This is a genomic window from Providencia sp. LY12, assembly GCF_057621555.1.
In genome coordinates this window covers 3,852,465-3,967,807 of the sequence record NZ_CM172594.1, presented here as the reverse complement: position 1 = coordinate 3,967,807, position 115,343 = coordinate 3,852,465, and the positions used below count along the sequence as shown (strand labels likewise).

86 protein-coding genes, 1 tRNA gene and 4 pseudogenes (1 of these 91 only partly in view) are annotated in these 115,343 nt (G+C 44.3%); 53 read left to right on the top strand and 38 right to left on the bottom strand.

What is annotated here, in order from left to right; genetic code table 11:
- Positions 1-320: 320 nt before the first annotated feature.
- Positions 321-1,832 carry a leucyl aminopeptidase gene (pepA, locus tag ACY3ZI_RS18740; RefSeq protein ID WP_036949149.1) on the bottom strand — a complete coding sequence of 504 codons (1,512 nt, stop codon included), beginning with the start codon at positions 1,830-1,832 and terminating at the stop codon, positions 321-323.
- Positions 1,833-2,108: 276 nt separating this feature from the next.
- On the opposite strand from pepA, the gene lptF reads away from it, so the two are divergent.
- Together lptF and lptG are read left to right on the top strand one after the other, a co-directional pair.
- The gene (lptF, locus tag ACY3ZI_RS18735) at positions 2,109-3,206 is read left to right on the top strand and encodes an LPS export ABC transporter permease LptF (RefSeq protein ID WP_108478846.1); all 1,098 of its coding nucleotides are present in this window, start codon (positions 2,109-2,111) and stop codon (positions 3,204-3,206) included.
- Entirely contained in the window at positions 3,206-4,282 is a 1,077-nt protein-coding gene (gene lptG, locus ACY3ZI_RS18730; RefSeq protein ID WP_211886897.1) for an LPS export ABC transporter permease LptG, read from the top strand. Before lptF ends, lptG begins: the two co-directional genes overlap by 1 nt.
- A gap of 92 nt (positions 4,283-4,374) precedes the next feature.
- Here the strand turns inward: lptG and ACY3ZI_RS18725 are convergent, their stop codons facing one another.
- Together ACY3ZI_RS18725 and ampH are read right to left on the bottom strand one after the other, a co-directional pair.
- On the bottom strand, positions 4,375-4,887 hold the full coding sequence (locus ACY3ZI_RS18725; RefSeq protein WP_211886898.1) for a hypothetical protein: 513 nt from the start codon (positions 4,885-4,887) through the stop codon (positions 4,375-4,377).
- Positions 4,888-5,128: 241 nt separating this feature from the next.
- A complete protein-coding gene (gene ampH, locus ACY3ZI_RS18720) occupies positions 5,129-6,355 on the bottom strand; it encodes a D-alanyl-D-alanine-carboxypeptidase/endopeptidase AmpH (RefSeq protein ID WP_211886900.1) in 1,227 nt (408 codons plus the stop codon).
- 419 nt (positions 6,356-6,774) lie between these two features.
- On the opposite strand from ampH, the gene ACY3ZI_RS18715 reads away from it, so the two are divergent.
- The 13 genes from ACY3ZI_RS18715 to dbpB all read left to right on the top strand — a co-directional run bounded on the left by ACY3ZI_RS18715 (position 6,775) and on the right by dbpB (position 30,462).
- Positions 6,775-6,859 (top strand) — tRNA-Leu (locus tag ACY3ZI_RS18715).
- Positions 6,860-7,047: 188 nt separating this feature from the next.
- Positions 7,048-8,304 carry a tyrosine-type recombinase/integrase gene (locus tag ACY3ZI_RS18710; RefSeq protein WP_487375689.1) on the top strand — a complete coding sequence of 419 codons (1,257 nt, stop codon included), beginning with the start codon at positions 7,048-7,050 and terminating at the stop codon, positions 8,302-8,304.
- Positions 8,305-8,602: 298 nt separating this feature from the next.
- The gene (gene dpdE, locus ACY3ZI_RS18705; RefSeq protein ID WP_487375688.1) at positions 8,603-11,827 is read left to right on the top strand and encodes a protein DpdE; all 3,225 of its coding nucleotides are present in this window, start codon (positions 8,603-8,605) and stop codon (positions 11,825-11,827) included.
- Entirely contained in the window at positions 11,827-14,388 is a 2,562-nt protein-coding gene (dpdF, locus tag ACY3ZI_RS18700; protein WP_487375687.1) for a protein DpdF, read from the top strand. Before dpdE ends, dpdF begins: the two co-directional genes overlap by 1 nt.
- Positions 14,372-15,280 (top strand): protein DpdG, encoded by a 909-nt coding sequence (dpdG, locus tag ACY3ZI_RS18695; RefSeq protein WP_487375686.1) that lies wholly within the window; start codon positions 14,372-14,374, stop codon positions 15,278-15,280. Before dpdF ends, dpdG begins: the two co-directional genes overlap by 17 nt.
- Positions 15,280-18,357, top strand: a complete 3,078-nt coding sequence (gene dpdH, locus ACY3ZI_RS18690) for a protein DpdH (RefSeq protein WP_487375685.1) — start codon at positions 15,280-15,282, stop codon at positions 18,355-18,357. Before dpdG ends, dpdH begins: the two co-directional genes overlap by 1 nt.
- The gene (locus tag ACY3ZI_RS18685) at positions 18,354-19,139 is read left to right on the top strand and encodes a hypothetical protein (RefSeq protein ID WP_487375684.1); all 786 of its coding nucleotides are present in this window, start codon (positions 18,354-18,356) and stop codon (positions 19,137-19,139) included. The genes dpdH and ACY3ZI_RS18685 overlap by 4 nt, the downstream gene beginning before the upstream one ends.
- Positions 19,140-19,152: 13 nt before the next feature.
- Positions 19,153-23,682: a protein DpdJ gene (gene dpdJ / locus ACY3ZI_RS18680; protein ID WP_487375683.1), complete on the top strand. Its 4,530-nt coding sequence runs from the start codon at positions 19,153-19,155 to the stop codon at positions 23,680-23,682.
- Positions 23,679-24,221, top strand: coding sequence for a phospholipase D-like domain-containing protein DpdK (dpdK, locus tag ACY3ZI_RS18675; protein ID WP_487375682.1), 543 nt, complete (start codon positions 23,679-23,681; stop codon positions 24,219-24,221). Before dpdJ ends, dpdK begins: the two co-directional genes overlap by 4 nt.
- Positions 24,218-26,482, top strand: a complete 2,265-nt coding sequence (gene dpdD, locus ACY3ZI_RS18670; protein WP_487375681.1) for a protein DpdD — start codon at positions 24,218-24,220, stop codon at positions 26,480-26,482. The genes dpdK and dpdD overlap by 4 nt, the downstream gene beginning before the upstream one ends.
- A 576-nt stretch (positions 26,483-27,058) precedes the next feature.
- Entirely contained in the window at positions 27,059-28,018 is a 960-nt protein-coding gene (locus ACY3ZI_RS18665) for a hypothetical protein (RefSeq protein WP_487375680.1), read from the top strand.
- Positions 28,019-28,081: 63 nt separating this feature from the next.
- Positions 28,082-29,332, top strand: coding sequence for a tRNA-guanine transglycosylase DpdA (gene dpdA / locus ACY3ZI_RS18660; RefSeq protein WP_487375679.1), 1,251 nt, complete (start codon positions 28,082-28,084; stop codon positions 29,330-29,332).
- Entirely contained in the window at positions 29,329-30,462 is a 1,134-nt protein-coding gene (gene dbpB / locus ACY3ZI_RS18655) for a DGQHR domain-containing protein DpdB (RefSeq protein WP_487375678.1), read from the top strand. Before dpdA ends, dbpB begins: the two co-directional genes overlap by 4 nt.
- A gap of 96 nt (positions 30,463-30,558) precedes the next feature.
- Here the strand turns inward: dbpB and queD are convergent, their stop codons facing one another.
- A complete protein-coding gene (gene queD / locus ACY3ZI_RS18650) occupies positions 30,559-30,921 on the bottom strand; it encodes a 6-carboxytetrahydropterin synthase QueD (protein ID WP_487375677.1) in 363 nt (120 codons plus the stop codon).
- A 137-nt stretch (positions 30,922-31,058) separates the two neighbouring features.
- On the opposite strand from queD, the gene ACY3ZI_RS18645 reads away from it, so the two are divergent.
- The 3 genes and pseudogenes from ACY3ZI_RS18645 (at position 31,059) to ACY3ZI_RS18635 (ending at position 33,325) form a co-directional block, all read left to right on the top strand.
- Positions 31,059-31,532: a VUT family protein gene (locus ACY3ZI_RS18645; protein WP_487375676.1), complete on the top strand. Its 474-nt coding sequence runs from the start codon at positions 31,059-31,061 to the stop codon at positions 31,530-31,532.
- Between the two features lie 64 nt (positions 31,533-31,596).
- Positions 31,597-31,716 (top strand): annotated as a pseudogene (locus ACY3ZI_RS18640) (transposase); the annotation flags it as partial.
- 79 nt (positions 31,717-31,795) lie between these two features.
- Positions 31,796-33,325, top strand: coding sequence for a glycosyltransferase family 9 protein (locus tag ACY3ZI_RS18635; RefSeq protein ID WP_487375675.1), 1,530 nt, complete (start codon positions 31,796-31,798; stop codon positions 33,323-33,325).
- On the opposite strand, the gene ACY3ZI_RS18630 is transcribed toward ACY3ZI_RS18635, so the two are convergent.
- From ACY3ZI_RS18630 to ACY3ZI_RS18565, 14 genes are all read right to left on the bottom strand, one after another.
- Complete coding sequence (locus tag ACY3ZI_RS18630) at positions 33,280-34,071, bottom strand: glycosyltransferase family 32 protein (RefSeq protein WP_487375674.1); 792 nt, start codon at positions 34,069-34,071, stop codon at positions 33,280-33,282. The two genes, ACY3ZI_RS18635 and ACY3ZI_RS18630, sit on opposite strands and share 46 nt — an antisense overlap.
- On the bottom strand, positions 34,068-35,198 hold the full coding sequence (locus ACY3ZI_RS18625) for a hypothetical protein (RefSeq protein ID WP_487375673.1): 1,131 nt from the start codon (positions 35,196-35,198) through the stop codon (positions 34,068-34,070). Before ACY3ZI_RS18625 ends, ACY3ZI_RS18630 begins: the two co-directional genes overlap by 4 nt.
- An 11-nt stretch (positions 35,199-35,209) precedes the next feature.
- A complete protein-coding gene (locus tag ACY3ZI_RS18620; protein ID WP_487375672.1) occupies positions 35,210-36,055 on the bottom strand; it encodes a histidinol-phosphatase in 846 nt (281 codons plus the stop codon).
- Positions 36,052-37,080, bottom strand: coding sequence for a radical SAM family protein (locus ACY3ZI_RS18615; RefSeq protein WP_487375671.1), 1,029 nt, complete (start codon positions 37,078-37,080; stop codon positions 36,052-36,054). Before ACY3ZI_RS18615 ends, ACY3ZI_RS18620 begins: the two co-directional genes overlap by 4 nt.
- Positions 37,081-37,373: 293 nt before the next feature.
- Complete coding sequence (locus ACY3ZI_RS18610; RefSeq protein ID WP_487375670.1) at positions 37,374-37,775, bottom strand: SMI1/KNR4 family protein; 402 nt, start codon at positions 37,773-37,775, stop codon at positions 37,374-37,376.
- A 17-nt stretch (positions 37,776-37,792) separates the two neighbouring features.
- The gene (locus ACY3ZI_RS18605) at positions 37,793-38,467 is read right to left on the bottom strand and encodes an HNH endonuclease (protein ID WP_487375669.1); all 675 of its coding nucleotides are present in this window, start codon (positions 38,465-38,467) and stop codon (positions 37,793-37,795) included.
- On the bottom strand, positions 38,464-41,694 hold the full coding sequence (locus ACY3ZI_RS18600; RefSeq protein ID WP_487375668.1) for an ATP-binding protein: 3,231 nt from the start codon (positions 41,692-41,694) through the stop codon (positions 38,464-38,466). The genes ACY3ZI_RS18605 and ACY3ZI_RS18600 overlap by 4 nt, the downstream gene beginning before the upstream one ends.
- A gap of 11 nt (positions 41,695-41,705) precedes the next feature.
- Positions 41,706-42,659 (bottom strand): hypothetical protein, encoded by a 954-nt coding sequence (locus ACY3ZI_RS18595; RefSeq protein WP_487375667.1) that lies wholly within the window; start codon positions 42,657-42,659, stop codon positions 41,706-41,708.
- Between the two features lie 51 nt (positions 42,660-42,710).
- Positions 42,711-44,999 (bottom strand): dynamin family protein, encoded by a 2,289-nt coding sequence (locus tag ACY3ZI_RS18590; protein WP_487375666.1) that lies wholly within the window; start codon positions 44,997-44,999, stop codon positions 42,711-42,713.
- A 53-nt stretch (positions 45,000-45,052) separates the two neighbouring features.
- On the bottom strand, positions 45,053-45,967 hold the full coding sequence (locus ACY3ZI_RS18585) for a dynamin family protein (RefSeq protein WP_487375665.1): 915 nt from the start codon (positions 45,965-45,967) through the stop codon (positions 45,053-45,055).
- Positions 45,964-46,863, bottom strand: a complete 900-nt coding sequence (locus ACY3ZI_RS18580; RefSeq protein WP_487375664.1) for a helix-turn-helix transcriptional regulator — start codon at positions 46,861-46,863, stop codon at positions 45,964-45,966. The genes ACY3ZI_RS18585 and ACY3ZI_RS18580 overlap by 4 nt, the downstream gene beginning before the upstream one ends.
- A gap of 826 nt (positions 46,864-47,689) precedes the next feature.
- Entirely contained in the window at positions 47,690-48,265 is a 576-nt protein-coding gene (locus ACY3ZI_RS18575) for a hypothetical protein (RefSeq protein WP_487375663.1), read from the bottom strand.
- 71 nt (positions 48,266-48,336) lie between these two features.
- A complete protein-coding gene (locus tag ACY3ZI_RS18570) occupies positions 48,337-48,546 on the bottom strand; it encodes a helix-turn-helix transcriptional regulator (RefSeq protein ID WP_487375662.1) in 210 nt (69 codons plus the stop codon).
- A gap of 105 nt (positions 48,547-48,651) precedes the next feature.
- Positions 48,652-49,239 (bottom strand): inovirus Gp2 family protein, encoded by a 588-nt coding sequence (locus tag ACY3ZI_RS18565; RefSeq protein ID WP_487375661.1) that lies wholly within the window; start codon positions 49,237-49,239, stop codon positions 48,652-48,654.
- A gap of 460 nt (positions 49,240-49,699) precedes the next feature.
- Between ACY3ZI_RS18565 and ACY3ZI_RS18560 the strand changes: the two genes are divergently transcribed.
- The 11 genes from ACY3ZI_RS18560 to ACY3ZI_RS18510 all read left to right on the top strand — a co-directional run bounded on the left by ACY3ZI_RS18560 (position 49,700) and on the right by ACY3ZI_RS18510 (position 56,620).
- A complete protein-coding gene (locus tag ACY3ZI_RS18560) occupies positions 49,700-50,632 on the top strand; it encodes a hypothetical protein (RefSeq protein ID WP_487375660.1) in 933 nt (310 codons plus the stop codon).
- A 58-nt stretch (positions 50,633-50,690) separates the two neighbouring features.
- The gene (locus ACY3ZI_RS18555) at positions 50,691-51,563 is read left to right on the top strand and encodes a GTPase family protein (protein ID WP_487375659.1); all 873 of its coding nucleotides are present in this window, start codon (positions 50,691-50,693) and stop codon (positions 51,561-51,563) included.
- Between the two features lie 91 nt (positions 51,564-51,654).
- Complete coding sequence (locus ACY3ZI_RS18550; protein WP_487375658.1) at positions 51,655-52,080, top strand: antirestriction protein; 426 nt, start codon at positions 51,655-51,657, stop codon at positions 52,078-52,080.
- Between the two features lie 14 nt (positions 52,081-52,094).
- A complete protein-coding gene (locus tag ACY3ZI_RS18545; protein ID WP_487375657.1) occupies positions 52,095-52,931 on the top strand; it encodes a DUF932 domain-containing protein in 837 nt (278 codons plus the stop codon).
- Positions 52,932-52,973: 42 nt separating this feature from the next.
- Positions 52,974-53,159, top strand: coding sequence for a hypothetical protein (locus tag ACY3ZI_RS18540; protein WP_487375656.1), 186 nt, complete (start codon positions 52,974-52,976; stop codon positions 53,157-53,159).
- A gap of 352 nt (positions 53,160-53,511) precedes the next feature.
- Complete coding sequence (locus ACY3ZI_RS18535) at positions 53,512-54,246, top strand: outer membrane protein (protein ID WP_487375655.1); 735 nt, start codon at positions 53,512-53,514, stop codon at positions 54,244-54,246.
- 127 nt (positions 54,247-54,373) lie between these two features.
- Complete coding sequence (locus ACY3ZI_RS18530) at positions 54,374-54,523, top strand: hypothetical protein (protein ID WP_487375654.1); 150 nt, start codon at positions 54,374-54,376, stop codon at positions 54,521-54,523.
- 11 nt (positions 54,524-54,534) lie between these two features.
- Entirely contained in the window at positions 54,535-54,747 is a 213-nt protein-coding gene (locus ACY3ZI_RS18525) for a transposase (RefSeq protein ID WP_487375653.1), read from the top strand.
- A 46-nt stretch (positions 54,748-54,793) separates the two neighbouring features.
- On the top strand, positions 54,794-55,360 hold the full coding sequence (locus tag ACY3ZI_RS18520; protein WP_487375652.1) for a hypothetical protein: 567 nt from the start codon (positions 54,794-54,796) through the stop codon (positions 55,358-55,360).
- A gap of 76 nt (positions 55,361-55,436) precedes the next feature.
- The gene (locus tag ACY3ZI_RS18515; protein ID WP_487375651.1) at positions 55,437-55,883 is read left to right on the top strand and encodes an IrmA family protein; all 447 of its coding nucleotides are present in this window, start codon (positions 55,437-55,439) and stop codon (positions 55,881-55,883) included.
- A 344-nt stretch (positions 55,884-56,227) separates the two neighbouring features.
- Positions 56,228-56,620 carry a hypothetical protein gene (locus ACY3ZI_RS18510; protein ID WP_487375650.1) on the top strand — a complete coding sequence of 131 codons (393 nt, stop codon included), beginning with the start codon at positions 56,228-56,230 and terminating at the stop codon, positions 56,618-56,620.
- A 508-nt stretch (positions 56,621-57,128) separates the two neighbouring features.
- Here ACY3ZI_RS18510 and ACY3ZI_RS18505 read toward each other — a convergent pair.
- The 5 genes from ACY3ZI_RS18505 to ACY3ZI_RS18485 form a co-directional block, all read right to left on the bottom strand.
- Positions 57,129-57,485: a cell envelope integrity TolA C-terminal domain-containing protein gene (locus ACY3ZI_RS18505; protein WP_211886904.1), complete on the bottom strand. Its 357-nt coding sequence runs from the start codon at positions 57,483-57,485 to the stop codon at positions 57,129-57,131.
- Positions 57,486-58,397: 912 nt separating this feature from the next.
- Complete coding sequence (locus tag ACY3ZI_RS18500) at positions 58,398-58,847, bottom strand: hypothetical protein (RefSeq protein WP_108478872.1); 450 nt, start codon at positions 58,845-58,847, stop codon at positions 58,398-58,400.
- Positions 58,834-59,748, bottom strand: a complete 915-nt coding sequence (locus tag ACY3ZI_RS18495) for a PAAR domain-containing protein (RefSeq protein WP_336431247.1) — start codon at positions 59,746-59,748, stop codon at positions 58,834-58,836. Before ACY3ZI_RS18495 ends, ACY3ZI_RS18500 begins: the two co-directional genes overlap by 14 nt.
- Before the next feature lie 98 nt (positions 59,749-59,846).
- The gene (locus ACY3ZI_RS18490; RefSeq protein WP_211886906.1) at positions 59,847-60,248 is read right to left on the bottom strand and encodes a (deoxy)nucleoside triphosphate pyrophosphohydrolase; all 402 of its coding nucleotides are present in this window, start codon (positions 60,246-60,248) and stop codon (positions 59,847-59,849) included.
- Positions 60,245-61,081 carry an HNH endonuclease gene (locus tag ACY3ZI_RS18485; protein ID WP_487375649.1) on the bottom strand — a complete coding sequence of 279 codons (837 nt, stop codon included), beginning with the start codon at positions 61,079-61,081 and terminating at the stop codon, positions 60,245-60,247. The genes ACY3ZI_RS18490 and ACY3ZI_RS18485 overlap by 4 nt, the downstream gene beginning before the upstream one ends.
- Before the next feature lie 498 nt (positions 61,082-61,579).
- Here ACY3ZI_RS18485 and ACY3ZI_RS18480 point away from each other — a divergent pair, with 498 nt between their 5' ends.
- Together ACY3ZI_RS18480 and ACY3ZI_RS18475 are read left to right on the top strand one after the other, a co-directional pair.
- Positions 61,580-62,572 (top strand): YeeE/YedE family protein, encoded by a 993-nt coding sequence (locus ACY3ZI_RS18480; RefSeq protein WP_487375648.1) that lies wholly within the window; start codon positions 61,580-61,582, stop codon positions 62,570-62,572.
- Between the two features lie 8 nt (positions 62,573-62,580).
- Complete coding sequence (locus tag ACY3ZI_RS18475; protein ID WP_487375647.1) at positions 62,581-63,957, top strand: rhodanese-like domain-containing protein; 1,377 nt, start codon at positions 62,581-62,583, stop codon at positions 63,955-63,957.
- Between the two features lie 90 nt (positions 63,958-64,047).
- Here the strand turns inward: ACY3ZI_RS18475 and ACY3ZI_RS18470 are convergent, their stop codons facing one another.
- The 3 genes and pseudogenes from ACY3ZI_RS18470 to ACY3ZI_RS18460 form a co-directional block, all read right to left on the bottom strand.
- On the bottom strand, positions 64,048-67,464 hold the full coding sequence (locus tag ACY3ZI_RS18470) for an autotransporter outer membrane beta-barrel domain-containing protein (protein WP_487375646.1): 3,417 nt from the start codon (positions 67,462-67,464) through the stop codon (positions 64,048-64,050).
- Positions 67,465-68,175: 711 nt separating this feature from the next.
- A pseudogene (locus tag ACY3ZI_RS18465) lies at positions 68,176-68,364 on the bottom strand (helix-turn-helix domain-containing protein); the annotation flags it as partial.
- A gap of 148 nt (positions 68,365-68,512) precedes the next feature.
- A complete protein-coding gene (locus tag ACY3ZI_RS18460) occupies positions 68,513-69,049 on the bottom strand; it encodes a DUF6998 domain-containing protein (RefSeq protein WP_487375645.1) in 537 nt (178 codons plus the stop codon).
- Between the two features lie 415 nt (positions 69,050-69,464).
- On the opposite strand from ACY3ZI_RS18460, the gene ACY3ZI_RS18455 reads away from it, so the two are divergent.
- The 13 genes and pseudogenes from ACY3ZI_RS18455 to ACY3ZI_RS18395 all read left to right on the top strand — a co-directional run bounded on the left by ACY3ZI_RS18455 (position 69,465) and on the right by ACY3ZI_RS18395 (position 84,990).
- The gene (locus ACY3ZI_RS18455; RefSeq protein ID WP_487375644.1) at positions 69,465-70,082 is read left to right on the top strand and encodes a 4Fe-4S dicluster domain-containing protein; all 618 of its coding nucleotides are present in this window, start codon (positions 69,465-69,467) and stop codon (positions 70,080-70,082) included.
- On the top strand, positions 70,082-72,097 hold the full coding sequence (gene hyfB / locus ACY3ZI_RS18450) for a hydrogenase 4 subunit B (protein ID WP_487375643.1): 2,016 nt from the start codon (positions 70,082-70,084) through the stop codon (positions 72,095-72,097). The genes ACY3ZI_RS18455 and hyfB overlap by 1 nt, the downstream gene beginning before the upstream one ends.
- 11 nt (positions 72,098-72,108) lie before the next feature.
- Positions 72,109-73,059 (top strand): respiratory chain complex I subunit 1 family protein, encoded by a 951-nt coding sequence (locus ACY3ZI_RS18445; protein WP_487375642.1) that lies wholly within the window; start codon positions 72,109-72,111, stop codon positions 73,057-73,059.
- 13 nt (positions 73,060-73,072) lie between these two features.
- Positions 73,073-74,515, top strand: coding sequence for a hydrogenase 4 subunit D (locus tag ACY3ZI_RS18440; protein WP_036949173.1), 1,443 nt, complete (start codon positions 73,073-73,075; stop codon positions 74,513-74,515).
- Positions 74,516-74,527: 12 nt separating this feature from the next.
- Positions 74,528-75,178: a hydrogenase 4 membrane subunit gene (gene hyfE, locus ACY3ZI_RS18435; RefSeq protein WP_006658444.1), complete on the top strand. Its 651-nt coding sequence runs from the start codon at positions 74,528-74,530 to the stop codon at positions 75,176-75,178.
- Between the two features lie 4 nt (positions 75,179-75,182).
- Positions 75,183-76,763: a hydrogenase 4 subunit F gene (locus tag ACY3ZI_RS18430; RefSeq protein ID WP_487375641.1), complete on the top strand. Its 1,581-nt coding sequence runs from the start codon at positions 75,183-75,185 to the stop codon at positions 76,761-76,763.
- 1 nt (position 76,764) lies between these two features.
- Positions 76,765-78,498, top strand: a complete 1,734-nt coding sequence (locus ACY3ZI_RS18425) for a hydrogenase large subunit (protein ID WP_487375640.1) — start codon at positions 76,765-76,767, stop codon at positions 78,496-78,498.
- A gap of 12 nt (positions 78,499-78,510) precedes the next feature.
- On the top strand, positions 78,511-79,062 hold the full coding sequence (gene hyfH, locus ACY3ZI_RS18420) for a hydrogenase 4 subunit H (protein ID WP_487375639.1): 552 nt from the start codon (positions 78,511-78,513) through the stop codon (positions 79,060-79,062).
- Entirely contained in the window at positions 79,059-79,841 is a 783-nt protein-coding gene (locus tag ACY3ZI_RS18415) for an NADH-quinone oxidoreductase subunit B family protein (protein WP_036949181.1), read from the top strand. Before hyfH ends, ACY3ZI_RS18415 begins: the two co-directional genes overlap by 4 nt.
- Positions 79,834-80,190: pseudogene (locus ACY3ZI_RS18410) on the top strand (formate hydrogenlyase maturation HycH family protein); the annotation flags it as partial. The gene ACY3ZI_RS18415 and the pseudogene ACY3ZI_RS18410, both read left to right, overlap by 8 nt.
- A 183-nt stretch (positions 80,191-80,373) precedes the next feature.
- A complete protein-coding gene (gene hycI / locus ACY3ZI_RS18405) occupies positions 80,374-80,826 on the top strand; it encodes a hydrogenase maturation peptidase HycI (RefSeq protein WP_487377570.1) in 453 nt (150 codons plus the stop codon).
- 880 nt (positions 80,827-81,706) lie between these two features.
- Positions 81,707-83,155 (top strand): class II fumarate hydratase, encoded by a 1,449-nt coding sequence (gene fumC / locus ACY3ZI_RS18400; RefSeq protein WP_036949184.1) that lies wholly within the window; start codon positions 81,707-81,709, stop codon positions 83,153-83,155.
- A 41-nt stretch (positions 83,156-83,196) separates the two neighbouring features.
- Entirely contained in the window at positions 83,197-84,990 is a 1,794-nt protein-coding gene (locus ACY3ZI_RS18395) for an NAD-dependent malic enzyme (protein ID WP_132496423.1), read from the top strand.
- 133 nt (positions 84,991-85,123) lie between these two features.
- Here ACY3ZI_RS18395 and hybG read toward each other — a convergent pair whose 3' ends face one another.
- The 3 genes from hybG to hydN are packed head-to-tail and all read right to left on the bottom strand — an operon-like array spanning position 85,124 to position 86,315.
- On the bottom strand, positions 85,124-85,396 hold the full coding sequence (gene hybG / locus ACY3ZI_RS18390) for a hydrogenase maturation factor HybG (RefSeq protein ID WP_487375638.1): 273 nt from the start codon (positions 85,394-85,396) through the stop codon (positions 85,124-85,126).
- 18 nt (positions 85,397-85,414) lie between these two features.
- Positions 85,415-85,756 carry a hydrogenase maturation nickel metallochaperone HypA gene (gene hypA, locus ACY3ZI_RS18385; RefSeq protein WP_154637226.1) on the bottom strand — a complete coding sequence of 114 codons (342 nt, stop codon included), beginning with the start codon at positions 85,754-85,756 and terminating at the stop codon, positions 85,415-85,417.
- Between the two features lie 10 nt (positions 85,757-85,766).
- Positions 85,767-86,315: an electron transport protein HydN gene (gene hydN, locus ACY3ZI_RS18380; protein WP_211887265.1), complete on the bottom strand. Its 549-nt coding sequence runs from the start codon at positions 86,313-86,315 to the stop codon at positions 85,767-85,769.
- Positions 86,316-86,825: 510 nt separating this feature from the next.
- Here hydN and ACY3ZI_RS18375 point away from each other — a divergent pair.
- A complete protein-coding gene (locus tag ACY3ZI_RS18375; protein ID WP_211886932.1) occupies positions 86,826-88,421 on the top strand; it encodes a sigma 54-interacting transcriptional regulator in 1,596 nt (531 codons plus the stop codon).
- A 485-nt stretch (positions 88,422-88,906) separates the two neighbouring features.
- Here ACY3ZI_RS18375 and fdhF read toward each other — a convergent pair whose 3' ends face one another.
- Positions 88,907-91,054 carry a formate dehydrogenase subunit alpha gene (fdhF, locus tag ACY3ZI_RS18370; RefSeq protein ID WP_211886934.1) on the bottom strand — a complete coding sequence of 716 codons (2,148 nt, stop codon included), beginning with the start codon at positions 91,052-91,054 and terminating at the stop codon, positions 88,907-88,909.
- Positions 91,055-91,359: 305 nt separating this feature from the next.
- Here fdhF and olsF point away from each other — a divergent pair, with 305 nt between their 5' ends.
- The 4 genes from olsF to ACY3ZI_RS18350 all read left to right on the top strand — a co-directional run bounded on the left by olsF (position 91,360) and on the right by ACY3ZI_RS18350 (position 96,713).
- Positions 91,360-93,078, top strand: a complete 1,719-nt coding sequence (gene olsF, locus ACY3ZI_RS18365; RefSeq protein ID WP_211886936.1) for a bifunctional ornithine lipid synthase OlsF — start codon at positions 91,360-91,362, stop codon at positions 93,076-93,078.
- A 172-nt stretch (positions 93,079-93,250) separates the two neighbouring features.
- Positions 93,251-94,003: an ABC transporter ATP-binding protein gene (locus ACY3ZI_RS18360; RefSeq protein ID WP_211886939.1), complete on the top strand. Its 753-nt coding sequence runs from the start codon at positions 93,251-93,253 to the stop codon at positions 94,001-94,003.
- Between the two features lie 26 nt (positions 94,004-94,029).
- Positions 94,030-94,998: an ABC transporter substrate-binding protein gene (locus tag ACY3ZI_RS18355; RefSeq protein WP_211887267.1), complete on the top strand. Its 969-nt coding sequence runs from the start codon at positions 94,030-94,032 to the stop codon at positions 94,996-94,998.
- Between the two features lie 59 nt (positions 94,999-95,057).
- Positions 95,058-96,713, top strand: coding sequence for an ABC transporter permease (locus ACY3ZI_RS18350; protein WP_487375637.1), 1,656 nt, complete (start codon positions 95,058-95,060; stop codon positions 96,711-96,713).
- A 42-nt stretch (positions 96,714-96,755) separates the two neighbouring features.
- Here ACY3ZI_RS18350 and ACY3ZI_RS18345 read toward each other — a convergent pair whose 3' ends face one another.
- Positions 96,756-97,232 (bottom strand): carboxymuconolactone decarboxylase family protein, encoded by a 477-nt coding sequence (locus ACY3ZI_RS18345; protein ID WP_487375636.1) that lies wholly within the window; start codon positions 97,230-97,232, stop codon positions 96,756-96,758.
- 58 nt (positions 97,233-97,290) lie between these two features.
- Between ACY3ZI_RS18345 and ACY3ZI_RS18340 the strand changes: the two genes are divergently transcribed.
- From ACY3ZI_RS18340 to ACY3ZI_RS18330, 3 genes are all read left to right on the top strand, one after another.
- Positions 97,291-97,776 carry a MarR family winged helix-turn-helix transcriptional regulator gene (locus ACY3ZI_RS18340; RefSeq protein ID WP_487375635.1) on the top strand — a complete coding sequence of 162 codons (486 nt, stop codon included), beginning with the start codon at positions 97,291-97,293 and terminating at the stop codon, positions 97,774-97,776.
- A 40-nt stretch (positions 97,777-97,816) separates the two neighbouring features.
- Positions 97,817-98,200 (top strand): VOC family protein, encoded by a 384-nt coding sequence (locus ACY3ZI_RS18335; RefSeq protein ID WP_487375634.1) that lies wholly within the window; start codon positions 97,817-97,819, stop codon positions 98,198-98,200.
- 88 nt (positions 98,201-98,288) lie between these two features.
- Positions 98,289-98,849 carry a DUF6630 family protein gene (locus ACY3ZI_RS18330; RefSeq protein WP_211886945.1) on the top strand — a complete coding sequence of 187 codons (561 nt, stop codon included), beginning with the start codon at positions 98,289-98,291 and terminating at the stop codon, positions 98,847-98,849.
- A gap of 50 nt (positions 98,850-98,899) precedes the next feature.
- Here ACY3ZI_RS18330 and ACY3ZI_RS18325 read toward each other — a convergent pair whose 3' ends face one another.
- From ACY3ZI_RS18325 to ACY3ZI_RS18295, 7 genes and pseudogenes are all read right to left on the bottom strand, one after another.
- Positions 98,900-102,901, bottom strand: a complete 4,002-nt coding sequence (locus ACY3ZI_RS18325) for a YadA-like family protein (RefSeq protein WP_487375633.1) — start codon at positions 102,899-102,901, stop codon at positions 98,900-98,902.
- A gap of 406 nt (positions 102,902-103,307) precedes the next feature.
- Positions 103,308-105,752 carry a glycogen/starch/alpha-glucan family phosphorylase gene (gene glgP / locus ACY3ZI_RS18320; protein WP_487375632.1) on the bottom strand — a complete coding sequence of 815 codons (2,445 nt, stop codon included), beginning with the start codon at positions 105,750-105,752 and terminating at the stop codon, positions 103,308-103,310.
- Positions 105,745-107,232 (bottom strand): glycogen synthase GlgA, encoded by a 1,488-nt coding sequence (gene glgA / locus ACY3ZI_RS18315; RefSeq protein WP_211886949.1) that lies wholly within the window; start codon positions 107,230-107,232, stop codon positions 105,745-105,747. The genes glgP and glgA overlap by 8 nt, the downstream gene beginning before the upstream one ends.
- An 11-nt stretch (positions 107,233-107,243) precedes the next feature.
- Entirely contained in the window at positions 107,244-108,554 is a 1,311-nt protein-coding gene (glgC, locus tag ACY3ZI_RS18310) for a glucose-1-phosphate adenylyltransferase (protein ID WP_487375631.1), read from the bottom strand.
- A gap of 9 nt (positions 108,555-108,563) precedes the next feature.
- Complete coding sequence (gene glgX, locus ACY3ZI_RS18305; RefSeq protein WP_487375630.1) at positions 108,564-110,495, bottom strand: glycogen debranching protein GlgX; 1,932 nt, start codon at positions 110,493-110,495, stop codon at positions 108,564-108,566.
- Positions 110,482-112,464: pseudogene (gene glgB, locus ACY3ZI_RS18300) on the bottom strand (1,4-alpha-glucan branching protein GlgB); the annotation flags it as partial. The gene glgX and the pseudogene glgB, both read right to left, overlap by 14 nt.
- 302 nt (positions 112,465-112,766) lie before the next feature.
- Positions 112,767-114,455 carry an alpha-glucosidase gene (locus tag ACY3ZI_RS18295; RefSeq protein ID WP_487375629.1) on the bottom strand — a complete coding sequence of 563 codons (1,689 nt, stop codon included), beginning with the start codon at positions 114,453-114,455 and terminating at the stop codon, positions 112,767-112,769.
- Between the two features lie 204 nt (positions 114,456-114,659).
- Here ACY3ZI_RS18295 and ACY3ZI_RS18290 point away from each other — a divergent pair, with 204 nt between their 5' ends.
- On the top strand, positions 114,660-115,343 hold the 5' portion of the coding sequence (locus ACY3ZI_RS18290) for a siderophore ABC transporter substrate-binding protein (RefSeq protein ID WP_211886955.1). The gene runs 312 nt beyond the window's last position; 684 of the gene's 996 nt are visible here — the first part of the coding sequence; its start codon is at positions 114,660-114,662; its stop codon lies off the right edge, out of view.

The following is a 115,343-nucleotide window of genomic DNA, read 5'->3' as shown; positions in this document are numbered from 1 at the left end:
AATCACTTGCCGCCTACCTACAAACTGAATTATCTAGGGTATAACCGTAAACTGTCATACTTCAATTTGTAGGGGTGTTGGCTGCGTTCTTTCGCTTCGATCACATACTTATGTATGCCCCCAAGGTCGCAGCAAGATTAAATCTGTGTTGAATTATATACTTTTTTATAGCAGCCTCAAAATGGCTTAATGGACGTGTGTTCTGAGGCGTATAACTTGCTGATACCTATTGAAAAAACAATATCCCGAATCGCAGAGCCTGCTCATCGGGATATTATAATAACAACTTAATCAATGGCGATTTTTAATCGTAATCGAAATTACTCGTCACCATTTAAGCCAGCGCGGTTCAGTAAGAACTGAGCTAACATAGAAACCGGACGACCGGTTGCTCCTTTAGCTTTGCCTGAACGCCATGCAGTACCTGCGATATCCAAGTGCGCCCAGTTATATTTGCCCGTAAAGCGTGCTAAGAAGCAGCCTGCGGTAATAGCACCACCCGGACGACCACCCGTGTTCGCTAAATCAGCAAAATTAGAGCTGATTTGCTCATAGTATTCGTCAGCTAACGGTAAACGCCAAGCACGGTCACCAGCTTGCTCTGAAGCATTTAACAGCTCGTGAGCTAGTGGGTTGTGGTTGGACATTAAACCAGTGTAGTGGCTACCTAAGGCAATTACACATGCGCCTGTTAATGTGGCGATATCGATAACCAGTTCTGGATCGAAACGCTCAACGTAAGTCAGGGTATCACACAGGACTAAACGACCTTCCGCATCCGTGTTTAACACTTCAACAGTTTGACCAGACATCGTGGTTAGGACGTCACCTGGACGATATGCGTGTCCACCCGGCATGTTTTCACAGCCAGCCAGTACACCGACGACGTTAATTGGCAGTTGTAGATCAGTGATAAAGCGCATGACGCCGTAAACGGTCGCGGCACCGCACATGTCGTATTTCATCTCATCCATGCCATCAGCTGGCTTGATAGAAATACCGCCTGAGTCGAAGGTTAAACCTTTACCGACCAGTACAATTGGTTTGCACTCTGGATCTGGGTTGCCTTTGTACTCCATGATGGACATCAGAGATTCGTTCTGAGAACCTTGACCCACTGCTAAGTACGCGTTCATGCCCAGCTCTTTCATTTGCTCTTCGCCGATCACGCGAGTAGTCAGTTTGCTGTCAGAAATGTCTGCCAGTTGGCGAGCTTGTGACGCTAAATAGCCAGCGTTACAGATATTTGGTGGCATGTTACCCAAATCTTTAGCCGCTTTAACGCCAGAGGCGATAGCTAAACCGTGGGCGATAGCACGTTCACCGCTGGTCAGTTCACGGCGCGTTGGTACATTGAAGACCAGTTTACGCAGTGGACGGCGGTGTTCAGTTTTGTTGCTTTTCAGCTGGTCGAAGACATACAGGGATTCTTTCGCTGTCTCAACGGCTTGGCGAACTTTCCAGTAGTTATTGCGACCTTTTACATGTAACTCAGTCAAGAAACAAACGGCTTCCATTGAGCCAGTTTCATTCAGAGTACTAATAGTCTTCTGAATGATTTGTTTGAATTGACGCTCATCGAGTTCACGTTCTTTACCGCAACCGATCAGTAAAATACGCTCAGATAGAACGTTAGGCACATGATGCAGCAGCAAGGATTGACCTACTTTACCTTCAAGCTCACCGCGGCGCAGCAGGGCGCTGATATATCCGTCACTAATTTTGTCCAGCTGTTCAGCGATAGGGGACAGACGGCGTGGTTCAAAGACTCCGACAACGATACAAGCACTACGTTGTTTTTCCGGGCTACCACTTTTTACACTAAACTCCATGCGTTCTCCTGAATCTTAAAGACAAAGGTCGATGCTCCAGTTAAAATTAGCCTTTCGCATGATCTGGCTTATAGAGAATGAACTCTTTGTGTTAAATTGAGCAAATACCTAGTTTCGCTTATATTAAGCATATTCCGATATAGCACTTAGTATAGATAATGCTTTTATATCATTCTAGCCAAACAATAAACCAGAGTATATTTTAGTAAATGGCTGTCATAGAACGAACTTAGCCATTTTCATCCCAAAAGACAAGTTTTCACAGGCGTAATAAGCGTGATCATTATTCGATATTTGGTTCGGGAAACCCTGAAAAGCCAGCTGGCGATACTTTTTGTCCTGCTGCTTATCTTTTTTAGTCAAAAGTCCATCGACATCTTAGGTGCCGCTGTTCAGGGGAATATTCCTTCGAATTTAGTTCTTCCGTTATTAGGATTGGGTGTGCCGGAGATGGCGCAACTTATCTTACCTTTGAGCCTATTCCTTGGGCTATTGATGACTTACAGCAAATTGTACACAGAAAGCGAAATTACTGTGATGCATGCCTGCGGCCTAGGTAAAAGTGTGCTTGTGAAAGCGGCACTGGTACTTGCTGCATTAACCGCCTTAGTCGCCGTTGCCAATATTACTTGGATGTTGCCTTGGTCATCTCAGTATCAAGAGCAAGTTTTGGCGGATGCAAAAGCCAACCCCGGTTTAGCGGCGATGGTGGAAGGGCAGTTTAAAACCACTAAAGATGGCAACTTTGTGTTGTACATCGGCGAAGTCAAAGGCAATGATTTTAAAAATGTTTTCTTAGCTCAGTTGCGTACAGCCAATGAGCAGCGTCCTTCCGTTGTGGTCGCGGATAGCGGTTATATGAAAGAAGACGAATATGGTCGCCAGATGGTGGTGCTAGACCAAGGTACTCGCTACGAAGGCACGGCAATGCTGAGAGATTTCCGCATCACTGACTTCGTAAATTACCAAGCCGTTGTTGACCATAAAGCCACGGATGTCAGTACGGATAAAGTGGAACAAAAAACCATGATGCAGCTGTGGAATGAGAGCAATCCTGAGGTCAATGCTGAATTCCACTGGCGTCTAACCATTGTGTTCTCTGTGGTGGTCATGGCGTTGATGGTGGTTCCTCTGAGTGAAGTCAACCCACGTCAAGGGCGCGTACTCAGTATGATCCCCGCGATGCTGCTGTACCTGATTTTCTTCTTATTACAAAGTACATTACGTAATAGCGCAGATAAGGGGGATGTCGACCCTAAATATGCAATGTGGGCGGTTAACTTCGGTTACTTGCTATTAGCAGTGATACTGAATTTATGGGATACCGTACCAATGCGCAAAGTGCGTGCTAAGTTGACCAGAGGGGTTGCCTGATGTTTGGTGTTTTAGATAGGTATATCGGTCGAACCATCCTCAATTCGATTTTGATGACGCTGTTTTTGTTGGTTTCGCTTTCAGGGATCATCAAGTTTGTCGAGCAGCTTCGCAAAGTGGGTGATGGTGATTACACAGCAATGAGCGCAGGGGTTTTCACCTTATTAACCGTTCCCAAAGATATCGATATTTTCTTCCCAATGGCGGCATTATTGGGCGCATTGCTGGGGTTAGGCGCGTTAGCTTCCCGCAGTGAGCTGGTGGTGATGCAAGCGTCGGGTTTTACCCGTTTGCAAATTGCGATGTCTGTGATGAAAACAGCGATTCCATTGGTTATCGTTACGATGGTCATGGGGGAGTGGATTGCACCTGCAGGCGAGCAGTGGGCGCGTAACTACCGTGCAGAGAAAATTGTTGGTAGTTCTTTGGTGGTTACGGATTCAGGTATGTGGGCAAAAGATGCTCATGATTTTATCTATATCCAGCGCATTAAAGATGCGAGCACCATCCAAGATGTTTCTATTTATCGCTTCGATGACCATCGCAAATTACAGTCTGTGATGTTTGCCGCTCGCGGAACTTATGATGCAGATAAAAAGCTGTGGGTGTTATCCCAAGTTCAAGAATCTATCTTGGGTAGCCAGCAAAAAATTACGGGTTCACAGCGTTTAACTTATGATTGGAAAACCAATTTAACCCCAGAGAAACTAGGCATTGTTTCTCTGAATGCGGATTCGCTTTCGATTCGCGGTCTGTATCAGTACATCACCTATTTGAAAGAGAGTGGGCAAGTTGCTTCGGTTTATCAGCTGAGTATGTGGCAAAAAATCCTAGCGCCGCTTTCTGCGGCAGTCATGATGTTAATGGCGGTTTCCTTTATCTTCGGACCTCTGCGTACGGTTCCAATGGGTGTGCGTGTGATTTCAGGGATTGTGGGCGGCTTCTTGTTCTACATCTTAAACCAAGGCTTTGGTAACTGGAGTTTGGTCTATTCCATTCCGCCAGTACTTGCGGCAGCGCTGCCGAGTGTCTTGTTCTTGGGCGTGAGTATCTTCTTGTTAGTTAAACGAAAATAGTCCATTCCCTTTAAATTGAAAAAGGCTGTCGAATCGAATGATTTTACAGCCTTTTTTATTGCTGATGGCAACTCTCCACTTCAAGAATACACTCATTTTTTGCTGAAGATAAAATTACCGAAATTACTCAATATCGATTGAATTTTTCCTTGAGGCTTAAACAACACATACTTTGTCACTTTTTCTCCCTTGTAAAATTGAGAATTACCGAGAATGCCAATCACGTTTTTTCTACTTTTGTTGGCAATCTGTTGTGCATAAGAGAAAGCGCCGCCATTGGCACTGTATGCTTGTTCAATCTTGTAAGTATTTTTCCAGGTTGCTTGCCTGGTTGCTTGAATGAATGATTGCTTTGCTTCGTTTATGGTATCTGCGAGTAACTTTTTATACTCAGCCGTTGCTTCAATGTTCGGATTATCCGCTTTTTCATTCTTCAGTCTGGAAAGATCTATTTCGACATAGTCTGGTTTTTTAGGCTGTGGAAAGAGTTCTTGATGATTAAATACATTTCTGAGTTGCTGTACTAATTCAGAAATAGTGTTCCTTCCTGATTTTACGGAGCTGGGGCGCACTATGTTATGAGCGAAAAGCGGGATAATTTTCATCTTAGTTCCTTTGCTAATCATAAGTAATAAGGCCTAAGAGTAGCGAAAGGTCATCCTAAAATATTGCATAAAAAGCAGACGTCTATCAAAAAAAGCAGCCGTCTAACAAAAATAACAACGAATAAAAAACTGCCTGAAGGGCTCAGGCAGTTGTCACGATAAAGGTAAGTACGCGCACAAATCCGCGTTTTAGGGTAGGGGTATAACTCGCCAGTGCATTAATCGCGTCGGCGGTACCCTTTCAATTTTTCCCATACGCATGGTTAGATGATAATGAAGCAACCATATCATTCACACCAGCGGTCAACTTACTGAACTTACTACCATCTTTACGGGTCATCACTACGAATACCGCAATATTTTGCTGTGGGATCATCGCCATATAGGTATTAAATCCGCCGCCGCCGCCGGTTTTCTGGTAGATCCCCGGAATACCGTTTTTAGGCTTCATATACACCCAGCCAAGACCCAGTCCATCAGCATAACCTGCCACGTCCATCCCTTTGGCATCTAACAGCTTTTCACGGGGGAAGAAAATACCTTGTTCGCGGGCTGCGGTCGCTTTACGTAGGTTATTATCCGTGGATAAAAATTGCTGCATCCATTTTTGCATGTCTGCCGGAGTAGAATACACACCACCGCTTCCTGCTGCTGCAAGGGTGTTATGGCAAGGGCTTGGCTTGGTGCCTTCCATTAAACGGGCGCACTGACCTTTGCTTGGGGTGTAGGTGGTATCCGTCATTTTCGCCGGAGATGTCACGTATTTGCTGAACAATTGCGGGTATGACTGCCCCGTCGCTTTGACCATCGCATCAGCGAGTAAATCATAGGCGAGGTTGGAATAAGCGGCTTCAGTACCCGGTGTAAAATCGAGTTTACCGGTTTTCAGCCATGTCCAACGGTTCTCTTGGGTTGGCCAAATAAAGACAGGGCGACCCCATTTTCCACCCGGTTGTTCACGAGGCAAGCCACTGGTATGGCTCGCTAAATGATACAGTCGGATAGGTTGCCCGCTGTTGTTATCAGGCACGGTAACGCCGTTGTAGCTGTATTGCTGTAGCGGGTCGGTGATCGCTAATTTTTTATCCTGCTCTAGCTTAATTAAGATTTCGCTGGTCATTAATTTGCTAACAGAAGCGATGCGGATTAGTGAGTTAGGGCCCGGTTTTTGTCCATTACCCGGCGCGGTTTCACCGTAATAGCGAGCGAGAGTTTGGTTGTTATCAATGACGATAATCGCCATGCCTCGGGCATTACTTTCGTTATAAATTCGATTCGCATACATATCGACGATTTTGGTGACACGCTCGTAAGTTCTTCTATCGCCTTCGAATATTTGCCACTCGGAGTTACCTGCAAGCATGCCACTTGGTGAGCTTTGCGCGGTTTTTTCTGTCGTTGAGGAACAGGCCATCAATGCCGCAGACAGTGCGGATACCGACAAAATTTTAAGAAACGTTTTCTTCATGTTTGAAGCCAGCCGATATGATTGTTTATAAAAGGCTTTTCAGCCAATATTTATTTTTTCTTTGAGAAAATTTTCATGACGACACCAATTAAGATGCCAATAACCAGACCAGTGGCTATCCATCCAACAAAGCCCATAAAATATGCCTTTATAATTTTACATAAGAGTGCGGATAAACTAACAAAAATTATGCTTTGTCGCCAGTCACCGAAGGGTTAAGACAATGAAAATACTCTTAGGAAAATTAGCATAGATATTCAAATGTTGTTGAACAGAACAGGGGATATTGCGCTTTTTATAGAAAGATTTTTTCAGGTGCTTTTTTTTTAATCGAACAATCTGATTGTTCAAGATAAATGTTGCCAGTCGGCATCAGGCAAGTATAATGGCAGCGTTTTCCAAGAAACACATCACTTCGTGCCGGAGTGGCGGAATTGGTAGACGCAGTTGATTCAAAATCAACCGCCTTCGGGTGTGCCGGTTCGAGTCCGGCCTTCGGCACCATAAGAACATCAATGGACGTCAACAGACGTCTTTTTTTGTATCTGAAATCCCAGTTTTACAAGGCTTTTCCCCACTTTTCAGTCTTCCCAAGTATACTAAGGTCAACCCACATCAAGTACCTGCTGTTGGTATATGTGTTGGTATCTCTCGATTCGATAATAGTTTGTACCAACGCAAGGAGATAAATCATGGCTCTTACTGATGCTAAAGTCAGGGCTGCCAAGCCTTTGGATAAATCGTATAAATTGACCGATGGTGATGGTATGCACTTGATGGTACATACCAACGGATCAAAATATTGGCGTTTACAGTATCGCTTTGGCGGCAAGCAAAAAATGTTAGCGCTGGGTGTTTACCCTGATATTTCACTCGCAGAAGCCAGAGAGAAAAGAGATGCCGCCAGAAAGTTAATTGCTAACGGATTTGATCCAAGCGAAAAACGCAAAGAAGTGAAAGAAGAGCAGCAAAAGGAATTTAACACCTTTGAGAAGGTTGCTCGCGATTGGCACGCAACGAATAAGAAGTGGTCTGAAGGTCATAGCCATCGAGTCCTCAAAAGCCTTGAGGACAATATCTTTGCTGCTATTGGTAAACGCAATATTGCTGAACTGAAAACTCGGGATCTACTCGAACCGATTAAAGCCGTAGAGATGTCTGGACGTCTTGAGGTGGCGGCACGTCTACAACAACGTGTGACAGCCATAATGCGTTATGCCGTACAAAGTGGTTTAATCGACTATAACCCAGCGCAAGATATGGCTGGTGCAGTTGCCACTGGTAAACGAGTCCATAGAGCTGCATTAGAGCTTAAACGCTTACCTGAGTTCTTACAACGCATCGATGATTATAAGGGAAGACCTTTAACTAAACTTGCAGTCAAACTTACCTTATTAGTCTTCATTCGTTCCAGTGAACTGCGCTTTGCTCGTTGGGATGAAATCGATTTTGAAAATGCGATGTGGACGATCCCTGCTGAACGCGAAGCGATAGAAGGGGTGAAACACTCCCATCGTGGATCAAAAATGCGTACTCCTCATTTAGTACCTTTAAGCCGACAAGCTATTGAGATCTTAAAGCAAATCTATCAATTCAGTGGTAACCATGAGTTGATCTTTATCGGTGATCACAACCCTAGAAAACCAATGAGTGAAAACACGGTAAATAACGCATTACGTGTGATGGGCTATGACACTAAGACGGAAGTATGTGGTCATGGTTTCAGAACGATGGCATGTAGTTCGTTGATTGAATCAGGGTTATGGTCGAAGGATGCAGTAGAAAGGCAGATGAGCCACCAAGAACGTAATTCAGTAAGGGCGGCTTATATTCATAAGGCAGAGCATATTGAGGAAAGGCTGCTGATGGTGCAATGGTGGGCGGATTATTTGGATGTGAATAGGGCAGGACATGTGGGGGCGTTTGGGTTTGGGAAGGACCGTCTTTAATTGTAATTTATAAGAGAAAATCCACCATTAGAAAATTAAATTAGTTATCCTAATGGAAATTAAATTTTTTGATCTAATTCGTAAAAGGGAAAGCTGTTTATCTAACTGACAATTAATCGATTACTTTATTTGCTATATAAGACTTTTTAGTGCTAGTTATGCTAGATATCATTATTTTAAGGTAAATTTAATTATATAGTAATTTATAATAATTTGGGTTAGGTTATAACTAACAACAAAAGCTATGATTGTGATATTTTACACTTTTAGTTAGCATTATTAATGTTATATTTGAAGGATGTTCAGTTTTGATAAACTTATCAAGAAAAAATCAATAATAATTATGAATAGATATATGCCCCTTGAAGCAGGTGACCTTATTGACTCGCCTTATGGAATAGGCAAATTTATCCGCATTAACAACAATAATGATGCTCTTATTAAGTATTTTGATTCTCCCGTAAATTATGAAGGCATAGAGAAAACTGTCAAAGTAAAAGACCTAAAAAAAGCCGAACTCTACGCAGAAAGTCTGGTTTATCGCTACGACTACGAGCTTGCACACTGGCAGATTGCACGTGTTGTTGGTGCTGTGCCTGGAGGGGTGCGTTTGCATTTTCCTAACAAGCAGCAGGAAGACGTCAGCTTAAATGATATCTTTGTGCGCTGGGATCGCCCTATCAGCGATGCTGCCGCCCTTCTGGCCGAGCGCATTACCTATACCCCCTTCTGGCAAGATGCCCGTCTAGCTTATCAGCATCAGATGCTGAAACAACGCAACGCTTGTGCTGGGATTACTTCTTCGCTGTCGTCCAGTATTGAACTCGAACCTTACCAGTTGGCCGTCGCTCGTCGGGTGTTATCTGACCCCATTCAGCGCTATCTACTGGCAGATGAAGTCGGCCTTGGGAAAACCATTGAAGCTGGGTTGATCGTGCGGCAACACGTCACCGAAAATCAGTTCACTCACTGCGTGGTGATCTTGGCGCCCAAGGTTCTCCACCGCCAGTGGCAGCATGAGCTTTCCGCCCGTTTCCACCTAGGGGAACTGCTGAATGAGTCGATCCATGTTATTGATATAAAATGTTTTAGCGAGGAGAGTCCGCTGCCATTCTGCCCTGATATGCTGGTAATTGACGAGGCTCATCAGGTCGGTGCTTGGGCATGGGACGCAGGGCATGAGCATCAGTACGCCAGCGTTAACCAACTGGCACAACAAAGCACAAAATTGCTGCTGCTGTCGGCAACGCCCGTGACCGGTAACGAAAAGAACTTCCTAGCCATGCTGCATCTGCTGGATGCCAATAATTATCAGCTGACTGAAACTGGCCTGCTGAAATTTCAGCAGCGTATCCAGAAACGCGAAGAGATAGGTTCACTTTTCTACGCGTTTAACTGTGATAACGACAACATGACGCTGGAAGAGAACCTACATGCCTTGACCGAATTGTTTCCAGAGGATGAAGTTCTTCACGGACAAGTTGCGCAGTTGCTCCCCCATTTAGATGTGCTGCAGCCTGAGCGGAGTGAAACGCGCGATCAGCTGATCAATACAATCCGACACTACATAGGTAACCGTTACCGTCTTCACCATCGCCTACTGCGCAACCGCCGTAGCAGTCCTGGTATCAGCATCCTCATGCCCGGTTTGTCGGGCTTGTCACTGAAAAAATACACCGCCACGGACACCAACAACGACATGATGATCGCCTGGCGAGAATCGGCAGTTATGCTACATCCACAGGACTCGACGTTTGCCTCAATTTACCAGTTACTGTTTGAAGCAGCCATCGCCACACCGGAACTGCTGGCACGACTCGCCACCAGCCGTTTACAGCAGCAGTCGCTAAGTGCTACACAAGGTTTCCTCTACAGTGAATCACAACTCGCGTTGTTGCAGCACCCGTTGTTTGACGGTGAGAAGAATATCCTGCAGGAGTTGGTAGACCGTTGCATCATGGAGCGTGATAGCAAGCGTAAGCGCTTAACTGAAGTACTGGAATTACTTTTGGACAGCAACGCTAAAGAACTCCCTTACATTGTGGTGTTCTGCGATCAGCCTTGGGTGGCAGATCAAGTCTTTACTGACTTGATGATGCCGTTCATTGGTAAAATCCAGCGCCATAACCCTGATAAAGAAATTCGCTTTGGCAAGGGAAGCAAATGCCAGATCCTGGTGTGCGATCGTCGGGCTGAAGAAGGTGTCAATTTGCATGGTGGTCGTAAAATTGCGCTGCATTATGATCTATTGCTTTCACCTAATCGCATGGAACAGCGCCTTGGTCGTTTGAATCGGTATTGTGCGAATGAGAATGCGACCTCCATCCTCAGTATCGCGTTGGTGAGTGAAGCAGAAGACCTACAAAATCAGTGGCTGGCTATTCTAAATAATGTTTTCAACGTATTCGAAGATTCAATTGCCAGTTTGCAATACTTGGTTGATGAAGAGTTACAATGGCTTAGCGCCAATCTCTATCCGTTAGGAGAAGAGAGCATTATACAGCTTAGCGCACGTTTGGCGGGTGAGGATGGTCGCTTGGCAGAAGAAAAACAGCGAATCGAAATGCAGGAAGTCCTTTTGCAAATCGACGGCGATATAATCGAAGCCAGGGAGTATGCTGATGCGCTGGCGGAGATCGATGAGAATGAAGACGAATTCCGCCAATCCGCGAGTAATCTGTTGGGTAATGTCTTGAAATTTGATGCTATCCGGGATGAGGATACTCCGGCAGCACTCCGGTATCGTTTCAATCCGGGGGATTGGAATGCTGGTACCTTAGTTAGCCCCCAGAGCTTACAAAAACACTGCCTGCTCGGCTTTGATCTCAACAAGTCAGGCGGAAATTCTCCTGTGACTTGGCCATTGAGCTATAGGCGCTCAGATTCTACTCAAGGTAACATCCGCCCTGCACGACTAGGCGAACCTTTCCACGATGCCATCCTGCGACTGCTTGATTATGAAGAGCGTGGTATAGCTAGCGCGGTTCTACGCATCACACCCGGGATGGGTGAAGAGCAAAAAATTTTTTTCCGCTACGATTTCCTGATTGAGGCCGATGTTAACACTCCAGCGCAACAGCGCCTGGCTGACTATTTGATGCCACCTCAAACCATGACCCTATGGCTGAACCAGGCGGGTGAGCACATCACCGATGCGGACGTAATGACTATATTGGATGAGCCTTATTCTCCGCAGAAGCGTGGCGGGCGTCACCTTAACCTGAATGAACAGCGTTGGGCGCAGATTGCCCATTGTTTCAGTGCCAAAGAGTGGCGAACTTGGTGTAATGATAGCTACAGTATTGCCCAGCAATTGGCGGTGGGCCAGTTCGCCGCACAACAGGCTCTCGGCTTAAGCCGCCTAGAAAATTATTTGAGTAGCGCCTTGCTACACCACGCTGACCAGCAGGAGACCGGGCAGACGCTGCGCCATGGTATTACGTGGCCGAAGATCACCACCTTGGCAACACGTGCGTTAATCATTGCATCAGAAGCCCTACTGCACAAGGATTCACAGCTCTGATGAAACTGGCGCAACTGATTGAGCAATCTAGTATTACATCAGCATTGAAGGAGTGCTTGCTTCCGGATGCTACCGCCGGGCATCTCGATCGCCGGGCGCTAATTCGTGACTGGCTATACTTGGAAAAATATTCCCACCACAGCGATAACGAGTTGACGGTCCCTGATGATAGCTACCCTGGTTGGCCAAGTCTGGGAGAGTGGGAAGCCAGCGGTATTCACTGTCAACGACTAGGTCACACCTTTTTGCTCAGTGCTGGTCCTGCCTGGTGCCCGCAGTGGCTGGAACAGGGAGATATCACACCTTTTCTAGATAACGATCTGCACCAATTACGTCGCCAGGACACACGAGTGCCGATGGACCATATTCTGCGCCCAGTTTTGAAGTTTGATTACTACCAAGCTCCAGGCCAGCGAGATGCGGTACGCCGGGCGCTGTTCGCCCCGCCGGGTAGTACGCTGCTGGTTAATTTGCCCACCGGCACTGGTAAGACGTTGGTGGCTCAGGTACTGACATTAATGGCTCCGCCGCAGGGGGCTATGTGCCTATTGATAGCGCCAACAACTGCACTGGTGATGGAGCTAACAAGTAGATTCCGCGAACTGTTAAGCGAAGCCGGTGCTCGAGCTGAATCGGTCTCTGCTTGGTACAGCGACCTGCCGGCGCAGGATAAAAGTGATACGCGTCAGCGTATTAGAGTCGGGGAACAGAGACTGATCGTCACATCTCCCGAAGCTGCCTGTGGCTCACTGCAGTTTGCCCTTTTTGAAGCGGCCAAACAAGGCGGTCTACGCCATGTTATCGTCGATGAGGCGCATATTGTCGCCAGTTGGGGTAATGGCTTTCGTCCACATTTCCAGCAGTTGGGTGGATTAATCCGCGGGCTTAAACGCATCAGTCGTGAAGCGAAGTTAACACCATGTTCTACGTTGCTTATGAGCGCGACCATCACCGAAGCTAGCCGTAAAACTCTGCGTGATACTTTCGATCAGCAGATGATCGAGGTCCACGCTAGCCATTTACGCCCTGAGCCGGCTTACTGGTGCTATCGGGCGACAGACCATAGTGATAAACAGGATAAGGTGTTGCAGTCGTTAGCGCATGCACCGAGGCCTCTAATCCTCTACGTGACGCGACCGGAAGAAGCTGAAGAGTGGGCGCAGATTCTGCGGGATCAGGGGTATCAACGGCTTGCTACATTTACCGGTAATACGCCGGATCCTGCACGTCAGAGTCTGCTGGAGCAATGGAATAAAAATCAGCTGGATATCATAATTGCCACCTCGGCGTTCGGCGTTGGTATGGATAAAAATGATGTGCGTACGGTAATTCACGCCACCGTGCCAGAAAATATGGACCGTTTCTATCAGGAAGTAGGGCGAGGTGGGCGTGATGGTTTTGCTTGCACCTCACTTCTGATTTATGAACATCAGGATGTCAGCCTAGCAAAACGGCTCTCTTCTCAGAAACTCATTGGTCGTGAATTGGGCCTGGAACGCTGGAAAACGCTGTGGGAAAGGAGAGAACATGTAGGGGATAACTTATATCGTATTGATATTGGAAGGATCCATGTCAATCTTAGTTTCCATAGCGATGAAAACCAACTGTGGAATCTGCGTACTGTACTGATGATGGTGCGCGCAGGCGTGTTAGAACTGGATACTGACCTGCAAAGCCCACCGGATAAAAGCACGTTTGCTGATGTCAGTCACTATGAAGCGGCACTGGAATGCCTCTTGCAAAAGAATCAAAACTCTCTGGTGGTGCGCATCCTGATCGGTAACCATACAGGGGAAGCGTTATGGAACACGCACATTATTCCTTCACGTAAAGAGACTCGGGAAGCGGCAAGAGCTAACCATAATGCGTTAATCAACTGGCTGCACACCCCCCAGCTTATCCCTCTGTGTGAGACTTTGGTGGACCTCTATTCCTTGATGGAATTTTCCCCGGGCCACGCCTGCGGCGGTTGCCCCGCGTGCCGTAAGAGTAAGATGTTGAACAGCGGTTATATGATCCCTCCACCGCTTCAACTCAATCCGTTAGCATCATCGCCTTCAGAGCATGTGTTAAGTCGTTGGCAGGAGTTGAGCGGGCTGTCCTTTTCCAGTTGCTTTATTACCTACCCTGAGGTGACTGATGATGAATGGGAACGTGAGGGCTGGTATCACAGTATCGCGACGTTGCTAGTACAGTTGCATCGCGCAGGCGTTGTCCAGCGCATATGGTCGGAACCTGCCTTGCTACATAACGTATTCAGTGTCATCCCGCGTGGTGAGCGCCTGACCCTGCTGAGCGATGAATTGCCTGTAGGCGGTGAACCGGTGGCGGATAACGATGTGATGAGTGAACTGGCTGAATTGGTACTTCCTACGCCAGAGTATTGCACCAGTGGCTACCTACCTCCATTCACCCATGCACCATTGCAGTTGACATTGATCCCGCATGATATGCCCGATCCCCACCACCCCAGAGGGGCGCATTACGTTCACCTCGATAATCACAATTGGATCACCATCGAACAACTTCAAAGGAAACTAGACCGTGTCGATTATCAATAATGCCCATGGAGGCAGTCAGTATGCCGTGCTGGCCGCATTTTATCAGGTGCTGAAAGCCAGCACAAAAAACACGCTGCCGCGTGAAAAACTGATGGCGCTCTGTGCACCGAAAACGTTGCAAACGGGTAACGCACCGGATGCAAGAGGTAAAGCGCCCCAGGAATTAAGAGCGTGGCTGGAACTAGGTATACTGTCGGAAGAATCGGTAGACGATACAACTGAAATCAGCCTTAACTCGAACTATTTCAGCACAAAAAATATGCCTCTGCGGCAGGCTGTACGCCGCTGCTTACAGTCTCCGGAAAATAACAGTGACCTAAGTTCACGCGATCAACGTGCCGTTGACCTCACCCTGCTCGCAGCACTGCTGTTGGCACTGGATGTGTATAACAACGCCGATATCAGCACGCGTAACCTGGAAGCGTTGGTAAATCAGTTTCTGCCCGATTTCCGTATCAATAAAACTAACGAAGTTCCGATTGTTCCTGGCTATCTAAACTGGCTGGGCTACGCCCAGAAAATTACCCGCGACAGTTACGCCATCGACCCCACCGATGCCATCCGGGAAGAGTTACCGTTCTTGATGCGGCCAGGCGAACAACTGACCATCGGCGAAGCGTTGCAACGTCTGAAACAGGCACTGCCGGTGCTTGACGGTGGCACCTACCGACAGCAGGTAGAGGACCGTATCAGCCTGCATGGCTGGCAACCACTCAGTGCTAACCGAATTTCGACCTCGCTGTCGCGCGCGCTGCTGCGGCTTCAACTCTCCGGGATAATCAACATGAAGGTGGAGTCTGACGCCAGCGGCGCAATGCAGTTAACCGGCAGAAAAGGGAGTGTGTTGCGTACCGTGACCCATCTTACATTGACTAGCTCAGGAACCAACTGATGCCACAATTACAGAGCTACTGGCCCGGCGAAGAGAACGTTGCCGCCTGCATCCTGACCGAAGCCGAGTCACTAGCCGACAGCCAATTGCTGGCGGTTCATGAATCTATGCATCTCGACCGCATCGAGTTTCACAGTGGTAAGGTCATTCAGGTGGGGGAAGGGGCGCTGCTAGACTTTCTGCTTGAACATAATCGTCCATTGCCGCTGATTGGGGCTTCTGGCGTGGGGAAATCTCATTTAGTGCGCTGGGTTCATGCTCAGCTCAAACGTCGAGAAGATCACGCGAAATATCATATTATTCGTATTCCAAAAAATGCGTCATTACCACGCGTGCTTACTACCATCTTAGAAGACCTCAACGGTGAGCAGTATCAGAGCATTCGCGAGAAGGTAAACGGGGTTGGGCAGCAGTTGATCCCCAAAAATGTGGCCGAACATATAGCTCTCAAGCTGCGTCAGGCACTGAACGCAGCTTGGAAGTCTGCCGTAGAAGAATTGCAACAGGAGCAAATGGGGAAAATTCAGCTGGACGAAAGTAGAAAAAAAAAGCTGAAAGAAATCCAACAACACGCAGTATCAACTCGGCTCCCCGCGCTTTTTTTTGACAGTGTGATGACGCAGTATTTTACCGATCCTGGGGCCTGCTTGCACAATATTGCGCTGCGCTTCTGTAAGGGGGCTGACGACGACAGTATTGCCAACCTGCGTTATGAAATGTCTTCGGCAGACTTTACCTTCAGTGGCCTGAATCTCAGGCAAGTTTCATCGGCAGTGTTCCCCTACTTGGTCAACCAGCAGTTGCTTACCAGTGATGAAAAAAAGCAAGCAGCGGCTCGCGTTGTCAACGAAGTGATCCCTCAGGCGCTGGGGGACACCTTTGGAGAATTGTTCAGCTTTAACCGGGCCAGCTTCCAGGACCTGATGCGCATGATTCGCCGCCAGTTGCTGGCAGAAGACCGCAGCCTTATCTTACTGGTGGAAGATTTAGCTGCCACCTCAGCGATTGAGGACGTGCTGATCGACTGTCTGTTGGAAGAGGAGGAGTACGAAGGCAAAAAGGTGCTGTGTACTCTGAACTCTATTATTGCAGTGACCGAGGGCCACGACAGCTTTAAGCGTCACCGTAATACTTTGGGCACCCGTGCCCGCTATGAATGGGTGATCCAGCAACAGCATCCCAGCGAAAGCGATACATCACTGAAAAAACGTGTTGTCGACTTCTGCGGTCGCTATCTTAACGCAGCCCGCCACGGTGCTGTTGCGCTGGAAAAATATCACCACCAGCAGGATGGGCAGCGCTATCGGGATACTCCGGTATGGCAGGATCAGGAGGTGTTGGAAAACGAATCTGCTGCGCCCGTGCTGGCGAGTTTCGGCCACAGCAGTCACGGTCATCCACTGTTTCCATTTAATCCGGCAGCAATCGGACAGTTGGTTGAACGCCACTGTCAGGATAAAGAACACGGGTTAGTTTTTGTCCCGCGAAATATACTGAATGCTATCCTGCGTGAACCGCTAAAAAATTATCGCCAGAGCTATCTTGATGGGCAATTCCCGCCGTCAGGATATGAAGGGATTATTTGCGGTCAGGAACTTCAGCAAAGGGTGCGCCTGTCCGGTGTTAGTCAGCCCGATCGGGTCAATTCACTGCTGGCGATTTGGGGCGGTAACAGTCCCCACTTGCTTGGCCTGACACCAGCCATCTGTGACGAATTCGGCCTGCCGCAGGCTGCAGAACTGTTAGGTAATCCATCACTACTACCCGGAGGCGATGATCTACTGCAACCCGGAGGCGATGATCCACTGCCATCCGGAGGCGATGATCCACTGCCAGCCGGTGAAGCTCCAGCCATTCAGGAATGGAAAGCCGCGCTTGAAAAATGGAACCAGGGCAACACGCTCGATCAAGCCAAAGCCCGTGATATCCGTAAGTGGTTACTAGAAGCGTTGATTGCGCGTATTGACTGGTCAACCGAGCTGATCCAGACCTCGCTCACGGCCAGTTCAGCAAAAAATCAGGGAAGGATCCACTTACCCCGCGTGCTGGTGGGAAATCAGTCGCGCCCGCTTGTGACGCTTGAAGATACACCTGAGCTGTACAGCGCCTGCTTAGCGATGGCGCGCTTTAACCTTTTCCAGAACTGGGATTTCGAAGGTAGTGAGATCGATTACGCTGCCTTTCATAACTTTGTCGACCGTATTGAAACAGAAGTAAAACTCACCGTGTTGCAGGAAGAACGCGAAGAGCTTTCTAGTACTGTCAAAGACCTACAGTTGAGTTGTGCATTCCTTGGGCTGGATGGTTCTTCATCTCCAATCTCGACAACTCTAGTGCAGGCCCTGTTAAAAGAACCACAGTCTACGGACAAAAGTCATCCGCTGCTGGACGACTTCTTAACCCAGTCGCGAGCTAGCGTGATTGATGAACACCGGAACCTACGCGAGCGTTTAATCGCGCTTACTGCGGCGAAAAAATCGGGCGCCCAACCTTATGCCATTAACGGATTAATGTTGGTGGAAGCGGCAAAAAGACAACAAGTCGCCGCCGGGAAACGACCGAGTAAGATCCACGAAGTCAAAAACAGACTGGGTAGTTACCGGACCCTGCTGCTGAAGACTCAGGAGGACATTACTGAACGCCTGAGCGACGGCGAAGGCTCCAGTCTGGCAACGGTTAATATCTGTGACATCATGAAGGAGATAGTCGAATTGGCGAACAGCGCTGATGTCGTCCGCCCGGTAGGTGAAACAGTGCCGGTTCTGCTGAAGTTATTGAAGGGCTGGAAAGAACCGGAGTTGAAAAACCAGATCAGACAACTGGAGAAACTGACTCTGCCAGCCGATAACCCTCAGGTTTTGATGAGGGAAATTCTTGCCGTCAACGGCAAACAATATGAGGCATTTCGGCAGTTGCTGGAAGCCTGGAGCAAGTTTGAAGATGCTACCGGCAGCTATCTGCAGCAGCGTCACCGTGATGAGGGCGGCGACCAGATTGAGGGAGCCGAAAATGAGATCGAACAGACCCTGATAAGGCTGACTGAACAGTTAGCGCTGCTGGAGAAGAACTTAGCATGAGTGAAGTAAGCATCAGTGAAGTGGTAATCTCCAGAGCGTCGGAAGAGATTAGCGTTTTTGCACGGCGCAGCGGTGAATTTAAAACGCGCCTTGAGCGCCATCAGCAACTGAAAAAGGCTCAGGAGATACGCAATGGCCTGCTGCAGGTGGCGAAAAAAATCGATGCCCCGGCGAAAAAACTGGCGCAGATTCTCACGAGCTATCTGCTGCTACGGCAGGTTTGCGATAGTGAGAGCGGTAATCCAATTGTTGGCCTGTTTGACCGCGAAACATTTGGCAATCCACAGGCCCTGCTGACGGCCTTTCTTCAGCAGTACCGGGCGCGTACAGACGATGTTGCTCAAGCCGAGGAGTTTGGTCTGCTGGTTCTGGAAATTGAGCGCTTAGTCAGTACTCTCAATAAACATACCAGCACTGCGTGGCGTGAATACATCCGTATGTTAAAAGCGCAGTGGGAAGTGGACCAGAGGCTTTTCAGCAACCTTGCTCATCAGGAAGGGCAACGAAAAGTACAACAGCACTACTGTGACCTTGTCGCTCAGTTCACCAACAGTAGTCGTGAGCTGCCAAAAACTGCTGACGAAGTTGAGGCCATAATCGATCTGCATGAGCAACTTTGCCACCAACGCTATGCACTCAAGCTAGACGTGCCGGAAGAGGTCAATCTCTTCCTCAAAGCCGTATCAGGGCAAGGTGCCACGCTCGACATGTTGACGCCTAATGTACTCAGTTGGCTGAGTGAAGAAGATGACCCGACACGCTATCGCATAAGGCGCTTATAAGGACCCTAGTTTAATGGAACAGATTATTCGCACAGTGCTTGATGAGTTGGAGTCGCAGGAGTCGGTATTGCTCACTTGGGGTAATACCCAAGGTTTTTTCACTCAGATCGAGCTGAGCAATATCATCACTCAGGTTCTACAGAACTTCCCGCTCGACGCCGGAGGCCTTACAAGCTTTAGCATAGCGAAAGTTATGATCGATCGTGGATTGCTACTGCGTCACCAGCAAAATGGTGTTTCGGTGTTTCGTACCCGCATGGCGGAGGCAGTGCGCCTTTACAGCCAGTTGCGCCAGATGTTTCCTAAGCACGGCCTTAATAATAACTGGCGTACCGCATCGACGTTGGTGTCCGACTATCGCTTCTTACGCCGCCAACGCAAATACCCGAAGCGTAACCAGCAGGCTGCTGAAGTTTTGCAACAACTTGATGAAATAGCAGGTTTTACCTCTACGCACCGCCAGTTACTATCGGCCCTGCTCAGCCACTCGAGCGGAATGTACAACCTCGCCTACTTTCAACAAGAAGCCTGCAAAAACGTACTGCGCGGATTGCAGCAGAGCCAGCACCGCTCGACTGCTACCATTGTCTGCGCCGGAACTGGGACTGGTAAAACTTTGGCGTTCTATCTGCCTGCTCTGACCTTTATCGGCAGTGAACTGGTCGCCAAAAGAAAAGATGCGGTAAAGGCGCTAGCAATATACCCTCGCAATGAACTGCTGAAAGATCAGTTTATCGAAACGCTGCGTCAGGTACGTAAACTGAACGGTTTGCTGGAAGAAAAAGGCGTGCGCAAAGTACGTATCGCCGCTCTTTTCGGCATGGTGCCGCTAGATAAAGACGCGATTTATCGTGACTACATGAAAACGGCTTGGAGCCGGCATCGTGACGGTATGTCCTGCCAGTATATTCCCTGCCCGACGGATAGCTGTCGTGGCAAAATGGTCTGGCGCACCGCTGATCTTGAAAACAGCTTTGAACGTCTGCATTGCGATAGCTGTACGCAGACCATCGAGCCTGATGAAGTGATCCTGACGCGTAAGCGTATGAAGATCGAGCTGCCAGATATTTTGTTTACCAGCACCGAAATGCTGAATAAGCATATGGGCAACCCGTTTCTGGCATCGCTGTTTGGCATCGGCAAAAATGTCGTCCCGCCATCGATGATGCTGCTTGATGAGGTGCATACCTATTCCGGCGTCAGCGGTGCACAGAACGGCATGCTGATCCGCCGCTGGAGGCATCTGTCCGGTGCTACACCGCACTTTGTTGGACTGTCCGCAACGTTGGAGCAGGCGACGCGCTTTATGGCTTCGTTAACCGGGTTGGAAGAGTACCTAGTGGCGGAAGTTAGTCCGATCGAAGACGATATGGAGACAGAGGGCGCGGAGTACATGCTGGCTCTACGTGGCGACCCGGCGTCCCGCTCTAGCCTTTTGTCCACTACCATTCAGGCCTCCATGCTAACCAGGCGTATGCTCGACAACGCCGCAGTGCCGGTCAGCAATGGTATGTACGGCACGCGCAGTTTTGTATTTACAGATGATATTGACGTCATTAACCGCCTCTATTTCCAGCTATTGGATGCCGAGGGTCGTTACTCGAATGGCAATATCAATGCCAAAAAAGAACCGCTGGCGATGCTGCGCGGCGATGCGCCAAATGAAGAGAAATTTACCTTTGGTCAGCAGTGGCCGTTGGCTAAAATGATTGGCCATACACTCGATTCTGCTGACCGCAGCAACGTTAAGCGCACCTCTTCGCAGGATGCTGGCGTCGACCATGCTGCGGATCTGATTGTCGCTACCGCGTCACTTGAGGTCGGATTTAACGACCCGAACGTCGGTGCCGTTATCCAGCATAAAGCCCCGCGCGATAATGCCCAATTCCTGCAGCGTAAAGGGCGTGCTGGACGTCAACGAACCATGCGCCCGTGGACCGTGGTTGTGCTGTCCGACTATGGCCGTGATCGCATGGCATTTCAGTGCTACGAAAACCTGTTTGAGCCGGTACTAAAGGCGCGCCAACTGCCCGTCGGCAACAGTTACGTACTGCGTATGCAGGCGGCCTTTGCCACTATGGACTGGCTCTCTAGCCGTAACGAGTATCTTAATCAGTGGAATCGTGGTATCTGGGATGACCTATCCGTCCCGCAGGACAAAGGTAAGCCATCTGAAGCTCAGTCAAAGCTGGCCGATCTGATTGAAGACCTTCTGAACAGCCAGAAAACCCAGCAGGAGTTTAACTCATGGTTGGCTGAAGCACTGGGGATTAAGGACGAAAAACTGTTGCAGTCATTGCTGTGGCAACCCCCGCGCGCGATTATGACCGCGTTTCTTCCTACGGTACTTAGAAGACTGCGCTCCAACTGGTCGCGCCTTGGCATTGAGCAGGCCGATAACTGCCGCAAAAGCACGCCGATGCCTGATTTTATACCGTCCGCTTTGTTTAACGACCTCTGCCTGCCGGAGTTACAGATTAACCTGCTAGGTGAAGTCGGTCAGGAACCCGATGCGCACAGCATGCCGATTTTGCAGGGGATGAAAGATTTTGCCCCGGGGCGTATCAGCAAGCGCTTTGCCATCAAAAACATTCGCGAATGCCACTGGCTAGTGCCGAAAAAACTCGAGCTGAAAGATGGTTCGCATCCATTCCCGATTGATGATTACTGCCCGCCAGACAAACGGGAGTTCATGCCCGATTGTCACATTACCACTCGCACCGGCATGCAAGTTATCTCTTGCTTCCGCGCCTGGGAAGTGACTGCCAGTACGCCGTCAGATGACCTTAAATTGAGTGAAACCTCAAACGCGTTTCTTAACTGGCACAGCGAGATCCGTCCACCTCAGAACGGCATCCCTGCGGAAGTGCCATCCAACAATGACTGGCAGGATATTTTCCAGCAGGTGGAGTTTTACGGCCACCAGCAGCACTGTCCGATCGAAGCCGTGCGCTTTGCCAGCGGATCACGTGCCAATATTAAATTCAGTGACCAGCGTGAAGACCTGCAGATTGACTTCAAATTTGAACACCAAGGCGAACCCGCTGCGTTCGGCTTCTCGCTGTGGGTAGATGCGATAAAATTCCAGTGTCGGTTACCTAATTTTGATCTCGCTAGCATCAGCAACAACCGTGAACTGGTGGCCGGATTGCGCACAGCGCGCTTCGTGTATGAAGTCAGCCACGACGATGCAATCAGTGTTAATACTTTCCTCGGCGGTTGGCTGGCAGAAACTGTCCTGGCAGGTATTGGCAGCGAAGCAGTATTGAAAAACTGCACCCTGGAGCAGGCGTTCCGCGCAATGGAACACAACAGCGCAGGGATCGCCTTGATTGACGTTCCTGCTCGAATCTTCCAGACGTTGTATGATGCGCAGACCGGTGAAGAGATAGAGCAGGATCTGCAGCAAAGCTTGCGTGAACTGTTGGCCCAGGCTCCAGTGATGGCAAGAATTGCCGACTGGGTGGAACTGCTGTGGCAACCGCTGGATAACACCTGGCTAGAGTGGTTGACCCTCAACTTCACCAACACTCTGGGTGCGGCGCTGCTGCAAACAGCTATGCAGTTGTGCCCAGATGCCGACGAGAACGACCTAATCCTTGACCTCAACGGTGGGCCGGTGCGCACTGCGCTGCTCGCGCCTGACCAGCGCGAAATCTGGCTGTCGGAAACCACCGTGGGCGGTGGCGGTATCATTGAGAAGATCCAACAGATTTACAGTGAAGATCCGCGCAGTTTCTTCGAGTTGCTAGACTTTAACCTCAGCCCAGGCAACTACGAAACAATGGACAATAACGTTTGGCATCTGCTGCAAACCATGGTAAACCCGGCATCATCTCTGCCTGCGCGTATGAACGAAATGCGCCTTGCCAACAATCATGTCAGCCAGGTTCAGGCGCAGCGCAACTTGCTGGGAGAATTGCAGCGCAGCGGCTTTATAACCAGCCACAGTTTCCTGTCGGCGATTAACACCCGCCTATTACGGCCGGGGACCGATGCCAGCAGTGACGTCTTTTTACTGCAGCTGCAACAGGATTGGCGACAGCAGGAGCAGCGACTGGGCATTGAACTACCACAGCGTGTCTATGCCTTTACCTGTAGTCAGTCCAGCGCGCTTGACCAGCAACTACAACAAGCGAGTCAAGGGCAGAACAACTTGGAGAGTTGGCGTTTAAATACCTGTAATGGCCTACTGTGGCCACGCGGGCATACCATTCGTGATAGCTGGCTAACTTGGTACAACCCTTACAGCTTTGCCGGGCCAACCGAGCGCCTCCTGCTGGCCCATGTGGTGCAGCATAGTTGTGCTCAGGTGGATCTCAGCCAACCAGACTGGATGCAGCAGTGTCACCAGCATCTGGAAAATAATGGCAAATGCGAGTTAGTGGCCAAACCGGGCGATGCGATAAATGGAGCCATCGCCACTCTTTTAGTCACCCCAGTAGAAATGTATGGGTTGTTCTTCTACCCGCGCGTCAGTGCCCTGCGCCGCCACAGCAACGACACCTTCGCTATGATTGAAATTCCGGAGGCGATCCAATGAATACCCGTCGTATCTTTAAATCCAGGACCTCGCGCCAGAGTGAAGTTCTTGATGTACTCAGCTCCTTGTTGGTAGCGGAGATCGCTCAGCCCAGCACGGAATTGTGGATTGTCTCGCCGTGGATTACCGACCTCGACCTGCTGGATAATCGCACCGGCCGTTTCGACTACCTCGAACCGGCCTGGGGACAGCGTCAGGTGCAGACCTCGGAACTGCTGGCGCGTGCGGTAGCCAACGGCGGTACGCTTAAAGTGATGACCAACGAAACCCAGCATAATGCACGCTTTATCCGCCAGTTAACCGAACGCGTCGCCAACTACGGCATGCTGGGTAACCTGTACATTGGTCAGAAGGAAGTGCTGCATACCAAAGGGTTCCTCGGAGATCATTTCTTCCTAAGCGGCTCAATGAATCTGACGATCGGCGGGATCGTGATCAATGATGAACAGATTAACTTGACCACAGACAAAACCGCCATTGTGCAGGCGTTGTTAGCATTTAACGACTTTTACCAACCGGCACAGAGAGGTGTGCAATGAACAGCGCTGATAGCGAACAGTTTCTGCGAACCTTTTTCCATAGAGAAAACAATATTATCTCTTGGGAAAAAATCGCGGGTGGCCTGCTAGAAGCATCAACCCAACAGCGGTTGACCCCCTGGCTTGACGATGTCCGCAACGGATGCTTCCCGGTGATCCTTCCGCGCGTTGTAAAGGGCAGCAACGACAAAGTCACTTGGTATGCAATGGCCGATGAGGAACGAGACTATGCGGAGTTACGCGAGTTATTAGACGCGCACGTCGGCACCTCGTGGTCAGACTTTAACCGCCAGCGCACGACGCTGGATCCGAGAGATCCGGTGGAAAAAGCGTTGATAGACCACTATAGCGATAGAGTATATAAATTTAGCTCGCTTTCTCTGTCGAGGATCCCGGAGATTTTCAATGGCATAGAGCGGTTGCGCCAACAACTCGCCAGCCGCCCGAGTCACCAGCTCATACTTTTGCGCCCGCGTGGTCGTATTCTGCGTGATGTCCGTTCCGCCTTGCGTCGTCGTGATGTGCCGCAGACTCGCCTCTATCTTCAGGAACTACGTGAAGCTGGTGGCATAGGCCATATTAACGAACTGTTTATCGAACTGCGCTGCATGGCTCTGGAAGGTGATGTCAAAAGCCTGCTAGATTCGACTCAGTTGCGACAGGTCTTGGATATGCCGCACCCGTTGGTGTTGGCTGAAGAAGTGATGACGGTCTTCTATCAGCAGTTTCTGCTGAAGTATGAGCAGTTGAGCGACCTCGCCGCCCAACGACAAGCATTTAATAATTTGCTGGTGAAGAACGTACCGCGCCTGTTCCAAGTGACCCAGGGTATCAACACACCATCGGCGATCAAAAATATCCTACTGTGGTTACTTTCTGACACACAAAGTGATCCGGCAAGACTGAGGGAACAGGCACAACAAGTGGTTGCCGGTATGAGGGATGCAACAGACGATGACCGGCACTGGATCCGCCGGTTGCTGGAAGCATTCCCGGCCGTTGCAGTGGACTCCCTACCGGCGGCGAGCACCGATGAATTGCTTGCCAGAGCCGATGAATATCCTGAAAGCGTTCTGAATGAGTTACTGTTGCTACCGGTCAGCGCTCGCGGCGCAGCCATTGTTTTGAAATGTGCCTGGGTCGTAAGTAGTGCAGAAGCTGCTGTGAAGGCTGTCAGTTATCTGCAACAACTGGCACAACAGGAGCGCGACTTATTGCTGGCGAAACCGGCCTTCCAGCGTTATTACATTGCCCTACAGTTGATGCCGCCATCCATACGAACAGAACAGGATACTGCCGGTATCAGTAATTGGCAGGACTGGTTGAAGGAAGTGCTAAATAACCCTCAATGGTCGGGGGCGATAGAAACGGTAGAAAAGGCCAGCAGCCAATGGAACGCAGCAACTTTCAACCCAGAGGCATTTGTTTCGTTGCTGGATAAAACCAACAACTGCGCCAGTATAGTGTTGCGTGATGCTATCCCAGTGCTGCTCGAGTGGCTGGATAACTATCAAACCAACTCTTCCTGGCAGTCTGTCCGGTTGGCATTGCTGCAACAACTGACGCTGGACGACAATAGTTCACGCGAAGATATCTTTACTGCCTGTGAACTAGCACGCGGTTATTTAGAGGGCGACAGTAATGCGCAAGATTACCGCGAATTAATAGAAAATCTGCAGATGATGATCGAGAGTTCAGGTACCACCAGCGCTAGCGCTTGGCTGGATATACTAGAACTGTTCTTGGTCTACCCGACTGCTGACCAACTTGCCAGAGAACAATTATTCAATCTGGTACTCAACATGTTTTACCGCAACCCAGCCCGCTATAGTGAATTGCAGTGGAGCCTATTGGCTCAGTTTGTTGGTGAGTGCGGGCTTATCTGTGAAATTCCCCAACAGATTTTAGAAGACAGCGGTGAGAAAGCTGATGAGGTTCATGTCGGAGCAACATTGAATGATAAGGTAGTAGGCATTTATACATTGACGGATTCGGTAGCGCTGCGTGTGAAAACACAATTACTAGCCGATTACCCTCTGGCCGATATTCGCCTCAACAACGATAAAGGCGGCTCAACCATGCTGCGTTCATTGGCTAAAGAAGCGGATGTATTTATTTTTGCCTGGCTTAGTTCTAAACATTCTGCTTATTACGCGATAAAAGCAGAGCGAGGGGATAAGCCTTTACTGCAACCTTCCGGCAAAGGAAGTACCAGTATGCTCGATTGTATTCGTAATTATCTTAAGTCGGTAGAATTATAAAATAATACAAGTGATAAAGCATTTTCACTTATATAGAAATAATAAATAACTTTATTTTATGTTGATTTGAATAAGGTTATTTTTAATGCTGTAGGCCTTATATGCTATTTATAATAGAACTTTATGGCCTGTAATAATATATCTAATAAATAATTGGATTCTTTGTATAGTTGTTGGAATATATGGTTGTATAGCTTATTATTTTAGCTTGTATAGTATAAAGAGATTATGAAAGGGGGAAGTGTGAAATTATTTAATAATCAAATTGTTATGGATTTAATTGTGAATTCTTCGGGAGGATTTAGTTGTAGTACGTTGGCTAGAGCCTTAATATCAAAAGGATGTACTTCAAATATTGAATGCTTAGTTAACGACTGTAGAGAGTTTTGCTTGCATCTAGAGCGTCAGGGGATTCTGGTAAAGCACACGCAACTTTCATGTAGTGGTGATGAATATTTTGAATATGTGTCAAAGTGAGCATTATTTTTAGAATTTTTGTTTAAAAAGAGCGGAACGTACTTGCAACATACCTTTTTATGAGATAGCTTTGCCACAGGAATTTTTAGAGGCGATGCTGTGAACCAAGTTAATCTCATTACAACATGTACAAATGGCAAGCATGGAATGAATGGTAATTCATTGAATTTAAATGGATTTTCTTCTGGGAAAATATCTCCAGAGTTGCTCATCCAGTCATGGTGCGATGCAATTCAAGTATCATTATTAGATTTTGAAACTATTCGAGTGGAAAATTTATATAAAGGGGGCCATTGGAGTACGGCTAAAACTATCAAAAAAGATTTGTTAGCAGAGTTATGGGTACTTTCTGCTGGTTTTGGGTTACTACATAGTGATGATTATGTTTTGCCTTATAAAGCAACATTTTCATCAGGTTATAGTGAATCTATTCCTTATTATAACCAATTTTACATAGGGAAAGGATTTCATAAAACATGGTGGCATGAAATTTCTAAGCGTTCTCCATTTCAAAATGAACATCCGACCTCAATATCTAGTTTAATGAAATTAAAACCAAAAGAGTATTTCATTATTTGCGGTTCTCCTGATTATATCAATGCAATAGATGTTGATGTTTTTAACGGCCTTCAATATTTAGAAAACCCAAGAAAACAACTGGTTATAATTACTTCTAAGCCAGTTTATTCCAGGTTGAGTTCATATCAACTAAAGAGTGATGCACGTATATCACAATTACTTAAATGTAATATGATTATGTTAAATATTTGCTTAGCAAAATATTTTTTAAATGAATTTATAAAAGGTTCTTATGAAGACTTTAGTTTACTCTTAGATAAATTAAAAATTAAATTTGCCTTATTACCAAAAAATAAATCGAGAGAGATTAATAAGGTTACTGAGGAAGAAGTAAACAAATATATTAATTCAATTTTAAAAGAAAATTCTAAAATGAGTGCAACTCAGGCCCTGCGTATGTTTCGTAGTTCTGGTTATAGCTACGAAGAAAAAAAATTTAGAAATTTATTCTATGATATTTTGAATGGTAACGATTTATAATCAAAATATACTGAAGTATATAAGGTATAGCTATAGATAATTGTTTTTTTAAGGAGAATAAAGTTGTCGAAGCTGAAGTATTTTTTCCCAGATAGCCAGGATTTTATAGATCCAAGTTTCGACTTCGTTCGTGAAACACGAAATGAGAATCGAATTCGTCAACGAGATGATTACTATCCTCATGAAGTTTTTCCTCATCCTTATGACGGAATGTTAGTTTCTAAAGCAGTGGTTGATGGTCTGGGTGGTGGTGAAAGTAAATATACTAGGGCACAGCGTTTACGTTATTTTCGTAATGGAATGAAACATTTTTTTCGTCTTCCGGATAATATGGAAACAATGGGGGATTGTGGCGCCTTTACATACGTGAATGAATATGTACCACCATACAGGGTTGAGGAAGTTATTGATTTTTACGAAAACTCAAGATTTAACTTTGGTGTATCTTTGGACCATATTATTTTTGGTTATGAAAAACCCGGAGAAGAATTTGATGGGGAAATTTTAAATGAATGTAAACGCCGGCAGAGCATAACACTGACTTTAGCTGAGGAATTTCTAAATAAGTCAAAAGGAAATTGTTTTATTCCTTTCGGTGTTGCACATGGATGGAACAAAAAATCTTATCGAAAATCTGTAGAATCTCTTTTAGCTATGGGCTATACGAATATTACTATGGGAGGAATGGTACCATTAAAAACACCTCAAATATTAGAAACTTTAGAAGAGATAAAACCATTACTGAAAAATAATATACGTGTGCATTTGCTCGGAATTGCTCGACCTGAAAGTTTTTTAGACTTTGTTCGTTTAGGAGTGACAAGTATCGATTCTACTACACCTCTCCAGCAAGCATTTAAAGATAGAAAAAAGAACTATCATAATCTTGATGGAACGACATATGTTGCGGTTAGAGTACCTCAATTTGATGCTAATCCTAGTCTTAGCAGAAAAATAAAATCAGGTGTTATTGACCAAGACTTAGCTCGTAATCTTGAAAAAAAAGCAATGAATGCTTTATTTCAATATGATAAGAACGAAATACTATTACCTAAAGCACTTGAGCATGTACTAGCCTATGAACGGTTGCATTCAGGTGATAAAGAAGCTGATAAAATTAGTAAAGATTATGAGAGAACATTAAGGGATAAACCTTGGAAGCGATGTCAATGTAATATCTGCAAATCTATTGGTATTAATGTTATAATTTTTCGTGGTGCTGAACGTAACCGACGTCGTGGTTTTCATAATATTCAAGTGCTGTATAGTCGATTACAGCACACGTTACTTTTACACTCAAAGGAATTATTATGAGTGAATATCGAGTTCCTGCCTTACGCATTAGGCAAGGAGATAAAAGAAACCTATATAGCTTAGCTATAGATGGAAAACAGATTAGCAAGATTGCATCAATTTCTCGTATACGTCGAGGAGATGATAGCTTAATTGGATATCAACGTCCTGAGATTCGGAATCATATCCGTGAGATACAACGTTATATAGAAAGCTCGAATCCTATGATTCCGAATCCAATCATTATTGCTTTTGATAAACGTGTATATTTTGAAGCATTAAATAATAATGATGAAATAGGTTTTTTAGTAATACCATTATCTGAAGATGATGATTTCAAAAAACCTGGATTTATTGTCGATGGGCAACAACGCACTGCGGCATTACGCGATGCTGATATTGAGTCATTTATGATGCCCGTTTCAGCTTTTATCGCTCATGATGCGGAAGAGCAACGTGAGCAGTTTATGCTGGTAAACTCTACTAAACCGCTACCAAAAACTTTGCTTTACGAGTTAGCTCCGCACACTCACGGACGCCTACCTTCGGATCTTCAATTGCGTAAATTCCCGTCTCTTTTGACTCAACGTCTTAATTTTGGTGATGGTCCGTTAGTTGGAAGAATAAAAACTGCAACGAATCCAGATGGGGTGATAGCTGATAATTCAATGATTAAAATGATTGATTCAAGCTTACGAGAAGGCGCTTTATACCGCTTTCGGGATTCAACTACAGGGCTTGGTGACGAAGATAAAATGGTTAAACTATTGAATAATTTTTGGTCAGCAGTAGAAATAGTTTTCACTGACGATTGGGATAAAAAACCACGCTATTCTCGTTTGTTACATGGGGTTGGTATTATAGCTCTCGGTAGTTTAATGGACGAAATTGATAATGTACATCAAGAATACAAAGGTGAGCCTGGTTGGTCAGATATTCCATCAATTACACGTTTTGTGACAGAACTTAATCGTGTTAAGTCATTATGTGCCTGGAGTTGTGGAACTTGGAATTTTGGCGTTGATCTTGATGGTAACGCTATTATACGAAAATGGAATGAACTCCAAAATTTATCGAAAGATATTTCACTTTTAACCGATTACTTAGTAACGAATTACCTGAAAATTGTAAATTTAGATATTAAAATTTAACTAATATGTGTTTTTATTTCATAAAGTTGTAATAATTAATTTAATGATGGTAGATGCAATGTATATCCCCCTACCATCATACATTGATATTCAAATTTACTCACCTTTATAGATGCACCCAGCAGTACAGGTTTCTTTGACTGTTACCGCAGTTAAAATATCTAAGGAAGGTTTTAGCTGTAGCCATATCCATTTTGCTAAAACTTCACTAGTAGGATTTTCCAGACCAGGGATATCATTGAGATAGTAATGATCTAGTTTATCTAGTGTGGGCTTAAAAGCCTCCTTTAATTCAGCGAAGTCAATAATCCAACCAGTATGTGTATTGACTTCAGCTGTAACTTCTAGTCGGACGAGGAAAGAATGTCCATGTAAACGCCCACATTTATGTCCATTGGGAACATTTGGCAGGCGATGAGCAGCTTCAAAAGTAAAGTCTTTATAGATTGTGGTATTCATAAATATCTCATTATCTAAAAATTTTTAATGTATTGCTTTTATTAATTAATATCTGTTTTTTATAGATGAAATTTATTTCATTGTATATAATTCATGACTAAAATTTATCATTATAATTCATAGCAGTAAGAGGCCAGATGGTAGTTATAGTTTATATTTTATCATTATGTAGTGCTAATCTTCTTGTGGCATACTTTGGTGCATGGATTACCCCAATTAATGCATTTTTTCTTGTCGGATTGGAGATGATTCTACGTGATATTCTCCATGAAAGATATGGGATATTGCGCTCTATAATATTATCTATGGTGGCCGGAGGAGTGAGTTACTTAATTAATCCTGATGCAGGAATTATTGCTTTTGCATCATTAATTGCATTTGTATCATCAGCAATTGTAAATGCATGGGTCTATCAATTATTGATTAAAAAGTCATGGTTTAAAAAATCAAATATAAGTAATATAGCTGCCGCAGGGGTTGATTCTATACTATTTCCTTTAATTGCATTTGGTGCTTTTATGCCTGTAATTATAATTGCGCAATTTGTATGTAAAATAGGTGGTGGTGCACTTTGGAGCTTTATTTTGAAAAGTTACAAAAATGTTGGATAATAAAAACATGATATTAGCTCAAGCTATTGTGGTTTTAGGTTCGCTCTTAATTGAAGTTCCCTGAAATCGTCAATCATTCTTTGAACCACTGCTTATTAAAAAGCATCAGACGCGCGTTATCCATATGGATGAGCAAATACACTCTTTATATACAAAAGGGATGACTAATCGAGAAATTGTGGCTTATATTTTAGGTATTTTGTGTATCCTTTGAAAAAGTTCACATTTCCATAAAGGATAAATTTGCAGTGGTGAGCATATTCTTGAATTTACAGATTTTACACAAAGCAGTTTCCAGACTGATATTTCGCCTGCTGGCGGACAAACCTCTACCCATGAAAGCCCCTAGCGCGAAACTACATATTCTTCTGCTTCGCTGGGATGCTAAATTAGGAGATGCCATCGTATCTTCTTTCTTTTTTCGCGAATCACGTAAGCTCAATGCCAGATTAACTGTACTTACGGTTAAGGAGTTAGCGGAAATGCACATCAACACCTTCGGTGTGGATGAAGTCATCGTTACGAATTCGCATCCAGGACTTGGTGAACTACGCAGACTGGTGAACCGACTAAGTAATGTCGATGTCGTTGTACATCTGGTCGGACGACTGCGACCTGCCGAAATCGTTTTTATGCGCTTACTTCGCCCGGCGAGTATCTATTCTCTTGATGATTCGCTGCACTGTGTGAATCGTAAAATGGGTTTCGCTGCGAAAACGCTAAATATAGTTGAACAGTACCAATATATTCTGCAAGATCTGGGCGCGAAAGTGATCGACACTCAGTACATTGTGCCATCGCCTGCCGAACTCCCTCCAGCGGCGTTCTCCCCTCAAATTTTATTTAATCCTTATGCTAGCCGACAAGACAAGGGGCTATCCCCTTCCCGGGCAATTGCAACTCTACAAGCTATCGCCAACAAATTTCCCAGCCATTCCGTGGGCATTCTTTGCAGCCCTTCAACGTTGTACAGCGCACAGCATCTGGAAAATGCAGTTGCACGCGATAATGTAGCAGTGTTGTGCGATGGGCTAACGCCCGAAAAGGTTGCAGGATATGTTCGCCGAGCGCAGGCTGTTGTTAGTGTGGATACTGCCATTGTGCATATGGCCGTTGGCCTGAAAGCGAAGCTGGTGGCGATCTACCCGTTGATTGCAGGTCAACACAACCCATGGTTGCCGCCTAGCTCACCTTTTATACAAGTGATCTACAGCGAGCAACAGCCAGACACACTCCGTCGTACGGGCAAAAAAAATATGGATGCTTTTTCACTAACGTCATTAATAAACGCATTGCAGACTCTCTTAACGCTGCCAGCAGAAGCGAAAAACAGCATGTCGCTTAACGCAAGAGTCATCCCCGGACTAGGGGTAGCAACAGGTACACTGGCGCGACAACTGCCCTTAATCTGTGAAAAATTTCCTGAAGTAGCAGGCTGTTATGCCGGCACGATCAACCTTGAATTCAGCGTTCCTGTCACAGTTGTGCGGCCCGATCACCGTACCGCGCCGCTGGCCTGGACTCCCAGTGGACGCACCACCGAGATATTCGATCTACTACGCATTGAACTTGAGTTCAGCCATTTAACTGAACGAATCCCCGCATGGCTGTATATTGCCCACTGCTCGCCACATCGTCGGACGCCGACCATTCACGAAGTAATCGCGCCGCGCATTAATCTCAATGGCGCCACGTACTGTCGACTCCACTTACCAACTGAGGCTATTGTATTGGGCGAAAGTGGTACTCAGGCAACGGAAGCTATCAATTTGTCACTTTCATCAACCCAGTAATCCACATTCGCCTCAATATGCAAAAATAGTTTTGCCAGCAGCGAACCACCCGCTAGGAATTCAGCCACGGTTTCTCTCCGGGCTTCGGTACGCCGAAAATAGGTGTTGTAAAGTTTGAGAATGGCCACGTCGTTAATCAAAAACGCCTCGACGGCAATATCGGTGCGACGCATCACCTCGCAACCAGCAAAGTTGTAAAGAGGACGGAATCCGGGATCGATGACCTCCCCGCCAATCGGGATGACAGCATCGGTAGCCTGGGCAATAATATTTTTGATTCTCCCAGGATTACCCCAAGCATGATTCTCGTTCTCAAGCCCTATAGCTAAGGCTTGAGCAAGTATGCTATTTCCCGGCAGGGACGCGAAAATACACTCGCTATGCCAGTGCAATTTATGGCTCACCCCTGTCGGAAATAGCTCAACACTCGGTTCTCTAAACAGCAACGTATCCGCATCCAACCATGCCCCGCCCCAGCGATGCACAAACGCCATGCGAATGAAATCGCTTTTCGCCACAATAGCTTCAATGCCGTTCGCCAGCGTAAAGCTCAGCGGTTCAAAGGCCCAAGCTTTATTCATGATATCAGCATCGATGTGCTCGCTTACCGTTCGCGGTGTAAGCAGAAGAAAACGATCGCCCAAAGCTCTACGCATAGAAACCAGAGCCAGGGCAACATAAGCTGGCATAGTCTGACCCGGTGCGTTTTCCCAGTAACTGACGTAATGAATAGTGTCGGATGTCATTTCACCAATACCTTACCTTTCGCACACAGCAGCCCATTTTGCATCAGATATGTTCTGAGCATCACCAGTGATGGCGTGCATGCAGGCTGAGCCAAAAACTCATTATTTAATGCTGATTTATACAGATTAAGCCAAGTTAGCGCTGGTACATTTGGCAGGAAAGCCGGTAAACTTTCCCGGTTGTCTTCGCCAAATAACAGACGCAACGTACGTAAAATAGGCTGATAGCCAGGATCAGAGAGCAGTTGCGCGATGTTTTCATCCAGATGCTGTTTCACGCTCACGCTGTTCAGCCTATCCTCCACCGAAGCATCAGTTAATGCCACACGGGGATCTAATGCCACAGGATAAATAGCACGAAATGATCGGGCGCCATTACTCAGCGATTCATACAACACTTTGTCCGCCGTTGCCCCTGTCACCAGCACGTCATCGCCAAAAATGACATGCACGCCGCTCCAGCGATAAAAATTCTCCGCTGGGATCACGTGATCCTGCACAAGATTGACCCGATCGCGTTCGACCTGGCTAAGGCTGGCATAATTTTCACACGGCGGCGCAATCCTGGGTAGTTTGACGTTGATAATGGTAGGAAATCCTTTATGCGCCAACGTGAGATTAATTTCTTCGACCACGATGTCGTAGAGCACATTGGCTGTGGAAGGCACATTACGCCAGCCTGTTGTCATCATCACGACATTCTCTCCTTCCTCTTTGGCCTGGCAGAATAACCTCGACCATGATGAAGAGGTGTCATCCAGTTCTGCGGCAAGGTAGTCGATAACGCACTGTGCCAGATAGCGTATCTCGCCCACTCCGCCATATTTCGCACGGCTATAAATGCCCGCTAATTTTGTAGCGTCAGCACCAGTGAGCATATTGCAAAATGCTCCAGCCACATTCTGTGTCAGATAATGCAGCGCCTTACCACCAAAAATAGCGACGTAATCAGACATGTCGATCAAACCGCGCGTCAGCAAATCAGTCGCGAACGTGCGAAAACCGGATTTAACATCCTGCGTATTGATCTGTTCGCTGGCCTGGCGAAACATTGTCAACTGGGTTGCGATCGGTTCGTTGTGCAACGTGTTCCACGAAAGTGAATGCGGGGTTTTTAGTCCATTCATGGTGAACCTCCTCAGCGGGATGCTGGCACAGTGTGAAATTGAAGGTCATCCAACAGAACATCAATGCGTTGACGCTGCTGATAATAGCTGATGGATTGAAGCCCTAATGGCCTGAGCACCTCCACTAACTCGGCGATCCCCGCTCCGGCATCACGAGGATCATGCGTATCGGATCCGATGGTCAATGGAACATTGTTCCTCAGTAATTTCTTCAGCAAAGCGCGGGAAGGATAGGACCATCTTCCTGTAATTTCTCTACCCGTCGTAGGGTCAAGGCTAGATTTGCGCAGGCCCGAAGCATTCAGTTCATATGCAATACCGCTGCGTACGAGCAGCGCAATCAACGGTTCAAAGCGATGCAAAAACACATCCTCTGGGATTGCACGCAGGAGCGTGTCAGCGTGTCCAACCGAATCAAACAGGTTGCTTTCCAGCAACGCTTCAAGTTGAGCAAAGTACTTGTCCAAAAAAGAAGTTGCTGCTAACCGGTGCAGTTCCCAGACCTTCACCACCGGCTCATTGGTAACAGTGACGTAGTGAATTGAACCGATGACAAAATCCATTGGATAGTGGGCAAGTAATTGTCGGTTATAACGCTCAGTACCCGGCATATAATCGAGCTCCAGACCGCGTAGCAGTGTGATCTCGTCTTTATAGGCCTGCTGTGCCTTATCAATATCGGTGAAATAGCTCTCCAGTTCCGATTCCAGCAAACGGTTCTGCGCATCCACCGGGAACGGAGCATGATCAGTGATGGTGAGTACCTTCACCCCTGCAGCAATCGAGGCACAAACAAGTTCGTCAATGGTACCTACAGCATGTTTCGAGTAGAACGAGTGGCAGTGCGAATCAATCATGCAGCCTTCCATTGTTCAAGCAACCCGGAATGCTTCCCCATCTCTTTGACCAGCCAGTAAGGATTATTGGCGGTCGCGATAATCGCGCGAATCTGCGGGGTGTCTTCCAGCCGCGCTAGCAGTTCGGTTAACGGATGGGTATATAACGCGCACGACAAGGGATTTTCCCGCACATGGCTCGCCAGATGATGCCAGTCAATCGCATCAGAATGGATATTTGCAACACGCTCGGTCTCAATACCGTACAGAAACACATCGCCGTTGGGTTTAATTGTCACATCCATGCCATTGGGCTGGGGTGCACGGTTCAGGCTGCCAAAGGTAAAAGGTTTATCCACTTTGGACTCAATCGCGGCAATATATCCCTGCAAGTCCAGATAACCTTCCGGTGTATCTCTTGCCGGATGAACCAGATTTTTGTAGTCGATGTTAAACGTGTCAGCACCTATCAATAATTTATCTTCTAGTACGCTGACAGGACTTATGCTGGCATTAATTCCCCATAAGGCCAATTCCCTCACAAGATATTCGCGAGTAAAGGCACGATCGGTATCAATTGAGCGAAATGAAAAGCTGAGCGATGACGGTTTTTTGCGCCGAACATAGTCTATGCTAAATCCATGCGCACGCCATTTTATTTTTTCAATATGATGACTATCGGAACTGAGGCGAATATTACAGGTATCACCATTTGCTGAGACAAGACTATTGATCTTATCAAAAATCTTTTCCATTTTTTCATGACGAAAAAAACCGCTGGTAATAAACTCAAAGTTGTTGCCCCCTTGGGACAACGCTAGTAATTCATAAAAAGTATTAATATTATTGAGTGGCTCACCTTCACCACTCACAGAAATACGTTTCACGGCTGGATCATTAATGAGTGTCGACAAATTGTCTCGTGCCTGTTTTGACAACTCCATGCTCTTACCTGTTGCGTGCTTATCCGCATACATGCAGAACGCACAGCCGATGCCACAGATCTGGGTGATATCCACATAAAGCAAATGACCATGTAATTCCATGTATAATATTCTACCTTCATTTTAATAAAGAAATTGTACACGCCATTATTTATAAAACATCCATATGGTTTTATTTTAAGCAAGTGTTAAAGATTTTAAGAGGAAAGTTCTAATCCTAAATAAATCGTATGAAGTGTTAAAAAATAAACTTGGTCTTTAAGACTAAACGTCAGCCGAGGTTCTGAGTGACACAGGACTAATTCAAACTTAGTCTGACTAGCATATAACTAAACCTAACCAATTCGGCATTTTGTACCAGCTAATATTTAAACTTCAATTTTTATTTCATCATCTTAACTATCTATTTTGAGCAAAAAATCAGAAAACGTCTTGTCGATCAGATCTGTTTTTCCTGTCTCAAAATCCAAAAAGTAGACCATATCATGTTGTTTATCGAAGCATATGTAGTTACCAAAGTTATCTATTGCAAAAGCAACGAGTAATTTTGATATTTCAGCAACACCTCTGTTCAGTCTGATGATATTTTCTTCATCATCAGGATTGAATGACAAAAAGGATTTAATCATTCTCTCTTGTGATGTAGTCGTACTAAATACACTTACCGGAGGTCGGCCACCATTATATTTCTTAACAAAATCCACATAGGAATCGGTGAATTTGTAGCCAAGTTTTTCCTCGACATCTGAAATTAGGCTTTCCGTTACCAAAGGTTTTATATAACGCCATTCTTTCATTTTCTCTATCCTCATAATCAACGGTTTTCTCTACCACCGCCCCAAATGGCTTTACCACCGGTATGTCGGTTATTTTGATGCTCTTCCGTGCTGACCAGTTGCATTTTGCCTGGCTCTTCACTGTGATGCCAAGTATAGCCATCGGGAGTTTCACCATTTTCAATTTGTTCTAACTGTTCATCGGTGAATTGTTGTGCAAATTCAGGATCGTTGTCTACCTTTTCTTTAAGAGCTTGATTCGCATAATCTGCTTGCGCAGAATCTCTTGCCTGCGTCAACGGTTCGGGAAGTTGTAGATCAATGGTACTATTTAATTGCGGGAACACACCTTCAACTTCTACGCCATTCACTTCGACAGTTTTTCGTTCATATATAACGCCATCGTCACCTGTTTGACCTTCTTTGCTTTCATTTATTGTTTTTATGTAAATTTTTCCATTTTCATCGATAGTAGCATTTTCAAGTAAATTTACTGAGCACCCGAGCTTTTCTCGATAATAATCTTTTTCCTCTTGTGTTAAGGGGCTGGTTTCAGTTTCTACACATTCAGGCTTTAAGTCTGCTACTTCCAAAATAGGACGATCCAGTTCGCTTAAGTCGATGTTTATCGGGTCAATACTTTCTAATGTTTTCGACAGTTCGGGTTGTAGCTTATTTGCAATCTCTTTAATTGCCATTAAATTCATCATCATGCAAGTCCTCTCTTAGCGAATTGTGTCCACTCAGAGTAGAGTTTGATATACAACTCTCCACTAGGTACTAATGATCTGAGCAGAGGCTGAATCAACATAATCACTTGCTCTTGAGATGCGATATGGCACTTTTCGAAAACCAGGTTTTGAAGATTAGAATGCATTTGCTCTATGCTCTTAGCTCGGCAAATAGCGTTTTCTAACTTGTTCTTACAGCCTAATAAATATGGCACAAGAAATGAGAAGTCGCTGAATAGCATTTCAGTCAGACCAGAGTGTAAATACTTTCTGAGTTGAATTTTCATTTCAGTGGGCAAATTACTTCTATAGAGCTCTTCTGCCAATTGCTCTTCATTTGCTTCTGACGGCACTTGATTGTACTCACACAAAATATGGGTGAGTAGATTAAAACGAAATGTCATTTCACTTATAGCTCTGTTTGGTGCTGCTTGATAACGGTAAAGCCTTTCTTTCCCAGGAAAACGGCTAACTTTACACAGTACAGCTTCGAGCCATTCATTCTGATAGACTACTGCCACTCCCCGCGGTAAACGGGCTATTTCGTCAACTTGCTCATCCGTTAGTGCTGCAGATTTACCAGCCAACAATCGGTCAGTTTCATCCGGTAAGCGCATTAAGATTTTAGTATTGGTATTGCGAATAGCTGAAATATGCACCGCTGACGGTGATTGGTCAGCAATGATAAAGCCTTCGCCATGCGTACGCATTTCGGCGATAGCATTAGACAACATTTCGACCGATTTTTCAGCGACGCTGCCACCTTCTCCACCATTACCTGATGGGTTTGCTCGCAAAATATTGTGAGCTTCTTCTAAAACAGTGATGTGTTTTAGCTGCTGGTTCATCACCATTTTCTCCGCACGGTATTCACCAAGTTTTATGATCAACAGCCCCATCAGAAGCGATTTTGTTTCTTGTGATCCTACCCGGCTCAAATCAATGATGACGTTACGGTCGAACAGGTTAGCATCGCTGATTTCATCAGCGGCAAAGATTTGGCTGTTCAGTCCGTTAACCATTGACCGAACACGCGTGACTAATGCACCTGTATAGTTACTTTTTATTTCATCTGAGTAAGCCGATTGAGCGATTACAGATTCGAGCTGGATAAGCAAATCGGCAAAGGTCGGGAACAACGTAGAACAATACGCTGACGTAGAATCGTGTAAATCCCATCCAGAGGCTTCATAGCTTCGCAGTACTGCATCTTTGAGAATTGCAGGCATTGCTGCATACATTGGCCAGCAGACGTTAAATACTTCAATCAAGCGATCCACATGTTCAAGTACATGGGTTTGTTCCGGAAAGGAAAACGGATTGATTTTCAAAAGTTCTGTAAATCGGTTATTAGTACCTAAAACACGTACATCTTGGCGATTTCCGAAGACGTGCTTGTATTCACCCTTTGCAGGTTCAATAACCAAGAATGGAATGTCTTGTTGTATAGCTTGATCCAACAGAGCGTAAACCGTGTTGCTTTTGCCAGAACCTGTAGAGCCGGTGATCAGGGTGTGGCTTGTCAGTTGGTCAAGGTCTAACTCCACAGTTTGTGGTAAGTCGGTCCATAAATGGCGTACCTGACCCAGCGATATGGTTCGTAAGTTGGTGTCAGCGAGACCAGCGTTCAGCGTTTGTACTTTACGGCCAAATGCAGCGGTTTCCTGTACCACGACGGTAGACGTAGAACGGCGAGGAAGGCTTAGCTGTAGCGCCATTTCCTTGCTCGAGACTAAGGTAGCAGGAGTAAGGTAGGGGATGTGAGTATTCCCTGCAAAACTCGGTTCGAGTCTAGGGTGCACGAGCTGTCCCAACCATTGTGTTATCGCATTGGCTTTTTTGCCAGCCCATGTGGTCAGCGCAAAATCTTCCATAGACGACTGAGTACCGCGAGTTAGCCCCAAAAAAATACTGGATAGCGCTTCGCTGGAGGCTGCGCTATCACTGACAAAGTAAGCGGCACTGAGCCAGCCACCATGGCTTTTAGCTTCGTTGATTCGGTTTAAGTGGTGATCGACCTTATCAAGCATATTTAAAATCCCTTTGTCTGCCGTCTCAAAACTGACTTGCTGTGTTGAGCCGTGCGTTTGGGTTATGCCTTTTGTGTTGGTCGTGCTACGTGTGTCAGTCTTTGTCGTTGTAGCACTTGTTGCCATCGACTGGTTGGTCGAATGACTGCTACTTTCACTTGTTGAAGTAGAATCAGAGGAGCCGACTGTGTCTTGGGTTTGGAACATACTCGCAACTTGACCACCAGCGATCATGCCAATTGGGCCAAAGCATGCACCTATTGCCATCGCACCAATTCCCATGGCTCTGTCTTTTTTGTTCGGTGATGTCTTGCTTGTAGTTGTGGTGTGAGTCTGAGTGCTTGAAGTAGTGGTACTTTCACTGGTACCTGTTGTTTCGGTCAGTCCGAGGCTTTCGCCCAAAGAGTGGCTTAACCCTTCGCTGATGCTGAGGTTGATAGCATCACTGTCCTGAACGCCATAGCTATATTGGCGACTCGATAGCGCAGAAAGTTGCGTTGCTACTTGCTCATAGCCTGTACGAACGGTATTCAATGCTTGCATAGATACCGGCTCGGCTAAGAGCAGCCCCTCGTAAGTACGGCTTTCTGCTGCATCGATAAAACGTTCCAGTCCTTGCATAAAGTTCGTTTGGTCTTCTGTAGAAAGTCCTGGTACGCTGCTAACAGCAGTGACCGTTTTAATTGAGTCACTGTCACTGAGCCCATCTAATAGTGCGTCTACGTCGGTACCTGTGAGTGTCGTAAGTTTGCTGCCCGGAAAATGCCCTTTGAAAGTTTCTTGCAACAAATCGCCTGAGTTTTGACCGAGCATTTTCCCCGGCTCACCACGTGTGCCAATATAGAGCAGTGTCTCTATTCCGTCAGATTTCAGGAAGAGGAATACAGTGTATCCCGCTGCGCCCAATGCAGTATAAGCTGCAGTGGTGCTTTCAAGTACGGATTGCTTGTTTTCCTGTACCAGACGTTCCACACGGAAAATACGTACATCGCCGCCTCTGTTAAGTAGTACGCTTTGCTGGTTTTTCACTGGTAACACATCGTAGTGTTTGAGTTCAGCAAGATAGCTCTTATTAACTAGCGCATGAGCCGCTGATAGAGTTGTCAATGCCTTTTGTTGTGCGGGAAGCAATTCGGTTTCGGAAAAAAGAGTTTTTCTCTCCGTCGCAGATAAATTCATCGTAGACTCCATTAAATAATGACAGCCAGAATGACTAAAGCTATAGCTGCCACCACGCCACCAATCAACATCAAGGATTTCAGTACATTGTTCCCTGGTTGAGATTCAGGGCAATGAATGCTGCCCGTCGATGGTTGCTCTTGATCCGGGGTCGATTGTTTTGGTGGGTGTTGTGGCTGAGTGTTCGGCAATGTTGCAAGGCGAGCGTCTTCTTGTGCAATCGTAAACACATGCTCACGCACTACGACCATATGGCGAATACGTTCCAATGAGAAGTTGGATGTCGCATATAGCTCTTGTTTATGGTAGTAGTGAGTGTCCCATTTCACCTTGTCTTGTTCCATCTGCTGGGAATATGCGTTTTCTTCGTAAACAACAAAAAGAGTTGGATATTTGGAGAGTGTCCAAGCTATAGCTTGGGTAATAACCGCCGTTGATAGACGCTTATCATTCATTTCCATAAATAGTGAAATGCGAACAGAAGATAGGTCACCACTGTTCACGCTGTTGCTTAGCGAGCGAGATGGGGTAAACCCTGTTAAATCAACAGATGAAAAATCAGCGCTCATTGTGTTTTCCTTTGTACTTTTGACTTCTTCGTGGCTTGTTGTCGAACTGGAGGCAGGGCGGGAAAAACCAGCGATACCTCGTTCTGTTAGGTGACTTTTCACCTTAATAAGGTGCTCTAATCGTTTTAAACAGAAATTTTCTTCTGCCATATGGAGTTGCAAGGCGAAATAAGCTCCCCCCTCCCGTTCCCACTTATAACTGTCTTCACTAATTGGATATGTGGTGCTATTGGTTCGGTATTCTTCAAAAAGCGCACGTTTGTCATCTAGAAATTTAGATAATATTTGGTGGAGTAACTCTGCTTTAAAATCCCTGCTTTTTATAAAGTCGATGATTTTCGCTTTAAACTCTGTTGCTGTTAAATTTAGTGCAACAAATTCCGTAGATTCTGTCATAGTATCAGGCCTCAAAAGAACGACTGACAATTTCAGTCGGTCAGTAACGAGTTAAAACTGTAAAATGGCTTCCAGGTCTTGCTTTATAGCACTAATCTCTTCGATATCGGCTTTCGCTTGGACGATGGCATTTTCGCGTTGAGTTTGGCTTTCAACTTTTTTCTCTAGGTCGTTAAGAATGGTCGAAAACTTCGCACTGAATTCGCCTTCCAAAAATGCCAGATAGTTGTCAATCAGTTTGTCCTTGTCTTCTCTAATACGTTGAACAGCGTCGCCCTTTAAGGAAGCAAACTGATTACGGATTATGATCATCCGTTCTTTCCAAAGTTCTTGAAGGTTAACGTATTCTTCTGTTTTGTACTTAGCCACTTCGCGACGAGAAAACCACGTAGAAGGACTAAACAATTCAGGATCGTACACTTTGTCGTAGTGGCTAAAAACAGATTTTTTGCGGATATCATCTTGTTTTAATTCGATATCAAGCGAGATACTTGAAATGGAATGCTTTAAGGCCTGATAAACAGGGAGTTCCAACGTATTGCTTTCTGGAAATAATGCAGCAACATAGCTTTGATACTCTTGATATAATTCCTTTTTAATTATTTCTTGTGATCGTAAAAATATCTTATCGTACTCATTAATGCTACGATCAAACAAAAACTTAATTTCTTTCGACGTGTTATCGATTTTGAATTCTGCTTCTTTACTGCTGACGTCACCGATAAACATGTCGCCCAGCTTCCCAATACGTGCATAGATGTCTATCTCTATATCGTTCAATGTATTGTGTACATCCATCGGCAAATCGCGGCCTTCTAGTTTGAGCTGCTCTTTGTAAGCCTGAGTATTAAACCCCTTATCACGTTGTGTTTTGAGGTTGTGAATTTCAGACTGCAGCACTGAAAGTGCTTGTTCATCAACTTCCAGTTGTTTGATTAACTCTGCTTCTTGCATTCCACGTTCAATAGCTGCGGTCATGGCCAAATGAGCGCGGTTGAGTCGCATTGGAAAGCTGTATTTATTGATGTACTCATCGATAGTGGCTTCAACACTAGGTAAGCCACTGTTCAGAAGAGCACGCCACATCGCTTTGTCTTGTAAAGCGTCATCATTTTGCGCCTTTTCCTGCATTGTTGACATTACAGAGGTACTGACCGACATGTATTGCGGGAACGCCATACTTGGTTCTTCAAGCAACAGGTCGGCAATATTTGTTTTGTCGTTACGCTCAGCACGAGTTAATTCACCTTGCTTACGCAGCAAGTAAGCCATACGAGCAGAAATAGGGTAGAGATTAGGGGCATGAATACCATTCTTTTCGAGATAGCTTTTCACGTGATTTAGCGCATCTCCGATGTTTTCGCCCTTTTCAGGGTCAAATCTATCCATCTGGTTCACTACGAACAAAAAACGATCTTTGCTTTGCTTGCCGCCTTTATGCATTGTTTCGGCTACAAGTTTTAGCAGCTGAGCATCATCGTCTGTGCACAATTGCGTTCCATTCAAAACATAAATAATGAGTGGATTACGTTTCGAATCTTGAATAAATCCCAATGTTGTTCGCTGGTGTTCAGGGTCTTGGCTATTATTAGGCCCCGGAGTGTCGGTCAGCACGAGACGGACATTGCTGTTTTCTTTGATAGCGCGGATATTACCTGTCAACCTGATGGTTTTGGTTTCACCGTCAGAGTTCCACGCTTTCATGATTGCCAAGTCAACATCATCCATATGCTCAATGCGATTGCCATTGCAGTCGAAACGTTCGCCGTAAAAAGCATCGCCTTTGGATTTGTCGTCAAAAATGTGGGCAATGGTCGCGGTTGTTGCTTCGTTCGCTGCGGGCAGCAAGTCTTGCCCCAGTATAGCGTTAATAAAGGTGGATTTGCCTGAAGACATGGTGGCAACCACATACACATCAAACTCATTGTTCAATGCGTCTTCGAAGTCTTGCTTGGCTTTTAGATCGCTATTCGCTAAGTAATCAGAAAACTTTGGTGACTCTTCACTGACTCGTATCATTAGGGCTTTGATTTTTTCTAGTCGCTCTTCAGAAGACACAACAGGATTGAACTTCAGTTCAACACACATGCCTTTTTGGATTGCATTGCTGGCAGCTTCTTTAATGTCATTGAAGTCCGATTCTACGCCTGTGAATTCAATAAAGAAGTCGCTGCTTCCATTAAACAGTGCCTGCAGGTCATCAAAAATCTGTTCTACCCACAGCTGTAAGCGTTTAGAGCTATATGCCGTGATGTTCGAACTTTCAGATGGTGAATGGCCATTAATGAGAAATTCGGTTTCTACTAAAAATGGGTTATGAGTTATAGCTATGTGATTCATAGGGAAGTCTCGTTTTGATTTGATATTGATTGTTTGTTTTAATCAGGCAACATTTATACTGCGCCCATGATGAGAGCGTTCACCGTACTTAAGCCGGTGTAGTCAATAAAGGCATGCAGCTCTTCTTTACTCATCGCAGGAATTTTTCCTTTTGATATTTTTACGAGCCTTCTTCGCACATTTTTCTTCAACACTTGTGGTACGCATACTGCTGCACTTCTGAAGTGGAAAGGGTTTTCTCGAAAACGCTCTAATTCAGCTCTAAGGATATTTTGCTCTGTGCGCCGCAGTTCAACGTTATTCAGTAATTTTTTTGCTATCAAGGCTGACTGTGCCATCAGAGGTATAATTTGGGCTTTATTGTAACCGAATCCTTCCAGATATTTGCGCGCTAAAGCTACATAATGTTTGGCGGTTTCACCTTTTTCTTCGTCCAATTCATCGACTTTGTTTAGCGCAAAGATCACAGTCTGTTTTGGATTTATTTCACGAATGGTACGAATGATCTCTGCGTCATCATTGGTACCGAGCTGTGTTGCATTTAGCACGAAAAGAATTGGGCTTGCCGGGTAAGCCTTTACGGCATTAATAAACTGTTCTTTATGGCTAACATCCATGCTGTTATTGGCTCCCGGAGTATCAATTAATGTGTACCCTGCCAGCATTGAAGGTAGTATTCTCCCTGAGACCTGAACGGCTATATCAATACTTGCGATTTTGTCTGATCGGTTCCATAGCCTGATTTGCTCAGGGCATAGGATGTTACTTGTTTCAACAACGCTTCCTGTGTGGCAATAAGCTTTTACACTAGATTTAGTATTCACGGTTACAATTATGCGAGCAACTTTAGCGGTCGTCGCCTCGTTGCCTGTGGGTAGTAACTCTTTACCAATAAGGGCATTAATTACAGAGGATTTTCCCGCACTCATAGATGCCGCAAAGAGTATGAATTTTTGGGGGGTCTTCATAACATTTCGTTTTCCGTTTCGATGCTTACCTGATCTAACCAAGACCTAAGATTTTTGCGTATGTATGTATCGAGCTCACACGGAGAGATAACTCGAATATTAGGTATCCAATATTGAATAATTGGCGCTATTTGATTGTAATTCCATGCTGAAGATGAAATAACGAGAGTTCCATCCTGACGTTTTTCAATGATTTTTTGTTTTGGCAGAAGTGCTTTACGTTCAAAGTAAAATGCAACGTCGCGCGACACTTCAAGAGTGACGTTAAAAATGGGTTGCCCAAACCAAATGGTGTCTTGTCCTTTAATTTTCTCAACAATCGATGGCTCATAGTCAAAGCACTCTTTTTGGACGCATATGAACTTAATACGAGCAAGTGAGAAAGTCTTGAGTATGCCTTCTGAAGTTGCTGCTAAGTACCAACTGCCATGGCTGTAAACCATGAGATATGGTGAAACCATCCGAGACTTATCTTTGTATAAGAAGCTAACGTTTCTTCGATTTTTAATCGCAGCTTCAAAGGTTTTATGAAGCGAAGAAATAAAGTCAGCCTCAAGAGGTTGCTCTTGAAAGTGATAACAATCGCTGGTTGAGTCATTAATAAAACTGCGAAGAAACTGAGCAGCTTTAAGTGGAAGTGCTTTTTTCAGCCCAAGATCATCAACCAAGCGAACAAGATCTTGTTCGTTATATTGGCTCCGAGCAGATGCCGAAAGCAGGTAATTTCCTGTGTTTGGACAACGGTCGAGAATAGAACGTAAACGGTTAAAATCCCGGTAAATTGTTTTCGTACTGACATGAAATTTTTCAGCCAATTCAGCAATATTTAGTGCCTGTCCAGCATAAGCCATGGCGGTAATTTCGGCTAAACGGTTTGCAAGAATGTTGCTTTTCATAAAATTTAGGTCGAATACTTTAAAGAATATCGCATATATTACACAAAGGTTGAGACAGGTTGTGTCCCTTGGAAACTTTAATTTTCATTTTTCCTGATTAATTTTAGAATTAATGATTTTGCTCAATATCACACAGATCAATATCACACAGAAAAGAAAACCAAAGTTATTGATTATTTTGTAAGACTAGGTTTCCACTAACAGTGGCTTAACTGGGCGCTTTTGCCAAGTATAAAACGGTTGAACGGCTGAGCTTCATCGCACGGCATAAATGCTTAATGGGATATTGTGTTTTATGCTCGCCCTTAGCCGTAAACTAAGGCTTATAAGGTAAAATGGTAAATTATTCCAAAGCAAATCCGTCCTCACAGGCCATAAAGACGACGAAAAACTCGCTTTCACATCAAACAATATAAGCAACTTATCTTAAATAAATGGTTTGAATTATAGGCAGAGCGAAGAAACCTAGCAATATTTTTTATCTATTTAAAATAAATAGATATGAATACTCACATATAGAGTTATGCGTCCCCTGTCAATAGCAGATAAGAGGTGGGTATTATGCAACTTAGGAGTATTTTCATGTTAGTGGATTCATTACCCTTGATAACAGCATGACTTAAGCTACTGAGCACGATTGTACATATAACAGTGGGATCAGTTTGCCTGATTGATTGCCATCCGCAAGGCAATGACAAAAGTGTCTGAAGTGAAAACATAGCGTTATCAGATATGAGATTTGTCATGAGAAAGGATATCAACACACAGTGAGTGGCACGCGTTAACGATATTAATCCTTTTGATCCTCCATATCCCTTTAGCATGCTTATCGACTGAACAATACATATTCATCCATGATACTTGTTAATCCCCAATTTTCAGCTTGCCTATCAATCAACCATTCCAGAAGTTGTTCTTTGGATTTCAACTTAAGTGTATGATTCCAATCGTCTAACGGTGACCCTAACAGCAAATCATACCAACATAACCACACCAATTTCGGGCGTATTTCCGGATCATTAAATTGCTGAAATAAACTGATTAACTTGTTCGCAAAGGAGTGCTGTTTAAGACGCACACATTCACTGAGGAGTATACCTTCCAGCATAGGGTGGTAGCGTAATAGCCGTTCATCAATATGAAAACTCAGGTTTAAATCCTCTTCTTCGGTGAGCTTGTCAGGGTAGGCATTGCCATACACCAGTCGATAGAGACGAGCAGGAATAACCGCCACCTGGCAGGCTTCATGACTCGAAAAACGAATATACGACACCATCAAATAGTGACTGTTTTGAATGAGTGAATGACACATCCCCTGGCAAATGGACAACTTCGTATACCCATTTAACCAACGTTGATAATAACTCAGTAACTCTTCATAACGAGCGGGCAGCTTTTTCATACTCTGGGTACTCCATAAATTAATTCATACAACAAATATGTTTTAAATTGAATACGTTGACTTCGAAAAGGTTAACACCGAGAAGCCACAAGACGCGCTTGCAGCCATTGCTCAACTTCGCTCTTTAACCAGCGGGAGCTACGTCCCAGCTTGATAGGTTTGGGAAACTCGCCATCTTGGATCAATTTATAAAACCATTTATCCGTTAATCCAGTTAAATGGGTTATAAATTTCATATCAACAAATTGGTCATCTAATAGGGGAATTGTTTGCATGTGCATTATTGAACTCCTGTCTTTAACGTTAAAAGGCAGAAGGGATATCGATAGGTGTTTAGGGATATCTCTCTTCCAAAAGATATCCCCTTCATGTTTTTTATTGGTAGATTAACGGCTGCATCCGAAAGAACGCTCGCCATCACCATAATATTTTGTATGTTCTTTGGCTAAGTAACGACAACGCTGATTTAATTCAAATATCATCCGTTCATTGTCGGGTTTATTATTATCCAGACACGTTATGGCTTTTTCTGGGATATGTACTAAATAACGTTCAGTAGGGTAATTCACACCAATAGCACTACACCATGCCTGCTGTATTAATGCATAGAGAGTCCCTTCGGTTTTAATAAAATTACCTAGGAAAAAATAGACATCTTTATTTAATAGTAAAAGGACATGGTAATGTTTTTTGTTGCTTATCTTACCAAACTCTCTGACCCATACATAAAATAATGAACATGAATAATTGCGTTTCCATATTTTACTTTTACGTTTTAGGTCAGCATTTATTTTGGCTTTTAACGATTCAAAAAATCGAGTGATGACATTGGAATCATCTAAGTGAAATATATTTGATGAAGGAAATCTCAAGTCCACTCGAATAGCAATAACACGATTATGTGTTAGGAGAGATTTACGGATGGTGTGGTTTATCTTTTGAATGTAATGCTCATTGTAGGTGTAACTAGACATGATTGATACCTTTGGTTGGTTTTATTTCATATCTAGATATGGGTGTTGTTAAAAATAAGAATTCACACTTTAGCTAAATGACGAGCATATGGATGAGTGAGTCAGTGACAGGGTAATGTTTAATCTTTTAGGTGTGGTTATGGGATAGGTTTTCTTTATTAAGATAATACTATACCAACACGGCAAAGCTCTTCTCTATCTCATCACCGATGACCGTGACAGAGCGATTTTGAACAAAAAATGAACGCCCCTTTTTCAGATAGATCTACTCTGATATTAACTTATGCAAATATTATGGCTATTTTTAATAAGCATTTACACGATTATAGTGACTTCCAGCACATAAAACCAAGGTTTTACATGATATAAAATCACTATAAATACTACGTAAAATACTACGTAAAATACTACGCAAAATACTACGTAAAAGTATACATAGATTACTACATGGAGAGAATGTATGGTTAATATAGATGTAAATGATAATTATTTGGATTTAAGGCAATATTATGCTGTCTTATTCTGTATGCTTTCAGAAAAAACACTGTCAATTAATGATCTTTATAAAATGATATTTGAGGCAAAAAATAAAAATGTGAATACATTATTTAGTGAGTTAAATCAGCATGTCAGGGGTAGATTTAAAAATGTTGATTATTATTTAAGAGAGGTAGAGAGAAAAATCATTCCAATAGAACAACTATCTTTTTTAAGAGATGAAAGAATATCATATTTTATCTTAAACTTTCTCATGAAATCGTATAATAAACACCTTATAGAAAATGATTATAAATCAATTATGACTGGAGTGTATAATTATTCACCTTTAAATTTGATTCCAATAATGGGTAAAAATATACCTTTTCATTATATTGTTTGTTTTTTGGATTTTATAGTTTTAGTTATGCCCCCTAAAGATTTTAATGCGACAGTTTTTTACATGAAAGATAAAGCGTCATCTATTGCCAAAGAATATCCAGAGCCTTTTTCATTTTTGTCAAAAAAAACTGAAGCATTAAAATGGATAGCAGAGAGGATGATACGCGAAAATATTGCTGCTGCTGATGATGTTAATGTTCTTATTAAAAATAATGATTGGAAAGCCATTGTTTCCTGTTTTGATTCTTGGGCTATCACTTCAAGCGTAGAACGTGTAAAGTTTTTTTTATCTCAAACCAAGAAAGCATGGAGCCAAAAAAAATATCGTGATGGCGTTAAAGATAAGGCTGTGCTGAATACGTATATTTCCAAATCATCAATGTTAAAATTAAAAAAAATAGCTAAAAATCATAATAAAAATATTAACGAAATTATCGAGGCGATGATTGAGCAAATTGATCTGCCACGAGATCCACTTGAAGAACTCATAATGTTAGTTGAAAAGAAAAATTAAAATAATTTCAAATATATATTATTACCTTGAATAATAAATTTATTTTCAAGGAGTTTGTATGAATCAACACACTGAATTGGAGAAGGCTATCGCAGCCTTTCCCTTTTCATTTAAAACGCCATTTTTTAACCAACTCAGTCAACTCATCAACTACTCCCCCACCATTGGTCTGATAGGTAAAACAGGAGCAGGCAAATCCAGTCTTATTAACGCACTATTCCAATCCCAACTATCGCCTGTGAGTGATGTCTCCGGCTGTACACGACAAGCCAAACGCTTCAGTATGACGATGAACAACCATACACTCACCTTTATAGATTTACCCGGTGTAGGTGAAAGCATCGAACGAGATAAAGAGTACCACCAGCTCTACCGTAACTTACTGCCAGAGATGGATTTAACCATCTGGGTTCTCAAAGCTGATGACAGAGCATGGTCATCAGACGAGCAGTGCTACCACTTTTTAACTGAGCAATGCGGTTATCAACCAAGTCGCTTTCTATTTGTGCTGAACCAAGCCGACAAAATAGAGCCCTGTCGCCAGTGGGATGAACACAACCACCAGCCATCCTCAGAACAAATGGTTAACTTGGAACTGAAGCAACAAGCCGTAGTAACCGCCTTTAAGCCACATCATCCTGTGATGACGGTTTCTGCTGTCGAAAACTATCAACTCACTGAGTTAGCAAAGCAATTAATACAGGCGTTACCAGCACAAGCCAGTAGCGGGGTAGCTAGGCAACTGAACAACACTTATCGGACGAAATCCGTGGAAAATTCAGCACGTAACGATTTTGGACAATGTGTTAGTGATATTGTTGATACCTTAATCGATATCATTCCATTACCTCCACTGATAAAACATACGTTCAGCACCGTCAAAAACAGCATCGTATCCGTTGCTAAATCCCTGTGGAGCCTATTCTTTTAACCTCCTACGTTAATTCCTTATTTATCACTCTCAGCGTCAGTCCTGTAAAGGACTGGCGCTTTTTTATTTCTTTTTATTGGAGTTCCAACTGATGACTAATACAACTGAATATACTGTTGCAATGACACTCGTCCCCGATGAACAACGTCTTGATTTTTGGCTCCACCATTTTGGTGACGTGAAAGGCTGGGCCACGTTTGAAGTGGTGATATTTACCACAATGGGGCAGCTTTGTGATGACTACCATGGCGGGTATTGGGAATATTGTACCTTATCCAATGGTGGCGCCTTTATTTACCCTGACTTAAACAATAACCCCCTCACCCTATTCAATACCCATAATGGGCATAAAGCACAGGTTAGTTGTGAAGCTGCTGGCATTGCCGTCTGCCTTATTCTCTACAGCATTTGGTCATTTAAAACCGAAAGTGACCTGATGTGCGACCGCTTTTATCAACTCCGTGACTATGCCGCAGAGCATGCAGAATCTGCCGCTATTTTCTATTTAATTGATTAATTAGGAGTACCACCATGACTCGATTAGCTTCACGCTTTGGTTCAGCCAACAGTATTCGTCGTGACCGCCCACTCACCACCGATGAATTATACCGAACTGTACCGAGCGTATTTTCAGAAGATAAACACGATTCCCGAAGTGAGCGATATTGCTACATCCCAACTATTACCTTGTTAGATAGTCTGCAAAAAGAGGGCTTCACTCCGTTCTTTGCTTGCCAAACGCGTGTCCGCGATATCAGCCGCCGAGAGCACACCAAGCATATGCTTCGATTGCGCCGTCATGACCAAATCACAGGCAGCCAAGTCCCTGAAATTATCTTACTCAATAGCCATGATGGCTCCAGCAGTTATCAAATGTTACCGGGCTTTTTTCGATACGTTTGTGCAAATGGGCTGGTTTGCGGGGATAGCTTTGGCGAGGTCAGAGTGCCGCATAAAGGGAATGTGGTGGATAAAGTCATTGAAGGCGCTTATGAAGTATTAGAGACCTTCGAGGCGATTGCCGATAAACGTGAGCAAATGCAATCATTAATGTTGCCCTCTTCAGCGCAACATATCTTTGCCCAAGCCGCGTTAACGTACCGTTATGGTGAAGAGCATCACCCCATCACCGAAACCCAAGTGTTACAACCTCGTCGTTTTGAAGATAAGAAAGACGATTTGTGGACCGTCTACCAACGTTTACAGGAAAATTTAATCAAAGGCGGATTATCCGGTCGAAATGCAAAAGGAAAGCGTGCTCGCACGCGTTCTGTAAATGGCATTGATGGCGACATCAAACTCAATAAAGCGTTATGGGTACTGACAGAACAAATGCACTCGCATTTTTCGGGGCGTGAACGCTTATAGCCACAGTGCAACATAAACAGGGCTTAATCTGGAGTGAACACCATGAAACTCTCTGAACGGCAACGAAAAACGTTAGCCAATGTTAAGCTTAATTACAGTCTACTCTGTAATCAAAGAACATTGCTCTCATTGGAGAAGAAGGGCTTAATCCAATGGCATATCTCACAACGGTGGATACTCACTGAATTGGGTTTTACGCGATTAAATGAAGCCAAAGAAAACCGTTAGATTTCAACACACCAAATAAGCGTAACACACATCACTAAAGCTAACCCCCAAGGTTATCTTTAACGCTTACCCTACATGCTTACTGTCCCACGAATAGTCTCTCTATTCCCCTCTCCACAATCAATTGATCGGTTTCGCCGATCGATAAGGGGTTATTGATAGTATTGATCGATATTACCGATCGTATTCTATTTATTGATAGGTAAAACAGATCGATTAAGTTAAACTATCTCACGCTAAATTGTCTTTATGTCAGTGATATCAAGGTGATTGAGTCAAATCATTCGCCCCCCCTCTGACATAACGCCACTCAACCACACTTAATGTGATATTGATTAAAAGGAAATCACTCATGAAAAAAGCGTTTATTGTTTCAGCCCTAATGGGGTGCGTTGCATTACCGGCATTCGCTAACTCGGATGACAGTAAAACCGGGCTCTACGTCACCGGCAAAATGGGCGCATCCATTGTGCAGATGTCAGGCCAACAATTTGTCTACAGCGGCTATGCTGATGCAGGTGATAACGGCACAAAAAATGGGGAGAGCCATCGCACGGGTGTATTTGGCGGTGGACTTGCCTTGGGCTACGACTTTGCCAATCAATTTGATATCCCTGTCCGCGCTGAATTGGAATTTATGGCGCGTGATAAAGCAAAAGCAACCTACAACATCCGCGACCGTGTGCGTAACGGTGTCCATCAAACTCGTGATATTAAAAACCAAATCAAACTCAATACGTTAATGGTCAATGGGTATTACGACATTAAAAATAACTCAGATTTCACGCCGTATATCTCTGTAGGGCTAGGCTATGCGGCCGTGGATTTTAAAACCACCCGCGCTGATGCTTATACCCCAGGGCTCTCTTCGCATGATACTCACACGCATACCGCCAATAACTTTGCCTGGAGTGTCGGTGCGGGGATGAACTATGCCATCAATGACGATTGGGATATGGGTCTGAGTTATCGCTATTTAGATGCCGGAAAAGCCGACATCACGACAGCGGTGGGCGATGGGGAAAACACCTCAAAAGTCAACGTGAAGGCCAACGATATCCTGCTTGGTCTGACTTACCGTTTCTAACTTGACAACATGATTTATGCCTAACGGAAATACAGAACAAGGTATTTTGCTACCTATACTTCTGCATTACTCATGAACGGCTCAACACGTAATGCCATAAATTCAATTAATTGAAAGGAAAATCATCATGAAAATTAAGACAATAACACAGTTTCATTATCACGTAGGACAACGTTGCCCTGATTGTGGCTCCTCCGATGACATTATCCCTTGGGGAAATGGTTGGATGTGCCGTGATTGTGGGTGTGAATGGGGTAAAGACAACGGTTATTTATAAGGAGGACAATCATGAGCTTTTGGAAGAAAGTCGGGGCACTCGCCAAATCAGGAGCGGTCAGTGCATTTAATGAAGCCGTCGCGTTTAATGATAAGCAGCAGAAGATGAAAAATCAAAGTGATGATGAACTCATTCGCATCACACAAGACAACGGCTATTTTAGCCGCACCACCGAAGCAGATAAACGCCTCGCCAGGGCAATTTTAAGACAACGTCAAAAATAATGACTCAGGACCGAATTCGGTCCTGATTTTCTATCAAGGAATCCTCATGAAATATCCCCTTAATACACTCCTCTTACCGATTGCCTTATTGGCTTGTAGCTCGGCGTTTGCAGCAAACAAACCGCCTGCGAATACTATCTGGGAATATAAAAACGATAGCGGTAAAACATTATGGCAAGTGTGTGGCAATCAAAATAGCACCTGTAAAATTGTCGGTTCTACACCGCATTATGTGGCTGTTTTAAATCATAAATCCGCATCAGGCTGTGCGTTTGGTGATTTTTATATTGTGGCAAGAACAGACGGTTTCTGGCAACAGCGAGACACGGGCACATGTAGCCCTAACGCCTATGTCCAAAAAGGAACCATTAATAATGGTCAATACTCTACTGTGGACATTGGTGTTGGCGGAACGGTCGTGGCCCAGTATCCTATAGGTTACTGGAGTATGCAAAAAGAACTATCAGGCAAAAAACGTCCACGTTGGAAAGAGAAAGACCGCAGCCAAGGTGGTGTGAAAACGGATATGGAAGCTTATGAAAGAATGACCAAATACGGTCACCTTTCTGATGAAGAATATCAAAAAGTTAAGCAAAAAGAGAAAAAATCATAACCTCGTTTGGGCACAACTGTGTGCCCTTTTATTTCTTCATGATTAACACAATGAAAAATTTGATAAAAGGTAACTTATGAACAAAATTAATTTATTTGTTGCTGCGGGTATTTTAGCATTAAGCACATCGGCCATAGCAGAAGAACAACGCTATGCGAGTATTACGCATACAAGCTCAAATTTTATTAATCAAGGTGACTGTGGTTACTCATTTACCCTTGATAATGGCGGTAACCATATGGTTTTAGACCACGCTGAATTTGGCGCGCTTGAGATAACGCTGCGAATGAAAGGTGGACAAGGAAAAGTATTAGGGGATACGGTACTGGAAGTTGACCCCTTTGGTGATTCTAGTGCCACCCGAACTACATTTACAGGATTAGAAATCCCTTGCGAAGACATTGGTGAGTTTGAGGTCGTTAAAGCAGTGGAAGATCAGAATGGTCATAAGGTTGAATTACCACTATCTATCTTTGAGGCTAATAATCCAGAGTTAGCTAAGGTTTCGGTAGCAGGAAAATGATATGTTAGTAATGGTGATGGTTTCGTCAGCATTACTCTCAAACTATAAGGTTTATTAATTTAGCATATTGAAGATAAAAGGATTACATGAAAATATTTAAAGAAATAAAAGAAAATATTTATCTAATTGTGTTTTTATTATTATTGATCTTTAATTTTCTTATCGTTAATTTTAGTTTCCCATTTAAATACGAAAATGTTATTCTGGCATTTATTTATAATAATTATACCTTTCTGTATCCTGTGTTTTAAAATGGGGTATTCATTTCTAGATTTTGGTTTTTTATTTTATTAGTAATATATATAATATATTTTGTTGTAAGCGCTATAGCAGTTAGTTTTTTCATGAAAATAAGTAATATGGATATAACTAATTCACCATTTCTTGAGTTAATATGGACATTCTCATCTATGGTATTTATTTTATTTTTAGTTTTTCAGCCGCTTTTGTATATATTCTTTTTGAAAATGGCTGGTAAATTGAAGGGAAGTTGCTTCATAACTACAGTGCTTCTTTTGGCTGCTGCTACAATCGTATTATCATTAGTTTTACGGTGGATTTCAAATTTCATGGTGTTAGCTCTGGATATTTCTACTGATTATGAGTGGAGAGTCTCAGCACATTGCGGTCAATTGGAAATTTCAGAACCTCAAGAAAGATACTTGGGCTTCCATATTGATAAATACACAGTATATTTTTCTGATAGAGATGAAGAGTGGGGTTTTGAAGAGTTGTGATGTATCAAGGATGAACTTGGTGATGATAGATATATAAGATTACCTATAGATGGGAGTTCCATGCCTAAGTGATTTAATGATTCCGAGAAAGAGTAAAATACTTTACTTAAATAAGGTCTCTTACAGGGTACAATGCAATAATACCATGTTAAAGTTAGTGATGTTGGTCAGCTTACTAGAATAACAATTACCTGAATTGGATAACCATCAGAAAAAGTAAGAATTTCATCTGTTGGTACATACGTTGGTATAAATAAATTTATACTTTAATATTTTAATTTAGATCATGAGGTTAAGTTTTATGTACGAGTCCGGCCTTCGCACCAAAAATCAGACGCTTAAGGCGTCTTTTTTTATGTCTAGAATTTGTGAGTTGTTGGTTTTTTCTTTTGTTTTTTCATCTATCAAATTTAAGAATCAAGTAATTATTGTTAATGATGATAGATGTGCGGATATTTCGATAGTAGTTAAGGTCGAGCTACCAATATCCTACTCAATAGAATAATTCCTATGGACGAAGAATAATAAAAAACACATTTTTATCTGATGTTAAGTTATCTTCTGGGGTAGGTGGAAATTTAGTATTTTCAATTAGCTCTATACCTCGAATGCAAAGCTTTTTGTCATTATTACTATTTTTATCATGGGCAATAGCTGAAATCAATTTGCCGTCATTATCGAGATTGACCTTAATTTCACACTCTTTTCCCTTATAAAGGTCTACATCATAAAACCGACTCTGAATAGATTTTTTTAAATTTGAAGCATAAATATCCATTGGATGCTTATTAGCTGAGGCTGAGTTTAAATAAGCAGGAAAAAGAATGGCAAAAAAAAGAATGTAATTTTTCAAATTAATGATCATTTAATCGATCTATATTTAATAAAAATAATTTACTTCAACATCTTACGAAGTAAAAAATCAGCTGCATATGCGACTATAGGAATTAAAAATACACCATGTATTACATAAGATGTCATAAATATGTGACCAAATACTCCAGTGGTTGAACCTATACTGGAAAATTGATTTGGACTAGCAATATAAATATTGATGTACCAAGTGATTACCGACAGTATGTACGGTAGAACTATGTAAAATAAAAAACGATAGCCATTATTCATTTTATTTTTAATGTATAAAAAGAATAAGGGGGCTATAGATAAAAGGTAAATAGCAAAAATGATACTCAATAAGGTTTGATGTTGAAATATAGGCACTGTATTCATTGCTTTCGGATACAGCCTGAAAAAAAACTCATGAACCATTTCAAGGTAATAAAATAAAATACCTAAAGATAATGAGATATAGGATATTTTAGTAGGCATCTTATATCACTGAAGCCCATGTTTTTTTTCTAATTTACGAAGTAAGAAACTAAAAGTGTAATCTGTTAGTGGTATTAACCACACACCATAGATTATGTAGGATACTATAAAAATAGCTTCAAACTCACCGTAGCTACTGAGTTTTCTATAAAATTTAACACTGGGAATGTAATTTGTATAGAGCCATGTCATGACAGATAGTAAATATGGCAGCAGTAAAAATGTAATATGTTTATTAATTGTTTTATGGAAGAACAAAAGAATGGACATAAAAATTGCCAAGCCAATAAATACAAACGTTAACATTTCTAAGTTCTGATGGATTAAGGCAAAATTATCAACTTGTCGAAAAAACGTAAAAAAAACTTGTTTTACCATTGTTAGGTAGAAAACAAGAATGCCTAAGCAAAACGCTATATAGTTATTAGAACCCTTAATTAAGTTAAATTTAGTTTTCATTACATTGTTTTATGAGTTTACGGAAAGAAAAATCCGCAGGGTATGCAATCAATGGGATTAACCAAACACCATGCATTATATATTGAGTAATAAATAGCGCTCCCCAAACACCCGTTGTTGTTCCTAGTTTCTTTCCCAAATCAGGATCAGGTAGAATGTTGATGTAATACCAAGAGATGATTGATAGAAAATAGGGCAGAATAATAAATATAAAATGCTTATTCGGAAATTTTCTTATACAAAGCATAATGAGCAAGACAATTAAGGTAATACATAGCATATCCGTGAGTAAGCTTAAATGATCATCATATTGCCAAAATCGTCCTGGTTTAGGGAATATTTTAAAAAAAATACCTTTAACGGATTCAAGATAGAAAAAGATAATGCCTAGACAGTAAGCAATGTAGGATGCGATATTTCTCTTTTTAATAAGCGCCATTTAGCTTCCACCATTCTCGGCTTGGAAAATATAGATCCATCAATTCACTTTTGAAAGTACTTGGCCATCTCATGTATGCAACAGTTGGTAGCTTACTGAATATACCTCCACTTGCCCTCAAAGCTTCAGATATTTTTGCAGCACAGAAACCAGGAAAAACACCTCCCATCTCATCTATGATTTGTATTAAATGGTCGGCTTGTTTTTTCGGTATAGTAAATTGAACTATAGAGACATTTGGCCCACTTGCAAGGTGATAGAATAAATAATCATTCCACTCCCACATTGGATAAGGAAATTGGTCATTCGATCCCCTATGAGTTGGTGCGCCATCTTCACAGCGTCGATTATAGCAGCCTGTATATGAGCCTCCTGGATCATAAAGTATGGCGTCTTCTCCATCACCAATAATAAGCCCGATATGTCCTTCCCAGTCTATAGCTATCATCACATAGATATTAATTGGATCTTTTATAAATGCTTCGTTGATAGGTGAATTTGAGGTGATTACTGGTACATTGTGAGTATTATTAAAAACATTATTAACAGTTGATGATGGCTTAGGTGTTGTTATTAACTGCTTTTGTTCAATTTCAACGAAAGATCTTGCTTGGGCTGGCTCATCATCTTTACTGTAGCAATCAGTGATGGAGTTTATTAGCCTTGCTTTGCATGGGCAGGAGCTAAAGCTATCCAGTGTTCCTGCCATCATTCGACCATTACCCCATACATTGCTAACGCCACCAAGTATGTTGTATGTCCCAGAATGCTTTCCGCAGGTAACCAGATCGCCTTGACGTGCAGCGGATCTTCCATGAAATATAAAGGTATTGTCACCAGTTAAAATCTGACCGCCACACGTTGTTTTATCACCTACTCGCAAAAAATAGCCTATTGCCATGTTTATCACCATTCCTTTGGTTAACTTAAGTGAAATGAGATTGTTGATTATCAATCGGCAATTAACAAGCTATTTTTTATGATTCGGAATAAATACACTCAAAATGTTGCTAAGAGTGTTTCTACCGCAGGAATATCAGCGGATGCCCAATCTACATCCTTTAACTTTTCTTTAGAAAGCCAGCGAGAATCAATATGTTCTGTAAGTTCTACCGTTCTATTTGGTAATTCAATTACAAAGCAATGCATTGTGATATCAAAGTCAGGGTAGCTATGTTCGATAGTTAATAAAAACGTTGGGTCGGTAACTGTAATTTTTAACTCTTCATTTAGTTCTCGAATAATTGCAGCGACAAGTGTTTCACCGACTTCTACTTTGCCGCCAGGGAACTCCCATTTATGGCTAATATAATCTAGCTTCGAGAAGCCCCTTTGCACGGCTAGAAACTTATCTTCATTTTTCAGCACAGCAGCGACGACTTCAATATGCTTCCTGATCATTGGTTGTTCGCTTCTAATAATTCTTTATTTCGGTTTTTTAGAGTCTCAATATCTTCGTCATTATTAACGATATGCATTTTCTTGTGGCAGTTAGGGCATAGGGCTACGGTATTTTCACATGTATCATCACCACCTTTGGAAAGCCAAACGATATGATGTGTTTCCAGATAAGGCTCGCCTTTAGTATTTTTAAACGGAGCGGGTTGAAGACAAAGCTGACATTGTCCTTTCGCTAATCTTTTAGCCAAGTCAGCGACCCAAATATTTCTCTCATAATTTGTCGATTGCTGCTGATAACAAGTCGCTACTTTTCCACTTCCAGTGGCTAATTTTTGAAGCTCCTCGATAGATAATTTTTTTGCTTTGTGAGTTCTAATATTATCTATGTTGTCTCGATCTTTTTGCTGAACTTGCCGTTCGCCTGAAACTAGTGTCAACGGGAAGATATATACTTTTCTAAGCTTTCCTTGCTCATCAGGTTGTGTTTCTTGATATGGAGCGCCGTCAAGAACAACTTCACCCATATAGGTGTACTCTTGGTCTTTAAATACCTCAAATAGGTGAATGGAAACTCCGTTATTTCCTGATTCTGCCAAAGTTTTATTTTGTTGGAAGCTTAGGCTTTGATCACCTTTAGTACCCATGCCGGTATAATGAAGTACATTGTTGGACCATCGGTTATCGTAGATAGATTTGATGTGATTTGAGATAATAATTAAAGTATTTGTTTTGTGTGCACGACGCATACCGCCTTGGGGGCTACATCCAAATATTTCACAGAGCTCTGCGTTGTTAAGTTTTGTGCCTATTTTTAGATCATTATATTTATACACAATATTTTTTACTCCCTTCTTAGCATATTCAGAATTAACAAATCTTGAATAATTACTAGCTCAATTAACTTTCATACTTTACAGGTGATAGTTGAGCATTGGAATAATGTGTATGTTTAATTTTGCAGAATATCTTAACGCCTTTGGGTATATGAAAAGCTTTTTCCTTTCAAAGTTATTGTAACTGTATTATCGGGTTTAAATTAAGGTGAATACTCTATTTATAAATAGAGGTTTATAAGTAGAGACCCTAGTCCCTTGATTGAAATCGCGTTGGCTGAAATATCACCGATCTGTACTTTTCCCTTCTAAAATTGATGCAAAACAAGTTAACAAGCTTCAACCATATTCATTAAGCGCTATCATAGGAAAATCTGTGAAGTATTAAAATATCGCGCTAAGACGACTCTCTCAAGCTCGTTATTGATTCTTCTGATTTCTAAAATAACTACTGAGAAATACCTATGCAGCTTATTACGTTACCACAGGGGCTAGTCCATGATTAGTGGCTTATTTATTGGTCTACTTTTTGGCGCGCTACTCCAGTCAGGACAATTTTGCTTTGTTTCTGGCTTCAGAAATATTGTTTATCAGAGAAATACGCGTTTTCTTACGGCACTATTGATTGCTATCTCTATTCAAGCGATTGGCTTTTTTGCTTTGCAATCAATGGGGCTGATAACGATGCCAGAAGGCACATTACCCGTTACTGCCACAATCATCGGTGGCTTTTTATTTGGTGTAGGCATGGTATTAGCGGGGTGCTGCGGTAGTGGGGCTTGGTTCCGCTCTGGTGAAGGGTTAACAGGAACATGGCTCGCATTATTTGCGTTTATTGTCACGATGGCATCCGCTTGGAAAGGAAGTTTAAAGCATTGGATTGACCCGTTATTAACCCACCCAGCACAGATTGATACCATCGATAAAACATTGAACATCTCTCCGTGGTATCTGGTTGCGATATTAATTATCGTCACGATTGGCTTACTGATTTATCAGCATCACCACCCGCGCTATTCACCTCCGCCATTAGGAAAATATAAGCAATTGCCCCTTAACTTAACAGCGGTATTTATTGGGATCCTCGGGATTATTGCTTGGTATTTGAGTGCGGAAAGTGGACGTAATTTTGGTTTTGGGATCTCAGTGCCTTCTGCGAATGTGGTTCAATATCTCGTCACTGGTCAGCAGCGTTACCTTAATTGGGGAACCTTATTTGTTATTGGTATTTTGGCAGGCTCCATGATCAGCGCCAAGCTCCGAGGTGAGTTTGCATTAACATTGCCCCCTGACGGGAAAACGGTTGTGAAACGCCTAATGGGTGGAGTTGTGATGGGAATAGGGGCAACACTAGCGGGAGGATGCACCGTCACTAACTCACTGGTGGCAACCGCCTATTTCTCTTGGCAGGGGTGGATCTCAACATTTATGGTGATGGCCGGTGTTTGGCTCACAAGTTATTTCATCAGACCGACACAGTGCAGAATATAGGAAAAAAAATGAAGGCAAAATTAGCCATTTTATTATTATCGGTTTGGTTGTCGGGCTGTGGTCAGACCGTAGTAAAAGATATTAGTATTGATGAGTTATCGAAGAATCTAAATAATCCAGATTATCTTATTATCGATACCCGACCAGATAGCCTATTTTTTGGTTTTAAAGATAAAGACGCTGCGCGTGGTGGTCATATACAAGGCGCTATGCAATTTACGACGGGCTGGCTGGACTTTATTGATGAAGATAAGTTTACTCACTTCGTGGAAGAAAAAGGAATTACCAAAGAAAAAACACTGGTTTTCTATGATAGCAATCTCGATGATTTAGAGCGTGTCACCGCGGAATTTGCGGCTAAAGGTTATAAGGTACTCGCATTTAAAGAGTTCATTAAATATGCCAATGCAGATTATCCAATGGATAAATATCCCAATTATTGGATGAGTGTTTCACCAAGTTGGATTAATGCAGCGCTGAAGGGAGAAAAACCAGAAAGCTATACCAGTGACCAAAAGCCTGTCATTTTTGAAGTCTCTTGGGGGGATGCGGAGCAGTCAAAATCGTATTCTACTCATATTAAAGGTGCCTACCATTTTAATACCGACTGGATTGAAAATGGACCAGTATGGAATCTATCCGAACCGGATGTGATTGAACATAACCTATTGAAAAATGGCATCCGTAAGGATACGCCAGTGGTGGTTTATTCTGAAAACCAGATGGCAGCATTACGCGTATTATGGGCATTAAAATGGGCGGGTGTGGAAGATGTCCGCTTTCTTAATGGCGGTTTAAATGTCTGGGTTGATGCGGAGCTACCAACAGAAACCGTGATGAATATACCTGTACCGATTACGGATTTTGGAACATCTATTCCGGCAAATCCTCAGGTCAACATTTCTATGCCTGCGGAAGCAATACAAGCCCAACAAGCGGGATTAAAGCTAATCAGTAATCGTACTTGGGATGAATATACTGGGAAAATTACGGGATATGATTATATTCCACGTAAAGGCGAGCCTGCTGGGGCTATCTGGGGATTCGGCGGTAAAAACGCGAACGATATGTCTGACTATTATGATCCTGACGGCACGTTACGTAACCCAGAAGAGATATTTGCCCTTTGGAAAACGCAAGGCATTGAGCCATCAGACCACGTTGCTTTTTATTGTGGTACAGGGTGGAGAGCCAGTGTTTCATGGTTTATGACTCAAATGGCGGGATGGGAAAATAGCCAGATCTATGATGGTGGCTGGAATGCATGGCAAATGGATCCTGAATTACCAGTGCTCAATAATGCGCAGAGTAAAATCACCAAGCCAAGCGCATTGAATGACTTTGGCGAAATCGTGAAAAAGCCGGGACAATCTTGTAAAAGCTAATCAGGCCTCTGGTTACACACACAAATGAAAGCGGCTTGCATTCACACAGATACAAGCCGCCTTTTTATATGCTACAAATACGAAATTAAACTAGTACATATACTTAATGCCAAACACCGCTTGAGTATCACTGTAGCCGGAATCGCCGAGCTGCTGAGAAACGTTCCCCCACAAGTTCAAGTTCGAGTTAATCTGGCCTTCAATACCGATTTTTACTTCCCCAATATTGCGGGTGCCGGCAACATTAAACTGCTCGCCATTCATCTTCACGCCATACTGTTTGCTGTTATAAATCCAGTTAGTTTCGACAAACGGCTCAAAGTTACGACCTTTACCTTCATCAATGGCATTGTGGCCATGTAGGTAAGCCCGTAATCCCAGGCGCGTACGAATATTGTTCTCTCCGCTGCTACTGACGAGGGTGCCATTCGCTTCGGTATGGTCATTCGCTTTCACACCTTGCCACGTCACTTGTGCTTTAGGTTGCAGATAGAAAGTATTGACCATCTCATTGGTGGTGTATTCCCCCATTTTGAAGGTATAACCGGACTCTACAGAAGCCGTCATGCCTCGGGATTTATATTTCTCGGTGGCAAGTTGATGACCGTTAACCTCATGATCAAACCAGTTATACTGCGCCCAAGTATCGACATACAACCCAGACTTATCAGCTTCATTCGCATACCAAGTACCGTACAGCCCTACGCTGTAACCACTTGTATTACCTTTGGAATCATAGCCATTACGGTGGTTTTTGGTTTTGCTGTTCTGGTGAGCGTATCCTGCCATCACACCTACATGATAACGATTAAGCCCATCGGTCGACCAATCGGCAACATCGCCACCTAATTGGATAACGTAACGGTTATCCCGTGTATTGAGTGGCCCTTGCGCCACTTGGGAACGATTAAAGCCACCCACATTGCGTAACCACATCGAGGTTACTTTGGTTTCGCCCGTTAACGCATCGGTGTACTGAGTCTCGCCCAAACGGTCATGCAGTCGCAGATCAAATAGGGTATTGGCCGCTTGCATATTACTGATGTAAGTCCCCACTTCTGGCCGAGGTGGTGGTTTAACAGGGTCAACAGGTTTAACGGGGTCAACAGGGTCAACAGGGTCAACAGGTTCAACAGGGTCAACAGGGTCAACAGGGTCAACAGGGTCAACAGGGTCAACAGGGTCAACAGGGTCAACAGGGTCAACAGGGTCAACAGGGTCAACAGGGTCAACAGGGTCAACAGGGTCAACAGGGTCAACAGGGTCAACAGGGTCAACAGGGTCAACAGGGTCAACAGGGTCAACAGGGTCAACAGGGTCAACAGGGTCAACAGGGTCAACAGGGTCAACGGGGTCAACGGGGTCAACGGGGTCGACAGGGTCGACAGGGTCAACGGGGTCAACAGGGTCAACAGGGTCGACAGGATCAACAGGGTCAATAGGGTCAACGGGGTCAATAGGGTCGACAGGATCAACAGGGTCAACAGGGTCAATAGGGTCAACGGGGTCAACGGGGTCAACGGGGTCAATAGGGTCGACAGGGTCAACTGGCGGCTCCACATAAAAACTGGTCAAATACCAGTTTTTATAATTCGTACCTGGAATATAGCCACCGCGCAGTAGCGTGTAATCATAAGCGCCTGCAACAATACGTCCGCTTTGCTTAAACTCCCCAAGGGAGCGACCTGCAACGGTAATCAGTTCAATGCCTTTTTCAGTTTGTGCGCCTTTTCCATAAATATTATTCACATAAACCGTGGTATTACCGGTGCTATCACCATAGATGATTAATTTATCTGTTTTTGAATCATCCCCACCCAGTTCAGTATTGAAATAGAGAGAGCCATTATCAGCCTTATAACCATTAAGAATATTCAAATGCGTTTGTGTTTGGTTGTCCCTTGAAAGCTTAACGACTCCACGGTTATCCAGTGATGAAATTTTTTGGCCAAATCCATTGAGGTCAAACTGGCTGAAGTTTTTAACATCGACACGGCTTCCAAAGGCGTTTTGATTGCCTGCTTTTAACGCACCATCGTTGATAACCACAATGCCACCATGCAGGTTGTTATCTCCTGCAAACGTGATGGTATTGGTATTGTTTTTCACCACATTGATGGTATTAATCAGATTCGGGGCAAAATCATTATCATTTTGATAATTGAACACTAATCCCGCCTGCATAGGGAGTTTATCGCCATCAAACTGGTAGTTATTCTTGCCAGTAAAGCCTTCGATACTCTCGGTATTTAATTCTCCCGCTAGACCACCATCACCATGATAAATAACGGCATTGAAGTAATTACTGTCTTTGTTTAAGTTGATTTTTTGGGTGGTGACGTTCCCGCCAGCCAGCAGGTTAAGGGTACTTCTTCCTAGAATACTTGGAAGAAGCTTTGTTTTACCGAGAGTTATCTCTTCGGCAGAGACCAAGCCACCGTCTGCAATGGTGATTTCATGGTTGACGTTATCCCCTAAGATGAGGTGGTTTTGAGCGGTGATTTTTGATTGCTCGCCAGTCACGATTACGGTTGGATGCGGCGTGTTGATATCGTAAGGGTCAACCGTTGCGGACTCTCCCGTACCCAAAGTGATATTTTTAGCGTTTATTTCAGCGCCATCTTCGACAGTTAATAAGCTTCGTAAATTTCCTCCAGTAGTAAAATCTTCAGCCACATCAATGGAGGAGCCTTGACCGGAAATTAATAGGGAGACAGGGGAATTATCACTCCACACTTTATGTACACCGGCATGGAAGTTTTTCGCTTTAATTTTACCGCCAGACAAAATATTCAGTTCACTGGGGGTATCTGGTTCGGCATTTCCAAAGTTTTTGGCAAAGTAAACGTCTTCTTGAACGTTTAATAATCCGTTATTTTTGATATTTAAAACCGTTTTTAGGGATGCTCCGTCATAGTTTATGTTCATATCATGTATGACGACATTTTCAGCTTCAATAACACCGTCATTATCGATATTGATTGTGACAATGCCGATTGGGAATCGATTACTATCAAATGAGGAGGCTGTTAAATCTTGATTAACTTTTAAGATGGAACCTTTGCCATCGACATTTAAGGTATATTGCGCTTTCTCGTCAAGATTGGTGCCCCGATAATTGCCCATAGAAAATTTATCGGTATAAACTTGAGCGCCATTAAGAATATCAATACCTGATTGCGAGGGGGTTTTTGTGTATCTGTTATGAATGCTGATGACACCAAGATTCAAGGTGTTTTTGTTATTCCAGATAGCATCGCTTCCTGAAACCGTGACACTTCCAGATTCTCCAAAATAATCAGTGATAACTGTGCTATTGGTTTCTAGCGTTCCAGATTTAACAAAAACTTTTCCATTTCTTATATGTAAATCTTCAAGATCTAAAATTTCATTTTTATCATCTAACTCTTTGACTTCACCATTTGTAATGGTGGCAGCATGACCTGTTGAAGCCATTATAAGTAAAAAAAGATAATTTACTGGATAATAGCGTTTTTTATTTTTCATGTGAAACCATCCTTGACGTTTAATTTTAAAAATTAAATCAAGTTATTAGCAGTGTAATGATGCCCAGCGAGCTGTTAGGCTACTGATGCAGTTACGGGAATATTTAAATTATTTTTAAGCTCTTATTGTTAAATTAATGAGCATTGATTTTATGGGTGAATTTTTTTTAGCCTTTAATAAAGTTATCTAAATTTGACTATTAAGTGGAAAAGTTAATGACAATGTTATCGGTTGGAACTGTGTGTCTAATTTATAATTCGAATAACTATAATAGGTATAAAAAATACCTATTTTGTATTAGAACTATAATTTCGAGAACTATAATCAAGCTGGTTATTATTTTCCAAGTGTTTTATTCAAGAATTAGCACTCATGATCCTTTTATCTAAATTGAGAAAATAAATGGTGTTTAATTTTGAAAGTGGAATTAAAACGGTTTTTAATCCTAATGTTAAGAGTGAGAATGATTCTTTATCATTAATTTGTATTAAGATAATTCTTATTTAATGTTTATTTTACTTGCGTGACATTTTAATTAAGTAATTTGTTTTTATCTGTTCTGGTATTACCAGTTTTATTTTTAAAAATAATGAGGAATATATTTTTTCTTTTTTTTAATGGGTTTTTTGATAGATTTAAATATTAATGAATCGATATGAAAAATAATTTCTTGGCTATATTTTTTATATGAAAAATAATTTCTTTTATGGTTTATAAAATATTTTTATTGCTACCAAATACTTTTCTCCACTGTATCGGGCTAATCCCAAACTTATCCTTAAATACCTGCCTAAATGTCACGGAGGATTGAAAGCCCGTTAATTCAGCCACGCGTTCAATAGAGAAGGCTGAGCTCTCCAGAAGTTCTTGGCTGCGATTCAAGCGGGCAACGGTTAACCATTAGGACAATCAGCGATGATATTGGGGCTGGTTATTTAAAACATGTATACAATGATAAAGTTAGCTATCTCATTCAATTTTGAAAAGAAACTGGATTTTTTAATTCAGTTTTATTCTGTCTTAATTAATAGCCAAAAGTGGAAAAGTTTCAGTTTGATAATAGTGGCTTGTTATGTAAGTTCTTGGTAATTAATATTATTTTTTCTTTAATATCAAGAACTCTCTCATCTAAAAGAATATCCCCCTTTAACGTGATGAGATGGGCATTCGTATGCTTGCTAAATTTAGCATAATCTCCAATGACGGTATGAGGAATTTGATATGCTTCAATGACGTTATAGTGCGCATCAAATATGACAGCAATAAGGTAATCAAATTCAGTTGCATCATAATTTCGCAAAGCACTTAACTGTTTAGAAAGGCTATTTGGCGTGATTCTGCGTGCTTTGATTTGAACTTTTTGGCCATCAGCATCTATTGCATCAACTCCAGGATAGGAATTATTCAGTAACTTCATTCCAAATGCTTGGGAAACTAACCATTCAGCATAGTCACCTACTGGATTATTTTGGGTGCGTAAAACATTTCTTGTGCATAATTCAAGCAAAACGTCTGAATGTATTGAAAGTAATTCGGTATTATCCAGCGTAGGCAGAAGTTTTTTTATTAATTCACTATTGTTCATTTTGATGTTCCATTACTACTGTTATTCATTAATTCTACACAAATTAAGAATAAATAATATTCAGGTTATTAATGGAGGAATCTATGACTTTAATTAAAGATGGCTATCCCAAAGGATCTCGAATAAGAGCCGTGTGGGACAGTTGTTTTGATCTATACAATCAATTAGGTAGAGCCCCAGTTAGGCGAGAGTTGATTGCGGCAATGAACAAGCCCCCTTTTTTGAACTTTTAAGCTTTAGTCATCACTTAAATTCTATTTTTTCTTTTATTGCCCCCCATCGTCATTACTGTCGAACTTCCACGCCAAAAAATCCCAACCAACTGATAAACAACAATATTATTTCTGGCACAAAAAATGCTTAGGTGTCTGCAACAAACTTAAGATCCGACTGATTTTATTGGAGGGGAAAGCGAATGAATCGCTTTGTAATTGCAGACCCACAACTGTGTATCGGATGTAACACTTGCATGGCGGCGTGCTCAGAAACGCATAAAGCCCAAGGATTACAAACATATCCGAGACTGAAGGTGGTCAAAGTTGGCGAGCTAACCGCACCGATGCTCTGTCGTCAATGTGACGATGCCCCGTGTGCGCGTGTGTGTCCGGTCAATGCCATCACCCACGAAAATGACATGATTGTGCTGAATGAAAGCCTGTGCATTGGTTGCAAACTGTGTGGCTTGGTATGCCCATTTGGAGCAATCACACCGTCAGGCAGTAAACCGGTAGATACACCTGATTTCTTTGAACAATATGTCCCAAAAGAGATGCTATTAGATGTGCCAGATAGCCTCCCAACCATGAACCCTTTCCTGGCGTGGAACGCAGGAATCCGCAATGTCGCCGTGAAGTGTGACCTGTGTGATTTTAGTGACGAAGGGCCAGCTTGTGTCAAAGTCTGCCCAACTGATGCCCTCCATCTGGTGGAAGAACACCAACTCGAAAACGAAAGTGCCAAACGCCGCAGCGCATCTGTCGATGCCATGCCGCCAGAGTTCGACATTTTTGTTGCTGATCGGGAGAACCCATAATGACACCTCTTCAGTTACTTTTATGGTCGGTGATTTTCTACGCGGTGGGTGGCTTTGTTTCGTTGCTCTTTAAACGCCAAGAAAAGCTCGCCATTTATGTCGCGGGAATTGCTGCCATGATCGGCGGCGTGCTGGGCTTATGCAGCTCAATTCCAGTGCTAATGAGCGGGGAAGTGCTTACTTACCTGTCCCAAGGCCCATTCCCGTTCGCCAATTTTGTCGTGAGGTTCGATAGCCTGGCTGCCTTTATGGTGATGGTGATTTCGCTGCTGGTGACCGTCAGCGCCCTATATTCCTTAAACTATGTTCAAGAATATTGCGGTCGCGGCGCATGGAGCATGGGGTTCTTCCTGAACCTGTTTATCGCCTCGATGGTCGCCTTGGTGGTGATGGATAACGCCTTCTACTTCATCATCCTGTTTGAAATGATGTCACTGGCTTCCTGGTTCTTAGTGATTGCCGACCAAGATGACAAATCTATCCGTGCGGGTCTGCTGTACTTCTTTATTGCCCACGCCGGTTCGATTTTAATTATGATCGCCTTCTTCTTAATGTGGCGTGAAAGTGGCAGCTTAGATTTCGATTCCTTCCGCCAACTTTCACTTTCACCAGCGATGGCATCCATCGTTTTCTTATTGGGATTTTTTGGCTTTGGCGCCAAAGCAGGGATGCTCCCACTTCACAGCTGGTTACCGCAAGCTCACCCCGCAGCACCGTCTCATGCATCAGCATTAATGTCTGGTGTAATGGTAAAAATCGGTATCTTCGGAATTATCAAAGTGGGTATCGATTTACTCGGCGCGACTCAAGGCTGGTGGGGCATTGTGGTGCTGGCATTCGGTGCAGTTTCCTCGGTTCTTGGGGTTATGTACGCACTGGCTGAGCACGATATCAAACGCTTACTGGCTTGGCACACCGTCGAAAATATCGGGATTATCTTGATGGGTGTCGGTGTGGCAATGGTCGGCATGGCAAACAATATGCCTGTGTTGGCGACCATTGGTCTGCTCGGTGCGATTTACCACTTACTTAACCACGCCGTCTTCAAAGGATTACTGTTCCTTGGTGCGGGCGCCGTGATCTACCGTGTGCATACCCGCGATATGGAAAAAATGGGCGGCTTAGCCAAATTAATGCCACTGACCGCAACCGCGTTTTTAATCGGCTGTATGGCGATTTCTGCGCTGCCACCACTCAACGGCTTTGTCAGTGAGTGGTACACCTACCAATCGCTATTCTCCATGAGTCACGAAGGCACTTTTATTATGCGCATCAGCGGTCCAATCGCCATTGTGATGTTAGCCATCACCGGGGCGTTGGCGGCAATGTGTTTTGTGAAAGTGTACGGCGTCAGTTTTTGTGGTGGTGCTCGCAGTGAGCAAGCCACTCATGCTCGCGAAGTGCCGTGGACAATGACTGCCGCGATGCTGATTTTAGCCGCTATCTGTGTGATTTTAGGTGTAGGCGCGACCTATATCGCTCCGGTCTTAGCCAACGTGGCAATGTCCCTGACACACGCCACCGATATCACTGTGGCACAAGGGGCGATGCTGGTACCAAACAGCGCATCTCAAGCGATGATCTCTCCAGCCATGACCTTGATCCTGTTGCTAGCGCTGCCAATCATTCCATTAATTATCTACATGGTATTTAAAGGCAAACAGCTCGACGCGCGCCGTAAAGGGGATGCTTGGGCGTGTGGTTATGCATGGGAAAAAGAGATGTCAGTGTCAGCGGGTGGCTTTACTCAGCCGCTGCGTTCTATGTTTGCGCCGCTATATCGCCTGCGTACTCAGCTCGACCCTTCAGCGCGTTTAGCGCAAACCTTAGAAGTGACGAAAGAGGGGGCAGGGAAGGTGGAACCGTTCTGGGATGAGAAAATTATCTACCCGCTGGTTCGCGTGATTAACCGAATAGCAAAACGCATGCAATGCCTGCAAGGCGGGGACTTCAGGCTCTATTGCCTGTATGTAGTCGCGGCCTTGATCGTGCTGCTTGTTGTGATTGCGGCGTAAGGAGAGAAGCCATGTCGATTCAAGAAACACCCACATTGATGACAGGGATCTTCGCCGTCGTTCAAGCTGTGGTTTTACTGCTGCTGACGCCGCTGTTCACGGGGATCTCTCGTCAAATTCGCGCCAAAATGCACTCTCGCCAAGGTCCCGGAATTTGGCAAGATTATCGCGACATCATCAAATTGATGACTCGCCAATCTGTGGCGCCGCGTGACTCAGGTATTATCTTTCGCATCATGCCGTATGTGCTGCTGAGCAGCATGTTGCTGCTAGCGATGGCATTGCCAGTGGTCACGAACACATCACTGTTTAGTGGCGCAGCCGATATCATTATCGTGCTGTATATCTTCGCGTTATTCCGCTTTTTCTTCTCACTTTCCGGCCTCGATACCGGCAGCCCATTTGCGGGTATCGGTGCCAGCCGTGAACTGACTCTTGGCGTACTGGTGGAACCGACGTTATTCCTCGGCTTGCTAGTCGTAGCTCTGATAGCTGGCTCCACCAATATTGGCACCATCAGCGCCACGATGAGTGAAGGCTGGGTATCTCCAACTGCCACGTTATTAGCGCTGCTCGCTTGCGGATTCGCGACATTTATTGAGATGGGCAAAATCCCATTCGACGTGGCAGAAGCGGAGCAAGAGCTGCAAGAAGGCCCATTAACCGAATACTCCGGTTCAGGATTCGCGATGGTGAAACTGGGCATTGGTCTGAAACAAGTGGTCGTTGCGGTTCTGTTCCTGTCGATTTTCTGCCCATTCGGCAATGCCAGTGCTTTTACCGTTGGTAGCGTATTGTTAGCGATGGGATTACTGCTAGTGAAATTACTGGTGATTTTCGTACTGGCGTCGCTGGTCGAAAACAGTCTGGCTCGTGGTCGTTTCTTATTAACGCACCATGTGACTTGGTTAGGATTCGGTGTTGCGGCACTCGGATTCGTCTTCTACCTCACCGGTCTATAAGGAGCGACGAAGCATGTTAGAGAATATTGCACTAGCAACCTTGATAATCCCGTTCATCGGGGCGTTGCTGGTCAGTGTGCTACCCACCCGTCTGGCGCCGTGGCTAAGTACCTTAGTGGCGTTGCTGGCATCTTTGGGAACAGCGGCACTGGGCTGGCTCTATTTAGACGGTGGCAAGGTCGCCACCACGCTGGAGTTAATTCAGACGGGTGATGTCGCGCTGTTCGGTTTTACTGTGGATGGCGTGAGCACGCTGATTGCGTTTGCGGTCGTGTTCCTCGGCTTCTTGATTTGCCTCTACTCAACGGGGTATCTCACTGAAGGAAACCGTGAGCACGCTCATGGACCCACTCGTCGCTATTACGCTTTCTTACTGATCTTTATCGGTGCGATGGCGGGAGTGGTGCTTTCCTCCACTATCTTAGGGCAATTGGTGTTCTTCGAAATTACCGGTGGATGTTCTTGGGCGCTTATTGGTTACTACCAAACTGAAAAATCCCAGCGTTCAGCGATGAAAGCTTTGCTCATTACCCATGTTGGCTCACTCGGCTTATACATGGCGGCGGCAACCCTGTTTATCAGCACGGGAACCTTTGCTCTGAGCGCCATTGACCGTTTGAGTGAATCCCAAAGCCTGATCGTGTTTGGCGGTATTCTGTTTGCAGCATGGGGTAAATCAGCCCAGTTACCACTGCAAGCCTGGCTACCCGATGCGATGGAAGCACCAACCCCAGTTAGTGCTTACTTACACGCCGCCTCCATGGTGAAAGTGGGTGTATATATCTTTGCCCGTGGCTTGATGTCTTCGACCCATGTGCCAGAAATCATTGGTTGGGTGGGTGTCGTGATGGCGGTCATTACGTTGGTGTATGGCTTTATGATGTACCTGCCGCAGAAAGACATGAAACGTCTGCTGGCGTGGTCAACCATTACGCAGCTGGCGTATATTTTCCTCGCTTTATCCTTATCCGTTTTCGGTTCCAAAGAAGCCTTCGATGGCGGTATCGCGTATATCTTCAACCACGCTTTTGCGAAAAGCCTGTTCTTCTTAGTGGCAGGTGCGCTGAGTTATAGCTGTGGTACACGTATGCTGCCGCGCTTACGTGGTTTAGCAAAACGCTATCCATTACTCGGTGTGGGCTTCTGTGTGGCGGCACTCGCCATCGCAGGTGTTCCTCCACTGAATGGCTTCTTCAGTAAATTCCCTATCTTTGCAGCGGGCTTCGCGCTGTCGGAACAGTTCTGGGTATTAACGCCAATTATGGTGTTGGTACTGATTGAATCTGTCGCGAGCTTTGCATGGTTACTGTACTGGTTCGGCAAAGTGGTTCCGGGTGAGCCTAGCGAAGAAGTGGCAAACGGCAGCGCAGTTCCTTGGGCAATGCAGTGGGTTATCGGCTTACTGATCGTGATGTCCTTCTGTTCTAGTGTTATTGCCGTCATCTGGCTCGGTTAAGGGAGAGAAAGTATGACTGGTTCAATGATTGTAAATAATTTAGCAGGGCTGATGATGATCACGTCTCTGCTGGTGATCGGCGCGAAAAAGCCGGTGGTCTCTTGTTGGTTTTATGCGTTGCAGTCGCTGGTATTAGTGGCGATTTTCGGCACGCTTTCCTACACCTTAAATGCACCTGAATTGGCAATGTGGGCAGGTACCGCGTTTGCCACCAAAGTGGTTTTGGTTCCGCTGATTATGGGCTACGCCTTCCGAAAATTGTCCGACCCAACCGCGAACGGCGGGGTGATTAGCCCAGCTTGGTTGATGTTAGCAGCAGCGGTGATTGTGGTGCTGTGCTGGTTTGTGGTCGAGCCAATTAAATTGCCGTTGGCGGCGGATTTAAAACCTGCATTAGCGGTTTCTCTTGGGCATTTTATGTTGGGGCTGCTGTGTATAGTGACTCAACGCAATATTCTCAAGCAGGCCTTTGGTTACTGCCTCATGGAAAATGGCTCCCACCTAACCCTCGCGTTACTGGCGTATAAAGCCCCTGAGCTGGTGGAAATTGGTATCGCCACAGACGCCATATTTGCGGTGATCATTATGGCGGTATTGGCTCGTAAAATTTATCGCACGCTCAACACACTGAACGTGGATCAACTGACCGCGCTGAAGGGGTGATGAGATGAGTCAAACAATGTTATTAACCTTATTGATGGCAACTCCGCTGGTGATTTCACTGCTGGCGTTCGCCTGCCGCTTAATGGGTAACGGGGCAAAAATCCCCGTCACCTTGATCCATGCTATTGGGATCACGGTATTACTGGTGTTATCGCTCTGGATGGTTGGCACGATAGATAAAGTCGGTGACTTGCTGATGGCAGGTCATTGGATCCACCTTGATAGCCTCGCAGGGTTATTCCTCGCTATCTTGGGGATCGTCGGTTTCCTGACTGGCTTGTACTCTATCGGTTATATGAACCATGAAGTGCATGAAGGGGAAATCAGTGTCGGAACCTTATGTAACTATTACGGTTTCTTCCACTTGTTCCTGTTCACTATGCTGCTGGTGATCACCAGTAATAACCTGATTTTAATGTGGGCAGCGGTCGAAGCGACCACCTTAAGCTCTGCATTTTTAGTGGGTATTTACGGTCAGCGCTCTTCGCTGGAAGCCGCGTGGAAATACATCATTATCTGTAGCGTGGGTGTGGCATTTGGTCTGTTTGGTACCATTTTGGTGTATGCCAACGCGGTGAACGTGATGCCGGATCCTGAAATGGCAATCTTTTGGACGGAAGTTCTGAAATATACCGACCTTCTCGATCCAACCCTGATGCACCTTGCCTTTGTGTTTGTGTTAATCGGTTTTGGTACCAAAACGGGTCTGTTCCCAATGCACGCATGGCTACCGGATGCGCACAGTGAAGCACCAAGCCCAACGTCGGCGCTGCTGTCTGCGGTGCTGTTGAATTGCGCACTGCTGATTATCATCCGTTACTACATCATTGTGACTTCATCGATTGGCGGCGAATTTACGCAAACTTTACTGCTGGTGTTCGGATTAATGTCCGTGGCGGTGGCGGCGTTCTTTATCTTGGTACAAAAAGATATGAAACGTTTGCTGGCGTACTCCAGTGTGGAAAACATGGGGCTGATCGCGGTGGCATTAGGCATCGGTGGGCCTTTAGGTGTACTGGCTGCATTGCTGCATACCTTAAACCACAGTTTGGGTAAAACCTTGCTGTTCTGCGGCTCCGGTAATGTCTTACTGAAATATGGCACTCGCGATATTACGGTGGTGAAAGGGTTACTGCGCACTATGCCATTTACCGCGGTGGTGTTTGCGGGCGGTGCATTAGCACTGGGCGGTATGCCGCCATTCAACGTCTTTTTAAGTGAATTTATGATTGTGGTGGCGGGGCTAGTTGCTAACCATTTCTGGTTAACCTTGCTGGTGCTGATCCTGATTACCGTCGTACTGGGTGGGTTGATCCGCATGATTTCCAAAACCTTATTTGGCGAACAACCAGAGTGCGTAGCGCGTGGTGAGCTGGGCATTTTAACCACATTACCAATGGCGATTTTGATTGTACTGATGTTAGTGATGGGGACGTATATTCCTCAACCTGTCAGCCGCTTATTGGAAAATGCCGCGACAATCGTGCTCAAAGACAGCGCGACAGTCGGCCACCAAATTACTACCTTAAATTACCAATGGCCGTGGGGTGCAAGCACCTCCGAACCTTCATTGCAGGAGAAATAACGTGAGCTATCAGAATTATACAGATACCCTTCAGGGCGTTCGCAAAGGCGCGGGCTATCTGGCAAAAGTGCGCGAGAAATTTCCTCATGCCATGCTGGAAGAGGAGTGGCAAACTGCCAACCAAGTCACCATTACCGTCAAAACCGAGATGCTGCCAGAAGTGGTGGAATTCCTCTATTACGGCTGCGGCGGTTGGTTGCCGGTATTATGGGGGAACGATGAGCGTCCTCTAAATGGACAGTTTGCGGTTTATTACGCACTGTCGATGGAAGAGGGGGAAAAATGTTGGGTGACGGTGAAAGCCTATGTCAGCCCAATCACTCAAGAATTTCCATCCGTAACGCCGCGCGTGCCTGCGGCGGTGTGGGGAGAACGTGAAATTCGTGATATGTACGGCTTACGCCCAGTGGGCTTGCCGGATGAGCGTCGTTTAGTGCTACCGGATGATTGGCCGGAAGACCTGTATCCGCTGCGCAAAGACACCATGGATTACCGTCAGCGTCCAGCGCCAACCACTGACACTGAAACCTACGAGTTTATCAACGACAGCAAAACTCAAAGCCGCATCGTACCAATTGGTCCGCTGCATATCACTTCCGATGAACCGGGGCACTTCCGCCTGTTTGTGGATGGCGAACGTATTGTGGATGCGGATTACCGTATGTTCTACGTGCATCGCGGAATGGAAAAACTGGCCGAAACCCGCATGGGCTACAACGAAGTCACTTTCTTATCTGATCGCGTATGCGGTATTTGCGGCTTCACTCACAGCGTGGCATATACCACCTCAGTTGAGAACGCATTAGGTATTTATGTTCCTCAGCGCGCTCATACTATTCGTAGTGTTTTACTGGAAGTGGAACGCTTACACAGCCACTTGCTGAATATCGGTTTAGCGAGCCACTTCACTGGTTTTGATACCGGTTTCATGCAATTTTTCCGTGTCCGTGAAAAATCCATGACCATGGCGGAATTACTGACAGGCGCCCGTAAAACTTACGGTACCAACTTAATTGGCGGGGTTCGTCGTGACTTCTTAAAAGAGCAGCGCGTGAAAACTATTCAGCTGGTTAAAGAGATGCGCCAAGATGTCACCCAGCTGGTGGATATGCTGCTGAGCACACCAAATATGGAGCAGCGTACCGTCGGTGTTGGTCGCCTCGATCCACAAGTTGCCCGTGATTACAGCCCAGTAGGACCGATGATCCGCGCCAGCGGTTTCAAACGCGATGTACGTTTCGACCACCCATTTGCCGACTATGGCAATTTACCAAAAACGTTATTCACCTTAGATGGTTGCGATGTTTATTCCCGCGTGATGGTACGTATTAAAGAGACATTGGACTCTCTGTCGATGATTGAATATGCCCTCGACAATATGCCGGAAGGTCCAATTCTGACCGAAGGCTTTACCTATCAGCCTCATAAATTTGCACTGGGCTATACCGAAGCGCCGCGAGGTGAAGATGTTCACTGGAGCATGCTCGGCGATAACCAAAAACTGTATCGCTGGCGCTGCCGTGCTGCCACTTACGCGAACTGGCCAGTGCTGCGTTATATGCTGAAAGGCAACACCGTCTCCGATGCGCCATTGATTATTGGTAGCCTCGACCCTTGCTACTCCTGTACTGACCGCGTGACGCTGGTGGATGTGAAAAAACGCAAAGCGAAAACCGTGGCATACAAAGAGCTCGAACAGCACAGTATCGAGCGCAAACATTCGATTATGAAATAACGGAGGGACACCATGTTTAAACTTTTCAAAACCCTTCGTAATGCGGGTACCGCAACGGTGAAATACCCGTTCAAACCGCTGGAAGTGGCTCACGGATTTAGAGGCAAACCGGAATACGACCCGCAGCAATGTATTGCGTGTGGCGCTTGTATTTCCGCTTGCCCAGCCAATGCATTAACCATGGAAACAGACTTAGAAAGTGGTGAACGCCGCTGGCAGCTGTTTTTAGGTCGCTGTATTTATTGTGCGCGCTGTGAAGAAGTTTGTCCGACTCGCGCCATTCACTTAACGGAAGAGTTTGAAACCGCAGTAATGAACAAAGCGGATTTGTACATGAAAGGGACGTTCCGCCTGCAACATTGTCGCCAATGCGGTGAGGCATTCGCCCCGAAAAAATCCGTGGAGTATGCCATGACGCTGATGGTGGCATCGGGGATTGAGGAAGGCGGTATTGAAGCCCTTCGCCCAATGTATGAAACTTGCCCATCCTGTAAGCAAAAAAACAATTTATTGAATAATGATCGTCAGAACTTTCGTTTGCATATTCAGGGAGATAAATCATGAGTTTGCCAAATATCCCCGTAAACCATCACGTTAGCCAGCCGATTGTGCTCGATGAGCAGGTCGCAAAACTGAAAAGTACGCTGCTGAAAGATATTAAGCGTTCAGCGTACGTGTATCGTGTGGACTGTGGCGGTTGCAACGGATGTGAAATCGAAATTTTCTCGGCAATCACCCCCGTATTCGATGCGGAACGTTTCGGGATCAAAGTGGTGGCGTCTCCGCGCCATGCGGATATTTTACTGTTCACAGGGGCGGTTACCCGTGCGATGCGCATGCCTGCACTGCGTGCGTATGAATCTGCACCGGATCCAAAAATCTGTATCTCTTATGGGGCTTGTGGTTGTGGTGGGGGGATCTTCCACGATCTGTATTGTGTCTGGGGCGGCAGCGAACACATCGTGCCGATTGATGTGTGGATCCCAGGTTGCCCGCCAACGCCAGCTGCCACGATTTACGGTTTCGCAGTGGCATTAGGGTTATTGAATCAAAAATTGGTTGGGCAAGATCACCGTGAAGCCGACGGGGAAAAAGTGGAGCTTTTACTGCCATCAATACCTCTAGCCACTCGCGTGATGATCGAGCGTGAAGCGCGCCGCCAAGCAGGGTATTACCAAGGTCGAGAAATCAGTGATCGCTTCCTGACCCTGCTCGATGGGGCGACACCAAGCCAAGTGAAAGCTACGATGCAAACATGGATGGACGAGGAGCAAGACCCACGCCTGCGTGAGATTGTGAACCGACTCGTGACCGTGTTGCAACAAGGGGGCATCAATGAGTGAGTCAGTGACTGAAACGGGGAAAGTGATTTTCTGGTCACTGCGCCAGAAGTTTGTCGACAGTGACGATGACGTGCCAGAAGATGCGCAGCAAGTCATGTATTACTCACTGGCGATTGGTCACCATGTTGGGATGATTGACTGCCTTAAAACCGAGTTAGAGTGCCCGTTAGATGGCTTCCAAGCATGGGTGAATGCGCTTCCTGAAGGGGAGGCGCGTCGCAAATTACAGGGCTTGATCACCTTCGGCGAGATTAATATCGATTCTACCCACACTAATATGCTGGCGTTAGCATTAGATAGTTTCGCTAAAGACAGTAGCTCGCCCTATCAGGCATGGAGCGCCACACTGATTCGATTGCTCGGTGAAATTGAGCGCGAGCCTGCCATTTATTTGATAATGAAAAGGCAGATAGCGAAAAGGCAGCCGATGAGCGATGTCTCCAGACAAATTCAACCTTCCTTTTCAATGGAAGCCAAAGCTTCAGCCGAAAATTTATTACCTTCAGAAAACCCATCACCCGTGAAAAACCTAATGTTGGCGGTGGGCAATAGCATGATGGGGGATGATGGCGCAGGCCCGATGCTATTCGACCTGATGCAGCAAACCCCGATTGAGGGTTGGGTGGCAATTAATGGCGGAAGCAGCCCTGAAAGCGTTTCCCACCAAGTGCGAGCCTTAAAACCTCAGCGTTTATTAATTGTGGATGCTGCGGATATTGGTTTAGCACCGGGGGAAGTTCGGGTTATCGACCCCGATGATATCGCCGAAATGTTTATTATGAGCACCCATAACTTGCCGCTGAATTTTCTTATCGACCAGTTAAAAGAGGATGTTGGAGAAATCATTTTCTTAGGCATTCAGCCCGATTTAGTAGGTTTTTATATGCCGATGAATGACAAAGTGGTTGCCGCCGTCGAGCAAGTTTATCAAGCCTTACCAACATGGGAAGGATTAGGGGGATTCCGGTTATTTGAGGGTGAGTAACGATAAACAGGAAGCCTTTGATTGAAGGATAGAATGTTAAGGGAATAAATAGACCGCGCTACAGGGATGCAGTGCGGTTTTTACTGAAAAGCACTGCTTCCCACCCTGCAAATTCGGCTATTTCGCCAAAACTGCGTAAATCCAGTGTTTAATATGGCATCGATATGATTATTAAACTCGTCACTCGTTTTGTGCGTGGAGTTAGGCTCAGTGATCAGCCAAGGTGGGCATGATCACTATTATCAAACGCTTCTCTTCAGTATTGTTGAGTGATGATGCTCTTTATTTTTGCATAAGCATAATTAAGGATGATTTTTTTGAAATTAATGCGTATTAAACTAAAGAGAAACTCAGTGGCTATATCACCTTGTATTTTAAATGAATAACATGTTTTTAGTTCTTTTCTATTATATTTTCTATATTAAATAATATTGTTTCATTTATATTTCAGTGGTTATTTTTGTTTTGTTGGTTTATTTTGCAATTCAAATCTCTTTAATTTCAACATTTGACTCAATACATGGGTTATTTGTTTTTATGTCAGTGATTAAACGATATTCTTAATATAATTAAATTATTCAATTTATTTTAACTGTCATTAAAAGATAAGATTGATAATACATTATATTGTTTTTAATGCTATTTTGAAACTTTAGTCTTTATATGATTTTTGGATGAAATAGACAGTCTGTTTGCGATAATTATTTTTTATAAAAAATTGGCAGGTAATTTATTTTTTATATTTTAAACTGCCTTTTTGTTATCTTGATACCTTTAATGTCTTATTTAAACGTATGTTTGGTATTTGATGTTTAATTAATTCTTTTAACTTAGTATAGGAATTGCTCATATGTTTTATATTTAAAATGGAGTTATTGTAATGACAGATTATATTCTAAATAAGAGCATCCCTATTGGTATTAATGAAACAGGCACCCGTGAAGAATTCGATAGCATGGGAAAAGTAAATGTTCCTGCAAATCGTTATTGGGGGGCACAGACTCAACGTTCATTACAGCACTTTAATATTGGCGATGATTTAATGCCAAAATCGGTTTACCACGCGTATGGCTATGTAAAAAAAGCTTGTGCGTTGGTTAACTGCGAAGCAGGTCGATTAGCTGAATGGAAAAAAGAGGCGATCGTTATCGCAGCTGATGAAACTATTCATGGTCAATTGGATGAGCATTATCCGCTTTATGTATGGCAGACAGGCTCTGGCACACAATCTAATATGAATGTGAATGAGGTCATTTCTAACCGAGCTATTCAATTACTCGGTGGCTCATTAGGAACACAATTGCCCGTTGGACCCAATGATGATGTCAACATGGGTCAGTCTTCCAATGATACATTCCCTACTGCAATGCACATCGCCGCTATTTTTGCGCTTGATGAACAATTAATTCCGAGCATTGAAGATTTAATTCAACTTATTGAAAAGAAAGCTGATTCGTGGATGACTGTCGTTAAGATCGGTCGTACCCACCTCGAAGATGCAGTGCCTTTAACCGTGGGGCAAGAGTGGCACGGTTGGGCGGGTCAATTACGCGATGCGCTAGATGATATTAAACGTAGTCAGCAAGATCTTTATAAACTCGCTGTTGGCGGTACGGCTGTTGGCACAGGATTAAATGCGCCAAAAGGTTTTTCAAAAGATGTCGCAGATAAGATAGCGGAATTAACTCAAAAACCGTTTATTACAGCACCTAACAAATTTACCGCTCAAGGCTCTCTTGACGCGTTAGTTCGCACACATGCGGCTATTCGCGGACTGGCAGTGGCGCTGATCAAAATTGCGAATGATATGCGCTGGCTAGCTTCGGGTCCTCGTTGTGGTTTTAGCGAATTAATACTGCCATCGAATGAACCTGGTTCATCTATCATGCCCGGCAAGGTCAACCCAACCCAATGTGAAGCGATGGTCATGATTGGTATTCAGGTTATGGGTAATGATGCTGCGATTGCGATATCAGGTAGCCAAGGTAATTTTGAATTAAATGCGATGAGACCGGTAATTATTAATAACCTCCTGCATTCCATTCGTATTATTTCTGATGGTTGTCGTAAATTTATGGAATATTCAGTAGAAGGCACTGAATTAAATAATACGAAAATAACCGAGTATGTGGACAATAGTGTCATGTTAGTGACGGCATTATCCCCAATTATTGGTTACCAAAATGCAGCGCATATTGCTGAAAATGCAATAGCGAAAAATATCACGTTAAAAGAATCTGCAATCGCTTCTGGAAAAATAAGTGAAGAAGATTTTAATAAATATGTCAATCCGATTGATATGACAGGAAATGGTCTATCTGGCGCGTAGTTTTCTCTGAATTATAATATTTAAATTAGAAGGTATTAATTATGTATAATCGACAAGCTAAAGTTGTTGTGGAAAATAACATTCGTAAAATTAAAACCACTGCAAGAGGATATGAAGTATTACGCGATCCATCATTAAATAAAGGAACGGCTTTTACTGAAGAAGAACGCAAAGCGCTGGACTTAAATGGTATTCTTCCTCCTGTTGTAACTGAGGATATGGAAACACAATTAAACCGTGCTTATCACGCTTACCGTGGATGCCATTCTGATTTAGATAAACATATTTACATGTGGCGTTTGCACGATAATAACGTGACATTGTTCTATGCATTATTACAACGTCATATGCTGGAAATGCTGCCAGTTGTTTATGACCCAGTTGTCGGCGATGCTATTGAAAACTATAGCGAGATTATTACTCGTCCTCGCGGGATCTTCCTCAGTATTAATGAACCTGAATTAATCGAAGAAAAGCTGCGTGCATTTGGTGCTGAAGGTGGTGATATTCGATTGATCGTGACCACTGACGCAGAAGAAATCTTAGGTATCGGAGACTGGGGTTCAAATGGTATCGATATTTCAGTCGGTAAGCTGGCTGTTTATACTGCTGCCGCGGGCGTAGATCCTCACAGTGTTATTCCTGTTGTTCTCGATGTTGGGACTAACAATGAAAAACTGTTAAATGACCCATCATATGTGGGTAATCGTCATGAGCGTATTCAAGGCAAAGTCTATGACGATTTTGTTGATGCTTATGTCAAAGCGGCAAGAAAGCTATTTCCAAATGCTGTTATGCACTGGGAAGATTTCGGTTCCACAAATGCGCGTCGCATTTTGGATAAATACAGAGCGAATTTCGCGACATTTAACGATGATGTGCAAGGCACGGGTGCCATTGTATTGTCAGGCTTATTGAATGCGGTGAAATTAAGTAAAACGCCTTGGACTGAGCAAAAAGTGGTTATCTTTGGCGCAGGAACGGCGGGTTGTGGTATTGCAGACCAAATTCGTGACCAAATGATCCGCAGTGGCCTGTCTCGTGAAGAAGCCATTTCTCGCATTTGGTTAATTGACTTGCCGGGACTACTGACAACCGACATGGTCGACAGCTTACTGTATTTCCAAAAAGATTATGCGAAAAACAGCCAAGATGTTGCCAACTATCCAAGAAAGATTGTTGATGTTTCTGTTGAAGCACAAACCCGCTGGCCGGATATGGCGGATATCCTTGCGAAACAGAATAAAGCTAAAGGTATTATTGATTTAGCAACGGTTGTTGAGAATGTAAAACCAACGATTTTAATTGGTACATCAACAACACCGGGTGCCTTCACTCAAGATATCGTTCGCAGCATGGCAAGCCACGTTGAACGCCCAATTATTTTCCCATTATCAAACCCAACATTACTGCATGAAGCAACACCACAGCATTTAATTGAATGGACTGAAGGTAAAGTGTTTGTGGCAACGGGTGCGCCATTTGATGATGTGATGTATAACGGTGTTTGCTACAAAATCGGTCAGGCAAATAACGCTGCGCTTTATCCGGGACTAGGCTTCGGTGCTATCGTGTCTAAAGCCACGAAAATTACCGATGAAATGATTTTTGCCGCAGTTCAAGCCGTGGCAAGCCAAGCAACATTAGGCTCAGAAGGTGCATCGTTATTACCATCGAATGAAGATTTACGTATCACTTCAAGTATCGTTGCTCTTGCTGTTTTACGTATGGCGAAAAGCCAAGGCGTAGCAGGGGTTAACGCCAGTGACTCTGAAGTTGAAATGGTGAGAACACAATCTTGGTGGCCGGTTTATGTGCCAGTTGAAGCTATCTAATTACAGAGTGTGATTGATAGTTTAATTGAGTAAAACGGTAATTAATGAAACCTGACACAAAAGTGTGTCAGGTTTTTTTGATGCGTAAAAAGGGGCGAAATACAAAAAAGCAGTGGGGCAATAATACGGTCTATCACGTATTTCCTCGCAAAAAATACCCTACATCTTCCTCAACTTCTTCCATTGCCATTAACGTTTCTAAGGTATCTCTAGCTTCTTTTTCATCAAGAATACTCATGGCGAAACCGACGTGAACTAATACCCATTTACCGACCATGCTCTCGGTATCCCCTTCGCATACGAGGGCAATATTCACTTCCCGTTGGACACCACAAACATCCACTTGGGCGCTATCCATAGGGGTTTGACCAACGGCAACTACTTGACCGGGAATACCTAAACACATAACTGGCTCCTAAACGGGTTATTCAACTTCAATCTGCTTCACTTGCATGGCGCTAGCGTTGTCGACAATTAAATTTTGGCTGCCGCAGTGGGGGCATCCTTCACCAAATTGGGTTATTTGTACCTGATGCTGACAATCTCGACATTGTGCTTGTGCTGGGGAAATCACGATATGTAATTCGGCACCTTGGGCGAGGGTGTTCCGGCAAATAATATCGAAACAAAAATGCACTGCCGATTCTTCCACGCAAGAGACGGCGCTGAGTTCTAACCACACGCCAGTCACCCGCCGAGCATGGTTGCGTTTAGCGTGCTGTTCAATAATCTCAAATGCGCTTTGGCATAAGGCAACTTCATGCATTTGCCATTCCTTAAGACAAAATATCCGCTGGATTTTCAAAGGCTGCGCGACGACGGCGTTCTTTGATAATTTCATCCATTTTATTTCTGTCAACGATCATTAAGGCTTCTGTTGGACAAACTTCCACACAAGCAGGCCCACTTTCACGGGTATGGCATAAGTCGCATTTATGCGCTTCAGCACGATACTGTGGAATGGTATTGAGTGCCGTGATGTGCTGCGCAACTGGGCGGCTGATGACTTCCATGGTGCCGTAAGGGCAAGCGATAACACAGGTTTTACAACCAATGCATTTAGATTGGTCTACATACACAAAATCATCTTTACGGCTGATGGCGCCATTAGGGCACACATTGGCGCACGGGGCGTCTTCACACTGGCGACAAACCACTGCAGTGCTAACGGTATAGCCTTTGAGTACATGAATACGTGGAAAAAATTCATCCTTTACAACGGTGGCAATCCCTGTTTCTTGCTCTTGGTGGGAGACCACACAAGCCACTTCACAGGTGTGACAGCCAATGCACTTCTTTGGGTCTGCAATGATGAAACGGTTCATCATATTCTCCTGAATGATCGTAAACGGGCATAGGATCCGGTCTATTCCGGTTGCCTCGTCTTATGCTGACAATACTCAGAGATAAGCATGGATCGTGCCAAATTCGTTAAATAAATATATTTAATAAAATCATTGGGTTATTTATTATCGGATAATTGTAAAAAAATAGAGCTTTCATATTCGACACGGTTTTCGACATTATTGACGAGAGGCATGAAATCGGTATTAAGCGGATATTGGGTTAAATCAACCAGTATCTAAAATAGGTGAATGGATCAAACTTAAATCAGACTCTGATATTATTTTTTCAAATAATGACTACAATATTAGTATTAAATCAAAAACAGCAATCGCATTAATCACACTATTAAACTTTTTTATTTTTATTATGGATAAATAAGTCGTTTATAAATGAAAATTTAAAACTCTAACTAATTCTCATTATTGTTAGTCAGTAAAATAAATAAATGACTTAGCAATGCAGTGGATTAGGACGAGATTGGAGATTTTGTGAGCATATCCGAAACCACCGAACAAATTCGTCATGAACGTGACCAATTCAGGATCCTTGTGGACATCACTAACTCAGTGCTTTCTCATCTTGAAATGGATGGGTTAGTGGCTGAAGTTTCGCGAGAAATTTACCGATTTTTTGGTATTAGCCAAATTAGCGTTGCCCTTTGTGATAATGTCAGTTCAGCGGTTTATCTTTGTTATTCAAGCCATTATCAACGCTCAAAACCCGTTAAAAAAAGCCAGTATCATCTTAATGAACTACATGCGGATCTCGCTCAAGTTTTGGAGAGCAACAAACCGCTGCGCTTAACGCTCGATAGTCAAACTCAAGACCCTCTGTATCAAAATTTGTGTGCAGAAGGAATGACGGAAACGTTGCTGTTACCGTTGGCATTCAATCATAAGCCATTGGGTGTTTTGGTTTTATCCCATGAAGATGACCACATTTTCACCGAAGATAACTGCACTTTGTTGAAACAAGTGGCGGCACGCTTTGCGATAGCCGTGGACAATGCCGCAGCGTATGGTGAAATCACTCGCCTCAAAGATAGCCTGAAAAATGAAAATTTATGGCTTAATGAACAGATCCAAAACACCAATAGTTTCAGCGAAATTGTCTTTCAAAGTCAGGCGATGCGCGAAGTACTGGAGCAAGTGGATTTAGTCGCTCGTAGTGATAGCACCGTACTCATCTTGGGTGAAACGGGTACCGGTAAAGAGTTAATTGCCCGAGCCGTTCACCAGCTTAGCAATCGCCATCAACGTTCACTGATTAAAATGAACTGTGCAGCAATCCCGACGGGTTTACTGGAAAGCGACCTATTTGGACATGATAAAGGCGCATTTACTGGGGCAACCTGCACTCATATTGGTCGCTTTGAAATGGCGGATAAAAGCACGCTGTTTTTAGATGAAATTGGTGATATGCCATTGGATCTACAGCCAAAATTATTGCGTGTTTTGCAAGAGCGTGAGATTGAGCGCATTGGTGGCAATAAAGTTATCCCTGTGGATGTGCGCCTTGTTGCGGCGACCAATCGCAACTTAAAAGCGATGACGGAAGACCGAGAGTTTCGTGAAGATCTCTATTATCGTTTGAATGTATTCCCGATTGTTATCCCGCCATTACGTGACCGACCAGAAGATATTCCACTGCTCGCGACCTATTTCACCAAGAAAATGGCGCAGCGTATGAACCGTAAAATTGATTGTATTCCTCGCGATGCACTCGCGCAGCTATCCTTGTACCCATGGCCAGGCAATGTGCGGGAGCTGGAAAATGTCATTGAGCGTGCCGTCATTTTAACCCGTGGAAATACGCTAAATATTCAACTGCATGAGCTAAATATCCCAAAGCCATCTCGTATTAAAGAAGCTATCAATAGGCCCAGTGCATTAGAGCGGAAAATGCAGACAGATGCGCCAGAGAGCGACGATGAAGAGCGAAACCGCATTATTGAAGCGCTGAAAGCCACCAATGGGGTGGTTGCAGGGGCGAGAGGGGCGGCAGCCCGCTTAGGGTTGAAGCGTACGACGTTGCTTTCAAGAATGCAGAGGCTGGGAGTTAGTGTTCAAGATCTATTCCAGTAATCTCGTCATACTTCGCGCTGTGGCGTTGTTGGCTGGCCTTGCTAACTCGAGTCACATACTTAATCTCGTCATACTTCACGCCGTGGCGTTGTTGGCTATCCTTACTAACCCTAGTCACATACTTGTGTATGCTCCTAGGGCTTAGCTGCGTCTGCCGCCTAGCCACAACGCGAATTATTTAGAGATTGATAAGTGTTAAAAAATAGAAAAAAAGAAAAGGGAAAGGGAAAAGATAAAAAGGAAAGGGAAAAGATAAAAAGAAAGGGAAATTAATCAGTAAAAATAAAGGATGTTGATTATTTTGTTGAAAGGTTATTTTTTTATTAAATAGTTTTTAATGGCGATTAATATTTTATTTTAATCGATTGTTGAAGGGCGATGTTTATTATCGCTATGTAATTTTTAATATCGGTCGCTTTTAATATAGTTTGCACTGTAGGTCTGCTTTATATATGCATTCCTACAGTGCAAAGAGTTAAAACAAACTATAAACCTTCGGCTGCCTCACGTAAGCGACGTTTGATCCCCGTATACTCCTGAACCACATAATGCTCGGCTTTATGTTGATCCGCGATTGGTTCAACACGTACCGCACAATATTTGTATTCTGGTGTTTTGGTTATCGGGCTTAAGTTCTCAGCGACCAGTTCATTACAAGCACCAATCCACCACTGATACGTCATATATACAGCACCTTTATTTGGGCGGTCGCTGATATTTGCGCGAGTGATGACTTTACCTTGTCGTGAACAGACCCAAACCAGTTCCTGATCTTTAATGCCTAACGCTTTCGCATCGGCCGTATTGATCTGAACAAAACCTGGCTCGTCAGCAAGAGACGCCAGGGCTTTACAGTTACCGGTCATAGAGCGGCAAGAGTAGTGACCCACTTCACGCACGGTGGCAAGAACCATTGGGTACTCAGCACTGACTTGGTCGATTGGTGGACGCCATTCGCAAGTAAAGAATTGACCTCGACCATTTGGTGTATCGAAATTACCACCTTCATACAGGTACTCGGTGCCTTGACTTTCTAATGTACGGCATGGCCATTGAATGTATGCCAAGCCCGCCATTTTCTCGTAAGTCGCACCAAAATAAATCGGGCAAAGCTCACGTAGCTCATCCCAAATTTCTTTGGTGTTGTTGTAGTGCATTGGGTAGCCCATTGCGGTTGACATTAAACTGATGATTTCCCAGTCAGTTTTCACATCACCCACAGGCTCTACCGCTTTATAGAAGCGTTGGAAGCCACGGTCAGCCGCCGTATAGACACCTTCATGTTCCCCCCAAGAAGTCGCTGGGAAAATCACGTCTGCAATCGACGCGGTTTTGGTCATAAAGATATCTTGCACGATTAACAGCTCAAGTTTGTCGAACGTGCGGCGAATCGTCGCTAAATCCGGCTCCGTTTGTAGTGGATCTTCACCCATTACATAGTGCGCTTTCAGAACGCCTTCATCGATAAAGTGAGGGACTTCACTCAGCGGAATACCATTTTCATCCGGCATTGCATCAATGCCCCAGAATTTGGCGAATTTATCGAGAGCCGCTTTATCCGAAACATACTGATAGCCCGGTAGCGTATTCGGTAACGCCCCCATATCGCAGGCACCTTGTACGTTATTTTGACCACGTACAGGACCCACACCCACATGCGGCTTACCTAGGTTGCCAGTGAGTAATGCCAAGCTGGTGAGAGACTGAACGGTTTCCACCCCTTGGTAGAACTGAGTGACACCCATGCCCCATAAAATGGTGGCATTTTCAGCTTTAGCGTACATCCGTGCGGTTCTGCGAATATCCTCAGCTTTGATGCCAGTGATTTCTTCAACCGATTCTGGTGTATACGGCGCCACTAATGCACGATATTCGTCGAATTTGTCGGTATGTGCCTCGATAAAGGCATGGTCATACAGATTTTCCTCGATGATAACGTAGGCTAACGCATTCAATAACGCGATATTCGAACCGTTTTTCAGTGGTAAGTGAATATCTGCAATACGCGCGGTTTCAATATAACGCGGGTCGCAGACAATAATTTGTGCCCCTTTCTCTTTCGCTTTTAAAATCCGGCGAGCGACAATAGGGTGTGAGTCCGCGGCGTTATAACCGAAGACAAAAATACATTTGGTATCCTCAATTTCAACAATTGAGTTGCTCATTGCGCCATTACCGACCGAACGCTGCAGACCTGCAACCGAAGGGCCGTGTCAGACACGAGCACAGCAGTCGATATTGTTACTACCGACCGCTGCACGAACAAATTTTTGCATCACGAAGTTGGCTTCATTACCCGGACCGCGGGAAGAGCCTGTCGTCATGATGGCTTTTGGACCATATTTTTCTTTGATGGCTAATAAACGGGAGCTTGCAAATTCAATGGCTTCCTCCCAAGAAACGACTTCTAATTTGCCTCCACGCTGACGGCGGATCATCGGGTTTTTTAAACGCGGCGTTAAAATTTTAGTGTCATGAATGAAGTCCCAGCCATAGTAACCTTTCAGGCAAAGCTCCCCTTCATTTGTGTGACCATTTGCGCCTTCTGCGCCAATGATCTTCCCGTTCTCCACCTTCAGGTTGATTTTACAGCCTGAGGCGCAATACGGGCAGACGGTGATGACTTTTTCCATCAACATTGCTCCTCTATTTTTGTGTAGCGGTTTCCCGCTCTTTCAAGAGAGCTAATGCAGGGTTTGTGCCAGTTTTTTTAGCGAAGATTGAATTTGTAATTGACTGAATAAAAAGAAAATATTTTTAGGTGAAAAGTAAACAAAAGCTAAATGGAGAGGAAATCGTCAAAAGTGTCGAGGGTTTCTCGGACAATGACGTATAGTTCTTGCATAATTTATTTCATAATCTTGTCACAAAGTGGTTATTTATTCGTCATTATTATGACTTAAATTTGCCAATAACGCGCATGTGAGAGGACTTCATTATGTTTAGTGTTGATGCTTTACTGGAAAGTGCTTTTCCGCAGCAAACACTGCCCGCTTGGAAACGGAAATTATTAAAGCGTTTACTACATGAAAGAGATTTCCAGCAGCTTGCTGAAGATTACCCACATCTAAAAGGGCTCGATCTTGTCGAGCAATTTATGAATGATTTGAATGTCCGTTGCGAATTAGGCGACGGGGATTTAGAAAACATCCCAAGCCAAGGACCGGTCTTATTTGTTGCAAATCATCCGATTGGCTCCCTTGATGGGCTCGCCATTTTACGTGCAGTCGCAACGGTTCGACCGGATGTCAAAATCGTCGCCAACCAAATGCTCAGTTACCTTGAGCCACTTCAAAGCTTATTTATTCCTGTCGATAATGTTGGCAACCGTACCAACCGCCAGCAAGTCGTCGGTATGCAATCTCATCTTGATAACCAAGGAGCCTTGGTTGTTTTCCCTGCGGGGGAAGTTTCTCGTTGGAGCACGAAAGGCATTCGTGATTGCCATTGGCGCACGGGTTTTTTACGTTTAGCCGCCAAATCTCGCGCACCGATTGTTCCTGTGCATGTGCAAGCCCGTAACAGCCTGCTGTTCTACACAACATCCTTGGTGTATAAGCCGCTATCGGCTTTGATGCTGGTGAACGAAATGTTCAAGCAGCGCAATAATCGCATCAAATTACGTATCGGTGGACGCATCCCGTTTTCTCAATGGTATGACGGACGAACGAATGATAATGAGCTGGCAGAGCGGTTTCGTCGTCATGTGTATCTGCTAGGCAAAGGAAAAGCGGGGCTGTTTACCTGTGAAGCGCCAATCGCGTTACCGGAAGATCGCATTGAACTGAAAAAGGCCTTAGCGGCCTGCGAGCAATTAGGCGTGACTCCCGATGGTAAAATTATTTACCTCTACCAGCGCCAGCAAGAAGAGCGAACCCCGATTCTACGCGAGCTGGGACGATTGCGGGAAATCGCATTCCGCGCAGTGGGGGAAGGCTCCGGTCGACGCCGTGATCTCGATAGTTTCGATGACGATTATTACCATCTTATTTTATGGGATGAAGAGGATTTAGAAGTAGTGGGCGCATACCGATTTGTGCCGACGGAGCAGCAGCTAGAGAAAAAAGGATTAGAAGGGATCTACAGTAATAGCCTATTCCACTATAACCAAGACATGATGCCTATTTTGGCGCAAGGGATTGAATTAGGGCGCAGTTTTATTCAACCAGCCTATTGGGGCAAACGTGGCTTAGATTATCTTTGGTTAGGTATTGGCGCGTATTTAGCGAAGTATCCGCAATATCGTTATCTATTTGGTCCAGTGTCTATCTCTGGAAGCATGCCCGTTGCTGCGCGTGATTTATTGATTGCCTTTTATCGTCTCTATTTCTCCTCGGAGCTGGCAATGGCGCAATCCCGCAAGCCTTACCCTGCATCACTGCCACAGGTTTTAGCCCAGTTTGATGGTCATAATTACCAAGAAGATTTGGTGAAGCTAAAAAGCTTACTGAGCAATATTGGCTGCTCTATTCCGACGCTGTATAAACAATACACCGAGTTGTGTGAGCCGGGTGGCGTGCAGTTTATTGATTTTGGTACTGATCCCGCGTTTAACGACTGTATCGATGGCTTGGTTTTGGTGGATTTAAGCCGCTTGAAACCGCAGCGTTATCAGCGTTATATTGCAGTCCATCAAGCACAATCTACGACGGAATAAAATGACGGGAAGGGGTGAGAAAACTCATCCTTTCCTGTTTTATTTATAATATTAATAATTCCGCCGGTATTATTCGCCCTGTCATTATTCCATCATAAATTTGTCATCTCACTGACCCATTCCTTTCGTAGCATCCTCGATAACGATTAAGTCCCAAAGAGGATAACAATGTATGTTAAACGTACTCTCTTCATTGAATGGGAGTCAGGATGCTTTTCAAAAAGCTAACGCAGCGAATGCACAATTCGCTTCGCAGCATCCGATGATTTCTATTCACAAACTCTCTCAAATTTTTGCTCATCAAACGGTGCTGGATGGGATTGATCTGACTGTCGCAAAAGGCTCTATCTTAGCGCTATTAGGTCCCTCTGGTTGCGGTAAAAGTACCTTATTGAAGCTGTTAGCGGGGTTATTGCAACCAAGCTCAGGTGAGATTTTCTTGAATGAAAAGCTGGTCGCAAGTTCCCAGAGACTTGTCCCGCCGGAACAGCGCAATCTCGGTATGGTGTTTCAAGATTATGCACTTTGGCCGCACATGAGCGTATTTCAGAACGTGGCATTTCCTTTACGTATGCGCAAAGTGGCGAGTCAAGCGATAGAGGATAGGGTGAACCAAGCCTTAGAGCGGGTTGGATTAGCGGGGTTTGCTAAGCGTAAACCTGCCGACCTTTCAGGCGGTCAGCAGCAGCGGGTTGCATTAGCCCGCGCCATTATCGCGGAACCTGAAATTTTACTGTTTGATGAACCCCTTTCTAACCTCGATGTTGCCTTGCGCCGTGCTCTGTGTGATGAGATGGCGCAGTTACTTCGTTCACTAGAAATTACCGCCGTTTATGTCACGCACGATCCGGCTGAAGCCCATGCATTGGCGCATCAAATTGCCCATATCCAAAACGGCAAAATAGACAGTTTGACCACCTTATGAAGAGAGACTCTGTTATGCAAAAGCTAATGTTATCAAACCATTTTTCCATGAAAGGTATCGCAATGAGTTTAGGATTATCTTGTGCACTATTTTCCGTTTCTTCCCAGGCATTGACCGTCTATACCGCAGGTCCGGGGGCGATGGCAAAACAGCTAGCCGCAGGGTATGAAAAGCAAACGGGCGTGAAAGTGGATGTTTTTCAGGCTACGACAGGCAAAGTGATGGCGCGCTTAGAGGCGGAACAAGCAAACCCGCGTGCGGATGTCTTAATTTCTGCTTCATGGGATACCGCGGTAGACCTTCAACAAAAAGGTTGGTTACTGGCGTATGAAAGCCCGAATGCCGAAAAAGTGCCTGTGCAATTCAAAACGCCATACTATGTGGCGCAAGGGATCTCCGCATTGGGGATCGTTTGGAACAGTAAAAGTGGCACGCCGAAGCCAACAGATTGGACAGATTTAGCGCAGCCCGTTTTTAAAGATAAAGTCACCATGCCAGATCCTGCATTGTCAGGGGCATCGTTAGACTTATTGTTGGGATTACAGAATGCGAAGCAAGAAGCAGCATGGACACTATTCTCTGAATTAAAAGCCAACGGCATGGTGATTTCTGGTCCGAATGCGCAAGCGTTAACGCCTGTGTTGCAAGGGGCAAAAGCGGCTGTATTTGGTGCAGTCGACTATGTGGCTTACGGCAGCATCGCGGAAGGTGAATCCATCGAGGTCATTTTCCCAAGCAGCGGTACGGCCATCGCGCCACGCCCAATGATGATTTTAAACAGCAGCAAACAGCAAAATGAGGCCAAAGCCTTTATTGATTACGTGCTCTCACCTGAAGGTCAGAAAATCGTGGCAGATGCCTGGTTGATGCCAGCAAGAACGGATGTCGCGGGCAAACGCCCTGATTTTTCGACGTTAACACTGTTGCCAGAACCGACCACTGATAGTGCAGAGCGCAGCAGCGTGTTATCTCGCTTTAGTGGGATTTTCCGCTAACGGTTTTCTCTTCCTCGCCGCTGGGTGGCATTAGCGACCCAGCAGGAGCTGATTTTCTGATGATGACTCGTCGTTTATTGCCATTCTCGATCTTAATCGCCTTGGCGATTTTAGTGATTATTCCCTTGAGTTTTATTGTGTTACAAGCGCTATTTCCGAATTTTGGACAAGGGGATTTCAGCCAAATTTTCCAGCCAATTATCCATCTATTTAATGAGCTGGAACTGGCCAATTTACTGCAAAATACGTTTTTACTGGGTTTAGGTGTGTCGCTGGTGAGTGCCGTGATAGCCATTCCATTAGGGGCTTTACGTGGCTTATTTAACCTACCTTTTGCCCGAGTTTGGGACTTACTGTTTTTGATCCCGTTTTTAATTCCGCCTTATATTGCAGGGCTTTCATGGATGTTAACCTTGCAACCGAATGGTTATTCTCAGCAATTATTTGGTATTAGCCCCGGCAGCGCCCTATTTTCCCTTGGGGGAATGGTGGTGATTATGTCATTGAATTTATTTCCCGTTCTTTACTTTGCGGTCTCTCGCAGCATGGCGGCGAATGGCAACCGGCTGGCGGATGTGGCGCAAGTTCATGGGGCATCCGCATGGCAGGCATTTATGCGAGTGACATTGCCTCTCTCTTTACCTTCCATTGCCGCTGGCTTATTGCTGGTCTTCACTTTGGCGATTGAAGAATTCGGCATTCCTTCGGCGATTGGCTCGCCGAATGGTATTCGGGTTCTGACAACGGATATCGAGCAGCGTCTTGCCGATTGGCCGATAGATTTACCGGGAGCGGCATCGCTGTCATTGGTATTAGCCAGTTTGGCGCTACTGGCTTACACCTTACAGCGTTCGTTAGTATCTGGGCGCAATGTGGCGACGAATACGGGCAAAGCTGCGGCATTGGTGACACGCTCATTGGGTATTTGGCGTATTCCCGTGGTGTGTTTGTTTTCTTTCGTGGCGCTTTGCGCGGTTGGCATGCCGTTACTGGCTATGTTTGGCACGGCATTTTCCAATACGGTTTCTGGCGGATTGACGCTGGATAACCTAACGCTCCGGCATTTTTCTGGGCTATTAAATAGCCATACGGAAGCCCTCGATGCCTTATTGACGAGCGTTTCTCTCGCAACGGCAACAGCGATATTGACGGGGATATTGGGTTTTTTATGTGCATGGCTGGTAGTTGCGCAGCGGATCCGCGGCGCCGCATTACTGGATGGGCTTTCGTTACTGCCGATAGCCATTCCGGGTATTGTGGTCGCAGTGGGGCTAATTTTGGCGTGGAATCAACCGTTTTGGCCCATCACGCCTTATCATACTTGGGGCATTCTATTGCTCGCTTATAGCTGCTTACTACTGCCTTATCCCGTGCGTTATTGCAGCGCGGCATTCACGCAAATTGGCGGCAGTTTATCTGACGCGGCACGGGTTCATGGGGCGGGGCTGATGACGTCGCTGAGGCTGATTTTATTCCCATTGGTTTTACCGAGCTTAGTGGCGGCGATGATGTTGGTGTTTGCGGTGGCATCGCGAGAGCTGGTTTCCTCGCTGTTACTGGCTCCAGCGGGCATGCAAACCGTATCGATTTTTGTTTGGCGACAGTTTGAACAAGGTTCCATCGGTAGTGGGATGGCGATGGCCTGTCTAGCAGTATTGATAAGCTTAACCTTGATGCTGTGTGCGCAATTTATTCAGCAGCGATATAACCGTTAATCAATTATCCCAAGGGTTATATTCACCTTGGGATGCATGATTTTACAAACTCGATTTAGGAATCGGTGGCGCAAATTGCAGAGCACCCGCGATGCGGTTCCAAGCGTTAATCGCCCCAATTGCTGAGGTTAGAAACGCAATTTCGGATTCAGTAAATTCATTCTGTAGTGTTTGGTAAACATCATCAGAAATATGCTGAGCTGCCATTAGCGTTAGCGATTCTGCCCAAGCAAGCGCAGCTTGTTCGCGAGGAGTATAAATACCGGCATCACGCCAAGTTGGTAGAAGATCCAATTTAGCGGCTTCAATCCCCAATTTACGGGCTAAGTTTAAGTGATACTGCAAGCAAAACGCACAACCGTTGATTTGGGAAACGCGTATTTTCAGTAATTCAGTGAGCGGTTTTTCAAGCCCTGAATTGCTGACAGCTTTTCCCAGTTCTCCCATCGCGGCAACGACTTCAGGGGCGATTTTTTCAAACTGATTCCAATCACTTCTTCCAATAATTTCAGGTTTCATTATGTGCTCCAAACGGATAATATAAGAACTCTGATAATAATATTCGAATTCTTACATTATGCGCAAGTCAAAAGTTAATACATCCATGATCCCTGAAATAGGGAAAGGCAAACGTGGAGAGTCGGGCCATATTGGCTATTTACTGCGGCAGGCTCATGCGGCTCATCGTATTCGCATGGAGCAAGTTTTGCAGGATGTGGGAGTCACGCTTCCGCAATTTTCTGTGTTGTTAATGGTTGCAGAATATCCTAAAGCCTCAGGGGCTGATTTAGCGAGGCTATCATTATTAACGCCACAGACGATGAGTGTGATTGTGAAAAACCTCGAAAAGGCGGGAATGATCTCTAAGTTGCCGCACCCTGAGCATGGACGGATCCAAATTATTGAAATAACCCAATTAGGGAAAGCATTATTACTTCAATGCAAAGGTGCTGTTAAATCCACTGAAAATAGATTATTAAGTGGAGTGAGTGAGTCTGATGAAAAAGTGATCCGAAAATGGCTGGTGGATATTGCCAAGCAATTTGATACCGACAACGCCTAATACTCCCTATCTAATATTTCCTATGACGTGAGAGAAAATAATGAAATTCAAATACGCTATTTTGTATGTCGAGAATGTAGAGAAAACCCTCGATTTTTACCAACAAGCTTTTGGTTTTAAAAAATCCTTTCTCCATGAAAGTGGTGATTATGGCGAGCTGGATACTGGTAGTACAACGATTTCATTTTCTTCATTAGCGCTAATGAACCAACTAGGTAAAGGCGCGGTTGCTCCCAATCCGTATGCCCCTGTTTTTGAACTTGCTTTTGAGACTGATAATGTGCAAAACGCTTTGGCTCAAGCGGTTAAAGCGGGTGCTGAGTTGGTACAAGACGCGCAGAAGATGCCTTGGGGACAAACGATAGGTTATGTTCATGACCTAAATGGTTTTTTGATCGAGATTTGCACGCCAGTGCAGGGTTAATTCATTGTAAATATCGGAATTAGTCGATATACCGAATCACCTATTTTAGTGAAAATACAGCCAATTACGCTAAAAATAAGGAACAACGATGCAGGGCATGAACCCAGAAGCGCTCGACCATTTCAATGATATTATGCAGGTGGTTAACAAGCTGGCGAAGCTGTTAAATCCAGATTCAATCGAGAATATGGAAACGGATATCTCTTCATTTGAGGAAGAGTTAAAAGAGTCGATCAGTGAAGACGAAGAGGGGTTCGTCGAGTGTATCGAAGAGGGGGAAATTGGCTATTTAATGGCAGATCTTATTGTCAGGTCGAATATGGGAAACAGCTTTTGGATAGACTGGAAAGACAGTGAGTCTGCTGTAGGCTTTTTGGAAAATGCGGTTGAGTTCGAAGGATTGGATATTCAGCTAGATTTTGCCGTTAAAGACCCTAAAAACGATTTAAGACCAGACCAAATTTTTGTTCGCGCTAATCAGCAGTTACAAGCACTTGGCTATTATTTATTGGGCCTGACTTCCGGTAATGATGCTTACCATGAGATCTTAATTCCTTCCGGTATTTTCGAACCATTTATGGACATCATGGAACATTTTGACGTCATGGTTGAGCTGAATGACGAAGAAGTGGATTACAGCGAGTATTAATAGCAAAAAGGGGAATACAATCAGTATTCCCCTTCATATATCAACTCACACTACCATTCAAAGTTAACTGACGCGTTATACATAGTGGAAGAACCTGTACCCGTTGATGCGGCGACGCCCCCTTTGATAGCAACATTTTCATTAATGCGATACCCCATACCGACAGCGACTGCGGATTCATCTTTATAACCCCCGACACCCGCCGTTAAGTTCATTTTTCCTACGCCATACGGTTGGAACAAACCAGATAGTGCGGCATTCGCAGCAAAACCTTTGTCGACTTTTTTGTCTAAATCATCAATTTTGGTATTCAGGCGATTTAACCCATTTTCTGTAAATTCACCCAACTGATTGACGCGTTCATCGGTGTAAGTGTTCGCAGATTTTAAGGTTTCGGCATTACCACGTTTCATTTGCGCTAAATTGACGGCATCGCTGTCATTTTTCGCATCGGCAATACCGGAAAGTTGTTTATCGCCAAAATTGATGGACTTGACGTCTTTTGCCTTATCACTAAGGTTGATACTTTCACCGTCACGGCTCATTTTTAGCGCTCCGGCATCTCCCATTTCTGAGGATAAACGCGCAATTTCGCTACCTTGTTTATCCAATGCCGCCGTATTTTTCTGAATATCGCTGGTGTTTTTACTAATGGCGCTATCATGCTCAGCCAGTTTTTCCGTATTCGCCTTAATATCTTGTTTACTCTGAGCAATTTCCTTATCGTGCTCGTTTAGACGGTTGGTGTTTTCCTTAATGTCTTGGCTATTCTGGTTAAGCATTTTGTCATGCTGCGTCAGTTTATCGGTATTAGCTTGGATATCTTTGGTGTTTTGCGCAATCGCTGTATCGTGTTGCGCTATTTTGTCGCTATTTTCTTGGATCTTCTGTGTATTTTGGGCCACGTTTTGATTAGTTGAATGTAACTGGCTACCATTGACCGCTTCGGTAGAGTTAGCCGCAACTCGACCCGCAGATACACCGCTTAATGTCCGGTTGTTAAATTCAAATACACGAGCGCTATCGGCTTTGCTATTCAAGACAATTTTCTGGTTGTCTGCACTTAATTGCACCAATCCTAACGAGCCAGAATCAATGTTTTTGGTAATGGTGGTAATCGCGTTTTTATTTTCCGCGATATCCTGGGTATTTTTGCTGATAGCCGTTTTGTTATCGGCGATATCGGTGGTGTTCTTATCGATAGCCGTTTTGTTGTCGGCGATATCGGTGGTGTTTTTATCGATAGCCGTTTTGTTGTCGGCGATATCGGTGGTGTTTTTATCGATGGCTGTTTTGTTAGCGGCGATCGCAGTGGTGTTCGCTATCACGGTTTGATTGGTGGCATTGAGCTGACTGCCGTTCACTGCTTCAGTGGAGTCCGCGCTTAATTTACCCGCTGTCACACCCGTGAGGGTTTTGTTGTCAATATTGAACGCTTTAGCATCTTTGGCTTTTTCGCTCAATACCACTTCTTCACCGTTGGCCGACAGCTGGACGAGTCCTAAGGTTCCAGATTCCAAGTTGGTGGAGATATCTTTCAGCGCGTCACCTTGCTTGGTGATGTCTTGGGTATTTTTATCAATTGCCGCGGTATTGCTGGTGATATCGCTAGTGTTTTTATCAATCGCCGTTTTGTTGTCGGCTATATCGGTGGTGTTTTTATCGATAGCCGTTTTGTTATCGGTGATATCGGTGGTGTTTTTATCGATGGCTGTTTTGTTAGCGGCGATATCGGTAGTGTTTTTGTCGATGGCTGTTTTGTTAGCGGCGATCGCAGTGGTGTTCGCTATCACGGTTTGATTGGTGGCATTGAGCTGACTGCCATTTACTGCTTCGGTGGAGTCCGCGCTTAATTTACCCGCCGTCACACCCGTGAGGGTTTTGTTGCCAATATTGAACGCTTTAGCATCTTTGGCTTTTTCGCTCAATATCACTTCTTCACCGTTGGCCGACAGCTGGACGAGCCCTAAGGTTCCAGATTCCAAGTTGGTGGAGATATCTTTCAGCGCGTCACCTTGCTTGGTGATGTCTTGGGTATTTTTATCAATTGCCGCGGTATTGCTGGTGATATCGCTAGTGTTTTTATCAATCGCCGTTTTGTTGTCGGCTATATCGGTGGTGTTTTTATCGATAGCCGTTTTGTTATCGGTGATATCGGTGGTGTTTTTATCGATGGCTGTTTTGTTAGCGGCGATATCGGTAGTGTTTTTGTCGATGGCTGTTTTGTTAGCGGCGATCGCAGTGGTGTTCGCTATCACGGTTTGATTGGTGGCATGGAGCTGACTGCCATTTACTGCTTCAGTGGAGTCCGCGCTTAATTTACCCGCCGTCACACCCGTGAGGGTTTTGTTGCCAATATTGAACGCTTTAGCATCTTTGGCTTTTTCGCTCAATATCACTTCTTCACCGTTGGCCGACAGCTGGACGAGCCCTAAGGTTCCAGATTCCAAGTTGGTGGCGATATCTTTCAGCGCGTCACCTTGCTTGGTGATGTCTTGGGTATTTTTATCAATTGCCGCGGTATTGCTGGTGATATCGCTAGTGTTTTTATCAATTGCCGTTTTGTTATCGGCGATATCGGTAGTGTTCTTGTCGATAGCCGTTTTGTTATCGGCGATATCGGTGGTGTTTTTGTCGATAGCGGTTTTGTTATCCGCAATGTCGGTGGTGTTCTTGTCGATAGCGGTCTTGTTATCGGCAATGTCGGTGGTGTTTTTGTCGATGGCCGTTTTGTTGTCGGCTATATCGGTGGTGTTTTTATCGATAGCGGTTTTGTTGTCCGCAATATCGGTAGTATTTTTGTCAATCGCAGTTTTATTGTCGGCGATATTGGTAGTGTTCTTATCAATCGCGGTTTTATTGTCGGCAATGTCAGTGGTGTTCTTGGCGACTAATGCATTAGTTTCATTTAATTGACTGACATTAACTGCATCATTATTTGCCGTACCTTTATCAATACCCGTTAATTTACGGTCACCATCTAAACCGGTAAAGCTGACTATTTTTCCAAGTTTATCACTCGCAACATTAATAAGTTTATTAGCATCGTTAAATTTAACAATACCTATTTCCCCATTATTAATCTGGGTTATTTTATTATTTACGGTGGTTATTTGGTTGTTAGTATCAGTTTTATTATCACTGATCTGCTTAGTTAAATCTGTTTTTGCAGTATTTAATGCATTATTCGTATCAATTAAGTCTTGAGTGTTTTTAGCGACATTAGTATTGGTGGTGGATAGCTGTTTAAAGTTAACGGCGTCATTATCTGCGCTACCCGCATCAATATTGGTGAGCTTACGCTTTATTGTATCGTTACCAAAGGAGACTTCATTAACATTTGAAGCTACGGAAGAACGACCAATCGCGACGGCATTACTGGCGGTAGCTTTACTGGAAACACCGATAGCGACCCCTCCGTCTGCGGTATCGGATGCTAATGCAGCTCGACCAATCGCGACACCATTATTTTCAGCAACTGCACTGCGCCCAACGCTGGTACTTAAGTTATTTGCGATGGTAGCAACCCCTACCGCAGTACCCCCGGAGCTGACATAAGTTCCGGCACCAAATGCAGTGTTACCAAAACCATAAGCGACTGAATTTGGACCGAAAACCACGGTTCCGCCTGTGGCTGTGGTTCTTGAGTCCGTTGATGAGTTCGCGATAGATGAATCTTTGCCCACAACAATGGTTTCAGACAAATAAAGGTTAGATAAGTTATTTGGATTCCATTTAGCATGAGGGAAATATTTTTTATAGATATCGATGTTATAAACGGCGACCATGTTTTCGTCGTCATCGACTCTTACTGTTAATTTATCACTAACCACCGCATTAGCGATGAATGGAAATAAACCGGATAAAATAATTACAATGTTTTTTATATTGAATATTCTTAAAATATTCTCTTTTTTACTATTACCTTTGTTTTTTGGATTAATCTTATTGTCTGTTGAGTTTTTTAATTTAGATCCGGATTGCGTTATTTCAGGTACGGCAACCCACGACTTTATCGCGTCGTTCCAAATAGTTTTATAAACTTTATTCATAATGATTTCCTATGAAATAGGGCATTGCTGCGTGTAGGGTTAATTAATCTACGTAAGGTTTGCGTAGATATTGAATTATTGTTGTTAGGTTTTAATTATAGTAATCACAATGGTAAGTGAATGTCATTAATAAAATAATGAATGGAAATTTTGATTTGGTTTTTTTGATGTAATTAAGCTGTAATTAATTAAGTTTTTTTAAATTTAAATAAGTGGGAAATATAATTAAGTATATTTTCAACATAAAAAAATATAAAAATAAAAATAACGAATGATAAAACTGCAAAAATACGCATATACAGCGTATTGATGCATTTTTTTGATCTTCAAAGTTTTAAACCTTACGCGAGTATTTAAGTTAAATCTCTAGGCTATTTAATCATGGTTTTTATGTTTTCGATTTATTTTACTGAGTGGGTTTCATTCGCCATATCTTTTCTACATATTCATTAATAGTTCTATCGGAAGAGAAATAGCCCATGTTAGCGATATTATTGAGTGTTTTTTGCGCCCATAACGTTGGGTCTTGGTATAGCTTATCGACGGCATCTTGGGCTTGAACGTAAGAGTGGTAATCGGCAAGCAATTGATAATGATCGCCAAAATTAATCAGAGAATCATAAAGCGGGTAATAGCGGTTAGGGTCATCGGGACTGAAAATGCCCGAAACGAGGGAATTGAGGACATTGTGCAGGTCTTCATGTTCTTGGTAAATCTTTCTTGGGTCGTAGCCTTGTGCGCGAATCGCGTCAACTTGCTCGGCAGTATGTCCAAAGATAAACATATTTTCTTCGCCAACATGTTCGCGAATTTCAATATTAGCGCCGTCTAATGTACCAATGGTCAATGCACCATTGAGAGCAAATTTCATATTACCTGTTCCTGAAGCTTCGGTTCCTGCAAGGGATATTTGTTCGGATAAGTCGGTGGCGGGAATAATTAACTCCGCTAAGCTGACGCTGTAGTTCGGGATAAAAATCACTTTTAAGCGGTTTTTGATTCGGGGGTCATGGTTAATCACGTTAGCGACATCATTGATAAGCCGGATGATCATTTTGGCGTTAACGTAGGATGAGGCGGCTTTTCCCGAGAAAATCACCACGCGCGGAACCCAATTCTTTTCGGGAAGTTGCAAGATACGCTGATAGCGTCCAATGACTTGCAAGATATTGAGTAATTGGCGTTTATATTCATGAATGCGTTTGATTTGTACATCGAACATGGCGTGAGGATCGACGATGATATTGACGTTTTTAGCGATATAGTCGGTGAGGGCAACTTTGTTCTCTAACTTACAGGTTTTTAACCGCTCGATAAATAGAGGAAAATCTGTGTACTGCTGTAGGTGCGAAAGCTCTGTGAGATCTTCCCGCCAATTTTCACCGATGGTTTCATCAATCAAGCTTGCCAGGGGTTTATTACACAACGCTAGCCAGCGGCGTGGGGTAATACCATTGGTAATATTGCTAAAACGCTCAGGAAATACTTTGGCAAAATCAGCGAAAATTTCTTGAGTCATAAGCTCCGAATGCAGCTTGGACACGCCATTGATTTGATAACTGCCCACGACGGCAAGCCATGCCATGCGAACATAGCGCCCATGAGATTCATCAATCAGAGATAAGCGAGTTAAAAGTTCTGGGTTGTTGGGGTAACGCTGTTTGATTTTAGTGAGAAAGTGGTCATTTATTTCAAAGATAATTTGTAGGTGACGGGGGAGTAATCGCCCAAGAAGGTCCACAGACCAACGTTCTAATGCTTCTCCCATCAGAGTGTGATTGGTGTAGGAAAAGGTTCTTTCGCTCATTTGCCATGCAGCTTCCCACTCATATTCGTGCTCATCGATAAGCAAGCGCATCAGTTCAGGAATCGCTAAAACGGGGTGGGTATCATTTAGATGGATTGCCACTTTATCGGCAAGGTTACTTAATGTACCGTGGATTCGGTAATGAACATCGAGGATATTCTGCAAGGTTGCTGATACAAGAAAATACTCTTGCCCAAGACGTAAAATTTTCCCCGATTCCGTAGAATCATTGGGGTAGAGCACGCGGGATACATTTTCAGAGAAGTTTTTATCTTCAACGGCTGCTGAGTATTCCCCCTGATTGAATTTGTTGATGTTCATCTCATTCGTGGCATGGGCAGACCACAAGCGCAAAGTGTTGGTGGAATCGCATCCATAGCCCATGACGATTTGGTCATAGGCGCGAGCAAGCACTTCTTCAGTTTCCACCCAGCGAACGATTTTACCCTCTTGCTGAAGGCGGCCCGCAAAGCGCACTTTGTAGCTAAGGTTATAGCGTGGAAACTCCCATGCATTGCCATATTGTAGCCAGCGGTCGGTGGACTCAACTTGTTGACCATCAATAATATTTTGCTGAAACATGCCGTATTCGTAGCGGATACCAAACCCAACGGAAGGGATTTTTAAGGTGGCGAGAGAGTCTAAAAAACAAGCAGCAAGACGCCCTAAACCACCATTGCCTAAACCGGGATCATCCTCTTCCTCTAAAATCGCACTCAGTTCAAAGCCCATTTTTTTCAAAGCATCAGCAACATCCTCATACATGCCTAAATTTAATAAAGTATTGGAAAGAGTACGCCCAATCAGGAATTCCATGGATAAGTAAGCGACAGCACGATCCGATTGAGATAGAGAGCGGCGAATGGCACGTAACCAACGGTCAACGGTTAAGTCGCGGATAGCGTAGGAGATGGCATTTAGCCAATCATGCTGGGTGGCAATTATTGGATCTTTGCCGACCATAAACTTTAATTTGATCTGGATGGAATCGACTAACGCATCGACTCGCTGCTGGCGATTTTGGATAGTAAATGGGTTATTCATGTTCAGATCCTCCAGCCATTGGGGTTATTAAGCTTTGGTATAGCGCAAGGTATTTTTGAGCGGAAGCCTGCCAGCTAAAATTCATCTTCATACCTTGGCGGCGTACACGTTTCCAACGAGTCGGTTCATTCCAAAGCGCGAAAACACGACGCACCGCATCATTGAGTTCGGTGGCTTTTCCGTGGTGGGAGCGATAACCGTGATAGTCATGAAATACAAAACCCGTTGCCGTGCGATCTGCTAAATTTTCGAGGGAGCAATCGGTGACGGTATCGGCTAGCCCGCCCGTGTGGCGAACCAATGGGAGAGCACCGTATTTCAGACCATAAAGTTGGGTCAAACCACAAGGTTCGTAGCGGCTTGGCACCACAATCACGTCAGCGGCAGCAATCAATTTATGGGCGTGAGGTTCGTCATAACCAATAAAGACGGAAACCTGTTTTGGGAATTGGTGAGCTAGCTGCTCAAAGGCATGTTGTAAGTCAGCGTCGCCAGTGCCTAAAACTGACAGTTGCCCGCCTTGGTGCAGTAAATCTGGGATCACTTCGAGTAAAAGGTCTAATCCCTTTTGTGTACTGAGGCGGCTGACAACACCGAATAATGGCACTTTATCGGTGACATTAAGTTTGTTTTCTCGCTGGTGGGTCATTTTACTGATGGCTTTGCCGAGCATGTTTTGCCGACCGTAATTATGGGGGATCAACGGGTCAAGCTGCGGATCCCAAACTTGGTAATCCACGCCGTTTAAGATCCCTAAAATATCTTCTTGAGATTGGCGCTGTTTCAATAAACTGGCGAGCCCATAGCCGTATTCGGGAATGGTGACTTCTTTGGCATAAGTGGGGCTGACAAAAGTGATTTTATTGGCGTAGAACAGTCCCGCTTTGAGATAGGAAATTTGCCCATAAAACTCTAAGCCTTCGGGGGAATAAAATCCGTTAGGCAGCTGCAACTCAGGAAAATGGATTGCCGAAAATAGCCCTTGGTAAGCCAGATTATGGACGGTAAATACGCAAGGAACAGGGGTGTTTTTGGCGGCGAGATAGGCGGCGCAGAGTCCTGCATGCCAGTCGTGGGCATGAATGATGTCAGGTCGCCAATTGGCATCAAAGCCACAGGCAAGTTCGCTGCTTATCCAGCCTAATAAGGCAAAGCGCAGATAGTTGTCTCTGTATTCGTGTTGATGATTGTCGTGATAGGGGCTGCCTGTGCGCTGATAAAGATGCGGGGCGTCAATTAAATAGAGACCAACACCATCATAATAGCCAAAACGCAGAGTGATGGGGCCGGCAAATGTATTGATATGGTTGCCAACTAAGGTGTGGTGAACCGCATCCAGTAGCGCGGGGAAACCGGGTAATACGATACGGACATCCGCCCCTTCAGCGATTTGAGCTTGGGGTAATGCGCCGAGCACATCCGCTAAGCCGCCTGTTTTGAGAAGGGGAAATAGTTCTGAGCCAGCATGAAGTATGCGCATCTGAATCTCCTTTAAGCCGCAAGATTATCGAGCATTTTTTGAGTGACAAGGACGATGCCACCTTCAGAGCGATAGAAATGTTGGGCATCCCATTGTGGATCTTCACCAATCACCAATTTGTTGGGTAACACACAGCCGCTATCGATAATGCAGCGTCGTAAGCGGCAGGCATATCCAATGGAGACATCGGGTAGGATCACGCAGGCATCGAGTTGGCTGTGAGCATTCACGCGGACATTTTGGAAAATCACGGAGTTAGCAATTTTGGCGTCTTCAACGATAGAACCAGCATTAATTAATGTGTTGGTAATTTGGGGAGATTGCGGCGACTCGCCTTGAATAAACCGAGCTGGTGCCAATGGGGAGTGACTCGTCCGGATCGACCAATGAGGGTCATACATATCCAGTGCGGGCTTGGCTGAAACTAAATCAATATTGGCGTTCCAGTAGGCATCAATGGTGCCCACATCTCGCCAGTAGGGGGATGCGCCCATATTAAAATCAGAATAGACGCAGGAGCGGCTAAACGGGTGCGCCCAAGCCTTGCCTTGCTGTACCGCTTTAGGGATTAAGTTTTTACCAAAATCATGCTGTGTATTCTGCTTTTGCTGCTCTTCTGCGAGTAATTCATAGAGGTATTGGGCATCAAAAATGTACACGCCCATGCTGGCTAATGCGGAATAAGGTTTCCCCGGCATCGATGGGGGAAATTGAGGTTTTTCAATAAAATTAATGATTTGTTCGTCATCGTTAATGTCCATAATGCCAAATTCAGAGGCTTGGCTACAGGGTACTTCAATACAGGCCACCGTGCATTGGCTCCCTTTTTCCACATGGTCTAGCAACATGCGGGAATAATCCATTTTGTAGATATGATCCCCAGCTAACACAATGATGTATTTGGCTTGATATTGGCTAATAACATCAAGATTTTGAAAGATGGCATCGGCAGTACCCTGGTACCAATCTTCAGCATCCTGTTTCTGTTGAGCAGGAAAAATTTCAATAAATTCATTGGTTTTCCCGTTTAGAAATGACCAACTGTGCTGAATATGTTGGATTAAGTGATGGGAATAGTATTGGGTCAGTATCCCGACGCGATAAATACCTGAATTAATACAGTTAGATAAGGTGAAATCGATAATTCGAAATTTTCCGCCAAAGTGGAGTGAAGGTTTTGGCTGTTTCTGAGTCAGGGCTTTGAGACGAGAGCCTTTACCACCTGCCAAAATAAGCGCCACCGTATTGCTCGGAAGTTCTTTGGCTAATAGCTGCCTCGAGATGGGATTTTGGTAGGCATAAAAAGGCATTTTTTCTGACATATCAATTCCTTAATGAGCATTTGGCGAAAAATCGTGGCGCTGCATGACCACGAAGGTTTTTGGCGGAATAGAACGAATTAGGTGGCAATTAAAAGGTGGGACAGGGTGCCAATCCCCCTCGGGAAGCGTGAGCGAATGGACTTGCTCAGTGAAATTAATCAGTAATAGCCATTGACCAGAAAGTAATACTTGCATGGAACATGATTGCTGCCACTGTTCAAGGGTTATGGGAGAGCCTTGGGCATTTAGCCACTCAACGGTTTTATGGGGGGGCAGTGAATGCCACCATTGTCCCGAAGTCAGAGCCGGGATTTGCTGGCGCAAAGCGGTAAGTTGTGCCGTAAACTCCATAAGAGCACTATCCGCTTCCTGCCAGTTCAGCCAGCTTATCGGGTTATCTTGGCAATAAGCGTTATTATTTCCTTGTTGGCTATGCCCTAGCTCATCCCCTGCACGCAGCATCGGTGTGCCTAATGACAGGAACAGCAAGCTTAATAAATGGCGCTGGCTCTGTTGGCGTTCCGATATTGTTTTTTCAGGGGCGTTTAACCCTTCGAAACCATGATTATGGCTGTTATTGCCGTCGCTACCATTTTGGTTATTTTCACCGTTGGCATGGTTATGTTTGTGATTAAAACTGACCAAATCTCGCAGCGTAAAGCCATCGTGTGCGGTGATGTGGTTAATTGAAACAAAACTAGGGCGATGATTTTGTGAAAAGTCATCCCGCGAACCTGCTAAGCGACTTGCTAAGATACCGATAGGAATATCACAATATAAAACAGCACGGCGGCAATCATTGCGAAATTGGTCATTCCATTCAGCAAAAGGCGGTGGAAATTGCCCTAATTGGTAACCGTTGTTGGCGAGATCCCAAGGTTCGGCAATTAGCTTCAGTTGCCCAAGAATGGGATCTTGGGTGATAGCCTTAAGCAGTGGAGCCTGAGAATTAAATTCCGGCGTTCTTCCCAATATCGTGGCTAAATCAAAGCGAAAGCCATCAACATGGCATTCAATCGCCCAAAAATGCAGGCAGTCGAGCACCCATTGGCTTACTGCCGAGTGTGACAACCTCAGCGTATTGCCGCAGCCCGTCCAATCCGCATATTCACCATTGTCGTTTAACCAATAATAGGTGGGGTTATCTAACCCCCTAAACGATAAGCAAGGTCCTGAATGGTCTAATTCGGCAGCGTGGTTAAACACAATATCGAGGATAACCTCAATGCCGGCACGATGCAGGGCTTTAACCATATCGCGAAACTCACTCAACGGCGTAGAGCCTGCTTGCCCAGACCAATATTGAGGCTCAATCGCAAACGGTGACAGCGTGTTATAGCCCCAATAATTAGTGAGATTTTTAGCCTGTAATCGCGGTTCATCCAGATGAAATTGCACAGGGAGCAACTCCAGTGTCGTCACGCCAAGTCGCGTTAAATGCTGGATTATGCAAGGGTGTGCGATAGCAGCATAGCTCCCCCGTAAAGCAGGTGGAATTTCAGGGTGTTGCTTGGTAAGCCCCCGAACATGAGCTTCATAAATCACGGTTTTTGACCATGGAGTATGAAGAGGGGCATCACCTTGCCAGTCATAAGGTTCATGGCTGACGACGGAGTAAGGATGCTGTTTACCACTGAGTTCGCGGCTGTAAGGGTCAATCAGTAAGTGGGTATCATCAAAATATAATCCTGCTTGTGGTTCCCATTTTCCTCTAGCACGATAACCATAATGTAGACCTGCTTTTGCGCCCATTAGATAACCATGCCAAATATGGTTATCTCCCCGATAAAGCGGGTAACGAATTTCATCACCGAGTGAGTCCAGCACGCACAAGTCAATGTGTTCGGCATGCTCGCTGTAAATAGCAAAATTGACGCCGTATTCGTCCATGTGGCTACCAAGGGGGTGAGCATGACCTTGCCGGAAATTAAAATGTGTCATTCGGTCGCTCCCGTTTTAAATACAGGGTAGCCAAAGGGGGAAGCGTAATATTTAAGGAGTGATCTTTACCGTGAGCCGCTATTGGTTGGGTGGATATTGCCCCCTGATTACCCACATTACTGCCGCGATAATAGTGAGAATCGGTATTGATGATTTCTTGGTAGCAACCCGATTGGTGAACACCAATGCGATAATTTTCACGGGGAACAGGGGTGAAGTTGGCGACCACCACAATTTCATGATTATGGGTATCTCGACGCACAAAGGCGAATACTGAGTTTTGGTGGTCATCAACCACCAACCATTCGAAGCCTTGTGGGGAATAGTCGAATTGGTACAGTGGAGGGTGCCGTTGATAACAGTGATTTAAATCGCGCACAAGTTGCTGTACACCCGTGTGCCAGCCATCATATTCAGAGTTCAGTAAATGCCAATCTAGTCCCGTGTCGTGATCCCATTCTCGCCCTTGGGCGAATTCTCCTCCCATAAACAGCAATTTTTTACCAGGATGCCCCCACATAAATCCATAGTAAGCCCGTAAATTGGCGAATTTTTGCCATGTGTCACCGGACATTTTACTCAGAAGTGACCCTTTCCCATGCACCACTTCATCATGGGAAAGGGGTAAAACGAAGTGCTCACTGTGGGCGTAAAACATGCCGAAGGTCATTTGTTGGTGATGATATTGGCGGTAAATCGAGTCAAGGGACATATAGCGCAGAGTGTCGTGCATCCAGCCTAAATTCCATTTGAAATCAAAACCTAAACCGTGATTTTCAACAGAGCCAGTGACATTGGGAAAGGCGGTTGACTCTTCGGCTATCATTAACGCATGAGGGCAGTTCTGTTGAACAATTTGGTTGGTATAACGTAGAAAATCGAGAGCTTCGAGGTTCTCTTTGCCTCCCCATTTGTTGGGTACCCATTCCCCTTCTTCGCGGCTGTAATCGCGGTAGATCATCGAACTTACCGCATCGACACGCAGCCCATCGATACCAAAGCGCTCTAACCAATAAAGGGCATTGCCCGCCAAAAAGTTTGCCACTTCATAGCGGCTGTAGTTATAAATCAAGGTATGCCAGTTTCGATGGACACCTTCACGCGGATCCGCATATTCATACAGTGCGGTACCATCGAATTGAATCAGCCCATATTCATCATTGGGAAAATGGGCAGGTACCCAATCGAGGATCACTTTGAGGTGATGCTGGTGGGCGGTTTGAATCAAGTAGAGAAAATCCTCAACGCTACCAAAACGGTAGGTTGGGGAATAGAGCCCAATAGGTTGGTAGCCCCAAGAGCCATCAAACGGATGCTCGCTGATGGGCAGCAGCTCCAGATGAGTAAATCCCATTTCCGCCACATAAGGAATAAGCTGTTCAGCCAGCTGTCGGTAGCTGAGCCAGCCATTGTTGTGCGGGTGACGACGCCAAGAGCCTAAATGCACTTCGTAAATTGAGATTGGTGCGGAAAGTGGTGAATTTACGCTGGTGGCGTGAGGCGGAGCCTGTTTTTCGGGTAGGGCTGTTATTACCGACTCTACATGAGGAAATAGCACGCTTTTGAGTGCATAGGGGTCTGCTTTGACCCGCATATATCCGCGGCTATCTTGTAATTCATACTTATACGCTTGCCCGAGTTTAGCTTCAGGAATAAACCGTTCCCAAATGCCCACCTCATGGCGCAGTGTCATTGGGTGAATACGCCCATCCCACTGATTAAATTCGCCAACAACGGAGATCCGTTGAGCATTGGGTGCCCATAAAGAAAAAATCACCCCATCAACACCGTCGAAGTTGACGGGGTGGGCACCAAGACATTCATAGGGACGTAGATGGGTGCCTTCTGCCAGTAGCCAGCCATCTATGTCACGAATGAGAGTGCCAAAGCCATCAGTGTGCTTTTTAATTGCTTGGGTTTCTGCGGTGGATGTTTCCGCAGAACGACGCCCTGAAGTTATTTGAGAAATAACTTCGCGATTATTAGTTGGCAAATAAATAACCTCAAGAAAAGTGAAATGAGCAATTTAAACTTTACTTAAATTATTTAATTTGTATTTGATAGGCTTCACATATTTAGCTTTAAAATTGATTAAATTCGTTATTTAACAATAAGTTAGTTTGTTTTTGAATAGTATTATTAAGTTATCAATTAATAATATTCAACGTAATTAAATACCTAATTTATTCACTATCACCCGATTATGATTAATATCGAAATATCGGGTGATTATTTATCTTTAATTACGCTTATTCAGAGTGATTAATTGAATTATTCACTTTTCTCTACTTCAAAAATTATTGATTGATAAGGTTGTAGGGTAATTTTCTGCTTGTCGTTATGGATATTTTCATCGTGAATATTTGCGATATTGCTTAAATGCACTTGGCGATAATGTTGGCTAATAGCTTGCGGTTTATCGCTGAAATTACAGTAAATATCGATGGCGCGTGAACCTAATGTTCGCCGATAAGCAATAACAGGTTCAAGGGCGCTAATTTCTGAAAATTCGCCTTCAACCAAGATATCACTAATTGGAGAATGGCGGCGCAGGGTAATTAATTGCTGGTAAAATGCGAAAAGTGAATCGGGTTGCTGCTGTTGGGTGGCGGCATTAACCTCTCGGTAGTTAGGATTAACTTTTAGCCACGGCGTTCCTGTTGTAAATCCGCCATGACGTTGGTTATTCCATTGAAATGGTGTACGCGCATTGTCGCGGCTACGTTGGGTAAAATAGTTCATCATGGTGGTGTGAGAATACCCGTGATTTTGACCCCATTGGTAGAGTTTAAAGAGATGCAGATCGTGGTGTTCGTCGAGCGTCATTGGGCAGTTCGTCATGCCAATTTCTTGCCCTTGATAAATAAACGGCGTACCGCGCTGAGTCAGTAAAAACATCGCCAACATTTTTTCAGCGACAGGGGAGATGGTGCCTTTCGGTAAGAATTTGTTCAGTGAGCGCGGTTGGTCATGATTTTCTAAATAAGGTGCGCCCCAACCCACTTGCTGGGTCGTGAGTTGGCTTTTTAGAAAAACAGGTTTTAAACGTTCACCTGTGATTGGAGCTATGGAGAACGGGGGCTGCTTGGCAATATCGAGATCCGCAATACTGAAGTCGAACACCATAGAGAATGACCCATCTTCCCCGATATAGTCAGCAAGATCTTGTGGTGGAACATCGATTTCAGCCACTGTCATTGAGTTCGCAGGATGGAAGGTTTGGCTTGCGAGCTCCTTTAAAAATTCATGGATGCCTGGTTGGTTAACCACCCAAGGAACTAAAGACGCGGTGCCATCTTCCCGATCGGGAGGGAATAGATAAGGCGAGAGGGCTTCAGGGGATTTTTTAATATTGCCGATGGCATCAATGCGGAATCCGGCAACGCCTTTGGCTATCCAACGGTTGATCATTTGGATAATTTCTTGGCGTAATTGTGGGTTTTCCCAATTAAGATCCGGTTGCTCGGGTCCGAAAGAGTTGAAGTACCAGCGAGTGCTATCTGGAACCTGAGTCCACACCGGGCAATCAAAGTAGGTGCGTAAATTGTTCGGTGGAGTGGGTTTATCCCATTCAATAAATTGGTAATAGTCAGCATAAGGGCTGTTGGGATCAGCAAGGGCAGCTTCGAACCAAGGGTGCTGGTTTGAGCTGTGGTTAAGCACTAAGTCCAGTAGGATTTTAATACCACGCTGTGAAGCTTGGTTTATCAATATATCAAGATCGTCGTTGCTACCAAAAACCGGATCAACGCTGTCATAGTTGGCAATGTCATAGCCATTATCTTTCATTGGCGATTCAAAAATTGGGCATAGCCAAATCACGTTTACGCCCAAAGATTGAATGTAGTCTAGCTTGGCGCTGATACCAGCGAGATCGCCAATACCGTCGCCATTATAGTCATAGAAGCTTTTGGGGTAGATTTGGTATACCACCGCAGATTTCCACCAGGCTTGAGCCATCTATTTTCTCCTTAATCAAAATCAGATATCAGTAAGTTGCTTTAAATATAGGCAATGTGTGTTTTTGTGCGATGTATCATTATTTTGCGAAATGCAAATGCAAACTAATATCATTAGCGCTATGTTTCATGTAAGATGACCGCCATCTTCGGGTCATGAATGACGTGACTAACGATAATCACATTGAAAGGTGGAGGAATTTAGATGTTCGCAAAATCATTAGTTTCAGGGTTTGCCCTATTATCCGTTGTTGCGTTAGCGGGTTGTGATGACGCTAAGCAAACACAAACTGCAGCGCCAACGACCGAGCAGCCAGCAACAGAAAAAGCAGCTGAAAAACAAACGATTGTCGTTGAACATGCTCAAGGCAAAACTGAAATTCCTAGCCATCCACAACGTGCGTTTGTGATGAACATGGAAACCTTAGACATCATCGATGCGCTGGGTATTCCGGTGATTGGTGTTCCACAAACTAACGCCCATTTTCCACAGTTTTTAGAGAAATATAGCACCTCAGAATATGTTAATGGCGGGAGCTTATTTGAGCCGGCTTATGAAACTATCAGCAGTGCAAAACCGGATGTGATTTTAGGTGGTAGCCGTGCTCGCGATGCTTATGACAAATTAAGCGGTATCGCACCAACGATTTCTTTAGACATTGATAACAAACGTTTTATTGATAGCCTGATGGAGCGTACGACGCTGTTAGGTTCTTTATTTGGTAAAGAAGAACAAGCGAATAAACTCGTTTCTGACTTCAAAAACAAAATCAATGATATCAAAGGCAAAACCCCTGATGCGGGCAAAGCGATGGTGATCTTAGTGAGCGGCGGTAAAATTTCTGCTTACGGTCCAGGTTCCCGTTTTGGCTTTATCTTTGATGTATTA

Bases quoted from the DNA above. Each gene is read 5' to 3' on its own strand.
- ACY3ZI_RS18330 (WP_211886945.1), top strand. From the start codon at position 98,289: ATGCAGGGCATGAACCCAGAAGCGCTCGACCATTTCAATGATATTATG.
- ACY3ZI_RS18685 (WP_487375684.1), top strand. From the start codon at position 18,354: ATGAGTGAAGTAAGCATCAGTGAAGTGGTAATCTCCAGAGCGTCGGAA.
- glgX (WP_487375630.1), bottom strand. From the start codon at position 110,495: ATGACACATTTTAATTTCCGGCAAGGTCATGCTCACCCCCTTGGTAGC.
- dpdJ (WP_487375683.1), top strand. From the start codon at position 19,153: ATGGAACAGATTATTCGCACAGTGCTTGATGAGTTGGAGTCGCAGGAG.
- ACY3ZI_RS18355 (WP_211887267.1), top strand. From the start codon at position 94,030: ATGTTATCAAACCATTTTTCCATGAAAGGTATCGCAATGAGTTTAGGA.
- hyfH (WP_487375639.1), top strand. From the start codon at position 78,511: ATGTTTAAACTTTTCAAAACCCTTCGTAATGCGGGTACCGCAACGGTG.
- ACY3ZI_RS18335 (WP_487375634.1), top strand. From the start codon at position 97,817: ATGAAATTCAAATACGCTATTTTGTATGTCGAGAATGTAGAGAAAACC.
- hycI (WP_487377570.1), top strand. From the start codon at position 80,374: ATGTTGGCGGTGGGCAATAGCATGATGGGGGATGATGGCGCAGGCCCG.
- olsF (WP_211886936.1), top strand. From the start codon at position 91,360: ATGTTTAGTGTTGATGCTTTACTGGAAAGTGCTTTTCCGCAGCAAACA.
- ampH (WP_211886900.1), bottom strand. From the start codon at position 6,355: ATGAAGAAAACGTTTCTTAAAATTTTGTCGGTATCCGCACTGTCTGCG.
- dpdF (WP_487375687.1), top strand. From the start codon at position 11,827: ATGAAACTGGCGCAACTGATTGAGCAATCTAGTATTACATCAGCATTG.
- glgC (WP_487375631.1), bottom strand. From the start codon at position 108,554: ATGTCAGAAAAAATGCCTTTTTATGCCTACCAAAATCCCATCTCGAGG.
- lptG (WP_211886897.1), top strand. From the start codon at position 3,206: ATGTTTGGTGTTTTAGATAGGTATATCGGTCGAACCATCCTCAATTCG.
- ACY3ZI_RS18595 (WP_487375667.1), bottom strand. From the start codon at position 42,659: ATGACAGAATCTACGGAATTTGTTGCACTAAATTTAACAGCAACAGAG.
- ACY3ZI_RS18295 (WP_487375629.1), bottom strand. From the start codon at position 114,455: ATGGCTCAAGCCTGGTGGAAATCTGCGGTGGTATACCAAATCTACCCC.
- hyfB (WP_487375643.1), top strand. From the start codon at position 70,082: ATGACACCTCTTCAGTTACTTTTATGGTCGGTGATTTTCTACGCGGTG.
- ACY3ZI_RS18455 (WP_487375644.1), top strand. From the start codon at position 69,465: ATGAATCGCTTTGTAATTGCAGACCCACAACTGTGTATCGGATGTAAC.
- ACY3ZI_RS18460 (WP_487375645.1), bottom strand. From the start codon at position 69,049: ATGAACAATAGTGAATTAATAAAAAAACTTCTGCCTACGCTGGATAAT.
- dpdE (WP_487375688.1), top strand. From the start codon at position 8,603: ATGTTCAGTTTTGATAAACTTATCAAGAAAAAATCAATAATAATTATG.
- dpdH (WP_487375685.1), top strand. From the start codon at position 15,280: ATGCCACAATTACAGAGCTACTGGCCCGGCGAAGAGAACGTTGCCGCC.
- ACY3ZI_RS18345 (WP_487375636.1), bottom strand. From the start codon at position 97,232: ATGAAACCTGAAATTATTGGAAGAAGTGATTGGAATCAGTTTGAAAAA.
- ACY3ZI_RS18630 (WP_487375674.1), bottom strand. From the start codon at position 34,071: ATGACATCCGACACTATTCATTACGTCAGTTACTGGGAAAACGCACCG.
- ACY3ZI_RS18430 (WP_487375641.1), top strand. From the start codon at position 75,183: ATGAGTCAAACAATGTTATTAACCTTATTGATGGCAACTCCGCTGGTG.
- ACY3ZI_RS18415 (WP_036949181.1), top strand. From the start codon at position 79,059: ATGAGTTTGCCAAATATCCCCGTAAACCATCACGTTAGCCAGCCGATT.
- ACY3ZI_RS18550 (WP_487375658.1), top strand. From the start codon at position 51,655: ATGACTAATACAACTGAATATACTGTTGCAATGACACTCGTCCCCGAT.
- ACY3ZI_RS18510 (WP_487375650.1), top strand. From the start codon at position 56,228: ATGAAAATAAGTAATATGGATATAACTAATTCACCATTTCTTGAGTTA.
- ACY3ZI_RS18520 (WP_487375652.1), top strand. From the start codon at position 54,794: ATGAAATATCCCCTTAATACACTCCTCTTACCGATTGCCTTATTGGCT.
- ACY3ZI_RS18505 (WP_211886904.1), bottom strand. From the start codon at position 57,485: ATGATCATTAATTTGAAAAATTACATTCTTTTTTTTGCCATTCTTTTT.
- ACY3ZI_RS18560 (WP_487375660.1), top strand. From the start codon at position 49,700: ATGGTTAATATAGATGTAAATGATAATTATTTGGATTTAAGGCAATAT.
- ACY3ZI_RS18540 (WP_487375656.1), top strand. From the start codon at position 52,974: ATGAAACTCTCTGAACGGCAACGAAAAACGTTAGCCAATGTTAAGCTT.
- ACY3ZI_RS18395 (WP_132496423.1), top strand. From the start codon at position 83,197: ATGTATAATCGACAAGCTAAAGTTGTTGTGGAAAATAACATTCGTAAA.
- ACY3ZI_RS18350 (WP_487375637.1), top strand. From the start codon at position 95,058: ATGATGACTCGTCGTTTATTGCCATTCTCGATCTTAATCGCCTTGGCG.
- glgP (WP_487375632.1), bottom strand. From the start codon at position 105,752: ATGAATAACCCATTTACTATCCAAAATCGCCAGCAGCGAGTCGATGCG.
- ACY3ZI_RS18600 (WP_487375668.1), bottom strand. From the start codon at position 41,694: ATGAATTTATCTGCGACGGAGAGAAAAACTCTTTTTTCCGAAACCGAA.
- glgA (WP_211886949.1), bottom strand. From the start codon at position 107,232: ATGCGCATACTTCATGCTGGCTCAGAACTATTTCCCCTTCTCAAAACA.
- ACY3ZI_RS18570 (WP_487375662.1), bottom strand. From the start codon at position 48,546: ATGCACATGCAAACAATTCCCCTATTAGATGACCAATTTGTTGATATG.
- ACY3ZI_RS18480 (WP_487375648.1), top strand. From the start codon at position 61,580: ATGATTAGTGGCTTATTTATTGGTCTACTTTTTGGCGCGCTACTCCAG.
- fumC (WP_036949184.1), top strand. From the start codon at position 81,707: ATGACAGATTATATTCTAAATAAGAGCATCCCTATTGGTATTAATGAA.
- ACY3ZI_RS18610 (WP_487375670.1), bottom strand. From the start codon at position 37,775: ATGAAAGAATGGCGTTATATAAAACCTTTGGTAACGGAAAGCCTAATT.
- ACY3ZI_RS18725 (WP_211886898.1), bottom strand. From the start codon at position 4,887: ATGAAAATTATCCCGCTTTTCGCTCATAACATAGTGCGCCCCAGCTCC.
- ACY3ZI_RS18625 (WP_487375673.1), bottom strand. From the start codon at position 35,198: ATGAATGGACTAAAAACCCCGCATTCACTTTCGTGGAACACGTTGCAC.
- ACY3ZI_RS18710 (WP_487375689.1), top strand. From the start codon at position 7,048: ATGGCTCTTACTGATGCTAAAGTCAGGGCTGCCAAGCCTTTGGATAAA.
- ACY3ZI_RS18470 (WP_487375646.1), bottom strand. From the start codon at position 67,464: ATGAAAAATAAAAAACGCTATTATCCAGTAAATTATCTTTTTTTACTT.
- ACY3ZI_RS18645 (WP_487375676.1), top strand. From the start codon at position 31,059: ATGGTAGTTATAGTTTATATTTTATCATTATGTAGTGCTAATCTTCTT.
- ACY3ZI_RS18515 (WP_487375651.1), top strand. From the start codon at position 55,437: ATGAACAAAATTAATTTATTTGTTGCTGCGGGTATTTTAGCATTAAGC.
- ACY3ZI_RS18605 (WP_487375669.1), bottom strand. From the start codon at position 38,467: ATGATGATGAATTTAATGGCAATTAAAGAGATTGCAAATAAGCTACAA.
- dpdK (WP_487375682.1), top strand. From the start codon at position 23,679: ATGAATACCCGTCGTATCTTTAAATCCAGGACCTCGCGCCAGAGTGAA.
- ACY3ZI_RS18575 (WP_487375663.1), bottom strand. From the start codon at position 48,265: ATGAAAAAGCTGCCCGCTCGTTATGAAGAGTTACTGAGTTATTATCAA.
- ACY3ZI_RS18565 (WP_487375661.1), bottom strand. From the start codon at position 49,239: ATGTCTAGTTACACCTACAATGAGCATTACATTCAAAAGATAAACCAC.
- ACY3ZI_RS18440 (WP_036949173.1), top strand. From the start codon at position 73,073: ATGTTAGAGAATATTGCACTAGCAACCTTGATAATCCCGTTCATCGGG.
- ACY3ZI_RS18530 (WP_487375654.1), top strand. From the start codon at position 54,374: ATGAAAATTAAGACAATAACACAGTTTCATTATCACGTAGGACAACGT.
- queD (WP_487375677.1), bottom strand. From the start codon at position 30,921: ATGAATACCACAATCTATAAAGACTTTACTTTTGAAGCTGCTCATCGC.
- ACY3ZI_RS18545 (WP_487375657.1), top strand. From the start codon at position 52,095: ATGACTCGATTAGCTTCACGCTTTGGTTCAGCCAACAGTATTCGTCGT.
- hydN (WP_211887265.1), bottom strand. From the start codon at position 86,315: ATGAACCGTTTCATCATTGCAGACCCAAAGAAGTGCATTGGCTGTCAC.
- hypA (WP_154637226.1), bottom strand. From the start codon at position 85,756: ATGCATGAAGTTGCCTTATGCCAAAGCGCATTTGAGATTATTGAACAG.
- ACY3ZI_RS18495 (WP_336431247.1), bottom strand. From the start codon at position 59,748: ATGGCAATAGGCTATTTTTTGCGAGTAGGTGATAAAACAACGTGTGGC.
- hyfE (WP_006658444.1), top strand. From the start codon at position 74,528: ATGACTGGTTCAATGATTGTAAATAATTTAGCAGGGCTGATGATGATC.
- ACY3ZI_RS18445 (WP_487375642.1), top strand. From the start codon at position 72,109: ATGTCGATTCAAGAAACACCCACATTGATGACAGGGATCTTCGCCGTC.
- ACY3ZI_RS18325 (WP_487375633.1), bottom strand. From the start codon at position 102,901: ATGAATAAAGTTTATAAAACTATTTGGAACGACGCGATAAAGTCGTGG.
- pepA (WP_036949149.1), bottom strand. From the start codon at position 1,832: ATGGAGTTTAGTGTAAAAAGTGGTAGCCCGGAAAAACAACGTAGTGCT.
- ACY3ZI_RS18585 (WP_487375665.1), bottom strand. From the start codon at position 45,967: ATGAAGACCCCCCAAAAATTCATACTCTTTGCGGCATCTATGAGTGCG.
- ACY3ZI_RS18620 (WP_487375672.1), bottom strand. From the start codon at position 36,055: ATGATTGATTCGCACTGCCACTCGTTCTACTCGAAACATGCTGTAGGT.
- ACY3ZI_RS18490 (WP_211886906.1), bottom strand. From the start codon at position 60,248: ATGATCAGGAAGCATATTGAAGTCGTCGCTGCTGTGCTGAAAAATGAA.
- ACY3ZI_RS18615 (WP_487375671.1), bottom strand. From the start codon at position 37,080: ATGGAATTACATGGTCATTTGCTTTATGTGGATATCACCCAGATCTGT.
- ACY3ZI_RS18500 (WP_108478872.1), bottom strand. From the start codon at position 58,847: ATGGCGCTTATTAAAAAGAGAAATATCGCATCCTACATTGCTTACTGT.
- ACY3ZI_RS18360 (WP_211886939.1), top strand. From the start codon at position 93,251: ATGTTAAACGTACTCTCTTCATTGAATGGGAGTCAGGATGCTTTTCAA.
- ACY3ZI_RS18590 (WP_487375666.1), bottom strand. From the start codon at position 44,999: ATGAATCACATAGCTATAACTCATAACCCATTTTTAGTAGAAACCGAA.
- ACY3ZI_RS18525 (WP_487375653.1), top strand. From the start codon at position 54,535: ATGAGCTTTTGGAAGAAAGTCGGGGCACTCGCCAAATCAGGAGCGGTC.
- ACY3ZI_RS18535 (WP_487375655.1), top strand. From the start codon at position 53,512: ATGAAAAAAGCGTTTATTGTTTCAGCCCTAATGGGGTGCGTTGCATTA.
- dpdD (WP_487375681.1), top strand. From the start codon at position 24,218: ATGAACAGCGCTGATAGCGAACAGTTTCTGCGAACCTTTTTCCATAGA.
- hybG (WP_487375638.1), bottom strand. From the start codon at position 85,396: ATGTGTTTAGGTATTCCCGGTCAAGTAGTTGCCGTTGGTCAAACCCCT.
- ACY3ZI_RS18555 (WP_487375659.1), top strand. From the start codon at position 50,691: ATGAATCAACACACTGAATTGGAGAAGGCTATCGCAGCCTTTCCCTTT.
- ACY3ZI_RS18340 (WP_487375635.1), top strand. From the start codon at position 97,291: ATGCGCAAGTCAAAAGTTAATACATCCATGATCCCTGAAATAGGGAAA.
- dbpB (WP_487375678.1), top strand. From the start codon at position 29,329: ATGAGTGAATATCGAGTTCCTGCCTTACGCATTAGGCAAGGAGATAAA.
- ACY3ZI_RS18580 (WP_487375664.1), bottom strand. From the start codon at position 46,863: ATGAAAAGCAACATTCTTGCAAACCGTTTAGCCGAAATTACCGCCATG.
- ACY3ZI_RS18475 (WP_487375647.1), top strand. From the start codon at position 62,581: ATGAAGGCAAAATTAGCCATTTTATTATTATCGGTTTGGTTGTCGGGC.